The 115,343-nt window shown below is 62.7% G+C and carries 94 protein-coding genes and 11 pseudogenes (2 of these 105 only partly in view); 47 read left to right on the top strand and 58 right to left on the bottom strand.

The features are described from left to right. On the bottom strand, positions 1-889 hold the 5' portion of the coding sequence (locus CNE_RS31980; RefSeq protein WP_013958879.1) for a CaiB/BaiF CoA transferase family protein. 248 nt of this gene lie to the left of the window's left edge; only the first 889 of its 1,137 coding nucleotides appear in the window; the start codon lies at positions 887-889; its stop codon lies off the left edge, out of view. A gap of 81 nt (positions 890-970) precedes the next feature. Beyond that, a complete protein-coding gene (locus CNE_RS31975) occupies positions 971-1,852 on the bottom strand; it encodes an alpha/beta fold hydrolase (protein WP_238553195.1) in 882 nt (293 codons plus the stop codon). 341 nt (positions 1,853-2,193) lie between these two features. Between CNE_RS31975 and CNE_RS31970 the strand changes: the two genes are divergently transcribed. The 6 genes from CNE_RS31970 (at position 2,194) to CNE_RS31945 (ending at position 9,067) form a co-directional block, all read left to right on the top strand. Beyond that, positions 2,194-3,474, top strand: a complete 1,281-nt coding sequence (locus CNE_RS31970; RefSeq protein ID WP_013958876.1) for a metal-dependent hydrolase family protein — start codon at positions 2,194-2,196, stop codon at positions 3,472-3,474. A gap of 116 nt (positions 3,475-3,590) precedes the next feature. Beyond that, positions 3,591-4,577 carry a zinc-dependent alcohol dehydrogenase family protein gene (locus CNE_RS31965; protein ID WP_319609746.1) on the top strand — a complete coding sequence of 329 codons (987 nt, stop codon included), beginning with the start codon at positions 3,591-3,593 and terminating at the stop codon, positions 4,575-4,577. 218 nt (positions 4,578-4,795) lie between these two features. Continuing rightward, a complete protein-coding gene (locus CNE_RS31960; RefSeq protein ID WP_238553194.1) occupies positions 4,796-6,385 on the top strand; it encodes an AMP-binding protein in 1,590 nt (529 codons plus the stop codon). Between the two features lie 78 nt (positions 6,386-6,463). Further along, on the top strand, positions 6,464-7,219 hold the full coding sequence (locus CNE_RS31955) for a nitroreductase (RefSeq protein WP_013958873.1): 756 nt from the start codon (positions 6,464-6,466) through the stop codon (positions 7,217-7,219). Between the two features lie 142 nt (positions 7,220-7,361). Further along, the gene (locus CNE_RS31950) at positions 7,362-8,114 is read left to right on the top strand and encodes an electron transfer flavoprotein subunit beta/FixA family protein (RefSeq protein WP_041229006.1); all 753 of its coding nucleotides are present in this window, start codon (positions 7,362-7,364) and stop codon (positions 8,112-8,114) included. Positions 8,115-8,137: 23 nt separating this feature from the next. After that, complete coding sequence (locus CNE_RS31945) at positions 8,138-9,067, top strand: electron transfer flavoprotein subunit alpha/FixB family protein (RefSeq protein ID WP_013958871.1); 930 nt, start codon at positions 8,138-8,140, stop codon at positions 9,065-9,067. A 352-nt stretch (positions 9,068-9,419) separates the two neighbouring features. On the opposite strand, the gene CNE_RS38745 is transcribed toward CNE_RS31945, so the two are convergent. After that, positions 9,420-10,454 (bottom strand): AraC family transcriptional regulator, encoded by a 1,035-nt coding sequence (locus CNE_RS38745; RefSeq protein ID WP_013958869.1) that lies wholly within the window; start codon positions 10,452-10,454, stop codon positions 9,420-9,422. Positions 10,455-10,788: 334 nt separating this feature from the next. On the opposite strand from CNE_RS38745, the gene CNE_RS31935 reads away from it, so the two are divergent. The 5 genes from CNE_RS31935 to CNE_RS39815 all read left to right on the top strand — a co-directional run bounded on the left by CNE_RS31935 (position 10,789) and on the right by CNE_RS39815 (position 17,088). Beyond that, on the top strand, positions 10,789-11,568 hold the full coding sequence (locus tag CNE_RS31935) for an enoyl-CoA hydratase-related protein (protein ID WP_013958868.1): 780 nt from the start codon (positions 10,789-10,791) through the stop codon (positions 11,566-11,568). 183 nt (positions 11,569-11,751) lie between these two features. Continuing rightward, a complete protein-coding gene (locus tag CNE_RS31930) occupies positions 11,752-12,771 on the top strand; it encodes an amidohydrolase family protein (RefSeq protein WP_041229005.1) in 1,020 nt (339 codons plus the stop codon). Between the two features lie 429 nt (positions 12,772-13,200). After that, positions 13,201-14,484 carry an alpha/beta fold hydrolase gene (locus CNE_RS39820; protein ID WP_158310034.1) on the top strand — a complete coding sequence of 428 codons (1,284 nt, stop codon included), beginning with the start codon at positions 13,201-13,203 and terminating at the stop codon, positions 14,482-14,484. A gap of 70 nt (positions 14,485-14,554) precedes the next feature. Then, the gene (locus tag CNE_RS31920; RefSeq protein WP_041229004.1) at positions 14,555-16,276 is read left to right on the top strand and encodes an FAD-dependent oxidoreductase; all 1,722 of its coding nucleotides are present in this window, start codon (positions 14,555-14,557) and stop codon (positions 16,274-16,276) included. A 116-nt stretch (positions 16,277-16,392) separates the two neighbouring features. Further along, positions 16,393-17,088: an enoyl-CoA hydratase/isomerase family protein gene (locus tag CNE_RS39815; protein ID WP_013958864.1), complete on the top strand. Its 696-nt coding sequence runs from the start codon at positions 16,393-16,395 to the stop codon at positions 17,086-17,088. Here CNE_RS39815 and CNE_RS31915 read toward each other — a convergent pair. From CNE_RS31915 to CNE_RS31870, 10 genes are all read right to left on the bottom strand, one after another. Further along, complete coding sequence (locus CNE_RS31915) at positions 16,976-18,037, bottom strand: phosphotransferase family protein (RefSeq protein ID WP_013958863.1); 1,062 nt, start codon at positions 18,035-18,037, stop codon at positions 16,976-16,978. The two genes, CNE_RS39815 and CNE_RS31915, sit on opposite strands and share 113 nt — an antisense overlap. Before the next feature lie 163 nt (positions 18,038-18,200). Beyond that, positions 18,201-19,274 (bottom strand): porin, encoded by a 1,074-nt coding sequence (locus CNE_RS31910; RefSeq protein ID WP_013958862.1) that lies wholly within the window; start codon positions 19,272-19,274, stop codon positions 18,201-18,203. 205 nt (positions 19,275-19,479) lie between these two features. After that, positions 19,480-20,457, bottom strand: a complete 978-nt coding sequence (locus CNE_RS31905) for a Bug family tripartite tricarboxylate transporter substrate binding protein (protein WP_013958861.1) — start codon at positions 20,455-20,457, stop codon at positions 19,480-19,482. 115 nt (positions 20,458-20,572) lie between these two features. Beyond that, positions 20,573-21,553 (bottom strand): Bug family tripartite tricarboxylate transporter substrate binding protein, encoded by a 981-nt coding sequence (locus tag CNE_RS31900; protein ID WP_013958860.1) that lies wholly within the window; start codon positions 21,551-21,553, stop codon positions 20,573-20,575. Between the two features lie 257 nt (positions 21,554-21,810). Beyond that, a complete protein-coding gene (locus CNE_RS31895) occupies positions 21,811-22,614 on the bottom strand; it encodes an SDR family NAD(P)-dependent oxidoreductase (RefSeq protein WP_013958859.1) in 804 nt (267 codons plus the stop codon). Positions 22,615-22,670: 56 nt separating this feature from the next. Continuing rightward, positions 22,671-23,474 carry an enoyl-CoA hydratase/isomerase family protein gene (locus CNE_RS31890; protein WP_013958858.1) on the bottom strand — a complete coding sequence of 268 codons (804 nt, stop codon included), beginning with the start codon at positions 23,472-23,474 and terminating at the stop codon, positions 22,671-22,673. After that, complete coding sequence (locus CNE_RS31885; protein ID WP_013958857.1) at positions 23,471-24,712, bottom strand: acetyl-CoA acetyltransferase; 1,242 nt, start codon at positions 24,710-24,712, stop codon at positions 23,471-23,473. The genes CNE_RS31890 and CNE_RS31885 overlap by 4 nt, the downstream gene beginning before the upstream one ends. A 21-nt stretch (positions 24,713-24,733) precedes the next feature. Continuing rightward, on the bottom strand, positions 24,734-26,209 hold the full coding sequence (locus tag CNE_RS31880) for a carotenoid oxygenase family protein (RefSeq protein WP_013958856.1): 1,476 nt from the start codon (positions 26,207-26,209) through the stop codon (positions 24,734-24,736). 43 nt (positions 26,210-26,252) lie between these two features. After that, positions 26,253-28,001, bottom strand: coding sequence for a class I adenylate-forming enzyme family protein (locus CNE_RS31875; protein WP_013958855.1), 1,749 nt, complete (start codon positions 27,999-28,001; stop codon positions 26,253-26,255). A 3-nt stretch (positions 28,002-28,004) separates the two neighbouring features. Continuing rightward, entirely contained in the window at positions 28,005-29,447 is a 1,443-nt protein-coding gene (locus CNE_RS31870) for a carotenoid oxygenase family protein (protein ID WP_013958854.1), read from the bottom strand. 117 nt (positions 29,448-29,564) lie between these two features. Between CNE_RS31870 and CNE_RS31865 the strand changes: the two genes are divergently transcribed. After that, positions 29,565-30,353, top strand: a complete 789-nt coding sequence (locus CNE_RS31865) for an IclR family transcriptional regulator (protein WP_148271739.1) — start codon at positions 29,565-29,567, stop codon at positions 30,351-30,353. Between the two features lie 37 nt (positions 30,354-30,390). Here CNE_RS31865 and CNE_RS31860 read toward each other — a convergent pair whose 3' ends face one another. Next, positions 30,391-31,170, bottom strand: coding sequence for an IclR family transcriptional regulator (locus CNE_RS31860; protein WP_041229001.1), 780 nt, complete (start codon positions 31,168-31,170; stop codon positions 30,391-30,393). 176 nt (positions 31,171-31,346) lie between these two features. Between CNE_RS31860 and CNE_RS31855 the strand changes: the two genes are divergently transcribed. The 3 genes from CNE_RS31855 to CNE_RS31845 all read left to right on the top strand — a co-directional run bounded on the left by CNE_RS31855 (position 31,347) and on the right by CNE_RS31845 (position 33,726). Next, entirely contained in the window at positions 31,347-32,054 is a 708-nt protein-coding gene (locus CNE_RS31855; protein ID WP_041229000.1) for an alpha/beta fold hydrolase, read from the top strand. A 210-nt stretch (positions 32,055-32,264) separates the two neighbouring features. Further along, positions 32,265-32,675, top strand: coding sequence for an SgcJ/EcaC family oxidoreductase (locus CNE_RS31850; protein ID WP_013958850.1), 411 nt, complete (start codon positions 32,265-32,267; stop codon positions 32,673-32,675). A gap of 55 nt (positions 32,676-32,730) precedes the next feature. Continuing rightward, complete coding sequence (locus tag CNE_RS31845) at positions 32,731-33,726, top strand: SDR family NAD(P)-dependent oxidoreductase (protein ID WP_013958849.1); 996 nt, start codon at positions 32,731-32,733, stop codon at positions 33,724-33,726. A 503-nt stretch (positions 33,727-34,229) separates the two neighbouring features. Here CNE_RS31845 and CNE_RS42390 read toward each other — a convergent pair. Then, a pseudogene (locus tag CNE_RS42390) lies at positions 34,230-34,346 on the bottom strand (potassium transporter Trk); the annotation flags it as partial. A gap of 852 nt (positions 34,347-35,198) precedes the next feature. Between CNE_RS42390 and CNE_RS31835 the strand changes: the two are divergent. Further along, positions 35,199-36,062 carry a hypothetical protein gene (locus CNE_RS31835; RefSeq protein ID WP_041229193.1) on the top strand — a complete coding sequence of 288 codons (864 nt, stop codon included), beginning with the start codon at positions 35,199-35,201 and terminating at the stop codon, positions 36,060-36,062. Between the two features lie 464 nt (positions 36,063-36,526). On the opposite strand, the gene CNE_RS31830 is transcribed toward CNE_RS31835, so the two are convergent. Further along, a complete protein-coding gene (locus CNE_RS31830) occupies positions 36,527-36,919 on the bottom strand; it encodes a GreA/GreB family elongation factor (protein ID WP_013958843.1) in 393 nt (130 codons plus the stop codon). A 747-nt stretch (positions 36,920-37,666) separates the two neighbouring features. Between CNE_RS31830 and CNE_RS41265 the strand changes: the two genes are divergently transcribed. Further along, positions 37,667-38,074 (top strand): phasin family protein, encoded by a 408-nt coding sequence (locus tag CNE_RS41265; protein ID WP_041228998.1) that lies wholly within the window; start codon positions 37,667-37,669, stop codon positions 38,072-38,074. Positions 38,075-38,078: 4 nt separating this feature from the next. On the opposite strand, the gene CNE_RS31820 is transcribed toward CNE_RS41265, so the two are convergent. The 3 genes from CNE_RS31820 to CNE_RS31810 are packed head-to-tail and all read right to left on the bottom strand — an operon-like array spanning position 38,079 to position 40,449. Continuing rightward, positions 38,079-38,804, bottom strand: coding sequence for a ferredoxin--NADP reductase (locus tag CNE_RS31820; RefSeq protein ID WP_013958840.1), 726 nt, complete (start codon positions 38,802-38,804; stop codon positions 38,079-38,081). Positions 38,805-38,853: 49 nt separating this feature from the next. Next, a complete protein-coding gene (gene folE2, locus CNE_RS31815; protein ID WP_013958839.1) occupies positions 38,854-39,672 on the bottom strand; it encodes a GTP cyclohydrolase FolE2 in 819 nt (272 codons plus the stop codon). 54 nt (positions 39,673-39,726) lie between these two features. Further along, complete coding sequence (locus CNE_RS31810) at positions 39,727-40,449, bottom strand: RNA polymerase sigma factor (RefSeq protein WP_013958838.1); 723 nt, start codon at positions 40,447-40,449, stop codon at positions 39,727-39,729. 566 nt (positions 40,450-41,015) lie between these two features. On the opposite strand from CNE_RS31810, the gene CNE_RS31805 reads away from it, so the two are divergent. Together CNE_RS31805 and CNE_RS31795 are read left to right on the top strand one after the other, a co-directional pair. After that, positions 41,016-42,308, top strand: a complete 1,293-nt coding sequence (locus CNE_RS31805; RefSeq protein ID WP_013958837.1) for a c-type cytochrome — start codon at positions 41,016-41,018, stop codon at positions 42,306-42,308. A gap of 612 nt (positions 42,309-42,920) precedes the next feature. Continuing rightward, positions 42,921-43,820 (top strand): annotated as a pseudogene (locus CNE_RS31795) (tyrosine-type recombinase/integrase); the annotation flags it as partial. Between the two features lie 806 nt (positions 43,821-44,626). Here the strand turns inward: CNE_RS31795 and CNE_RS31790 are convergent. Continuing rightward, complete coding sequence (locus tag CNE_RS31790; protein WP_013958835.1) at positions 44,627-44,827, bottom strand: hypothetical protein; 201 nt, start codon at positions 44,825-44,827, stop codon at positions 44,627-44,629. 872 nt (positions 44,828-45,699) lie between these two features. Between CNE_RS31790 and CNE_RS41260 the strand changes: the two are divergent. Then, positions 45,700-45,966: pseudogene (locus tag CNE_RS41260) on the top strand (hypothetical protein); the annotation flags it as partial. A gap of 60 nt (positions 45,967-46,026) precedes the next feature. Here CNE_RS41260 and CNE_RS31785 read toward each other — a convergent pair. Further along, positions 46,027-46,920 (bottom strand): LysR family transcriptional regulator, encoded by an 894-nt coding sequence (locus tag CNE_RS31785; RefSeq protein ID WP_013958833.1) that lies wholly within the window; start codon positions 46,918-46,920, stop codon positions 46,027-46,029. Positions 46,921-46,993: 73 nt separating this feature from the next. Here CNE_RS31785 and pcp point away from each other — a divergent pair, with 73 nt between their 5' ends. Continuing rightward, positions 46,994-47,641 carry a pyroglutamyl-peptidase I gene (gene pcp / locus CNE_RS31780; protein ID WP_013958832.1) on the top strand — a complete coding sequence of 216 codons (648 nt, stop codon included), beginning with the start codon at positions 46,994-46,996 and terminating at the stop codon, positions 47,639-47,641. Between the two features lie 109 nt (positions 47,642-47,750). Here pcp and CNE_RS31775 read toward each other — a convergent pair whose 3' ends face one another. Together CNE_RS31775 and CNE_RS43185 are read right to left on the bottom strand one after the other, a co-directional pair. Continuing rightward, positions 47,751-49,058: an LLM class flavin-dependent oxidoreductase gene (locus CNE_RS31775; protein ID WP_013958831.1), complete on the bottom strand. Its 1,308-nt coding sequence runs from the start codon at positions 49,056-49,058 to the stop codon at positions 47,751-47,753. Between the two features lie 743 nt (positions 49,059-49,801). Beyond that, complete coding sequence (locus tag CNE_RS43185; protein WP_404997164.1) at positions 49,802-50,197, bottom strand: alpha/beta hydrolase family protein; 396 nt, start codon at positions 50,195-50,197, stop codon at positions 49,802-49,804. A 923-nt stretch (positions 50,198-51,120) separates the two neighbouring features. Here CNE_RS43185 and CNE_RS39785 point away from each other — a divergent pair. Continuing rightward, positions 51,121-51,409 (top strand): annotated as a pseudogene (locus tag CNE_RS39785) (LysR substrate-binding domain-containing protein); the annotation flags it as partial. Positions 51,410-51,436: 27 nt separating this feature from the next. On the opposite strand, the gene CNE_RS31765 reads toward CNE_RS39785, so the two are convergent. The 7 genes from CNE_RS31765 to CNE_RS31735 form a co-directional block, all read right to left on the bottom strand. After that, positions 51,437-51,661 (bottom strand): DUF2798 domain-containing protein, encoded by a 225-nt coding sequence (locus CNE_RS31765; RefSeq protein ID WP_041229190.1) that lies wholly within the window; start codon positions 51,659-51,661, stop codon positions 51,437-51,439. A gap of 68 nt (positions 51,662-51,729) precedes the next feature. After that, positions 51,730-52,797 carry a maleylacetate reductase gene (locus CNE_RS31760; protein WP_013958827.1) on the bottom strand — a complete coding sequence of 356 codons (1,068 nt, stop codon included), beginning with the start codon at positions 52,795-52,797 and terminating at the stop codon, positions 51,730-51,732. Positions 52,798-52,836: 39 nt separating this feature from the next. After that, on the bottom strand, positions 52,837-53,817 hold the full coding sequence (locus CNE_RS31755; RefSeq protein ID WP_238553191.1) for a SphA family protein: 981 nt from the start codon (positions 53,815-53,817) through the stop codon (positions 52,837-52,839). Between the two features lie 97 nt (positions 53,818-53,914). After that, a complete protein-coding gene (locus CNE_RS31750) occupies positions 53,915-54,745 on the bottom strand; it encodes an intradiol ring-cleavage dioxygenase (RefSeq protein ID WP_013958825.1) in 831 nt (276 codons plus the stop codon). A gap of 17 nt (positions 54,746-54,762) precedes the next feature. Further along, on the bottom strand, positions 54,763-55,353 hold the full coding sequence (locus tag CNE_RS31745) for a malonic semialdehyde reductase (RefSeq protein WP_013958824.1): 591 nt from the start codon (positions 55,351-55,353) through the stop codon (positions 54,763-54,765). Positions 55,354-55,415: 62 nt separating this feature from the next. Then, positions 55,416-56,969 carry a 3,5,6-trichloro-2-pyridinol monooxygenase TcpA gene (gene tcpA / locus CNE_RS31740; RefSeq protein ID WP_013958823.1) on the bottom strand — a complete coding sequence of 518 codons (1,554 nt, stop codon included), beginning with the start codon at positions 56,967-56,969 and terminating at the stop codon, positions 55,416-55,418. Positions 56,970-57,107: 138 nt separating this feature from the next. Then, positions 57,108-57,659: a flavin reductase gene (locus CNE_RS31735; RefSeq protein WP_013958822.1), complete on the bottom strand. Its 552-nt coding sequence runs from the start codon at positions 57,657-57,659 to the stop codon at positions 57,108-57,110. 150 nt (positions 57,660-57,809) lie between these two features. On the opposite strand from CNE_RS31735, the gene CNE_RS31730 reads away from it, so the two are divergent. The 9 genes and pseudogenes from CNE_RS31730 (at position 57,810) to CNE_RS31690 (ending at position 64,094) form a co-directional block, all read left to right on the top strand. Further along, a complete protein-coding gene (locus CNE_RS31730) occupies positions 57,810-58,781 on the top strand; it encodes a LysR family transcriptional regulator (protein ID WP_013958821.1) in 972 nt (323 codons plus the stop codon). Between the two features lie 91 nt (positions 58,782-58,872). Beyond that, positions 58,873-59,709: an FAD synthetase family protein gene (locus CNE_RS31725; RefSeq protein WP_013958820.1), complete on the top strand. Its 837-nt coding sequence runs from the start codon at positions 58,873-58,875 to the stop codon at positions 59,707-59,709. A gap of 168 nt (positions 59,710-59,877) precedes the next feature. After that, positions 59,878-60,135, top strand: a pseudogene (locus CNE_RS31720) (helix-turn-helix domain-containing protein); the annotation flags it as partial. Between the two features lie 53 nt (positions 60,136-60,188). Continuing rightward, positions 60,189-61,448, top strand: a complete 1,260-nt coding sequence (locus tag CNE_RS31715) for an IS256 family transposase (RefSeq protein ID WP_013952233.1) — start codon at positions 60,189-60,191, stop codon at positions 61,446-61,448. 78 nt (positions 61,449-61,526) lie between these two features. Further along, a pseudogene (locus tag CNE_RS31710) lies at positions 61,527-62,330 on the top strand (IS630 family transposase); the annotation flags it as partial. A 23-nt stretch (positions 62,331-62,353) separates the two neighbouring features. After that, positions 62,354-62,911: pseudogene (locus CNE_RS31705) on the top strand (IS630 family transposase); the annotation flags it as partial. Positions 62,912-62,923: 12 nt separating this feature from the next. Further along, positions 62,924-63,223, top strand: coding sequence for a hypothetical protein (locus CNE_RS39780; RefSeq protein WP_013958816.1), 300 nt, complete (start codon positions 62,924-62,926; stop codon positions 63,221-63,223). Between the two features lie 218 nt (positions 63,224-63,441). Then, positions 63,442-63,744 (top strand): type II toxin-antitoxin system HigB family toxin, encoded by a 303-nt coding sequence (locus CNE_RS31695; RefSeq protein ID WP_013958815.1) that lies wholly within the window; start codon positions 63,442-63,444, stop codon positions 63,742-63,744. Continuing rightward, on the top strand, positions 63,744-64,094 hold the full coding sequence (locus CNE_RS31690; protein ID WP_013958814.1) for a helix-turn-helix domain-containing protein: 351 nt from the start codon (positions 63,744-63,746) through the stop codon (positions 64,092-64,094). The genes CNE_RS31695 and CNE_RS31690 overlap by 1 nt, the downstream gene beginning before the upstream one ends. A 187-nt stretch (positions 64,095-64,281) precedes the next feature. On the opposite strand, the gene CNE_RS31685 is transcribed toward CNE_RS31690, so the two are convergent. The 4 genes from CNE_RS31685 to CNE_RS31670 are packed head-to-tail and all read right to left on the bottom strand — an operon-like array spanning position 64,282 to position 72,792. Continuing rightward, complete coding sequence (locus CNE_RS31685) at positions 64,282-65,310, bottom strand: tripartite tricarboxylate transporter substrate binding protein (RefSeq protein ID WP_013958813.1); 1,029 nt, start codon at positions 65,308-65,310, stop codon at positions 64,282-64,284. 43 nt (positions 65,311-65,353) lie between these two features. Continuing rightward, positions 65,354-67,825: a CaiB/BaiF CoA-transferase family protein gene (locus tag CNE_RS31680; protein ID WP_013958812.1), complete on the bottom strand. Its 2,472-nt coding sequence runs from the start codon at positions 67,823-67,825 to the stop codon at positions 65,354-65,356. Positions 67,826-67,868: 43 nt separating this feature from the next. Next, positions 67,869-71,186: an acetyl-CoA carboxylase family protein gene (locus CNE_RS31675; protein ID WP_041228995.1), complete on the bottom strand. Its 3,318-nt coding sequence runs from the start codon at positions 71,184-71,186 to the stop codon at positions 67,869-67,871. A gap of 55 nt (positions 71,187-71,241) precedes the next feature. Beyond that, positions 71,242-72,792, bottom strand: a complete 1,551-nt coding sequence (locus CNE_RS31670) for an acyl-CoA carboxylase subunit beta (RefSeq protein WP_041228994.1) — start codon at positions 72,790-72,792, stop codon at positions 71,242-71,244. Between the two features lie 176 nt (positions 72,793-72,968). Here CNE_RS31670 and CNE_RS31665 point away from each other — a divergent pair, with 176 nt between their 5' ends. The 8 genes and pseudogenes from CNE_RS31665 (at position 72,969) to CNE_RS31630 (ending at position 80,366) form a co-directional block, all read left to right on the top strand. Continuing rightward, positions 72,969-74,732: a sigma-54 interaction domain-containing protein gene (locus CNE_RS31665; RefSeq protein WP_013958809.1), complete on the top strand. Its 1,764-nt coding sequence runs from the start codon at positions 72,969-72,971 to the stop codon at positions 74,730-74,732. 391 nt (positions 74,733-75,123) lie between these two features. Beyond that, positions 75,124-75,740 (top strand): annotated as a pseudogene (locus CNE_RS31660) (tyrosine-type recombinase/integrase); the annotation flags it as partial. A gap of 400 nt (positions 75,741-76,140) precedes the next feature. Beyond that, complete coding sequence (locus CNE_RS31655; RefSeq protein WP_013958806.1) at positions 76,141-77,319, top strand: PDDEXK nuclease domain-containing protein; 1,179 nt, start codon at positions 76,141-76,143, stop codon at positions 77,317-77,319. Positions 77,320-77,551: 232 nt separating this feature from the next. Next, positions 77,552-77,788: a type II toxin-antitoxin system Phd/YefM family antitoxin gene (locus tag CNE_RS31650; protein ID WP_013958805.1), complete on the top strand. Its 237-nt coding sequence runs from the start codon at positions 77,552-77,554 to the stop codon at positions 77,786-77,788. Further along, positions 77,788-78,165 carry a type II toxin-antitoxin system VapC family toxin gene (locus tag CNE_RS31645; protein WP_013958804.1) on the top strand — a complete coding sequence of 126 codons (378 nt, stop codon included), beginning with the start codon at positions 77,788-77,790 and terminating at the stop codon, positions 78,163-78,165. The genes CNE_RS31650 and CNE_RS31645 overlap by 1 nt, the downstream gene beginning before the upstream one ends. Before the next feature lie 101 nt (positions 78,166-78,266). After that, positions 78,267-79,568 (top strand): tyrosine-type recombinase/integrase, encoded by a 1,302-nt coding sequence (locus tag CNE_RS31640; RefSeq protein WP_013958803.1) that lies wholly within the window; start codon positions 78,267-78,269, stop codon positions 79,566-79,568. Positions 79,569-79,745: 177 nt separating this feature from the next. Then, positions 79,746-79,976, top strand: a complete 231-nt coding sequence (locus CNE_RS31635; protein ID WP_013958802.1) for a hypothetical protein — start codon at positions 79,746-79,748, stop codon at positions 79,974-79,976. A 6-nt stretch (positions 79,977-79,982) separates the two neighbouring features. Beyond that, positions 79,983-80,366 (top strand): type II toxin-antitoxin system death-on-curing family toxin, encoded by a 384-nt coding sequence (locus CNE_RS31630; protein ID WP_013958801.1) that lies wholly within the window; start codon positions 79,983-79,985, stop codon positions 80,364-80,366. A 330-nt stretch (positions 80,367-80,696) separates the two neighbouring features. On the opposite strand, the gene CNE_RS31625 is transcribed toward CNE_RS31630, so the two are convergent. The 11 genes from CNE_RS31625 to CNE_RS31595 all read right to left on the bottom strand — a co-directional run bounded on the left by CNE_RS31625 (position 80,697) and on the right by CNE_RS31595 (position 91,764). Further along, a complete protein-coding gene (locus CNE_RS31625) occupies positions 80,697-81,851 on the bottom strand; it encodes an IS110 family RNA-guided transposase (RefSeq protein ID WP_013958800.1) in 1,155 nt (384 codons plus the stop codon). A 719-nt stretch (positions 81,852-82,570) separates the two neighbouring features. Further along, complete coding sequence (locus tag CNE_RS31620; RefSeq protein ID WP_013958799.1) at positions 82,571-83,098, bottom strand: tryptophan 2,3-dioxygenase family protein; 528 nt, start codon at positions 83,096-83,098, stop codon at positions 82,571-82,573. A 114-nt stretch (positions 83,099-83,212) separates the two neighbouring features. Then, positions 83,213-83,920, bottom strand: a complete 708-nt coding sequence (locus CNE_RS31615; protein ID WP_013958798.1) for an NUDIX hydrolase — start codon at positions 83,918-83,920, stop codon at positions 83,213-83,215. A gap of 31 nt (positions 83,921-83,951) precedes the next feature. Next, on the bottom strand, positions 83,952-84,818 hold the full coding sequence (murB, locus tag CNE_RS31610; RefSeq protein ID WP_013958797.1) for a UDP-N-acetylmuramate dehydrogenase: 867 nt from the start codon (positions 84,816-84,818) through the stop codon (positions 83,952-83,954). Further along, the gene (locus tag CNE_RS39770) at positions 84,793-86,526 is read right to left on the bottom strand and encodes a carbamoyltransferase C-terminal domain-containing protein (protein WP_013958796.1); all 1,734 of its coding nucleotides are present in this window, start codon (positions 86,524-86,526) and stop codon (positions 84,793-84,795) included. Before CNE_RS39770 ends, murB begins: the two co-directional genes overlap by 26 nt. Further along, positions 86,523-87,122, bottom strand: coding sequence for an HAD family hydrolase (locus CNE_RS39765; protein WP_080569629.1), 600 nt, complete (start codon positions 87,120-87,122; stop codon positions 86,523-86,525). Before CNE_RS39765 ends, CNE_RS39770 begins: the two co-directional genes overlap by 4 nt. A gap of 46 nt (positions 87,123-87,168) precedes the next feature. Next, positions 87,169-87,435: a hypothetical protein gene (locus CNE_RS43180; RefSeq protein ID WP_158310033.1), complete on the bottom strand. Its 267-nt coding sequence runs from the start codon at positions 87,433-87,435 to the stop codon at positions 87,169-87,171. Further along, positions 87,432-87,977: a hypothetical protein gene (locus CNE_RS41250; RefSeq protein ID WP_148271737.1), complete on the bottom strand. Its 546-nt coding sequence runs from the start codon at positions 87,975-87,977 to the stop codon at positions 87,432-87,434. Before CNE_RS41250 ends, CNE_RS43180 begins: the two co-directional genes overlap by 4 nt. Before the next feature lie 93 nt (positions 87,978-88,070). Continuing rightward, a complete protein-coding gene (locus CNE_RS31600) occupies positions 88,071-89,030 on the bottom strand; it encodes an IS5 family transposase (RefSeq protein ID WP_013958792.1) in 960 nt (319 codons plus the stop codon). A gap of 101 nt (positions 89,031-89,131) precedes the next feature. Continuing rightward, a complete protein-coding gene (locus tag CNE_RS43175; RefSeq protein WP_148271736.1) occupies positions 89,132-89,608 on the bottom strand; it encodes a hypothetical protein in 477 nt (158 codons plus the stop codon). A gap of 1,217 nt (positions 89,609-90,825) precedes the next feature. Beyond that, positions 90,826-91,764 (bottom strand): LysR family transcriptional regulator, encoded by a 939-nt coding sequence (locus CNE_RS31595; RefSeq protein WP_041228993.1) that lies wholly within the window; start codon positions 91,762-91,764, stop codon positions 90,826-90,828. A 160-nt stretch (positions 91,765-91,924) separates the two neighbouring features. Between CNE_RS31595 and CNE_RS31590 the strand changes: the two genes are divergently transcribed. From CNE_RS31590 to CNE_RS31580, 3 genes are all read left to right on the top strand, one after another. Further along, positions 91,925-92,929, top strand: a complete 1,005-nt coding sequence (locus CNE_RS31590) for a tripartite tricarboxylate transporter substrate binding protein (RefSeq protein ID WP_013958788.1) — start codon at positions 91,925-91,927, stop codon at positions 92,927-92,929. Positions 92,930-92,941: 12 nt separating this feature from the next. Next, positions 92,942-94,024: a maleylacetate reductase gene (locus tag CNE_RS31585; RefSeq protein WP_013958786.1), complete on the top strand. Its 1,083-nt coding sequence runs from the start codon at positions 92,942-92,944 to the stop codon at positions 94,022-94,024. A gap of 304 nt (positions 94,025-94,328) precedes the next feature. Next, entirely contained in the window at positions 94,329-94,853 is a 525-nt protein-coding gene (locus tag CNE_RS31580; protein WP_049800699.1) for a hemerythrin domain-containing protein, read from the top strand. An 82-nt stretch (positions 94,854-94,935) separates the two neighbouring features. On the opposite strand, the gene CNE_RS31575 is transcribed toward CNE_RS31580, so the two are convergent. The 3 genes from CNE_RS31575 to tnpA all read right to left on the bottom strand — a co-directional run bounded on the left by CNE_RS31575 (position 94,936) and on the right by tnpA (position 96,762). Next, the gene (locus CNE_RS31575; protein ID WP_013958784.1) at positions 94,936-95,184 is read right to left on the bottom strand and encodes an alkyl sulfatase C-terminal domain-containing protein; all 249 of its coding nucleotides are present in this window, start codon (positions 95,182-95,184) and stop codon (positions 94,936-94,938) included. A gap of 98 nt (positions 95,185-95,282) precedes the next feature. Beyond that, on the bottom strand, positions 95,283-96,536 hold the full coding sequence (locus tag CNE_RS31570) for an IS256 family transposase (protein ID WP_148271735.1): 1,254 nt from the start codon (positions 96,534-96,536) through the stop codon (positions 95,283-95,285). Then, entirely contained in the window at positions 96,487-96,762 is a 276-nt protein-coding gene (gene tnpA / locus CNE_RS39755; protein WP_080569628.1) for an IS66 family insertion sequence element accessory protein TnpA, read from the bottom strand. Before tnpA ends, CNE_RS31570 begins: the two co-directional genes overlap by 50 nt. Positions 96,763-97,367: 605 nt before the next feature. Here tnpA and CNE_RS41240 point away from each other — a divergent pair. Then, positions 97,368-97,781 (top strand): annotated as a pseudogene (locus tag CNE_RS41240) (aminotransferase class I/II-fold pyridoxal phosphate-dependent enzyme); the annotation flags it as partial. 318 nt (positions 97,782-98,099) lie between these two features. Here CNE_RS41240 and CNE_RS31560 read toward each other — a convergent pair. The 4 genes from CNE_RS31560 to CNE_RS31545 all read right to left on the bottom strand — a co-directional run bounded on the left by CNE_RS31560 (position 98,100) and on the right by CNE_RS31545 (position 102,022). Continuing rightward, complete coding sequence (locus CNE_RS31560) at positions 98,100-99,101, bottom strand: NADP-dependent oxidoreductase (RefSeq protein WP_013958781.1); 1,002 nt, start codon at positions 99,099-99,101, stop codon at positions 98,100-98,102. Positions 99,102-99,106: 5 nt separating this feature from the next. Further along, entirely contained in the window at positions 99,107-99,976 is an 870-nt protein-coding gene (locus CNE_RS31555) for an alpha/beta fold hydrolase (protein WP_041229179.1), read from the bottom strand. Between the two features lie 121 nt (positions 99,977-100,097). Next, positions 100,098-100,886, bottom strand: coding sequence for an SDR family NAD(P)-dependent oxidoreductase (locus tag CNE_RS31550; protein ID WP_013958779.1), 789 nt, complete (start codon positions 100,884-100,886; stop codon positions 100,098-100,100). A gap of 53 nt (positions 100,887-100,939) precedes the next feature. Then, positions 100,940-102,022: an alkene reductase gene (locus CNE_RS31545; protein ID WP_013958778.1), complete on the bottom strand. Its 1,083-nt coding sequence runs from the start codon at positions 102,020-102,022 to the stop codon at positions 100,940-100,942. Positions 102,023-102,153: 131 nt separating this feature from the next. Between CNE_RS31545 and CNE_RS31540 the strand changes: the two genes are divergently transcribed. Next, positions 102,154-102,834, top strand: coding sequence for a TetR/AcrR family transcriptional regulator (locus CNE_RS31540; protein WP_013958777.1), 681 nt, complete (start codon positions 102,154-102,156; stop codon positions 102,832-102,834). Between the two features lie 208 nt (positions 102,835-103,042). On the opposite strand, the pseudogene CNE_RS31530 reads toward CNE_RS31540, so the two are convergent. Both CNE_RS31530 and CNE_RS31525 read right to left on the bottom strand, forming a co-directional pair. Continuing rightward, positions 103,043-104,513 (bottom strand): annotated as a pseudogene (locus CNE_RS31530) (ISL3 family transposase). Between the two features lie 220 nt (positions 104,514-104,733). Further along, positions 104,734-110,241 (bottom strand): trifunctional serine/threonine-protein kinase/ATP-binding protein/sensor histidine kinase, encoded by a 5,508-nt coding sequence (locus tag CNE_RS31525; protein ID WP_041228990.1) that lies wholly within the window; start codon positions 110,239-110,241, stop codon positions 104,734-104,736. A 342-nt stretch (positions 110,242-110,583) separates the two neighbouring features. Between CNE_RS31525 and CNE_RS43170 the strand changes: the two genes are divergently transcribed. The 3 genes and pseudogenes from CNE_RS43170 (at position 110,584) to CNE_RS42775 (ending at position 111,460) form a co-directional block, all read left to right on the top strand. Then, positions 110,584-111,057 (top strand): IS3 family transposase, encoded by a 474-nt coding sequence (locus CNE_RS43170; RefSeq protein WP_080569627.1) that lies wholly within the window; start codon positions 110,584-110,586, stop codon positions 111,055-111,057. Then, positions 111,054-111,227 (top strand): annotated as a pseudogene (locus tag CNE_RS42365) (VapC toxin family PIN domain ribonuclease); the annotation flags it as partial. The gene CNE_RS43170 and the pseudogene CNE_RS42365, both read left to right, overlap by 4 nt. A gap of 107 nt (positions 111,228-111,334) precedes the next feature. Then, the gene (locus tag CNE_RS42775; RefSeq protein WP_013958772.1) at positions 111,335-111,460 is read left to right on the top strand and encodes a hypothetical protein; all 126 of its coding nucleotides are present in this window, start codon (positions 111,335-111,337) and stop codon (positions 111,458-111,460) included. Between the two features lie 183 nt (positions 111,461-111,643). Here the strand turns inward: CNE_RS42775 and CNE_RS31520 are convergent, their stop codons facing one another. From CNE_RS31520 to pdxR, 4 genes are all read right to left on the bottom strand, one after another. Beyond that, positions 111,644-112,711, bottom strand: a complete 1,068-nt coding sequence (locus tag CNE_RS31520) for a porin (RefSeq protein ID WP_013958771.1) — start codon at positions 112,709-112,711, stop codon at positions 111,644-111,646. A gap of 354 nt (positions 112,712-113,065) precedes the next feature. Beyond that, positions 113,066-113,518 (bottom strand): hypothetical protein, encoded by a 453-nt coding sequence (locus CNE_RS41230; RefSeq protein ID WP_148271734.1) that lies wholly within the window; start codon positions 113,516-113,518, stop codon positions 113,066-113,068. A gap of 9 nt (positions 113,519-113,527) precedes the next feature. After that, on the bottom strand, positions 113,528-113,806 hold the full coding sequence (locus CNE_RS41225) for a hypothetical protein (RefSeq protein WP_148271733.1): 279 nt from the start codon (positions 113,804-113,806) through the stop codon (positions 113,528-113,530). Positions 113,807-113,988: 182 nt separating this feature from the next. After that, a protein-coding gene (gene pdxR / locus CNE_RS31510) for a MocR-like pyridoxine biosynthesis transcription factor PdxR (protein ID WP_013958769.1) crosses the window boundary here: on the bottom strand, positions 113,989-115,343 show its 3' portion. It continues 163 nt past the right edge of the window; 1,355 of the gene's 1,518 nt are visible here — the last part of the coding sequence; its start codon lies beyond the right edge, outside the window — the gene reads right to left on this strand; the stop codon is at positions 113,989-113,991.

Genomic DNA, 115,343 nt, shown 5'->3' with positions numbered 1-115,343 from the left:
CGTCCGAACCCATCACGGCGCACCATTCCTCGCGCGTCTTGGTAGCGAAGACTTCGGCAAACTGCCTCTTCATATCGGGCCATCTGGAACGGTCCATCTGGTCATCCGTCATGGTTCCCGCCAGTCCCGTTTTTTCCAGCAGGATCTGATAGAACTGCGGCTCGATGGCGCCGACCGCGATCCACGTTCCGTCCGCGCAGCGATAGGTATCGTAGAAGGGTGCGCCTCCGTCGAGCAGGTTCGCGCACCGCTCGTCCTTCCACAGGCCCATGGCCCGCAACCGGTGAAATACGGCGGTAAGGTAGGCGGCGCCATCCGTCATCGCCACATCGACCACCTGCCCCCGTCCGGTGGAACGGGCGTTCAGCACTGCCGCCAGCAGGCCGAAAGCCAGGAACATCGCACCGCCGCCATAATCGCCCACCAGGTTGAGCGGAGGAATCGGCTTCTCCCCGGTGCCGATCGCATCGAGCGCACCCGTGATCGCGATGTAATTGATGTCATGGCCGGCGCGGTTCGCATACGGCCCATGCTGGCCCCATCCCGTCATCCTGCCATACACGATGCGCCGGTTCCTGCCGAGCACCACGTCCGGACCAAGGCCAAGCCGTTCCATGACGCCGGGGCGGTAGCCCTCAAACACGATATCGGCCCTTTCGCAAAGCTTGAGGCACAGCTCCAGCGATTCTGGCCGCTTGAGATCCAGCGCCACCGAACGGCGTCCGCGGGCATCGATGTTGTATTTCGCGTTCGGCCCTGCCGCACTGCCCTTGCGGTCGATGCGTACTACGTCCGCGCCCATGTCGGACAGCAGCATGCCGCAAAAGGGGCCGGGCCCGATTCCCGCAAACTCCACGACTCTCAAGCCTTGAAGAGGTCCGTTAGCCATTGATTGTTTCCTCAGTTCCGCTTATCAAATTGAATGCCGGGCGTGCACCGGAACGCCCGATTGGAAGTCCGGTCCGTGCCGCTACCGGGAATAAGCCGATTCGCTTCTGTTGTCCTGCCTCGCAATGAATTCGAGAATGCCGCGATTGAATGCATCGTTGCGGTCGCCAGCCACCATATGACCCGCACCCGCGACCGTCACGCATTCGGCGGCCGGCATCAGTTTGCGAAACGCATCAACCTGCTCATCGCCGATCACGTCGCTAAAGCCGCCGCGTATCAGCAAAGTCGCCACCCGCACCCGCTGCGCGGCGGCCTCGAGGCGGCCTTGCACGAAATCCGGGTGCAATTCCCCGTGGGACAGGAACCTGGGGTCCCAGTGCCAGTAAAGGCGGCCATCGCGCTCGCGCAGATTACGCCGAAGGCCCTCTGGGTTTTTCGGGCGCGGCCTGTTCGGGTTGTAACGCGCCACCGCGTCGGCTGCCTCGTCAATGCTGCCGAACCCATCCAGATTGGCATTCATGAACGCGGCAATATGGTCCGTTCCACGCGTGTCATACCCGGGAGTGATATCCACCAGGACCAGCGCGCGCGCGATGGGCGCTTGCGCCTCCCCAACCGCGGCGAGCCCGGTCATGCCCCCCAGTGAAGCCCCGATGACGATTGGCATTTCCGGTATCTGCGCCAGGACCGAACGCAAATCCGAAACCAGCGCATCCAGGCGATAGTCCCCGTCGGGGGCCCAGTCGCTGTCGCCATGCCCGCGGGCGTCCAGCGAGACCACGTGGTATCCCGCCTCCACCAGCGCGTCGAAGCCTTTCCTCCAGCTATGCCGGGTCTGGCCGCCACCGTGCAGCAGCACGACGACAGGATTCTGGACATCTCCTCCGACATCGGCCGCGACTGACAACCCACCCGTTACCTTGAATCGATGCATCGCGTAACCATACAGTTTGGCCAGCAAGGGTCCGCCGAATGTCGGCCGACTGTGATGTCGATATGCTAGGCATTCGTGCACGGGCGCTAACGCCCGCTGGCGAAACTCGAGTTGCCTGTGCCGGCAGTTCCGGGATGCTGTCGTCTGCTTGCCGCCGCACAGCCAGAGCAGGAATCTTCCTTGCCTTGCTTGCGCAAGCAAAACTCCTTACTGAATGGGTAGCAGTAAAGCTGGAATCAAACAGCTACGATTGACCTCTGCAATCTGTCACTACCATTCGCACGCCCACCCAGTTCACCCCGTTCACTTGATTCAATCGATACGATCCACGGCGACTGAATCTGATAACAAGCTCCAAGGGGACTTCAATGCAACAGCGCACCGTATTTACAAACGTCAACCTGTTCGCCGGCAGGGGAGCCATCAGACCCGGCATGACTGTCGTGGTCGAGGGCGACAAGATCGCCGGCGTGGACATCGAGATCGCCCCACAGGAAGGCGATCGCCGCATCGACCTGAACGGAAAGACGCTCATGCCCGGCATGACGGTGGGCCACTGGCATGGCGAGTTCGTCGATATCGGCCCGCCGCTGTTTTCGAAAGGACGCGCGGGCACATTCCTTGGAGAAGAAAAGCCGCCGGCAATTTTGGCGCTCCAGTATGCCAACGCCATGCAGGTTGCACTCATGTCCGGTGTCACCCAGGTCGTTTCCGGTTCCTGTGGCCATAACCACGATATCCAGTTGAAGATGGCGGTCGACATGGGTCTGATCAAAGGCCCGTGCATTACGCCATGCAGCCGGCACGTCACCACCACCGGCGACTATGAGGATCGTGGACTCTGGTGGGCGACCTCTGCTCCGCCGCGCGACGGCATCCGCCGCTACGGACAGAATGTGTTCGCCGATGGCGTTGCAGACATGATCAAGGCGGTGCGGGAAGAAATCCTGTTCGGCGCGGAAATCATCAAGGTGTTGCCGACAGGCGGACATGGATTCACCTGGAGCACGACCTATCGCGGGCTGTCGAAGGCCGAGTTGCGCGCCGTGGTCGAAACCGCGCATGAGCGCGACAAAAGAGTGCGCGCGCACGTCGCGACACGCGAAGCGATTCTGGAATGTCTGGAGGCGGGCGTCGATATCCTCGATCATGCCGACTACATGGACGAGGAATGCCTGGAAAGGATGATCAAGCAGGGCACCATCCTCGTGCCGAGCATGTTGTTCACCAGGATTCTTGGCCACCTGAAGACGGACCAGCCGCACGACCTGTCGGATCCCGACCAGCGCGGCTGGCTGAATATGCTCGAGATGCTGCCCAAGGCCAACAGGGCCGGGCTCAGAATGGTTCCCGGCGATGACTTCGGCGCGCAAGGCATGCCGCATGAGCTGGGAGTCTATGCCCGCGAACTCGAGGTATACGTGAAAGACATGGGCATTCCCGCAGCCGACGTGATGCGCTGGGCGACGGCCAACGGCGCCGAACTGGCCGGGCAAGACCACATCACCGGCACGATCGAAGTCGGCAAGGCAGCCGATATTCTGGTGGTGGACGGCGATCCGACGGAAGACATCAGCATCCTGACCGAGCCCGGTCGTTATCTGAAAGCGATCATGCAAAACGGACGGTTCGTTAAAAACGAACTCTGACTCCTGACCGTCCTCGTCGTCAGCCGGTCAAGGCGCACGGATCTGGCCGATACGTGCGCGCATCGATGTTCATATCTCGGTAGTCAAGTTGGGAAAGCAATATGAGACAAGTTCGCTTGAATAGCCCGTCCACCATCGACAATCTGAAACTTGTCGCCATCGATCAGCCGGAGCCGCGCGAGAATGAGGTCCTGGTTCGCGTCCGCGCCTCGTCGTTGAATTTCCACGATTATCTGGTGGTCGCCGGCATCATGCCGGCCGCCGAAGGCCGGGTACCGCTATCCGATGGCGCCGGAGAGGTGGTTGCCGTGGGTCGGGACGTACGCGCGTTCAAACCCGGCGACCGCGTTGTCGGCACGTATTTCCCCGACTGGATCGATGGCGCCCCGTCGCCGGTAAAAGTTTCCCGCATGCGCGGCGAACATGTCGACGGCTTCGCCAGCGAGTATGTTTCCCTGCCCGAGAATGCGTTCGTCAAGATCCCCTCCGGGCTGAGCTACGAGGAGGCCGCCACCCTGCCCTGCGCCGGCCTGACCGCATGGCGCGCGCTGATGGTCGAAAGCAAGGTGAAGCCGGGCGACACGGTATTGGTGCAGGGCACCGGAGGGGTGTCGATCTTCGCGCTGCAGTTCGCAAGGATGGCGGGAGCCAACGTGATCGCAATTACCTCTTCCGAGGAAAAGATTTCGCGGCTGAACAAACTCGGCGCCGCCCACGTCGTGAACTACCGCGCGGAAGAACAATGGGGGGCGAAGGTTCGTGAAATCACCGGCGGCCGCGGCGTAGATCATGTGGTGGAAGTGGTCGGCGGCGACCTCGTGCAAACGCTGCGCGCCTGCCGCACCGCTGGCCAGGTCAACCTGGTCGGCGCGCTCAGCCGCAAACCGCTGCAGTTCCCGGCGAGCCACGTCATTACAGGAAACCTCCGCATTGCCGGCCTGACCGTTGGCAGCCGGGAGCATCTCGAACAGATGATCGAGGCGATCGCGGCCAATGGATTGAAGCCGCAACTCCACCGGACGTTTCCGCTCGAGGAACTCACGCAGGCCTTCCGTCATCAAGAGGCCAAGGCGCACTTCGGCAAGATCTGCATCTCGGTGTAGCAAGCGCCGCCCCCCGTCGCTGGCTCAACAGCCGGCGAGCACTTGCGCCGCCGGGCAAATCGGGTTGCGCGGCATCGAAAGCATGCATTCATTATCTCAACGTAAATTTGGCGGAGCCGGGGTCAGTTGCTGGCAGCCCGCAACATTGCGCTTACATTGCGAGGATTATTGTGCGATACGATCGTTCCCAGGCCGGTAAGCCGGAGCACCACACGCATTTGCATTCGCTCGCCAGGGCGGTGGAAGAAGCCGGAGACAAGCCGTTCATCGAGTGCGGCGGCAAGAGCATGACGTTCCGCGAGTTCGATCGTGCCTCGACGCGCCTGGCCCATTCCCTGGCCGCTCTCGGTGTCAGCGCGGGGCATTCCGTGGTGACCTTCATGGAAAGCAGCCTTGACGTGTACCTCTGCTGGTTCGCGATCAACAAGCTGGGCGCCATCTGGTGTCCGGTCAACACCGCCTACCGCAAGACGTTCTTGCGGCACCAGGTTGACGATTCGCTGGCGGCGCTGGCGATTTGCGATGCGGAGCTGGTCGACCGATTCCACGAGATCGACGACCAGTTGCCGATCATGAAGCTGATCCTGGTGCGCGGCGACGTGCCGGAACAAGAATGCGCGATTCCGATGCGCAGCCTGGATGACTATCGCGGCGCGGACGACACGCCGATCCCGCTCACGGCGAAGCCCTCGGACCTGTCCTGCCTGATCTACACATCGGGCACCACGGGGCTCTCCAAGGGATGCATGATTCCTTATGCGTCACTGTATAACGTAGGTATCCAGACGCTCGAAGCCATTCCGGTGGAATCCCGGGATATCTTGTGGACCTGCCTGCCGCTATTCCACATGTCGGCGATCAGTTCGGTCACGCAGGCCGCGCTGCAAATGCAAGTCCGGCTTTCGATCTGTCCTCAGTTCTCGGTTTCCGGCTTTTGGGAGGAAATCGAACGCTCCGGCGCCGCGCATGCCTTGCTGATGGGTTCGATCTTCCCGCTGGTGGCCAAGGCGCCCGATACGGAAGCGATGAAACGTTGCCATGGCCAGTTGCGCAGCATTACCGGCGTACCGATTACGCCCGAGATCGGCAAGATCTGGAAGGAGCGTTTCGGCGTTGGCTACCTGAATTCCTATGGCTATGGCCAGAGCGAAGGCGCCAAGCTGGCTCACCTGGTCTATGGAGAGCCACTGCCTCCGCCGCTTTCCTCCGGGCACATCGCGCATGACGATTACGAAGTGATCATCGCCGACGAGAACGACAATCCGCTCCTGGCCGGCACGCCGGGCGAAATTCTTTTCCGTCCGCGAAAGCCGCACATCATGTTCTCAGGATACTGGCGCCGTCCCGAAGACTCCGCCAAGGTCTGGCGCAACCTGTGGATGCATACCGGGGATATCGGCAAGATCGATGAAGACGGCTGGTTTTATTTCCTCGACCGCAAGAAAGATTACATACGCAGCCGCGGCGAGAACATTTCGAGCTTTGAGGTCGAAGCCACCTACATGACCCATCCGGCAATCGCCGAGGTGGCGTTCCATGGCGTCATCCTGGAAGAAGGCGGCGAAGAGCAGATCAAGGTGACCGCGGTCATCCGGGACGGCCACTCTCTGGCTCACGAAGCGCTCTGCCGCTGGTCAATGGAGAGCCTCCCCTACTTCGCGGTGCCGCGCTTCTATGAGTTCCGCGACGCGCTGCCAAAGACCCCGACCGGCCGGGTGCAGAAGTACAAACTGCGCGAAGACGGATGTACGCCGGTCACGTGGGATGCATGGGCCATCGGCCTGATCGCCAAAAAGCGGGCGGCCTGATCCGGCGCGCGTGTCGCAACAGCATGATGCGGTGGCATGGCCAGTGCGCCATGACGCCGCAACCGGAGAGGGTTCCGCATGACGACAGATATTCGAACCGCGTTGCAGTCCAGCGATTCAAGCCATGGCGCCATGCCGGAGGATGCCGCCATGCTCGGCCGCCTTCTTTCCGGGCGGTTCAGTTGCCGCGGCTTTATGCCCGATCCCGTGCCCCGGCATGTCATAGAGAGAATGCTGGCCATGGCGCAGTTGTCGCCATCCTGGTGCAATTCGCAACCGTGGCAAGTCATTGTCACCTCGGGTCTGGGTACCGAGCGTTTGCGCGAGGCGCTATTTGCTCACGCCGAAGCCGATTGTGCCAGCAATGGCGGCGCGCCGGCGACCCAGCCGGATTTCCCGTTCCCGGCCGCGTATCGGGGGGTATACAGGGAACGTCAGCGCGAGGTCGGATGGCAGCTCTATCAAAGCGTGGGAGCTCGCCATGGCGACCGGGAGGCGTCGGCGGTCCAGGCGCTGAAGAATTTCCGCTTGTTCGATGCCCCGCACATGCTGCTGATTACGTCCGAGCGAGACCTTGGCGCGTATGGCGCGATCGACTGCGGCATTTACCTGTCGACCGTCCTGCTTGCCGGGCAAAGTCTTGGCGTGGCGAGCGTGGCGCAGGCAGCTCTTGCCGCGTACAGCCCCTTCATGCGCGCCTACTTCAACATTCCGGACCATCGCGTTATTGTTGCCGGCGCATCGTTCGGCTATGCCGATACGGGCCACCCGGCCAATGCATTCCGTTCGCGGCGTGCGGCACTGGCGGAAGTCGTGGAGTGGGTGACGAACTGAGTCGCTATGTATTGATCACGGCAGCCACCGTGCAGCAGCAACGTCTTGTTTCTTTTTTGGAAGTTGTCTCCTAGCCGGCCCGATGGTTGGCTTTTCCGGGCCGCCGCACGGTGGCCCGGATTCTTTATGTGGAAGAGTAACCATGAAAATTCTGGTGCCCGTCAAGCGCGTGGTCGATTACAACGTCAAGCCACGCGTGAAATCGGATGGCAGCGGCGTGGATCTTGCCAACGTCAAAATGTCGATGAATCCGTTCGATGAAATCGCGGTCGAAGAAGCCACCCGCCTGAAAGAAGGGGGCAAGGCGACCGAAGTGGTGGCCGTCTCCTGCGGCGTGGCGCAATGCGAGGAAACCCTGCGCACCGCGATGGCGATTGGCGCCGATCGCGGCATTCTGGTCGAAACCACCGAAGCATTGCAACCGCTGGCGGTCGCCAAGCTGCTCCAGGCGCTCGCCAACAAGGAGCAGCCGCAACTGATCATCCTCGGCAAGCAGGCTATCGACGACGATGCCAACCAGACCGGGCAAATGCTGGCGGCCCTCCTCGGGTGGCCGCAGGCAACCTTCGCGTCGAAGCTGACGCTCGAGGACGGCAAGGCTACCGTGACCCGGGAAGTGGACGGCGGGCTGGAAACGTTGGCCCTGACGCTGCCGGCGGTGGTTACCACCGACCTGCGCCTGAACGAGCCGCGCTACGTGACCTTGCCCAACATCATGAAGGCAAAGAAGAAAACCTTGGACGTGGTCACGCCCGCCGATCTGGGCGTGGACGTGGGGCCACGCCTGAGAACGCTGCGTGTGGCGGAGCCGCCCAGGCGCTGCGCCGGAGTGATCGTGCCGGATGTCGCCACGCTGCTGCACAAACTGAAAAACGAAGCCAAAGTCATCCAATAATCTTTACACAGGAAAACCATATCGTGACCGCACTCGTCATTGCCGAACACGACAATGCTTCCTTGAAAGGAAGCACCCTTCATACCGTGACCGCGGCTGCCGCTTGCGGCGGCGAGGTCCATATCCTCATAGCGGGCCACCACTGCGGCGGCGCGGCCGAAGCGGCATCGAAGCTGGCAGCTGTCACGAAAGTGTTGGTGGCCGATGCGCCTCCGTTGGCGGAAGGCCTGGCCGAGGCTGTCGCGGAACAAGTGCTGGCGCTGGCGAACGCGTACTCGCACGTCCTGGCGCCGGCTACAGCCTATGGCAAGAATATCCTGCCACGGGTGGCCGCCAGACTCGATGTGGCGCAGGTGTCAGATGTCACCAAGGTCATTGCCGAAGACACTTTCGAGCGGCCGATCTATGCGGGCAATGCGATTGCCACAGTGCAATCGACCGACGCGGTGAAAGTGATCACGGTCCGTACCACCGGCTTCGATGCCGCTGCCACCGGTGGCAATGCCGCGGTGGAACCCGTCGCGCCGGTAGCCGATAGCGGCAAGTCGACGTTCCTGAGCCGCGAAGTGGCCAGGTCGGACCGGCCGGAACTGACGACGGCAAAGGTAATCGTGTCGGGCGGCCGGGGCATGGGAAGCGCGGAGAATTTCAAGGTGCTGGAACCGCTTGCGGACAAGCTAGGCGCGGCGATGGGCGCCTCGCGGGCGGCCGTGGATGCGGGCTTTGTCCCGAACGACTGGCAGGTCGGGCAGACCGGCAAGATCGTGGCGCCGCAATTGTATGTGGCTGTGGGCATTTCCGGCGCGATCCAGCATCTAGCCGGCATGAAGGATGCGAAAACGATCGTGGCGATCAACAAGGATCCGGAAGCACCGATCTTTTCGGTCGCCGATTACGGCATCGTCGGCGACTTGTTCACCGTCGTGCCGGAATTGGTAAAGGCGCTCGGCTGAAGAAGAACGACAACCATTTATACGCCAGCTAACGCGGGGCAGCGAGAAGCTCAGAGCACGTAGACCGGCACGGGCGCCTGCGTGACCACCTGGATCTCTTCGAGCCGAATCTGCTCCGCATCCCTGGTGACATTGTCGCGGTGCATCGCAGCAGACAGCGCGAAGATTTCACAACCTGGCGCGAGCGCCTGCGGCCGACCCACAGCAGCCGCTTACTCGACGGCGCGACAATGCCCGCAGCGCGGCGGTGGCCCTTCTGGATGGCAAACCGCAGATCGACGCTGAACCCAAGGAATGCGCCGGCCGTGCGGTGCGGGAATGCAATCCGTAGCGTGATGCATCGCGCCGTCGCTCAAGCCACCGCCACCCCCTTGCGATCCTCTTGCTCGGCAACTCCCGTCAGCGCTTCTGCACTAGCTTCCTGTCGCCTGAACTCGCGTGGCGAACGGCCGAACTTTTCCCGGAACATGCGACTGAAATGAGCAACGCTCTTGTATCCGGTCATGTAAGCAATTTCATTGATACCGTAATGTCGCTTGTCGAGCCGAACCAGCCACTTCTTCGCCTCATTGAGCCGCCCTGTCCACAGCAACTGCGAAAATGTGGTGTTGTGTTCTTTGAGCAGATGGCACAAATAACGAGGCGATATCTTGCAGCCTTGCGCCACCATCGACAATGACAGCTCGGGATTGGATAAGTGCAGCGAAATATAGGAATTGATGTCTTCGATGCGCTTCTCGCCGATGCTTTGGCGCCGACCTACCTGCGCCCCCTGCTGATCCGTCAGCAACGCCGCCTCCTTCAGGAGGGCATCGATCAGTGAGTCGGTCACCTCGCGGTTGAGGGACTCCGCCACTTCGCAAAGCATCGAAATCAGCATCGGCATCGCGGCTTTCCGCTCGTTGGAGATGTTGATGCCGGTGCAGATCGGAGCGCCATGGGGAAAATACCGATGGATCACCTCCAGCGGAAACATAATGAACATCCATTCTGCCGGTTCATAATTGCAAGGGATATTTTCATAGCGCATTGGCGAATTAGAACGCGTAAAGGCAAAGTCTCCGGCCTTCATCTCGCAGGTGTTTCCCATCTGCGAGAGCGTCATGCCTCCCCGCTTGATATACCACAGCGTGATGATGTTCTCCTTGTTGTCCCGGATATGGTCCCATCCCCGGCGGTACACGTACCTGGAACGGGAACTGACCTTTCCCATCGGATAAGGTACCTCAAGCACCATCGTCACATCCAGATGAGGACTCTGTCCTGCATCGAGCAATGTTCCTTCGCCGGTGTAGTACCTCTTGGAGTTCTCAAAGGTGACAGCCGAAAAAGAGCAAGGGCGCTCGGAGGAATGGCTCTTCAAACTGGAAAACGAAAAATGCTCCATGCTGTTGTCTCCTCTCCTGCTATTTATTTTGAAAGTCCGATTCGCTCACCTTGAATCTTGACTTTTCCTGCGCTCTTCTCTTTAGCGCTCGCCCCGCCATGCGCCAGTCCGCTTCTTCTTTGTTGTGAGCAGTATCACCTGTTTGTAGCACCACGGACAAGCATTGCCGCTATGGACAAGAAGGTCCTCTCGCGCAGACGCTTTCCAGGCAGCAGGGACGCCTACCATGGCTCCATCTATGGGTAGCAACCCTCACATGGCCGAATTTCGCCAACACTTTCAGAACGGAATACCAGAAAAATACCTCTCATTGTTGCAAATCCATCAATAAACAATGAACGAATACAAATACGTCACATTCCGTGAAGAAGAAGGGGTTGCAAGACTGGTTCTGAATCGACCGGAAGCCCTGAACGCCCTGCATGTCGATACGCTGGCGGAGATCATTCACGCACTGGATCGTGTGCGGGACGAAGAGACGGTGCGGGTACTGTTGCTGACTGGCGCCGGCAGGGCATTTTCGTCCGGCGCAGACCTGACCTCGGGGGGGCCGAGCAAGGATTCCGGGTCCAAGCTCGAGGATTACTACAACCCGATCCTGGAGCGACTCTTTGCGCTGCCTGTTCCGTTCATCACGGCAGTCAACGGACCTGCTGTGGGCGCCGGATGCGCCCTGGCGCTTGCTGGCGATATCGTACTCGCTGCCCGAGAGGCCTACTTTCTGCAGGCTTTCGTCAATATCGGCCTGATTCCGGACGCAGGGACTACCTGGATTCTGCCTCGCCAGATAGGGCGCGCACGTGCCCAGGCGATGATGATGCTGGGCGAGCGCATTCCTGCCGAAACCGCCGCGCAATGGGGAATGGTCTACAAGGTGGTAGACCAGGATGCGTTGGCCGCCGAGTCCCAGGCATTGGCGATGCGGTTTGCGCGGGGACCGACCCGTGCCTATGCCTTAATCCGCCAGGGGATCCGCTACTCGCTCGACCATACGCTCACCGAAACGCTGGCGGCGGAGCGAAACAGCCAGAGACTGGCTGGCGTTACCCAGGATTTTGCCGAAGGCGTCGCCGCCTTTCGCCAGAAGAGACCGGCCGCCTTTACAGGCCGGTGACCTACGCTGCCCGGTGGACTTGCGGAGCAAGATAGCTTGCTCTGTGCCGGTAACCAGACATGGTCAAAAAACGGTAGCGCTGCCGTATGGGCCTCAACCCCCAACAGCGCCCTGCAAACTTGCAGTCTGATATTGGCCGCGACGACAGCGGCTTGTACGACGTGCCGACACAAGGAGACTGACGTGACTTCAAAGCACTGGAATAATGTTGAAGCCGAGGTGGCACTGGATCCGGATCTCCCCATCGTCGATCCACACCACCACATTTGGGGCAAAGGCTGGACACACCCACTTTTCGAACCGTATGACGCCGATGAGCTGATCGCGGACACGGCCGACTCGGGCCACAACGTCATCGCTACCGTCCTGGTCGATTCCCATGCGCAGCATTACACCGACGGGCCGGAAGCAATGCGACCGGTCGGCGAAACCGTATACGCCGAAAGGGTGGTGCAGGAAAGCGAACGACGTGGCGGCAAAGCGGCCGGAGTCTGCGCCGCTATCATGCCTCATGCGAACCTGTGCCTGGGGGCTTCGGTAGGCGAGGTCCTGGATGCCCACGCCGAGGCTTCCCGCCGCTTCCGTGGCATTCGCCACATGCTCGCGTACGATGCCGAGCTGCCACCCATCTACGGCGCATCCGAGGCGGAAATCTCGAAAAGGCCTGAATTCCGTAAGGGATTCGCGGAACTGGCGCGACGGGACCTCAATTTTGAGGCGTGGGCACTGCAGCCGCAACTCGGTGAGGTCCTCGACCTGGCACACGCGTTTCCGCAGGTCACCATTGTGCTTAACCATTTGGGTGGTCCACTTGGCATCGGACGGTTCGCAGAGCGCCGCACCGAGGGCTTCAAGGCCTGGAAGGAAGCAATGGCGCAGCTCGCGACCTGCAGCAATATCGTGGTTAAGCTGGGCGGCATCTATGTTACCCAAACCGATCCCACCAAAATCCAATGGCCCGCGCGGCCACTCACGTCGGAAGAATTCGCTGATCTGCACCGCCAATATGTGCTGACCGCGATCGACCTGTTCACGCCTTCGCGCTGCATGTTCGAGAGCAACTTCCCGGTCGACATGCTTTATACCTCTTACAACGCGCTTTGGAACGGCTACAAGCGGATTGCATCCGGCTTCAGCCCGAGCGAACGCTCCGATATGTTTGCCGCGGTGGCAAAGCGGGTGTACAAGCTTCAACAAACGTGACACCGCCGATGCCGGCCCGCCGGCATCCGACTCCGGCACGGGCGCAATCACGCGGGCGCCCTGCTCCTTCCTGCTCCCACCCGTCTCGTCTATGCCCCGCAATGACCTCTGCCGCGACGGCAAGCGACAACGCTCTCGTTTCCTCTCCTCGCGCTCAGGGATTGCAGACTCTTGCGGCGAGGATCGTGCGCAGTCAGTGCCGTCTGCATTAGCGGCGTGATTCTCGCCAAGCCCAGCTCAACGGCCTGTTCCCAGGCAACGTTCGGCCACGGCAACTCCCATTGCCTGTAAGGATAAGCGCTGTCGCGATCCGCTGTTACATTGGGTTCGTGATACCACATACAGGCCCTCGAAATGACAATGCGATTAAACGGCTCTGGTGAAATTACTCTGGCAGCCAGTGCGAGCGGCGCCCCCGAGGACCCATGCGTGCTGCTGCTGCCCGGCTTTGGACAGACGGCTGCTGCCTGGGCCAGGGCGTCGAAAGCCCTGGTGGCGGCCGGACGCTACGTCGTAACGGTAGAGTTGCGCGGGCACGGAGAGAGTGACTGGTCACCGAACAGGCGATATGAGCTAGGCGACATCATTCAGGATATTGTGGCGGTGATCCAGCAACTGCCCTCGAAACCCGCGGTAGTGGGCGCCAATCTCGGCGGGCTTGCAGCATTGGCGGCGATCAGCGAGAGTCCGGAACCGCTGGCGAGCGCGCTGGTGCTGATCGATGCGGCGCCGCGGATGGCACCGGCCGGTCTGGACCGCATGGCATCGCTGATGACAATGGATGCAGACGGTTTTTCCACGGTGGCGGATGCCGGCCGGGTCGTCGCGGAACACCTTCCCGCCAAGCAGCAACTCGACCTCGAGGAAGTGAAGCGGCACCTCAGGCGATGCGACGATGGTCGCTTCCGCTGGCACATCGATCCCGCCTATCAAGGGTTCAAGGTCGATGCTTCCGACCGCAAGGCCGCACAACGCCGATTCACCGCAGCCGCGCTGGCGCTGGATATTCCGACTTTCTTCGTTCGAGGCGAATCCAGCACGAAGGTCGACCGGGAAAGCATGCATGAATTCCGCGAACTGGTACCGCATGCGGAATTCGCGGACATCCCAGGTATGGGCGACGCAATCATCGGCGGCCGCAATGACGCCTTTGATGCCGCGATCATCGGTTTCCTGGAGCGCGCCATCCCGCGCTCAAAGTTGCGTCCTCAAGGCGGCGTCGAGCCGCGCATGCTGCGCGACGCGATGGGATGCTTCGCGACAGGCGTCACTGTGATTACCACCTCGGATCCCGATGGCACGCCGATGGGATTCACCGCAAATTCGTTCACTTCGGTATCGCTCGACCCGCCGCTCGTGCTGTTCTGCGTCAAGCGCGAATCGGCCAGCGTCGAAGCACTGCGCAAGCGCGGCGCATTCGCGGTGAATGTGCTGCATATCGGGCAGCAGGCGATTTCCGGGAAATTCGCGTCCCGGATCGAAGACAGGTTTGCGGCGACGGAATGGGAACTCTGGGAGTATCAGGTTCCGATCATTCTCGATGCCATAGCAAACTTCGAATGCTCGATTCGCGAAATCGTTGATGGCGGTGACCATGTGATTGTGCTCGGACTTGTTAAGCGAGTCCATTATGACCCGGTCCGGGATCCTTTACTGTTCTTCCAAGGGAAATACCGACGCATCCACGTGGCGCGTGAAGAGTCAGAGAAATAGGTACATTGAGTTTCAGCGCAACGCTGTCAGCGGTCGGAACATTGGTTGCATCAAAATGTCAGAAAATCAGATGAAAGTCACCTACGATGTTATCGTGATCGGCTCGGGAGCGGCCGGGATGATGGCCGCCTTGCGCGCCAGGGACCAGGGTCTGGATGTATTGATCGTCGAAAAGGAACGCCAGTACGGCGGCACGTCGGCAACGTCCGGCGGCCTTTTCTGGGTGCCCAATCATGGTCTCGATGCAACCGGCGACAGCCGGGAAAAGGCTCTCACTTATCTGAAGACGGTGGCACGCGGGCCAGTGCGCCAGGATCGCCTGGAAAAATTCGTCGATACCGCGCCGGAAATGGCCCGCTACCTCGCCAGCAGTACCGGGCTGAAGCTCGACGTGCAGACGGGCTATCCGGACTATTACTCCGAGGCCGAAGGCGCCCACCCTGGACGGGCCCTGGCTCCCCAGGTAATCGACGGCGCCGGACTGGCCAACGATTTTCACACGCTGCGCGAACAGTTCGTCCGCTTCAAGATATTCAACCGCTACACGCTCAGCCTCTATGAGGCGTTCACCCTGGCCACCAGGGCGCCGGGGTGGCGCAGCCTCTTCGCAAAAATGGTCTTCAACTACTGGACCGATTTCTCCTGGCGCCGCAAGACACCTCGGGACCGCCGGCTCTCGATGGGTAATGCCCTTATCGGAGGAATGCGCATGGCGCTCAACAAGCGCCGCGTTCCCCTATGGCTCAACACGGCACTGGATGAGTTGATCGTTGAGCACGGCGAGGTAGTTGGCGTATGGCTGAGGCAGTACGGTCGGCCAATCCGGATTGACGCGCGCCGGGGCGTCGTCATCGCAGCCGGTGGCTTCGAATGGAACCAGGCGCTGCGTGACAAGCATCTTCCGCTTCCGCTTCCTGCGCGATTCAGCAGCACGCCCATGGACGGTAATACCGGGATGGCGATCCAGGCGGGCCAGGCAATTGGCGCCGCAATCGAGTTCATGGAAGGCGCGTGGTGGGTCCCCACCATGGTGATGCCCATCCACGGCGTCCCCAACATCGATATGGTGCACCAGATGGTCTTCGATGTCGGTCGTCCGCACAGCCTATGTGTCAACCAGTTGGGGCGCCGCTTTCTCAACGAATCCTGCAGCTACGACCGCTTCGGGATCGCTCTGATCGAAGAGCAGCAGAAAACCGGGATGAGCATCCCCTGTTGGCTCGTATTCGACGCCCAGTTCCGCAAGCTGTACACCGCTGGCGGCCTGATGCCGGCATCCATCATGCCGGACAGCAAGATTCCCGAGCACTGGTGGACCAGGTATTTGTATCGTGCGGACAGCATTGCTGAGCTGGCCGGAAGCATCGGACTTCCACCGCAGCCGCTCAGTGAGGAAGTCCGCAAGATCAATGAATACGCGCGCACTGGGATAGATCCGGAATTTGGGCGTGGCAGCTTCGAGTATGACCGTTTCCTCGGCGATCCGCGGCACACTCCAAACCCTTGCCTTGGCACAATCGAAAAAGGTCCCTTTTATGCCGTTCCAGTGAACTTGGGCGACCTGGGCACCAAAGGAGGCTTAAAGGTGGACCCCAGAGCGCGTGTGCTGGACCTCAACGACAACCCGATTCCCGGGCTATATGCCGCGGGAAATGCTTCCGGCTCGGTTTATGGCGATACCTACCCCGGCGCGGGTGCTACCCTCGGACAGGCCCTGACATTCGGCTACGTTGCGGCAAACGACATCGCAGCCAATCATCGGGCGGCCGTCCACGAGGCCGAGGCACGGTAACCGGCAAGCTGCGCGACCGGACCGCTGGTGTCTCTACCACCCACCCAACTCTTCTGGCCACGCCCAGGCTTCCTGCCACGCCCCTGGGGATACCGTCCGGTTACATCCAGAACTCCATGTATGAACGTTACAAGTTTCTGAAATTCGAGCGGCGCGGCAAGATTCTCACAGTGACGATGGACAACCCATCCGCTAACGCCGCGAACTTTGGTTTGCACGATGAACTCTCCTACGTCTTCGATGAGATCGAGCACGACGCGGAATGTGAAGTGGTGGTGCTCACTGGCACCGGTCGAGTGTTTTCTGCGGGCGCTGACCGGACCGGCAGGCTGAAAGCATGCGACAACTCGAGCGTCCGCGCCTCCATGATTTCCCGTGCACCAAACATGGTGAGCTCGCTGCTTTCAATGTCCAAGCCGGTGATCGCACGCGTCAACGGTCATGCGAGAGGCCTGGGGGCTACGCTCGCGCTCCTGGCAGATGTGGCGATTTCGGTGGATACCGCGGAGATCGCGGATCCTCACGTAAACATCGGGCAGTCTGCTGAGGACAGCGGGGCGTTTTTTTGGCCGATGGTCGTCGGCTACTCGCGTTCCCGCCAGTACCTCGAGCGTGAGCTCGGTGTCGATCCCATAAACTCGATAATCGCGACCAACAAATCGCGGCACAAAAGAGCTAACGCGAAATCCCGGCCAGCCCTCAACCCACTCGCTGCGCCTGCGCCCAAGCCAGCTCGGCCACGCGCGCAAAGCGTTCGCCCATGGCATGCGCGTCGGCATTGGAGGCCGTGCCGCGCGCAACTCTGCCCTTGATGCCATGCAGGATCGCGGCGAAGCGGAACATGTTGAAGGCGATGTAGAAATCGAGGTTCGGGATACCATCGCGGCCTGTACGCCTGCAATAAGCGTCGACATACGCAACCTCATCCGGCAATCCCAAGGCTGCCAAGTCCCGCCCCGCGATGCCACCCAGGATGTCAGACGGCATGCGGAACATCATTACATGATAGGCGAAGTCGGCAAGTGGATCACCGAGGGTAGACAGCTCCCAATCCAGCACCGCCAGCACCCGGGGCTCGGAAGGATGAAAAATCATGTTGTCGGCCCGGAAGTCGCCATGCGCAATGGCAACCTCATCGGCGGCTGGCAGATGCCGAGGCAACCAGTTGGCAAGCAGATCCATCGAGGGATGCCGACCGGCCACTCCGTCGCTTAGGTACTGGGCCGACCAGCGTGCCACCTGGCGAGCCACGTAACCGCCAGGCTTGCCGTAATCGCTTAGACCGATCGAAGCGGGATCTATCGTATGCAACCGGGCCAGCGTCGCGTTCATCGCGTCCATGTACGCCGCACGGTCATGCCGTGAAACATCGGAAAAACTGGCATCCCAGAAGATCCGGCCTTCGATCATATCCATGACAAAGAACCAGCTGCCAATCACCGAATCGTCGATGCAAAGCCCGTGGATATACGGCACCGGAAAATCCGCTTGGCCGAGCGCCGCCATCACGCGCGCTTCGCGCTCCACCGCATGGGCGCCCTTCAGCAAGGCGCCGCGCGGTTTGCGCCGCAGCACATAGCTGCGGCCAGGCGTGGTCAGGCGGTATGTGGGGTTAGACTGCCCGCCCTTGAACTGGTCGATCGTGAGCGGCCCCGCATAGCCCGCCACATTCTGTTCCATCCAGCGCTCCAGGGCCGTCTGGTCGAACTGATGCTGCTCGCGCACCGGCACCGTGCCGGCGAGATCATGCCTGTTAGTCATGTTTGTCCTCGGCGTCGAAAGCGTTACGCATCATCATCTTCGCTAGCGTCCATTTGTTAACTGCGATCGAGCCGTCATAGATTCGAAGGCATACGGCCACTCCCGGCCATATGCCTCCACTCCGGGTCTACACATCTTGCGTCCCGAGACCAGCGCCCTTATCTCAGAACTTGTGCCGAATCCCCAGCGCAACCCCGGTTTGGTTGGTTTTCCCCGGTGCGAGCGTCTGCAGCGAAGCGAAGTTGAGCGCAGAGTTTTTTGCGTAGGCGGCCACGCCATAGACGTCGGTGCGCTTGGATAACGAGTAGATTCCCTGCAACACGTACTGCTGCGGATTGGCCGGGTTGGCGACGCCTGTCTTCGACTTGATGTCGTCGTAGTAGTAGGCGAGCGTCAGCCCGAATGGCGTGGCGATCTGATAGCCGATGCCGGCCCAATACATATTGTCGCGCGACGAGGTAGCACCGTTTGCGGCGACGTCCTTGCCCCAGCGGTAGCCGGCCGAAAGCCGGATCGGTCCCTGCGTGTAGGTGCCGGCCACTGCTGCCTTGCGCGACTTGGCGATGCCAGCGGTGGTGTCGGGGCCATTGCCCTGGTCATAGATCGCCGAGACCGCAAACGGCCCCGACCCGTAGCTGACGCCGCCGCCCCAGGATGCGCTGGCCTGAATCGATCCAGGCTGTTCGCCGAAAGCGTAGTGAGCCTGCGCCGTCAGCGCGCCGAGGGCGATGCGGTACTTGACCGAATTATCGACGCGCAAGGGCCCGAGCAGCACCGAGAATGGTTCGTAGGTGCCCGAGTAGTAGAGCGGCGTAAAGTTGGCTAGGATGTCAAAAAACGTCGTGTATTGCCTGCCAAACGTTAGCCGTCCATAGAGCGATTCCATGCCAACAAAGGATTGTCGGTTAAACAAGCGCGAGGTGTCGGCCATCGTACCGGTGTCGATATTGAAGCCGCTCTCCAGCACGAACAGGGCCTTCATGCCGCCACCCAGATCTTCCACGCCGCGCAAGCCCCAACGCGGGCCGGACAAGCCGGCAGAGGTGAGCTTGACCGCCGACTTGGCGCTGTTATCTCCCGCAATTGCAGAACGATTGTTGCTGCTGTACTCCAGATAGGTATCGGCCACGCCGTAAATCGTAACACTGGATTGCGCGAATACGACCTGCGCCGACATACCCGTTGCACTCATCGCCATAACCGATGCCAGAAACCGAACCCGTCCAATCTTGTTCAAAACACTCCTCCTTATCGATGTGATGCAGACCCTGCGGGAATTCCCCATTTCCCGGCGGCAACTTATTCTTCCTGCCTGCCGGCTCATCAGTAGAACGTTTCTGATGAATCAATTCGGAAATATGAGATAACGCGCCGCCCCTCCCTTACGCAGGGTTAGCCCCGGCCCATACCGAGGCAACAAATGGGCCGCCCTTTTCGAAGGCTCAGTCCAGCCGAATGTCGGCCGCCTTGATCAAGGCGGACCAGCGTGCCTGATCGGCGCGGACATCGGCGGCGAATTCCGGCTGCGGCTTGCCCCCGGGCTCGTAGCCCAGGTCGGCAAATTTCTTGACGACGTCCGGATTGCGCGTCACCGCCGAAATCTCGGTCTGCAAGCGCTTGACGACCTCCGGGGGCGTTCCCGCGGGTGCGAAGAAGGCGCCCCAGCCGAGCGCTTCGAAACCCGGCAAGCGAAGTTCCGACAGCGTGGGGACATCGGGCGTCAGGCGGCTTCGCTTGGCGCCAGAGGAGGCGATGATGCGCACCTTCCCGGATGCGACATAGGGACGCACAGACGGATAATCGGTCCACATCGCGGCGACCTCCCCGTTCGCCAGCGCTTGCACCGCGGCACTCCCACCTTTGTATGGAACGTGGAGCATGCCGGCACTTAGCGCCTGGTTCAATGCGTGGCCGTACAAGTGCGACGACGAGGCGTTGCCGAACGAGGAGTATTCCCACTTTTTGGTGGTGGCTTTCGCCTCGCTGGTGAATGCTGCGAAATCGGTGGCCTTTACGCGGCTGGTGCTGACTGCCAGCCACAGCGGCGCGCTAACCAGGGTGGTCACGGGAACGAAGTCGCGCAGCGGGTCATACGGGATCTTCGGCATCGCGCTGGCAGTCTGCAGCAGGATCGGAATCGTGAACAGTAACGTATAGCCGTCAGGCTGGGCCTTGGCGACATAGTCGCTGCCGATCACGCCGCTTGCGCCGGGCCGGTTGTCGACCACAATGGCCTGCTTCATATTGACCTGCAGCGCCGAACCGGCGATGCGCGCGACCACATCGGTACCGCCACCGGCGGGGAACGGCACCACGACCCGCACGGGCTTGTCGGGGTACGACTGGGCCGCAACCGGGCCGCACAGCAGAACCAGCATCGCCATCAGGGCGCGCCGGCGGGGGAATGAAATCCACGTCATTGGATCACCTCGACAAATTCGGAAGTAAAAAGGGGGCTCTGCGCGTACGCGCAGTGGCAAATGTCACAGCATTGTTGCAACTGAACGACGGCCCTATCGGGCCGGCTGCGGCAGATCAGTCCGGTTGAATCCCGGCCTTTCCAATCAGCTCGGCCCAGCGCACTTTTTCGGCGCCGACTCCCCTGGCGAACGATTCCTGGGACTGGCCGCCGGGCATGTAGCCGAGGCCGCCGAGGCGTGATACGACATCGGGCTGATGGAGAACCTTCACTGTCGCCGCGTGCAGCTTGCGGACGATCTCGGGCGAGGTCTTGCTGGGGACGAACAGCCCGGCCCACGTCGGCAGATCGAAGCCCGGATAGCCTTGCTCAGCCAGCGTCGGCACCTCGGGCGTCAACGGCGACCGCTTGCCGCCAGTGACCGCCAGAAGGCGGATCTTGCCCGATGCCAGTTGCGGCTTCAGCGTGACGATATCCAGGATCGTGAGTGACACCTCGCCCGCGACCAGCGCCACGCTCGCCGGGGCAGAGCCCTTGTAGGGCACGTGGATCATGTCTAGCCCAGCCACTGCGTTGAACTGCGAGCCGAGCACATGTGCCGAGGAGCCGTTGCCGAGGGAGGCGAAGCTATGCTTGGCCGGATGCGCCTTGACGTCCGCCACGAACTCCTTGACGGTGCGCGCCGAGGTCCTCGAGGTACTGACCGCCACCCATAGCGGCGACGTGACCACGTCAACGACCGGCGTCAGGTCGGCGATCGGGTCGAATGGCAGCTTCTTGAACAGCGATGGCGTCTGCACCAGCAGCGGCACCGTCAGCAGGATCGTATTGCCATCCGGCGCCGACTTGGCCACCACGTCAGTGGCAATCGTGGCGCTGCCCCCCGGCCGGTTTTCGACGATGACGGCCTGGCCCAGCTCGATGGACAGCTTCTCCGCCAGCAGGCGCCCCAGCACATCGCCTCCTCCGCCGGGCGCGAAGGGGACGACGATCCGCGCCACCGGCTTCGACTGGGCCCACACGGGATTGCCGAGCCAAGCGAGGCACGCGGCCTGAGCAGCGAACGCGAGGAACGATCGGCGGGTTTTTGTGGACATACGCTTTGTCTCCTGTAGACGGCTGTCATGACCGCCTTTCTTATGGTCCGGCATGGTGGGACCTGCAGCGCCAGCTTTCCTTCATAGCCGAATTAGAGCGCACAACGCAGGCAGCAAAAAACAGAATCGAACGAACGGCTCACACTGTGGGATTTCCCTGGTCGGCGCGGAAAGCATCGGACCTCAAGGGCATTCCGCGCCACCCTGCTCCGCTCGCCCTCAAAATCATGGCGTCGGCGCGGGACCAGGCGCGGCGTTCACAGCGGACTCACCAGATGTCCGCCATCCACTGCCAGCGTCGTCCCGGTCATTGCCGCGCCAGCATCCGATGCCAGCAGCAGAAGCGGCCCGTCCAGGTCAGTCAGCTGACAGAAGCGCCGGCTTGGAATGCGCTTGCGCAGCTTCTCTCCGGCGTCGCTGCGCAGGAAATCTTTATTCATCTCGGTCATCACGTACCCCGGCAATAGCGCATTGACCCGGATCCGGTGCCGCGCCAGTTCGAGCGCCAGTGCCTTGGTCGCCTGGATCACGCCAGCCTTCGAGATGGCATACGGTGCAACGCCCGCCGTCACCCTGGCGCCGAGAATCGAAGCAATATTGACAATGCTGCCGCCGCCGGCACTCGCCATGCGCCGCCCGGCTTCGCAGGCGACTAGCCAACACCCTTTCAAATTCGTGTCAATCACGGCATTGAAGTCCGCCTCGCTCTGCTCCAGCGCCGGCCTGGTCAGCGCGACCCCGGCATTGTTGACGACCACCTGCGGAGTACTCCACGGTATCGCGTCGAAGCAGGCCTGGACGCTTTTCGCGTCGGTCACATCGAGCGCCAATGCGCACGCCGTTCCGCCCGCCTGGGAGATCGCTTCGACGATCGGTTGCAGCTTGTCCACGCGACGCGCGGCCAGCGCGACACGCGCGCCAGCCTCCGCCAGCACAGATGCAAAGTGCTTGCCGAGTCCGCTCGATGCGCCGGTGACCAGCACCACGCGCCCATCCAGCCGGAAGCGCTGAGATGAGGCGACGGATGCAGCCCTGTGTGTGTCCTGCAATTCACTGTTCATGTTGTCGCCCGACTTTTTTACCGAGCGGAGCAGCAGTCCGCTCGATCCGATTGATGTCAGCCAAAGTTAGCCTGCCTCTTCTGTAGCATCGCCGTCACGCCTTCGGCGAAGTCCGCGCTCGCGGCACATAGCGCGAAGCTTTCGGCCTCGGCGCGTAGCTGGGCCGTCAGATCGCGCTGGCTGGCATCGAGCAGCAAGCGCCGCGTCAGCGCCAGGGCGAGCGGCGGGCCGGCCGCCAAGCGACGCGCGATCGCCTCGGCCTCAGCCATCAGCTCCGCCGGTGCCACCACGCGGTTGACGAGGCCGGCAGCGCATGCGTCTGGCGCGGAAAGAGGCTCGCACAACAGCGCAAGTTCCAGCGCTCGGCGCAGCCCCACGGCGCGCGGCAGGCGCCAGGTCGTGCCGCACTCGGGACTCGCCCCGACCAGCGCGGCGGCCACATTGAAACGCGTATCGTCCGCGGCGACGATCAGATCCGCGGCCAGCATCACGCCAATGGCACCGCCCGCTATCGCGCCGTGCACGGCGGCCACCTTCGGGAATTCGAGACGCTCCAGCACGGCAAGCGCGCCGTGCATTTCGTCGACGATCTCGGCGGCGCTGTCAATTGCCGAGGTCATCGCCTGCAGATCGCCGCCGGACAGGAAGGCCCGCCCTTCGCCGCTCAGAATCAGTGCGCGAACATCGGTGTCGGCGGCGAATTCTTCGCAGGCAAGGCGGAAGGCCCGTGCCAGTGCAAGGTCGACGGCGTTGCGTGCCGCCGGCCGGTTGAAGCGAATATGCGCAAGGCTTCCGTCCCGCCATGCCAGCACCGGCATCGCCGCGTTCGTATCGGCACGCAGATCAGCAAGCGGCTTCACGCTTGCCCTCCCCTCTCGACCACAAAGCTGGCCACGGTGGCACACGACCCGCCGATATTCAGTGTCTGAAGCCGTCTTGCGCCTTCGATTTGCGCCTCCCCTGCCGTGCCGGTCACCTGGCGCGCGGCATCCAACAACATGCGTGCGCCGGTGGCGCCCACCGGGTGCCCACATCCGATCAGGCCGCCGCTCATATTGACCGGGCACCGACCGCCCGGTTCGATGCTGCCGTCTTCCACGGCTTGCCAGCTTTGCCCCGGCGGCGTCAGGCCGAGGTGATCCAGCGCCACGTACTCGGTAGTGGTGAAGCAATCATGGGTCTCGACCCCGTCGATCGCCTCAATACCCGTCACATTGGCCCGTCGCCAGGCGTCCTCGATGGCGTGGCGCAGGTGCGGGAATACATAGGCCTGATCACGGCTGCGCTCCAACTTGTCTCGCAAGCGCAGGCCGGCGGTGCGGTGTCCCCAGCCTGCGATACGCGGCAGCTGGTCGACCGATGTGCCGCGCCGGCGCGCATACTCCTGCGCGAAACGCGGCGAGGCCAGTACAATGCCGCAGCCGCCGTCGGTCACCTGGCCGCAGTCCTGGCGGCGCGTGCCCGGCTCGATCAGCGGGTTGGCTTCGTCGTTGTCGGTGAAGCTGTCCGCATTGAACTGCCAGTTTCGGGTCTGCGCCAACGGATTGCGGCGGGCATTGCCGTAGTTGATCTCGGCGATCCGGTTCAGGTATTTACGGTCCAGGCCGAAGCGGCGCTCATATTCCTGCGCGATGCGCCCGAAAGCCGCAGGCCACATGAAGGTGCAATCGATATCTTCGTGGCCTTGCCACGCGGCGGAATTCTGATTCTTCGAGGCCTCGTGGCCCGAGATGTTCTTGAACTCCTCGGCGCCCAGCACCAGCACGCAGTCGTAGCGTCCGGCTTCGAGCTCCGCCATCGCCGTCAGCACTGCCAGCGACGACGACGCGCAGGCGCCCTCATGGCGCATGGCAGGTATGCCCCACAGTTCAGGCACCACCTGCGCCACCATCGCGCCGAGGTGCGCCTGCTGGCGTTGCAGCTCACCGAACGCATTGCCGACGTGGATGCTCTCGATCTGCGCTGCATCGAGCGCGCAGGCGTCGAGGGTGCCGAGCGTGGTGTCGCGGATGATGTCGGAGATGTCCTGTCCGTGGCGGGACCAGACCTTGGCGAAGTCGGTCTGGTAGCCGCCGAGGATATATGCGGATTGGCTCATGTCAATGGCTCGGTTGGGGGTTCACAGCAAGCCAGCCCAATCGGACTGGATGTCCCTTGCGTCGGCCCAGCACGCATGCGTGCCGCTGCTGATGCGATGGGGTAGGAAAATGCGCGCGACCGGCCCTGCGGCGAGATCGCGGGCGTCCAGAACCAGGCATTCGGAACGGTCATTGTTCATGTCGGTGACGAAGCTGACCACATAGCCATCGTCCTCACCCTGTGCGTCGTGGCACGGCGCCATCGGCGATTCGCTGCCGAAGCGGCCCTCGCCGAACAAGTACTGTTGCGACTCGCCGGTGGTATGGTCATAGCGCAGGATGCCGTCGAACAGGAACGCGCCGGGATGCGCGATCATGTTGTACGAGTAGCGATACGGCTTACCCCAATACTCCATGTTGACCATGCCGAATTCGAGATAGCGCTCGTCCAGGCGGCGTTCGCGCGTAGCGCCGGTGCGCAGGTTGAAGCGCCATTCGTAGAGCGTGGGGCCATAACGGTCCGGCCCCATGGTGTTGCCGGTGTTGTCGTAGCCGGCCTTCGGCATGGGCGTCTTCTGGTGATAGCCGTGCAGCACCACCTCGTCGCCGTCTTCCCACGCATTGAGCCAATGCAGCACGTAGGTCGGACTTGCCTCGAACCAGCGGATCTGCGCCAATGCGGCCCCGCGGCGCGGCACGATGGCGAAGCGCGACGGTTTGTCGGGGTAGTAGCTGAGCTTGTGCTTTCCTTGCGGCAGAAGGTTTTCGTCCCAATGCAGCGGAAAATCGTTCAGGATAGCGAAATGTTCGGTGAACGCCATGTCGTGCGGAAGCCGTGGGCCCGGCAGCGGCACCGGCACGTAGTGCGCCAGCCGGTTTTGCCGGTCGACCTCGCCGTAATGCATGTACGGAGCGTCCTTGCTGTAGTTGAAGAAGAGCAGATCGCCGGTGCGAGGATCGACTTTGGCATGGGCGGAGAGGCCGCAGTCCCGCAACACGTCGGCGCCCCAGGCATCGACCCCCTCCAATTCCAGGGTACGTGCATCCAACCGGTATGGTTCGCCGCATTGATAGAACATCGCGAGGGCTTTTCCGGCATGGACGATGACGTCGGTCGCGGCGCTGTCGCGCAGCCCGCCGCGCGCGCCCCAGCCCGGCAGCTCCGACAAGCTCGGCTTGTCGATCAGGCCGGCATACAGCGCCCGCCCGGCTTGTTGCTCCTGCTGGAACGCCTTGGTGCGGACGAAGCGGTTGCGGTACTCGCAGCGACCGTTTTGAAAGCTCAACAGGTGCAACATCGCGTCGCCATCGAACGGATGGAACTTGCCGAGCGGCTGGTGCACGGGGTTCTGGGTGTTGCGCAGATAGACGCCATTGAGGCGTGCCGGGATCGTCCCTTCGACCTCCAGGTCAACGGCATTGACTTCGCGATAGTTAGGGGTGAACGGCCCGGCAGTGTAGGGATGCCCTTCGAGCGCCAGCGTAGGGTGGATTTCTCCGACGACTTCGACATGCATGGTTGACTCGCTATATGAAATTTGATCGACTGGCTATTCAGTGCTACCCCTGCACCGCCGCACTCGTGTTCTGACTTACGCACGCCAGCAACTGGCGCAACTCCCGCTTGAGCACCTTGCCGACCGGGTTGCGTGGGAGCTCGGCCGTGATCAGCAGTTGCTCCGGCAGCTTGAAGGCTGCGACACCTTCGGCGCGCAAATGCGCCACCAGCGCAGGCAAAGTGACGGTGGCGTCCGGTTGCGGCACTACTACCGCGCAGACCCGCTCGCCCAGTGTCGGATCGGGGCTGCCGATTACCGCCACCTCCCGGACATCGGGGTGCCCAAGCAGCAGGTTCTCGACTTCCTCCGACGAGATATTCATGCCACCGCGGATCACGATGTCCTTGTGGCGCCCTGCGAAGCGATAGAACTGATGACGATCTCCAGCGATTTCGAACAGGTCTCCGGTGCGGTAGTAGCCTTGCTCGTCGAAGGCGCGTGCCGACAGCTCCGGGGCGTTGAAATAGCCGCTGAAGATCGCCGGTCCCTGGAAGCGGAGTTCGCCTATGTGGCCTGGCGCATCGACCTCCGCGCCAGTATCGGGATCGACGAGGCGCGTGCGGATTCGCTTGGCATTGGAGTGCGACCAGGTGTAACCGGGCACTCCCATGCGCGGAAAGTACAACGCGCGCTGGCTGCGGTCGGGGATGTCCTCCGGCGTCGACGACAGTGCCGCGCCTTCATTCGAGCCGAAGTAATTGACGATTTCGACGTTGAAGCGCTGCGCGAACTGCGCCACCAGCCAGTCCGCCAGCGGACCGCCGCCCGAACCGATGCGCTTCAGGCGCTGCAGGTCGACTTCGCTGAGACGTTCCGGCTCCTTGAGCAGCCGGCTCAGCACAGCCGGGGCCGCCACCGTATAGTCGATCAGGCTGGTTCGCAACTGCGTAAGGAATACCTCGATGTTGAACGGGTGGTGATGATGCAAGCCGCCGCCGATCAGCAGCCACGCCACGAGGCTGGTCGAGACTCCCGCCATGTTGACGAAGGGGAAAGGAATCAGGAGCTGGTTGCCGGGCTGCAGGCGGCCGGCCTCCACTACCGACTGACCGACCACCAGCCACTCATTGTGGTTGCGCGGCACCCCCTTGGAGCGGGCTTCGGTGCCGGAAGTCCAGCAGATGGTGAAGACGTCATGCGCCGTCAGGCCAATCGCCTCCATGTGCGCGCATAGCGCCGCCGCGTTCCACCCAGTGGTGGCCGCTAGCGCGGCGTCAAGGTCGCCGATGGCAGGCGGCAAGGCGTCGCCCGAACCGTCCCGATAGGACCAGACTTGCTCCAGCGCGACGCATTGCGTCATGTAGGCGGACCACTGCTCGGCCGCTTGAAAGGAACCGACGCGCTGCGTCGTGATGGCGAACCTGGCGCTGGTGGTGCTCAGCACATGGGACAGCTCATGCCCGCGGTACTGCATCGGCACAGGCGACACGATGACGCCGGAGATGGCACAAGCAATGTATAGCGCGTGCAGCTCAACGCAATTCGGCAGCTGCAGCACAATGATGTCGTCCTTGCGCAAACCTTGCCGGTGCAGCCAGGCGGTGTAGCGGCCGACTTGCTCGAGCAGTTCGCCCCACGTCCACTGTTGCGCCGCCTTGCCCCACAGCTCAGACCGGTTAGGTGGGTCGGCGACTGCGAAGGCGGTGGGCTGCCGCACCGCGGTCTCGACGAACATTGCGCCAAGAGTCCGCTCGCCCCACCATCCGCGCGCGACATAGTCTTCGATTTTGTCCCTGGATACCAAGATCATGATTTACTTCCAACGATTGAGCGTCGCTTGACTGACAAAGGTGGCGTGAAAACCGTTGGGGACGCGGCGTGGCAACAGTACGCGCGCAACCGGTCCTTGGGCGAGGTTCGCGCCCCTGCAATCAAACACCTGAATTTCCGAGCGGGCGTCAACGGGGTTCCAGACAAAGCAGACCAAGTAGCCGTCGTCTTCGGCCATGCTGTTGTCGCGCGGCGCGAAGCCGGGCTCGTTGTAGAAATGGCGCGGGCCGGCGCTGTATGCGACATAGCCGCCGGTATCGAGGTCATACTTGACCAGCCCCGGGAAGCGGGGCTCTTCGTGGCCGCCATGCGGAAACACTACGTTGTACGACCAGCGATTCCTGCGCCCCTGGTACATGCTGTTGATGACGGGGAATTCCGTGTTGAGCACGTCGTCGATCGGGTTTTCGCGCGTCTCGCCTGTCTTTAGATTGAAGCGCCACTGGTAGAGCAGGAAGTCGCGCTGTCGCAAATGGATGGTCCGCTCCAGCCTGCGCGCGTCCGGCTGACCGTCGGGGCCTGCGTGGATGCGGTACGGCGTGCCGATCATCACGATCTCGTCGCCTTCTTCCCATGCATTGACAACGTGCAGCATGTACGTTGGCTTGGCGTTGAACCAGCGAATCTCATCTGCGTGGCCATGGCGCGGAATCACTGCAAAGCGCGACGGCTGGCTGACATCGAAGCGCAGCTTGTAGCGGCCCGCGAGCAACGCCTCGGCATCCGGCCGCAACGGGAAGTCGTGCAAAATGCTGTAGTGCTCGGTGATGGCCATGTCGTGCGGAAGACTTGGCGCGTCGAGCGGGATTTCGGTGCGATGCACGACCTTTCGATCCGGTCCGATCACGCCGTATTCCATAAACGGCCGCGTCAAGCCATAGTCGAAGAACATCAGCTCGCCGGTGTGCTCGTCCGGTTTGGAATGCGCCGAGATCCGTGTAACGGCCCCGCTGAAATCGGCGGGACCAAAGGTCTGCAGACTGTCGGGATCGACCGCGTACGGCATACCAGAGCGATACCACATGGTAATCAGCCGGCCCGCGTGGTACTTCACATCGGTGTTGGAGGTGTTCTTGAGCGGCTCGTCGGGTCGGTCCGCGCGCAGCGGTTCCTTGAGTCCCTTCCACAGCGCGCGCCCCTCTGCCTTCTCTTCCTGCAGCGCGCTGGTGGCGATCCATCGGTTGCGGTAGCTCACCTTGCCGTTGCGGAAGCGCACCGCATGCAGCATGCCGTCGCCGTCATAGGCGTGGTAGCGCCAGTCAGGTGGAAAGTAGTTGTTCGGTCCGTTGCGCACATACAGGCCATTCAGATCCGCCGGCACGCAGCCGATCACGGGCAACTCGTCAAAGGAGTCTTCCCGCTGAATGCCTGCGTTGTTGCCGCTCAGGGCGGGATTGTCGAGGATGGGCAGGTCGTCGACTTGCATACTGAGTGCCTCCGTTGCGCGGTGAAGATCAATGGCGCCAGTCTAGGGAGGGACCTCAAGGAACGCCCCAGTATTTTTGATATACTGATCGTTGTTTCGATATGTCATAAACAACTCATGTCCGTCCCGCGCCGCGTACCGCTCGACCTCCTCGAATACGAGGGCGACCGCCAGTTCGCCACGACGTTGGCGCGCGGGATCGCTCTTTTGCGCTGCTTTACGCCGGAGGAGCCGGTTTTGGGTAACAAGGAACTCTCGCGCCGATTGGAGTTGCCGGTGGCGACCATTTCGCGCTTGACCTATACGCTGGTGGCGATGGGCTATCTGGCACAGGACGAGCCCCACGGCAAATACCGGCTCGGAAGTGCGGTGCTCTCGCTGAGCTACCCGCTGCTGGAATTGTTCACGATCCGCCGGCGCGCACGACCCTACCTGCTCGAACTTGCCGAAAGCACGGGGGGCTCAGTGTCGATCGGTATCCGAGACCGCCTCAGCGTCGTCTATATCGAGGCAATCCGCTCGCACCACCACAAGGTCTATCCGCTGGATGTGGGGACGCGGCAGTCCCTCGCCGGGACCGCGATCGGGCGAGCCTACCTGATGTCATGCGCGCCATCAGAGCGCGAGGCCTTGATGAACCAGTTGCGGGTCCGCGCGCCGGAGGAGTGGCAGCGGCACCAGGCGGAGTTACGCCGCAACATGGCCGAGTATTCGCGCTGGGGGGCCTGCGTGTCGGTTGGCGAAATCTTTCCCGATGTGCAGGCGGTGGCCGTGCCACTCGGCCGAATTGATCGCGGAGAGCCTGCGGCGCTTAACTGCGCGTTCCAGGGACGTCCACTGAACCGATCCTGGCTGCTGGAAGAGATCGGGCCAAAATTGCAAGCCTTGGCCCGACAGCTGATGTGATACCAGGCGGGGCCAACCGCGCCATGCCGCGCAAAGTCTATTGTTCCTCGCCGTGCCACCCGAACGGGCTGACTTCTCGTATCAGCAACTCGCCCAGTTCCGCGCGACGCTTCGCCGGCATCCTCGAGTTGATCGCCGCGATACTAATCCCTGCATAGCTGTTGCGGGTGAGCGCGAACGCGCATCCTACACCGCTCATTTCGACATGTGGATCCGCCGACTCCGAGTAACCGAGCTTTCGTGCGCGTGCGATCAGCTGGCGCAGCTGGCTTGCGCTGATACCGAGCCGGCTGTACTCCTTGCCATTTCTTGCGAGCATTTGTGCAATCTCTTCATCGGGCAGCATCGCCATGATTGATGCACCCACTGCGCTGGTGGCGAGCAGTCGCCGAACGCCGACCTGCACGATGAAGGCCTTGACCGGATAATCGCCCTCCTCTCGGCACAGGCACACGGCGAAATCGCCGCTGCGCACGAGCAGGAATACCGTGTCACCGGTCTGGCGAGCCAGCCGCTGCATCACCGGGCGAAAACGATCGCTTACGCTAGACAGCCCAGCGGACGAGAACCCCCATTGCAGAGCTTCGATTCCGAGCCGGTAGAGCTTAGTGGTGCCGATGCGCTCGACGAAGCCCTCTTCGATCAGACACGTCAGCAGACGATGGGTGGTCGAGCGATCAAGCCCTGACACCGCGATCAGATCGCGGAGCCGGATGCCGGAGCCATGGTTGGCGCCGACATGCCGCAGCAGCGACAGGGCTCTGGCGGCACTTTGCGTGCCGGCCACGGGGGCCAAAGCAGTCTTTTTCTCATCCATTGAGCAAATATAGCAAATTCCGCTTGTACGCCGAAAGTCCGTCCCTTGTAATCGCGACAAACAGGGCCGTCGGTCGCTGGCACTAACCATCGGGATGATGGTGATTCGGTGAACGCGCTGTCATGGCAAGCCGGCAACAACGCGCGACGCCCCACTCTAGTCGAACGGAGGCTGCATTGAATCGCATCAGACTATGGCTGTTGCCGGGCATGATGAACACCGCCAGCGTGTGGGACCCGGTCGCCGCCGAACTCACCGACGTGGCGGACATCAGCGTTGCGGATCTGAGCTGGCAGACCAGCATTGCCGAGATGGCGCAGAGCGTGCTGGCGCAGCAGCAAGGGCGCTTCGCGCTGGCCGGCTTTTCGATGGGAGGCTACGTCGCGCAGGAAATCGTGGCGCAGGCGCCATCGCGCGTGTCCCACCTCGCGCTGCTCGGTACGTCCATGCGGCCCGAGAGTCCAGAACAGACGGCCGGCCGCAAGACGCTGCTCGACGCAGTTCAGACGGGTTTCTCAGCGCTGACACACAAACTGCTGGCGCTTAATCTCCATCCCGCGCATGCCGGGGACAGCGTCCCGGCCCAAACGCTGCGCACGATGTTCGAAACGCTAGGTCCCGACGTCTTCGCTCGTCAGATCCGCGCCATCATGTCCCGGCACGATACGCGTGCTGCGCTGCTTGCGGCGCAGATGCCAGTCGCCGCCATCTGCGGACGCGAAGATCGCGTCGTATCGCCTGCGTTGTCTGCGGAAATTGCCGCGCAGGTACCGGGCGCCAGCCTGACCTGGATCGAGCGGGCGGGACATATGGCGCTGCTCGAACAACCCTCAGCAGTTGCCAGTTCTTTACGGGAGTTGCTGCGGGAGCGAGGCGCCGCGTAGTGCCGCCGTTTTCTCGACATACGAGATATTTTCCAGATTGATCTGGATAGACAGCACAGCAAGCATTGTAATTCAATTGCAAAGACCCTCGCCCGCGGAGCTAGCAGCATTCGATAGCAGCAGAATGCGCGGGCGCGAGACCACGCAGGACCAGCGGCCAGTCAGGGACGACGGCCGGCAATTCAACCGATAACGAAAAGAGGAATTCAGATGGTCGCATCCACACTTTCCGCCGAACAGAAGAAAGATGTCTTTAGGGAAATGACACAAGCCTGGGAAGCAAAGGATTGGCAAAAGTGCGCCAGCCTGTTCGCCCCGGACGGCGTGCTGCATTCGGTGATGCTGGACCCCTGCGTGGGGCGGCAAGCATTCCTAGAGCGCATCGAAAAAGCGGCGAAACCTAACAAGCATGTCAAGCTGCATATCCAGCGCATGGGTACTGCCGACGAGGCGCTCATCGTGGAGCGGATCGACGAAATCATCATTGACGGCGTTGGTCGTTCGGTTCCGACGGTCGGCATCCTCGAGTTCGACGGCGCGCTGATCTCGCTGTGGCGGGAGTACTACGACCGTCCGACGCTGCTGAAGGCCCTCGGCCTGAGCGCCGATCCTCACGCGTAAGGCTGATCCGCGGCACCGCACAACGCATTCCAGCTCAACTATCAGTTCCAGTATCATGGCCAAGACCCCACTCAAGAAGATCATCGCGTTCTATTGCCGCTTCACGCCGAGCTACAGTGCGATCGGCTATCACGCGCGCCGCTTGTTCTGGCGCCGGATCAACCCGGATTTCCGCGGGCAAACCTGGCTGGTCACTGGTGGCTCGGAAGGGATCGGCGCCTCCGCTGCCCGGCAAGCCGTGGCGGCCGGCGCTACCGTCATCTGCGTGGCGCGAGACACCGCCAAGCTGAAGGCGTTCGCCGCCTCGGTGACGCGACCGGAAGCGGTACAGATCCAGACAGCGGACTTCTCACTGCAGGCTGACGTCTGGGCGCTGGTTGACCGCCTGGAGCAGCGCGGGGTGCGCATCGATGTGGCGGTCAACAATGTGGGCATCCAGAAGCGGGACCAGATCATCACCCGAGAGGGGCTCGAGACCTCGTTTGCCACAAACGTTCTCGGCCACTATCTGCTGTTGCGTGAATTGCTGGGACGCAAGATGCTGCGCGACGATGCCACCGTGATCGAGGTGGCGTCGGGCGGCATGTACAACCACGCGATGGTGGTCGACGATCTCAATATCACCGGCCCCGGCTATCTCGGCGTGCGCGCCTACGGCCTCGCTAAGCGCGCGCAGATGATGCTCATGACGCATTGGCGTGCGGCCTTCGCCGACACCGGGAGGTGCTTCTATGCGATGCACCCCGGGTGGGTCAATACGGCCAGCGTCAACCGCTCGATGCCGCGCTTCGTGGCCATCCTCAAATCCGTTCTGCGTGACCATCAGAAGGGCGCCGACACCATCGTCTGGTTGGCCAGCCGCCGGCCGGAGCAGGTACGCCCCGAGGCGATCTGGTTCGATCGCAAGGAGCGGCGCCCGCATATCTACGCACATACACCTAAGTCCACTGCGACACCGTCCGATGTAGTGGCCAAGCTCGAATCGCTGGTGCTTGCGCGCGGCGATTCTGAAATTGTGAACTTGGCGTCAGTGAATTCGGTAGAAATCTAAGCCGTCGTAGGGGAAGGTCCAGTTCCTGAAGAGACAGTGGAGACACCGGCAGATGTGGACATTTTTCACGCCGATTGCTCCGCTATGCCGGCCAAACGTCTTTGAATTCAGTGACAAGTCAAGTTCGAATGAGCTGTTGCTGGGCTTGCGCGACGGGCGTTTCAGCCGGTCGATTAGTAGCGACGAACGCCGACCGTAGCGCCGGTCTGGTTCTCTATTGGCCGTGCTAGTTCTGTGCTGTCAGTTCCGGCATCCGTATAGAGAGCCGCTCCAGTCAGGGTGAAGGCAGGGATGAGCTTGTACAGCGCTCCGAGTCAGTAGGGATTGTCGTGGCAGGCCGTACGTCGCGCATCCAGCGGTTGCCGGCGAACGCCTTGGCCGCGCTAATGGCATACGAGACGCCAATCGGGGCGCTTGGCGGCCATGCCCTCAGAACCAGTGTGCTGCCCTCGAACCGGGAGGAAGCCGTTAATAACCCGGGATGCATTCGCTGGAGTTATAGAAGCCGCAATGGACTTACCGACAATAATGATGGCCAGCACGCCCAGCACATGTACCGGCAATTTCACCAGGATGGACGGCTCGAACATCCCCACCGATACGAAAAAGAGCACAGAGAAAGGATTAGCAACGAATCGTCTCATACGTCACGACTACACCGCGCAACTGATGCAGCGGCGGGAAAACGATGACCAACCGTGATGGAGCGATCTTGCCTTCTTCATCGCTCCATTTGGCGCAACGGGGCCAGCAACCTGACGCCGATCCGGCCGGCAAGGTGGGCAAACCCCACCAGCATATGGTATAAGTGAAGTCAGTCTCCGCATCCGGGCCGGGCAAGCAGCCCTGCAAGCCGAGCGGCGAAACCGAATATAAGGGGCCACTTAGCCCCACCGGAAGCCAGCCGACATTGGTTCGGCGCACAACAACCGTCCTCCAGCAAACGTAGCGACCGAATGCACTCTGTACAGATCCGCACCGCCAACCGCCAGCATGCCAAGCATGTTGCGGCTGCGCGTGCCTGTGCACAGCAACGCGGCCTCGCCGCCCTGCAAGCCAGGGTCGCGCAACAGTTCCATTTTCCCGCCGTGCTTCTCTTAGCCGTGCGGGGAATCAGGGACTAGCCCACAGTCCGGATCTGATCTCCCCGCACGGCACATTGCCCGGGGGCCGCAAGCATTGATGGCGGCCCACTGTTCAACGTGCAAACGGGAGAGAGCATGCCGACTATCAGCCGCAAGACCTTAGTCATCTACCGCAGGACACTCTGCGCGATGGGGGCGATTGCCGTCCTCTACCTTGCCCTCAATCTCGATTGATCAGACGCCGATACCAATCGGATTAAATCCTGATCCAATGCGCGCCGGCCGGTCGTCCGGCGCGCGGCCCGCTTTGCACCAATCTTTGGCCGGCGCCGGACTCGTCCGTCGCACAACGGCCCTAGCCTGCTTACAAGCGACACCTACATGGCCATGGAGCTCTCTCAGAATTTTGTTAAAGCCAAGCGCCCCTGCGCGGATGGCTACAAATGGTTCCTGCGCAACCGCCACGGTGGCAGCGACTACCAGCGCCTGCTCGATGCACTGGTCCAGGCTGACCGCGTCGGCGATGCGTGCTGGCTGCTCGACCAGTTCGGCCCGACCGACACCATCCTCACGCTGGATGCGCTCGATGCCAAGGCGCTGGTCTTTGCCGGCACCGTGATCGTGCGCGGCGGCATCGATGTCGAGTCAGTGGTCAGGGCCGGGCGCAGCATCCGCGTCGGCGCGGGCATCCGGGCCGGCACGGCCATCGTCGCCGGCGAGGACATCGACAGCGCGGCCACTCTTTACAGCGGCGGCACCATCGAAGCCGGCGGCGACGTCAAGGCCAACTGGGGCATCGAAGCCGAGACAGAAATCGACTGCAAGGGCAGTGTCCGCGCTGGCTGGGATGTCACCGCCGGCGAGCGCATAGCGGTGAGCGGCAACCTGCGAGCCCGGGAGAACATCGTGGCGCAAGGCGCTATCCGCTGCGGTCAGGGCATCAAGGCGGGTGGGAATATCGAGGGCCAGCACGACATCGTCGCCGGTTGCGGCATTGAGGCTGGCGGCGCTATCCGTGCCGGCCAGCACCTGGTGGCGGGCTGGGGCATCAAGGCCAGAGAGACCATCGCCGCCGAAGGCGCCATCAAGGCCGGCGAAGGCGTGCAGACCGAGGAAGACATCCTGACCGGGCCGGGTTACGGCATCTATGCCGGCCTGAACGTGCGCATCGACATCTGGGAAGACAGCGCTCGTATTGTCGCCAGGCAGAAGCCGTCCACGCTGGTGTGCGGAAGCTGGCAGCCGCGCTGAGGCACGGCCGCTGTGGGTCGCATTACTCACTTAACTCTGAAGAATCACAGGAGCAAGTAGTCGTTATGGTAGGTATAGGGTGTGTATTGGCCGCAATGGGCCTCGCTGCACTCGTCGCGGCGATACAGGCAAGGCGAGCGGGCGAGGCGTTCCGGGATGTGCGATTGCTGACTGGCGTGTCGGCGGCCTGTGCTTTGGCAGGCCTGATGCTCGCGATGGACCTGATGGGATGGAACGCGTAGCTGGCGCGCAGTCTGCGGCAAGGATCTCCCTGCCTTCAAAGATTGTGTGCAGCGCTCTGTTCTGGCCCATCCCGGCCGCGGTGGCCCCGAGGGCATCACGGACAGCAATGCCGTCTTTCGTCTTCACGCCCGCACTTGTGCCAACTGCGATCTCCGCCAAGGTCAAGTCCCCGCCTGTGGTGGGGCTTGACCAAAGCGGCGCCACCCTGATCTTTGTAAAGCTCAATGGATGCGTTCGGGCTCCAGGACCTCCTCGACCGTGATTTCAAGAAAGTTCAGGCTCTCAGGTACGGCGACACGGACATGCTGGCCCTCGTGCAAACCAAACAGTGCCATACCCGCCGGCGACAGGATCGACAGCTTGCCCTGGCGATAGTCGGCGTCCTCAGGGTACACAATGCGCCAGAGAAGATGCTCACGATGCTGCGCTTCGATGCATAAAAAGGGGGTATGCAGCGTGATGGCCTTGGCCGGCAGGCTGGTGTGCGTGCAGACGATCGCTTGATCAATTATTTCACGCAGGGACTGCCGCTTGTGCGTTGGCAACGCCTGATCCACCACAAGAGAATTGAGCCGCTCGACGTGGGCCCTTGTAAGGAAAATTGTCTTTCGCATCGCAAACTCCGCGAATCACTGTGAATCCACTCGCCAAGGAACTGTCCCTGGCTCCAGGGGAATGAGTTTCGGCCCGGAGCCCTGCAGACAGTACCAAACGGTGTCAGGCAGAGTGCCGGGCGGCACGGAGCATTTCGGCAGTCGCCGCGCGAAGGAGCAGGAATGTGTGTTTCACGGAAATACGGGCGCGAAAATGAAAATCCTCACAGCCATCATTTAAACAGGGTTCGCATCTCAAGGGAAGCCCATGAGGGCCGGGCGGCTTACAGCGCCAAGACAAGGATACCGGCAGCCGGTTTGCCCTTTTTCCAGGAAATGGATAAGATGATCGAATAGTCAACGGCTCGTTTTTAGTCTTCTGCTGAGGAACCAGGCAATGGATACGGTGGTGCAGTATTTCTGCCAATTCGGATTATCAGGCATGAAGCGACAGCCGGTATCGCAGATAGTAGCCTTGCCGTCACAAATTGGCGCTGCAATGAAGGTCTCGCGCTCCTACAGCACGAGGCAGTCGCGATATGGAGCGACTCTCGCCTGCCTCTAATTGTTCCGGAGCTTGCTGGGCACGCGATTAAAGCGCCCAACAAGCGCTCCGGACTCCCCCCACCTTGCATTTCTTTTTCCGTATTGGTCATCCAATCAATGGGGTCACCCTGTTGAATTTCGATTGACCATTGGCTTGCGGTCAAAGATGACTGTTGCTTCCATGCAGCGGGCACATGTGCGAGGAGCGTTCATGCATTTTCCTTGACCATCGGGCAGCAAGCCGGCGGAATCCGCTTTCGCCATGGCGGGATCGCACGCGGCCCCATCCCCATCAGCACGCAGAAAAAAATGGCGTGCGCTTACAGGAGTGTGATCGTGAATTCTCTAGCCATACACCATATTTCCATAACCCAGCGGACGAACCTTGAAGTCTTGCGAGGCATGGCGGACATGGTAGGTCTCATGGACCAAGCTTTTGCTCACTTTGAGAAGCTGCTCGAATGGAATCTTCAGCTGGTCCCCTTCTCGCTGCAAGGATCCAGTGAGTGCACGAAACGGATGTTCGCAATGGGCAGGCCTCAGGATCTCCTGGCAATGCAGATCGCTCTGATGCAGTTGGCAAGCGGGCAAGCCTTCTCATGCCAGCCCGCCTTGTCGATTCGATCGTGATTCGCTAGTAGCCAAAAAATTCTTCACTGCGAATCGCATCGTCATTGACGCCAAGATCACTCAGGACATTGCGCATCGATTCCACCATGCCCGGTGGCCCGGCCACATAGTAGACCGGCGCGGCATATTCGCTGCAGGCCCTTCTGACCATGTTTTCGTCAATCTGGCCAGTGCTACCGTCCCAGGGCGACGCGGATTTCACTACCTGCGTCATTGTCGCAATCAAGTGGAAATACTTGTATCTCTGTTCAAGCTGCGTGAGCTCGGCGAGAAATGCGGCATCTTCAGGTCGGCGATTGGCGTAAAGCAGCAGAATGCGTTGCGGCAACTGCTCGCGCGCCGCCTGCCGCAGCATGCTGACAAAGGGCGTGACACCAATGCCACCCGCAATGAGGACCGCAGGCCGTGCGCGATCGCCATGCAGGGTCAGGGACCCGAACGGCCCTTCCAGCCTGACGATGGCGGCCACTGACAAGGACTTGAGCACCCGTTTGAACGGGCTGTCGCGCATTCGCGTCGCAATGACCAGCTCGTCCTGAAACGGTGCACTGACAAGGGAGAACGTGTGTCGCGCAGCGTAATGCGCCGAGGCCGGCGCAGGATCGGGAAGGACGAGGTCGACGGCCTGGCCGGGCTTGAAATGGAAACCGGCTGGCTTTTCAAAATGGAATGCGAAGGTGCCGTCCGCGACTTGTTCGCATCCTTTCAGCCTTGATTCGTAGGTGCTCATCATATGCTCCCGAGAATGGATTGCCTGGTCCGGCTGCTTGCGCCTTCCCCTACCGCCTGCCCGGCAAGACCTGATCTGGTTGCGCGATGCGTGCGAAGGCCGAGTGATTGTGAATCGATTCAAAGTTCTCCGCCTCGACCTGGAATGCCGTCACGCGCGGATCGTCACCCAGGGCAAGCGCGATATCGCGCACCAGGTCTTCGACAAACTTCGGGTTGTCATATGCCCGCTCAGTGACATATTTCTCGTCAGCACGCTTGAGCAGGCCATACACTTCGCAGGAGGCGTTGCGTTCGGCGATGGCAATCAGTTCTTCAACGGCCATCTCCGCCACGAGCCTGACCCCGATGCAGATATGCGAGCGCTGGTTATGCGCGCCGTATGCGGAGATTTCCTTCGAGCATGGACACAGGCTGGTAGCCGGGACCGTAACGTACATCCAGAATCCATACTGCCCGTCTTCCGCCACGGTACCTTGCCAGCGGACTTCATAGTCGAGCAGGCTCTGCGCGCCCGAGACCGGAGCGGATTTCCTGACGAAGTACGGGAACCGCATCTCAAGTTCCCCGCTATGTGCGTGCAATCGCTGCATCATGGCGAACAGGAATGCCTTGAACCCTGCCTGATCGAGCGCTGCCGTCTGCGCCTCCAGCACCTCGATGAACCGGGACATATGCGTGCCCCTCATGGTGGCCGGCAGCCCTACGGTCATCGACAACGTTGCGATTGCCGGCACGACTCCCTTGCCAGTATGCAAGGTAACCGGGTAACGCACCCCCTTGACGCCGACGGCGTTGATGGCCAGTTTGCGCTGGTCCTCGGTCGCTTGCACGTCCGGAAGGAACGCGGTTCTCTCTGGGGCGTTCATATTCGTCCTTTTCTTGCGCACGGCAGATCCCGTGGCTTGCCGGCGGTATTGGCATCAGTGCTGCCTGATCAGGCCGCGCAGGTTGAGTTCGGTCAGCACATGATTGACCACAGCGTCACAACGTGGTCCGGCAAACGCGAAGGTGGCATGCAAGTATGGCGTTGCCTGCACAGCCAGGTTGGCGCGCAGCATTGTGCGCGCCCGCAGGAAACGCGTCTTGACGACATCATTGCTGACGTCGAGGCAGAATGCAGTTTCCTCGACGCTCATGTCTTCGATCGCGCGCAGAATGAACACGCTGCGGTAGATGGCCGGCAAACGCTCAATCGCGGCTTGCAGGATCTCGCGCATCTGGCCCCGTTCCGCCATGGCATCTGGCGATTCGCTGTCCGCGGTGCGCAATGACATCAAATTCTCCCGCGAAGGTTCGGCCGCCGGTTCTTCACTGTCTTCCATCTGGACGAGGCGCCCTCTCTTGCGTTGCGCGCTCACCGCTATATTGATTGCGATGCGCACCAGCCAGGTACTCAGGGCAGCGTCACCACGAAACGAATCGAGGCTGGTAAAGGCACGCAGATAGGTCTCCTGTACCACGTCCTGAGCCTCGGCATCGTCAGGCACCACACCGCGCGCCGCGCGGAACAACAGACGGTTGTTGCGCCGCATGATGATCTCGAATGCGCTTGCATCTCCTGCTCTGGCGCTCGCGACGAGATCGGCATCCGGGCGTCCGTCGACGGTCGGTGGCGGATGCTGCGCAATCACGTTATTTGGCATTCTGGATACCACTCCTTTTTTTTAGCTTCTGGCAATTAGACGCGCTTCGCCCCGCAAAGGTGACAGACAAGTCGGCCATGACGCCTTGAATCGTGCGCGAGCTGATCCGCCTGGCTTCTGGCCACAGCCTTCGCGCCGGTGGCCGCACCCGGATCGTCTTGCAGGTCCCCTCAATGTTCCTCCTGCCCTGCCAGCGGGCGACAGATCCACCATCACTGCGCAGCCGGCCCGAGCGCGCTCCCGGCGCAGAGCCACGCCATTTCCATGGCAGGTTTCATCATAGGCAATGTGTCCCGCGAGTTTGCAGGCAATGAATGCCCGGCGGCCTGTCACCGTTCGGCGGGTTGGTGCGTCTAATGGGCAGAAGCAGCAGAACGGATGGATCCCCATGTCAGAACGCCTCCCGAAGCGCAAGGCCCCCGGGCCGATCGACCCACCGCCGGAACGGGCGCCGATTGTGCTCACGCGCCGCCCCACGTCATCTGTTGCCAGCATCGGCACTCACCCGGCGCTGTCGCACCGCGGCTCAATCGCAGCGGATTTCTTCACAAGAAGGGAGACTGATCATGAAGCAGGTTCCGCACGTACATCCACCCGCGACCCGGGCACTCGGCAGCCAGCAGCCACGTTCAATGATTGCATGTCGGCGTTTGCTGACCACAATGGCGACAGGCGCCGCCGTGGCGGCTGCCGCGGCTTGCGGCGGCTCCTCGGGCGAGACTGCGGCGGTCAGCGAGGATGCCACGGCTAAGCAGGCAGCGCTGGTCGAGCAGGGCAAGCAGATTTTCCGGTTCGAGACATTTGGCGATGAAGCGCATTGGACCGATACCCTGAAGATGCACGAGGTCATCGCCACGGCGGTCGACCCCGTGACCGCCCTGTCGGTCGGCCTGAAAGTGGATGCCGAAGCCTTGCCCGCGGCGGTCGTGGAAGGCATCCGGAATGGCACTGTCGACCTGAAGAGCCCGGCCACCACCGTGGCTCTGCTGAAACTGAACGCGGTCGTCGGGGTCAGGGGCACCGTCGAAACCATAAACGGGGTAGACAAGCTGGTCCGGGTCGGGATCACCTGCGCGCTATGCCATTCCACGGTCGACAACTCGTTCGCACCCGGCATTGGCAAGCGCCTGGATGGATGGGCCAATCGCGATCTCAACCCGGGCGCCATCATTGCGTTGTCGCCGGCGATGGACGCCGCCATGAAGAAGGTCCTCAATGCGTGGGGCGCCGGCAAGTTTGATCCCCGGCACAATATCGACGGGCTTAGCAAGCCGGTTGTGATCCCGCCCGCCTACGGTCTGGCCGGTATTCATCGCATCACCGTGACCGGCGATGGCGACGACATCGCCTACTGGAACCGGTATGTCGCCGTGGCAGAAATGGGCGGTCTTGGCACCGTTACCGAACCACGGCTGAACCTGTCCATCACGCATGGCACCGAGGACCTTGTCACCAGCAAGCTCCCTGCCCTGCAGGCCTACCAGCTATCCCTGAAGGCCCCGGCGGCACCGGCCGGCAGTTTCGACGAGTTGGCGGCGCAGCGGGGAAAGCTTGTCTTCGAAGGCGCAGGGAGATGTGCCACTTGTCATAGCGGCGCGACCTTCACGGACGCCAATTCGCGCCTGCATCCGCCTGCCGAATCGATGGCCGAACCCGAATCGCCAAGCTATGCATCCCGCTCCGCGACCAAGCAGTATCGGACCTCGCCCCTGAGCGGAGTGTGGCAACACGCGCCCTACTTCCACGACGGCTCGGCTGCGACGCTGGCGGATGTGGTACAGACCTACAACACGAAGCAGGCGCTCGGCCTGACCAGCCAGGAGATCGCCGATCTGGCCGAGTACCTGAAATCCTTGTAGCGTCGCTTGAGCCATGGTCGTACAAATCGCGGTTGCGCTGAGTGAATGCTTTCCCTGCAAAGACTCAACGCAACAGTCGATCCCTTTGCGGCCTGGCCCTGTGCGCGTGGCATGACCTCAGATTGGACCGAGAATCGGCTGGCACCCGAAAACTGCTGAATTGGCTGCCAGCCGGTGCCGAGGGGCTGCAATCGCGTGCCAGGGTTCCGCTAGTGAGCCAGTTCCGACCGGATCATCGACAGGTCAAAGACACTATCAGTGGATGCACGCCTCTCCGCTGACCGGCCTGCTGGACGCCGTTATCGAATGGGAAATCGAGTCGGCCGTGAGCGCGTTGACGACCTGGCTCGATGCCATCGATCGGGGTGCCCTCCCCTCCGCGCGTGGCCATCCCCAGCACAGCATTTGTCTGTGCGAAACCGAGGACGCTGTCGCTGGTTCGATGGCTGCCATTGAGCCCAGCGAATGGCGGGCGGTCGGTACCGTGACACCGTGCGCTTGGCCCACCTCCATGGCGCCCGTCAGCCGGGCCCATGGGGGCCAGGAACAAATTTATGCAAAAAGCGGGAACAAATTTAAGGGTCTTCCGCAATTTGTGTGACGACGGCGGGGCAACCGGCCTGGCGCTTGGTGATGGCGTCGCGCAAGAAGCTCGCACGCGGCGCGCCGGACTGGCGGCCGTTCGCCGGCCCGCTCTCCCCGGCCAGCGCGCGGCATGCGATGGTGATCCTCAATACGCTGTTCGCCTGGCTGGTGGACGCCGGCTACCTCGCCGGCAATCCGCTCTCCCTGGCACGCAGCCGGCGCGGCCAGTCCAAGCCCAGGGTCACGCGCTACCTGAGCCACGCCATGTGGCAGGTGGTCAAGGACACCATCGAGGCGATGCCGGGCGCGAACGACACCGCCACCGAGCGCGAGCGGCTGCACGCGGCGCGTTGCCGCTGGCTGCTCACCGTGCTGTACCTCGGCGGCCTGCGCGCGGCCGAGGTGGCCGAGACCCGGATGGGGGCCTTTCTTTGCCGGCGCGACCGGGAGGGCGTCGAGCGCTGGTGGCTGGAGGTGACCGGCAAGGGCAGCAAGACGCGGCTGGTGCCGGCCACCGATGAGCTGATGGTGGAACTGGCGCGCTATCGCCGCGCCCACGGTCTGCCGCCCGCCCCGCACCCCGGCGAGGAGCGCCCGATCCTGCTACCGATCATCGGCAAGGAAAAGCCCTTGTCGCGCGGCGCCCTGCACCTGGTGCTCAAGGAGATCTTCGCGCTGGCGGCCGCGCGCCTGCGCGCGCGCGGCCCCGAGTGGGAAAGCCGGGCCGAGGTGCTGGCCAGTGCCTCGGCGCACTGGCTGCGCCACACGGCGGGGTCGCATATGACCGACCAGCAGGTCGACCTGCGGTTCGTGAGGGACAATTTCGGGCACGCGTCCATCTCGACCACCAGCGCCTACCTGCATACGGAAGACGATGTGCGGCACCGCGCCACGCAGGAGCGGCACCGGATCGGGTGGAAACGTTAGGGCTCGCTGCCCCTACCTGCCGACTTTCTTTTTATGACAATGACTTGATCTTATTGCGTCGCAGGAGGCCCGGTCGACGAACCGAAGTAAATAGACGGACTGGATTGCCGGCACGAATTGGTTGGACTGTCTCGCCTGCCGCGGCGCGTTTCGCGACGGGACCACGCACCGACGCGGCCGACCTAAGGGGCGCGCGATGAATACGAAGCTCAGCACGTGCGACCGCACCATCCACGCCGCGAGCCTCGCGCTCGCAAAGCATCTGCGAGGAGACGGCAGCGCCCACTTCCGGGGTTGGTTGATCACCGACGTCAGCCGGATTCGACAAGCGTTCCGATAAGCCGTCACAACTCGGCATGCTCTGGCCCGTGCGCGTCACACACGAGGAAATCGCCAATGGCTGTTTCGGATGTTTGGCCGCCCAACTGTATGTTGGGCCGGCTCAAGCACGGTGGGATTGGGCAGGAGTCGCTCAGTCATTTCCGGCTAGCGGCCACGGACCCGGGCGAAGCGGCGGGAGGTTGGCGGCGAGGCCGAGGGCGGTACAACACCTGAGGCCCGAGATGTGCTGTGGGAGGCGCTGGAGGAAGGCCAGCATGTCACCGTTCACCCGATAGAACACCAGGAAAGGGAAGCGGTCGAGGGACCAGGCGCGCAGAGAGTCACCCGGCAGGAAGTGAGCATAACGGCGGGAGCCAACGCTGGGATGCTCGGCTAGGAAGGCCAGCGCGCTCAGGTGTCCCTGCGCTCATGCAGGACACGCAGCACGTCCGGATGCGAACGCGGCCCAAGAGAAGCGCCACGATTCAGCGCTTGCCGTTTTGCAGGCGCGCGCGGAATTCGACAGCGAAGTCGGCCACACTCTCGTAGTCCGTGCCCGGGCCGCTGTTGAGCCCTTCCACAATGAGCTCGTACAGGCGGCGCTCAGCCTCGTTCTGCGGACCGACAGCATCGGCATCGCGCGGCATCAGGTACTTCTGCGAGCTGGGCGGAGTGAGGTGGGCCATGGCAAGGATTGTAGCAAGGAAACCGACATCCTACTCGTCGGCTCCGATGCCGCGCCAGGCCTCGGTGAGGCCTTCACCGATGAGTTCCATCGTGGCAAGCCTGATTGCGCATTGAGCCACGGCCGTTCGCGCCGCCTTCCGCTGAAGCTCTCTCGATTGACCGCCTGTGGCCCCAAAAACGCACTTTGGGGCTTCTGCCCCCAGAAACCCTTCCTGCGGTTGTAGCATGGCGTGGAAAGGCGCGTCCGCTAAGGCGCAGCAGTCAATAGGGGTACGACTTCGCCTCGGACCTATTGTGTTTGGCAATGCCCTGGGCGGGAGTCTTGCAGACCGCTCGAGCAGCTCGAATAGTACGCAGGAAGATGTGCTGGGGCAGAGGATTGCCGTCGCCCATCTGGAACGATCCGGCTCCTAGCGGAGCGATGGGCTTGAGCACGCTGTATGGGGCGGCGCTGTCAACGAGCTATCTGGACCGTGGAGCAAACCCGCACGAAGCAAGATACGGTTCCGTTGGACTCAGGTGCCAGCACCCCCGACAAATATTCAAGTTCGTGAAAGGACACGTTTTCCTGACACCCGGCCAGCGCGGCTTAGTTCTGCTGTGACAGCGGACGGATAGGACGACGTTCGCTACGTGAGATGGGGGTCGCTGCGGTCCACCATCCTATTTGCACAGAGAGCGCGATGCGCGGCGCGAAACCACGCAGGAGCGTCAGCGAATGGGTGAGCGTCCCGCTCACGCTGTGAAAGCCCTTCCGGCCGACCCTCACGCCACGTCGCTCACCTGCCAGGTGACCTGTGCCGCCAAACCCCGTTTAAGGTTGGGGCAGGAATCCTGGCGATTAATTGCATTTTGATCTGCGGGCGACTACGGGCACGACACCGCCAAGCACGCGCCCGCCAGCGGCCTCGTCGACATCATTGCCTTCGGCCGCCCGTTCATCGCCAATCCCGACCTGCCCGTCCGGCTGCGCAGCGGCCTGCCGTTGAATGCGCCCGATGCCACGTCCTTCCTCGGCGGAGATGTCGGAGGCTACACCGACTATCCGGCCACGGCGCGAATGCAGGCCGGCTTGCGGATAACTGTCATGCCGAGGCCGTACGGCCCCGGCGCATCAATTCCTGTGCTGCCGCGCTGACGGTGGCACGCAGCCACTCCAGCGCCCCGTTGCCGTTGGCGCGACGGCCGCACACCATGTCTACGCTGAAACGATGATCACCCAGTTCTGGCGGCAGCGGGTAGAGCACAACCTGTTTGGCAGCGGGTAGAGCACAACCTGTTTGCCGGCCAGCCTGACGGCGACCCGCTCGGCCAGCGTGGCGACCAGGTCCGTGCCCGCCACGGCTTGGGGCAGCGCAACGATATGCGCGAAAGTGGCCGCTACCCTGCGCCTCAAACCCAGGCCAGCCAAGGTGACATCGACCACGCCCCGGCTCGAGCTGTCGTCGCTCGGCACAAACAACGCATGAGGCAGTTCAATATAGGCCCGCAGGTCCAGGGAGCCGCCAGGTAACCCGGGGTGTCGCCGGTCGGCGATGCAGATGAGCCGCTCGTCGTACAGCGGCGTGACCAGCATCCGCTTGGGCGGCGCAAGATGGCCGCCTATCGCGATATCCACAGTGCCGTCATCCAGCTGCTGCCAGATGGCGGCTCGGTCAAGCCGGGCCACTCGCAGGTCGATCTGGGGAGCCTCGTGCCGCAGCCGCGCTACGATGAACGGCACGAGCACGATGTCCGTGTAGTCGCTCGCGGCGATGGTGAAGCGCTGCGCCGCGGCGTTGGCGGGATCGAATTTGACGCCCTGCTCCAGAGCCAGCCGGATCTGGGCCAGCGCCTGGCGGATCGCCGGAATCAAGGCGTCAGCGCGTTGCGTGGGCAACATGCCTGCCGCCGTGCGTACGAACAGTTCATCCTGGAACAGTGCGCGCAGCCGGTTCAGCGCGTTGCTGACCGACGGTTGCGCCCGGTGCAGGCGCTGCCCGGCAAGGGTGACATTGCGGGTCTCATAGAGGGCCTCAAAGGCAACGAGCAGGTTGAGGTCAATGGAAGCGAGATTCATATTGACAATATGGATAATGAATATCCATTTCAAGAATTCTTCTCGAACCCCTATCCTGATTGCTTCCGATCACTTTCACACCCTCGAGTCAGCAGGAGAAGCAGATATGGCCACGGTTCTGGTGACGGGCATCGAGCCCTTTGACGGCGAAACGATCAATCCTTCATGGGAAGCCGCGCGGCGGCTCGATGGCGAGACCATCGACGGCGCCGCGATCGCCGCGCGTCAATTGCCGTGCGTGATCGGCAAGGTCAATGGCGTGTTGCACGACGCAATCGAGGAAACCAGCCCAGACGTCGTCATCTGCCTGGGCCAGGCGGGTGGCCGCAGCGATATCTCGGTTGAACGCGTCGGGATCAACATCGTCGATGCCAGGATCCCGGACAACGACGGCCACCAGCCCGTCGACGAGCCCGTGGTCCCTGGCGGCCCCGCGGCGTACTTCTCCACCTTGCCGATCAAGGCGGTCGTCGCCGCGCTGCGGGCACATGGCATCCCCGCATCGGTATCGCAGACCGCTGGCACCTACAACTGCAATGCGATCCTATATGGGTTGTCGCACTATATCGCGCGGCACCGGCCGGCCATGCGAGGCGGTTTCATCCACGTGCCGTACCTGCCTGAGATGGCGGCCCGCCATCCTGGTGCGCCCAGCCTGGCACTCGATACGCTGGTGGCCGCGGTCCGTGTGATCGTCGCAACGTCGCTGGCCGTGCGCGAGGACGTGCGCGTGAGCGCCGGGGCGTTGCATTGACTAGCCCACCCGGCACCTCGCCGATCCCGCGGCGGCCGCGCGCAGGCTGTGCACGTTCGGGATGCCGTCAGGAATCGCGCTCAGGCAGCGCGCCCGAGCGTCGGCTTGCTCACGGACGGTCCAGCCCGTAGTGCGCCCGCAATGTCTGCGTCTCGTAGCCCCGGCGAAACAGGCCCTTGCGCTGCAGCAGGGGCACTACATGCTCGACGAAGTCGTCAAGGTGCCCGGGTAGCACGGGAGGCATCACATTGAAGACATCGGCGGCGCCACTGACAAACCAGTCCTCGATGGTGTCTGCGATGCGTTCGGGAGAACCCGCCAGCGTGAAATGCCCGCGCGCGCCGGCCAGTTTGTGCAGCAGCTCGCGCAAGGTCGGCCGCTCGCGCGCCACCAGGCCCGTGATCACCACGGCCCGGCTCTGGGCCGCTTGCACGGTGGCGGGATCTGGGAAATCATCAAGCGATAGTGGCGTATCGAGATCCAGGTGCGAGAAGTCGAACCCGCCAAAGCGGTTGGACAGCCTGGCACGGCCGACCTCGGGATCGGTCAGCGCATTGAGCTCGCGCCAGTTGCGCTGCGCCTCTTCATCGCCCGAGCCGATCACCGGGCTGATGCCCGGCAGGATCACGATCTGATCGTCCCGTCGGCCGCGCTGCCTTGCCGCGGCTTTCAGCTCGGCATAGAAAGGCACCGCCGTTTCCTTGTCCAGATGCGCGGTGAAGACGGCCTCCGCATAGCGTGCCGCGAAGGCCTTCCCTGCCGGCGACGACCCGGCCTGCACCAGGACGGGCCGGCCTTGCGGCCCCCGCGCGATATTGAGCGGGCCCGCCACCTTGTAGAACGGGCCGGCATGCCCGATCGGCCTGATGCGGTCGGGGTCGGCGAAGCGCCCCGTTTGCGCATCATCGATGATGGCATCGTCGGCCCAGCTGTCCCATAGCTTGGAGGTGGCCTCCAGGAAGTCATGGGCGCGCGCGTAGCGCTCCGCATGCGGCGGCTGCTGGTCCAGCCCGAAGTTCTGGTTGGCGCCCTGGACCCACGACGTGACGATGTTCCAGCCCACGCGGCCGCCTGTGATGTGATCGAGCGAAGCGAATTGGCGAGCCAGATTGAAGGGCTCCGAGTAAGTCGTGGAGGCAGTGGCAATGAAGCCGATCCGGCTGGTGGCCCGTGCCAGCGCCGCCACTGCGGTGATCGGTTCCAGCCCGGCGCCGGCGACATGGCGGATGCCCTCGCCAAGGGCCAGCGAATCGGCAAGGAACACGGAGTCGAAGCAGCCCGCCTCCCTTCCTTGATAGCCATGCACGCCCAGTAGTTGGAAGCCCTGGAACCCGCGCCGGATTCTTGAAGACCAAAGCGGCGACCTTGATCGTCGACTTGACCAATGGCTACCGCTGGATCTCTGGTCAGCAGCCAAGGAACTATCATCCTAAGTGCTGCCTGATCTCGCGTTGCATGAATGCGATTAGCGCACAAATATCACTCGCACATCCCGGCCGCCCCGAGCGTCGAGGCGTCAATGCTTAACGCGTTGTTCGTTCGCTTCACCGTAACGCCAAGCCACTCAAGAGAGCGTATGACAGCCCGAACATCTTCTAGCTCGCTGGGAACGTTCCTCAACACGGATATGCGAGCAGTGAAGATCGAGGCGATGATTAGGGGGAGCGCCGCATTCTTTGAACCTTGCCCTATAACCGTGGATTGACGATACTTGCTTCCTGATTTCGCCCAAATTTCCATCCCCGTTCCCTTCCTAGCTACGCTGCAATTTCGGTGACGCTCACCAATGAGCGGATTATTTTCCTCGCTGAGTCGAAAATCGATAGGTCGTTAAGTTATGTCTGATTTAATTAACTTTATATCTGCATTTTGCAAAGCTAAAAGAACGCGTAAATACTTCTAGTCCTTGCTCGAAAATTATCCTGCTCGGCCAGCGTCAATATGATGACTGTCTGTTGAAGTGATAGTACGCACCAAATCGAACAAATATAAGCTAGCAATTTTGGTAGGACGGCCGCTCTTGCATTGATGCTGCGAATTCACTTCGTGCAGGAATGGTTTGATCTTAGCCACGTGGTCGTTTGCGGGCATTGCCCTGGCGATCGACACGGTGCCGGAAGCGACCACATCAGTTCAGTGTTCCAGCCCAGCAGCCAAGGCTCAGGGTCGTTGCCGGGCGCGAAGAACACCGCGTGTAGGCGCAAGCATCCGGTAAGCTGGTATCCTCGCAACGCTTGATCTGGGCCCGCACTTCAGCAGGGATTGGCACGGCGTCGACACCCTTCGGCACCTTTCCCGCCGGGCCCGCCAGCAACACCAGCGCGCGCACCAGGTAGGGCCGATCGCTCGCCACGGTGCGGGCGTCCAGTTGCCATGCGCGTGCCCGACGATCACCACGGGCGCTTGGCCGGCATGCTCGATCACCGTCGCGATATCTCCTGCCCAATCATGCGGCGTCTTGTCGCCCAGCGGCCCCGTGCTGCGGCCATTGCTGCGCGGCTCCGGACAGAGCCCACAGTATCCGGCGGACGAAAGCGGCTCAGCCAACTCCAGCATGTCGGTCGCGCCGCGCCCGAGCGATGGCAGCAAGACGATGGTCGGACCGGCCCCAACTCATAGACCTCAATCGAAATCGATGGTGCTCAGTGTTCCAGTCTGGGCATCGAACCGCTGCTCCTAAGTCCAGCCCACTGTACCGAGGCCATCGAACAAACTCCAATATGGAATCTGAGTGACAGTTATAGGGCTGGCGTCGGCTACGACAAGTCCAGGCCTTCACTTCGCGTCGGATCAGCACGGCAAACTGCACCAGCATCGTCAAACCCAGTCCATCCATCACTCGCAGGGCGTGCTCGAGATTGACGCCCTTGTCGTTCTCCAGCTTGGACAGCATGCCAATGGAGACACCGCAATGCCTCGCCACCTGGTCAATGGGCATCCCTTCCCCTGCGCGGGTGGCTCGAATGCGCTCGCCCAGTTGGTGAATGGTGCGAATCGTCGCGCGCGACGGTGGCGTCGGATCAGGTAATGGTCGCGGCATAAAGGCCGTCCCGTGGAGAGGGCAGGCGGCTGGCCCGATTATTTCATTAAAGTGAATTTATAATCCGAAACGGGATTGGCCACCTGCTATGCGAGGGCACCTGGCTCATGCCAGCCAGTTGACGAAGCTTGGCGATTAATTGCATTCTAGGTTCGGCGTAACGGCTGGTTTGGATACTTGGGACGCGACTTCTCCCGGCTTAACCTCGATGATCACTTCGAGCGCAGCCTCCGCGTCGACTGCGACAGTCGTTGCGCCGGCGCGATATGACGTCTTGCAGTGAGCTAAGCCGCTGGTCTGCCGCGCGTTCGCGTAGCCGGCGCCCCCCTCCCCGCGCGCGACCGTTCATCGCTTCACATGGCCAGAACTCCGTCAACTTCATGGACCGTGTCGCTGCTCGCCGGCCAGCCTGGCTTCGATGATCAACCGCATGGTTTGCGGAAGTGGCAACCGGTTCTTGATCGACCAGGCGCTGGCGCGCCTGGCCTCGCGGCCTCGCTGGTACTGCGAAGTCCATCACGTCCCTGCACTGGTAAGCCGTGCAAGCCGGCTTGGGCATTGGCGTAGTGCCACGCATGGCGTTACCCCCGGACAATCGAGGCGGACTGGCCGCAGTTCCGCTTGACGCACCGGCCATCACCCGCACCCTCGGACTGATATCACGGCGCGGACGCCCGCTGGCGCCAGCGGCTCAGCTGCTCTATGACATGGTCACCGCAAGGACATAGTCACAATCGGTCCTGAACCGATCACGTTCAACGCGTGATCCGGTTTGCAAGCCAGTGAATGACCGGCGCCGCCACGATGACGACCGGCAACATTGCAACCCAGGAAAAGAAATACGCACGCAGCCAGTGCGAAACGAACGTCCCCTCGGCGACAAACTGCATGCTTGCGATGGCCGATGCCACCGCACACGTTACGCCGACCTGTATCGCGCCGAACGCAAAATGGCTGTATTGCCTTGGAATCTTCCACATCTTGTGCCTTCCTATTTGTATGGCGATGGGCGCGGCCTGAACCCGCGCCAGCAGGAATCCCAACCGCCTCAGGCGGGCCGGCGGCCCTCCCAGGCGTTCTGCAGCAGTTCGCGAATCGCCCCGGCTTCGAGTGGGCGCGGATTCGGGTACTGGTTCTGCAGCGCGATCTCGCACGCCTTGTCGAGCGCGTCCTCGCGCATGCCGATCTGGTGCAACCCCAGCGGCGCACCGGTCGTACGCGCCAGGTCGAAAGCCCCTTGCGCTGCATTGGCTGCGCCCAGGGCCTGCGCGATGGCGGCCATGGCGCCCGGCGCGGCCTTGGCGTTGTAGGCCAGCGCGTGCGGCAGGATGATGGTGTGCGTTTCGGCATGCGGCAGGTTGAAGCTGCCCCCAAGCGTGTGGCACAGCTTGTGATGCAACGCCACGCCCACGCTGCCGAGCACGGCACCGCATAACCACGCTCCGTACAGCGCTTGCGCGCGCGCCTCGTACAACGCAGCCGTATCCCTTTCGCTGACCAGCGCCGGCAGCGCCGCCGCGATGGCCCGTATTCCCTCCCCTGCCATCAGGTCCGAAATCGGGCTGCGGTCATGGGCGTACAGGCCCTCGGCGGCGTGCGCCAACGCGTTGATGCCGCTGGTCACGCTGATCGCAACCGGTAGCGAATAGGTCAGTTCCGGGTCGTAGATGACAGTGCGCGGCAGCACTCTCACGTCCGTACCCGTGCGCTTGAGGCCCGCATCGGTGAGACCGTAGATCGTGGTCATCTCCGAGCCGGCATAGGTGGTGGGAATCGCCAGCACGGGCAGGCTCATCTCAAGGCCAATGGCCTTGGCGAGCCCCGTCGTCGAGCCGCCGCCGATCGCCACCACGCTGTCGGCGCCCAGTTCGAATGCCATCGCACAGGCTGCGCGCGCGGTCTCGACCGGCACATGCATCACGGCACGGTCGAAGATGCCGATCGCGCGGGCGCCGAGCAGGTCCGACACCTGTTCGGCCAGCCGGCGCTGCTCGGGAGTACTGAGCACCAGGACGCTGGATGCGCCTAGCGCATCGATTTCCTTGCCAACCTGCCGGATCGTGCCGGCGCCGAAGACGATGCGCTGGGCACGGGCGGCGTACTGGAATGCTTTCATCGTAGGGTCTCCAATGCGGCTCGGGACAGGTCCGAGCCGTCAGAACGATATGCGGCCCATGGCCCAAATCCGGTTGCCTTCGGGGCGATTGCGGGCGCCGAACTCGAATTGCCCCTTGAGCGAGAAACTGACCTTGTCGTTGAGCTGGAAGCAGATATCCGGACCCAGCGCCGTGACGCGGCCGCGGTTGCCATTGCCGTTGACGCGCACGCCGTTCTGCGTGTCGTCCGTTGTCTGCACGTAGTAGTAGCCGTTCAGGCCCAGCGTCAGCCTCGGCGTGACGTGGTAGCCGGCACTGAACTCGATGGTGGCTTCATCACCCGACTGATACTGGGTGGCTTCGTTACGTGTGTTGAGGCCGTACCGGAACTTGGCGCTGATATCGACATTGCGTGTCGGGAACCACGTGAAGGCGTAGCTGGGCGCAATCTGGTAGTAGTTGCGGCCGATACTGACCGGGTCATGGACATCGTAGGCACCGGTCTTGAGATGGAACTCGACCCCCGCCATCTGGTGGAAACTGCCGCTGTGCCAGCCGAGGATCACCGGCGCGAACGTCATGTCGGCCAGGCCGGTCTTGTTGCCGCCCTTGTCGAGCGGCGGCAGCGGTGCCGGTCTGGCAACCGACATGTCGAGGTTCGCCGACACGATCGGAACCACGATGCGCGTTTCCAGGTTGGCGCCGAACACCCTGACGCCGGGCCAGACATACGACAGCCGCGGCGCCAGCGCGTCGAGGCGCAGGTGGAAACTGGCCAGTTTGGGATTGTCGTGCCCCGTATTGTCCTTGGAGCTGCCCGCATCGTAGTGCTGGTAGAACAGGAGCCAGTTGGCGCCCTCGGGCAGCATTAGGCCGGAATATAGGTTATCGACCCCGATGGGGTAGGAATTGCCGCCACCCTCGGTGGCGCGTGCCGGCATGCTGCCAGCCGCGCATGCGGCGGCGAGCGCCAGCCGCCCGAACCGGACCGGCAGCGATGCACGCGCCCGCCGGACCTTCATGCCATCTATCGAACCCATTTGCCACTCCGAAAGACCACGTGGAACACCGGGCCGGCTGGCGCGGTGCGTGGTTGCCGCCGCGCCGCCCGCAAGGGCCGCGCGGCGCTTTCCAGCGCTAGCGGGTTGGATTGAGCACGAAGTCGAAGTCGAGCCGGTACGTGCCGTCTGTCTGGCGCACCCAGTCACCGATCAGGGACTTGCGCACGCCGAATACGGCGTCGGAGTCGAGATACTTGTCACCGCGCCGGAACACGTGCGTGACCAGCGTCTCGTAGCCAGGCGCCTTGATCATGAAGTGCAGGTGCGCAGGCCGCCATGGATGGCGGCCGGTGGCGCGAAGCAACTCGCCAACCGGGCCATCGTCAGGAATCGGATAGGCCTGGGCGACGATGGTGCGGAAATGGAAGCGGCCATCATCGCCCGATTTCAGCACGCCGCGCCCCTGCGCCACTTCAAGCCTTTCGTACTGCACGTCATAGTGGCCATCAGCGTCCGCCTGCCAGGTTTCCACCACGGCACCGGCAATGGGCCGGCCGTCCACGCCTTTGACCCGTCCATAGACCATGCAGGGCACGCCTTTGGCGCCGTTCGCCACGTCCGCGCCATGCTCGTAGTGCGGCGCGCCTTCGACATGGAAAGGACCGAACACGGTCGCCTCGGTGCAGCCTTCCGGCTTCTCCTGGTTCATTGCCACGGTCAGCATCGACAGCCCGAGCACATCACTGAGCAGGATGAACTCCTGGCGCTTGTCGTCGCACATCTGGCCCGTGGCGGTTAGGTAGTCGATGCCCTGCTTCCATTCGGCCTCGGTCAGCCTGACCTCACGCGCGAAGTCGTGCAGGTGCCGCACCAGGCTCGTCATGATCTGCTTCGTGCGCGCGTTGGGCGTATTGGCCAGGCGCGCAATGACGGCCTTGGTCAGGTTATGCTGGTCATATTCTTGCATCGCTGGACTCCCGGCCGCTAGGCGAGTTGGCAGGCCTGCTCGAACGACAGACGCGGACTGCGGGCGAACACTTTTTCCGGGTCGCCATGGCCAAGGCCGCAGATAAAGTTCGAGCGGATGCTGGTGCCGGCGAAGAAGGCCTGATCGACGGCCTGGTTGTTGAAGCCGGACATGGGGCCGCAATCGAGACCCAGCGCGCGCGCCGCGGCGATGAGATAGCCGCCTTGCAGCGTGCCGTTGCGAAACGCCGTGGTGTTGGCGAAATCCACCTTCTCGTCGCCCTCGAACCATGCCTTGACTGCCGGGTTGTGCGGAAACAGCGCCGGCAGCTGCTCGTAGAAGCGGGTGTCGTAGCCGACGATCGCGACGACCGGTGCGGCCATGGTCTTCTCGACGTTGCCCGGGGCCAGTGCCGGACGCAATTTGGCCCTGCCCTCTTCCGTGCGCACGAACACCAGGCGGGCCGGCGAACAGTTGACCGAGGTCGGTCCAAACTTCATCAAGTCATACAGTTCCCGCAGCTTGCTGTCGGGTACCGGCGTGGGCAACCAGCCGTTCTGGCTGCGCGCGCCGCGGAAAATCTTATCGAGCAGTTCATTGGATTGCATCGTTCACTCCTTGCATGTTTCGGGTGTCCCGGCCAGACGACGCCGGCCGGAGGGTCAGGCGGTCACACAGTCATCGTGCCGCTCAGGGCAAGCTTTTCCTGGTGCCGCGCCGAATCCAAAGCCTGGGCGTAGCCGGCGGTGGCCTTGTATTCGCTCTCGTGGCCTTCGCTGAGTTCGATGCCGCAGACCTTGCGCGCCAGGGTGCCGTATGGCCCGGCAGCGGAGAACTCGGCACGCTGCATGGTCAGCATGCGGATGGCCTGCAGCGGGGTGCCGTTGAAGTTCTCGAAGACGAACAGGCGGTTGCCCCAGTCGGTCAGGAACAGGTCGCGGATCACGCGGCCGATCTTCACGCGGTCGTGTGGCTGACCCACGGGACCGTTGTTCATGCGTTCGAACCAGCCGTTGAGCGCCTCGTCGTTCCACTGGTCCTCACTCGCGAAGATCAGCGCGCTGCGCCCGGAGAGATCGACCAGCTCGTAGATCATCTGCGAGAAGTTCTCGAGGTACAGCGCCCGGCCGAAGTCGTAGATCAGGATGTTCGGCTTGTAGGCACCCCCCGGCGTATGGAAGCCCAGCTCTTCGCTCGCGACGATGTGCGCGAGCATGGCCTGGTGGAACCCGATCAGCTTTGCCACGCGCGTCTGCACCGCGGGGATCTTGTTGGTGCCGATATGCTCGGTGATCAGGATCGCCAGGCCAGCCATCAGCTCGGCGCGCACGGACTGGCGGATCAGCGCGTGATAGTGCAGCCAGTCGAACACGCGCTGCGGGTAGAGCTTCGCGTGCTCGGGGTTGCCCAGGTGGAACACGTGCGACCATGGGATGAAGACGTTGTCGAATACCGTCATGCCGTCCAGCTCATCGCCCTGCGAGGCCAACGGGTGTTCGATGGGATCCTCCTTGACCACGCTCTCACGGCAGACGATGGTCACGCCCGGGGTGTTGACCGGCGTGGCAGCGAAGATGATCTGGTCGCCCGGGATGCCGGGGCGGAAGAACACCCCGATATGGATCCAGTCGGCAAAGGCGACGCCGGTGCCGATGGCCTTGACCCCTGACACGATGATGCCCTTGTCGTTCTTCTCGATCACGCGCAGCCCCGGCGAACGCTGCTGGGCATCGGGGTTGGAGCGATCCATCTGCGGATCGACGAACTGCGGCGCGCAGTTCAGGTCGTGCTTCTTGGCGAAGTTGACGAAGTCGACGATGTTCTTCGCCTTGACCTTGCCTTCAGCGCCGATGGTCTGCGTTTCCCACGGCGACGGATCGTCGATATAGGTCTGCAGCACGTAGTTGTTGACGTCCGGCGTGCGCGGGAACGACGCGCCGGCCATCTCGCGCATGATCGTCTCGTGGTACTTGCGCTTGCGGCGCAGCTGTTCCTTGTCGAAGTGGCCGAACCACTGCATGGTGCGGCGCTCGCCATCCTTGTCGACGAAGGTCATCACGTCCTGCAGGTCGGGACGATGGTGCAGGTCGTAGAAGTCGGCGTGCCGCTGCGCGTAGTCCCGCGTCTTGGGGTGCGTCGCGACGTTGTCGATCTTCTCGTTGCCGACCCATACGTTGCGGCCGTCGTTGAGCGATTCCAGGTACTGCTTGCCAGTGCGAATCATCGCGAGGTCTCCTTGGTGGGCTTTCGGGGTGTGACAGTCCCTGCCCTGGAGAAGGGCATATGGACACGGATACGAAATTGGGGTTTCGCCTGGCGCGGCCAGGTGGCTTCAAGCAGCCTTAAGCCGCCTTAAGCCGCCTTAAGCCGCGACCGGCTGCGTAGTGGCATAGCTGCGGCGGCAGTAGACCAGCGGCGTGTCGTTGCTGCTCTCAGCGCCGGAACTGCCGAGCACCTGCGCGACGAAGACGCTGTGGGTGCCGATCTCGAGCTGGTCAACGACCTTGCAGTCGAGCGCGACCATGGCGGACTTGCTGTATGGCGCGCCGGTGCCGAACACGCCCCAGCCGTCACCGTCGAAGCGCTGCGCCATCGGCACCGCGCCGGCCCCGGCAAACAGCTGGGACACCGCCGTCTGGCTGGCGTGCAGCCAGTTGATGCTGACCACGCCGTTGGACTTGATCACGCTGTTTGCGGCGCTGCGACGATTGATGCAGAACAGCACGGTGGGTGGCGAATCGCTCACGGAACAGACAGCCGAGCACGTGACGCCAGCGCGGCCTCCGGCGCCGTCGGTGGCGATGACGGTCACGGCGGTGACCGCACGCGACAAGGCGTCGCGGAAGCTGGTGGCGTCGATGGCGGCATCGGTAAAGCGATTCGCGCCGGCTTCGATGAAGACTGCGGACGACATGGCGATCTCCTCCTTGTTGGGGGCCTTCCTCGCTGCCCTGCGACCGGGCTCCGACGAAGCTTTGTCTCTGGAAACCTGCTTTCTGATCTGTGTCAGCTGTGTGAAACTAGACTACAGCCGAGCCGGCCCGTTTGCTAATCACCTCGCATCATGGACACTATTCCCCAGCGTCATGAAGACGAACTCAGCCTGAATCAACTGCTGGTGCTGGATGTACTGCTGAGCGAGCGCAGCCTTACCAAGGCGGCGCGCGTGCTCAACCTGACCCAGCCTGCGTTGAGCAAGACGCTCGCGCGGCTGCGCCAGTATTTCGGGGATCCGCTGTTCGTCCGCGTCGGCCTGCGCATGGAGCCGACACCCAAGGCGCTGGGGCTGGCCGAGCCGGTGCGTGGCATCCTTCAGAGCGTGCGTGCGCTGCGCTCGGACCATGTCGGCTTTGACCCACGCACCAGCCAGCGCAGCTTCAGCTTCTTCCTGCTCGATGCCGGCGCCTCGCAGATGCTGCCGCCGCTGCTGAGCCAGCTGGCGGAGGAAGCGCCGGGCATCCTGGTGCAGGCGGTCAACGCCGATGCCACGCATCTCGACATCTGGCTGGAGAACGGCCTTGTCGACCTGGCCATCGGCTCGTTCCCGGGGCTCACGCAGAGCATCCGCCGGCAGCTGCTATGGCACGAGACCTACGGCGCCGTCGTGCGCAAGGACCATCCGCGGCTGGCACAGCTTGGCGATCTGGATGCCTTCGTCGCCGAGAAACATGTACTGGTCTCCGCCGTCGGTACCGGCCACCAGCACCTGAGCATCGAGCGCGCCATCGAGGCCGCTGTGCCCCATACCAACATCATCTGCCGCGTGCCGAGTTTCGCCACCGCGGGCCTGATCGCCAAGCACTCGGACGCAGTGGCGGTCTTGCCGCTGACGCTCGCCCGGGCGCTCTGCAAGGACCTCAATCTCACCGTGGTAGCGCCGCCGCTGACGCTGCCCGGCATGGACATCGCCCAGCACTGGCACGATCGCGTGCATCGCGAGCCCGGCAACCAGTGGATCCGCGCGCTGGTGCACAGGCTGTTTGCCCGGCACGATGCCGTGGCGGGCGCGGCTGCCGGGTCAAACATGGAAGGATGAGCGCCGGTTATAGACACCATGAAGGCAAAGGATTGGCGTCGTGCGCCATCGCCTCCTAGCATGCGGTGCATGACAAGAGGAGGAGAACATCATGCAGGTGACAAGGCAAGCAGACGCGCTGCGTCTGGCGGCATCCGTCGTTTCGATCGGCACCTTCGATGGTGTGCACCGCGGGCATCGCGCCGTCCTGGCTGCGTTACGCGCCGCCGGGCGTTCGCTCGGACTGCCGACCGTATTGCTGACATTCGACCCGCATCCGCGCGCGCTCCTGCAGCCGCAGAGCGCGCCCCGCATGATTTCCACAGTCGATGACCGTATCGCGCTGCTGGCCGATAGCGGCGCCGTCGACCACTGCCTGGTGCTGCCTTTCGACCAGGCCCTCAGTGAAGCCAGTGCCGATGACTTCGTTCGTGGCTTGCTGCTGGCGCGTTTGGGCATGCGGCGGCTGGTGGTTGGCGCAAATTTCCGCTGCGGTCGGGGACGCCAGGGTGACGTCGATTACCTGGGCCAACTTGGCAAGGCGCACGGCTATGCCGTCGAGCCCGCGCAGCTGCATGCCACCAACGCAACCGGGACCGATGTACGCTGTTCGTCCACGGAAGCCCGCCGGCTGATCCAGAGTGGCAACGTGCGCGCCGCAGCCGCGTTGCTCGCGCGACCGCATGAAATTCGTGCCATGGTAGTCGCCAAAACACCTGCCCGTGCCAGCGGCGCCGCGGAGATCCGTCTCCCGCAGGACATCTGCTTGCCGCCTGTGGGGCAATACGCTGGCGCGGTCCGCACTCAGACGGATACCCCGCACTGGCGACCGGCGCTCGTGCAACTGGGGGATGCGGATGGCTTGGCTCGCGTGTTCAGCGACGCGCAGTTTGCGCCGATGCCCGGGAGTGCGCTTTCGGTGCGTTTTTTTAGCTCGGCGGCGGCTTAGTGTGCGCAAGCCTTCTCGCCTGTTTGGGGCTTTTGGCGCTGCGGTTCGCTGAGTTTTTTTGGGGGCGCTTTTTGGCTTTGTGCTGCTAGTGTCATGAGTCTGAAATTCATTGCATTATTTGGCTCGCGTTGTACTCTGCATTGAAGGCACGCACGGGGCGAGGTAGCGATGAGGGGAAGACCAAAGGCGGAACTAATCTTGAGTGAGGCTGAACGCGAGCAGCTCAAGGCGCTGACGATGCGGCGCAAGACGGCACAGGCGTTGGCTTTGCGCGCGCGCATCGTGCTGGCCAGTGCTGAAGGCCTGGACAACAAGACCGTTGCCGCAAAGCAGCGTGTCGACGTGCATACGGTTTCCAAGTGGCGCTCGCGATTCGTCGCGGATCGCCTGGATGGGCTGCTGGATGCTCCGCGCCCAGGGGCGCCGGGACCTGTCAGAAATTTTGTGTTTAGGGCATAACATGTCGATAAGGAGCATGTATGCCACGCAAGACGAAAACCAGCCAAGCCGCAGACCGTGAGCTGCCGGCCATTCCCGAGGACCTGATCGCCCATTTCGTGAAGGGCCCCATGACCGCCGAGGCGGTTCAGGACGCCTCGATGGCGTTCAAGAAGGCCCTGATCGAGCGCGCCTTGGGCGCCGAGCTCGGCCATCACCTGGGCTACCAGCCGGGCGCGGAGCGCCCGGCCGGCACGGCCAACCAGCGCAACGGCAAGAGCGCCAAGACCGTCCTGACCGAGGATGGCCCGCTGAGGGTGGACATCCCGCGCGACCGCGATGGCAGCTTCGATCCGATCCTGATTCCCAAGCACGAACGGCGCTTCACCGGGTTCGACGACAAGATCATCGCCATGTACGCCCGTGGCATGACCGTGCGCGAGATCCAGGCGTTTCTGGCCGAACAGTACGGCACCGAGGTCTCGCCCGAGTTCATCAGCTCGGTGACCGATGCAGTGATGGACGAAGTCACTGCCTGGCAGGCCCGCCCGCTTGAGGTGATGTATCCGGTCGTGTTCTTCGACGCGCTGCGGGTCAAGATGCGTGAGGACGGCGTGGTGCGCAACAAGGCCGTCTACCTGGCCTTGGGCGTGCTGCCGGACGGCACGCGCGACATCCTGGGCCTGTGGATCGAGACCACCGAAGGTGCCAAGTTCTGGATGAAGGTGTTCAACGACCTGAAGACCCGTGGCACCCAGGACATACTGATCGCGGTGACCGATGGTCTTAAGGGCATGGAACAGGCCCTGGCCGCGGTGTTCCCGAACACCACGCTGCAGACCTGCATCGTGCATCTGATCCGGAACAGTTTGGAATACGCCAGTTGGAAGGAGCGCCGGGCCGTGGCTGCGGCGCTCAAGCCCGTGTACACCGCGCCCACCGTGGAGGCTGCGCTGGCCGAGCTGGCGGCCTTCGAGCAAGGGGAATGGGGCAAGCGGTACACCCCGATCGCCGCGTCCTGGCGTCGCGCGTGGGACCAGGTGATCCCGTTCTTTACGTTCCCGCCGGCGATCCGCAAGATCATCTACACGACCAACGCGATCGAGAGCGTCAACGCCCAACTGCGCAAGATCATCAAGACGCGGGGTCACTTCCCCAGCGATGAAGCGGCGACCAAGCTGCTGTGGCTGGCCCTGCGCAACATCACCGGGAAGTGGGGCAGTTCAACGCATGACTGGAAGGCTGCCATGAACCAGTTTGCAATCCTCTACGAGGAGCGCTTCACCCATCCACATCGTTGAGATAATACTGGCTCACCGGTCGAAATGACGATGAGCCTTTAACTGCCCTGCACACAAAAAAACTGACAGGCCCGGGCGCCGAGGACCATCGCTGACGCACAGGTCGATGCGATTATTGCCAAGACGCTCGAATCCGTGCCAGCCGGGGCTACTCACTGGAGCACGCGCAGCATGGCTCGCGCGGCAGATCTGTCGCAGTCGACCGTGACGCGTATCTGGCGCGCCTTTGGGCTGCAGCCGCATCGACAGGAGACCTTCAAGCTGTCCAGCGACCCATTGTTCGTGGAGAAGGTGCGAGATATCGTGGGGTTGTACCTCGACCCACCGCTCAAGGCCATGGTGTTGTGCGTTGACGAGAAGAGCCAGATTCAGGCGCTGGACCGCACGCAGCCTATTTTGCCGATGGCGCCAGGCATCCCCGAGCGACGCACGTATGACTACATGCGCCATGGCACGACAACGTTGTTCGCCGCGCTGGACATCGCCACAGGAAAAGTTATCGGTGAATTGCATCGCAGACATCGCAGCAGTGAGTTCCTGCAGTTTCTACGCACGATCGAAGCCAACGTGCCACCCAAGCTCGATGTGCATCTCGTCATGGACAACTACGGCACGCACAAGACGGCGTCGATCAAGGCTTGGTTCGCTCGCCATCCACGCTTCCATGTTCATTTCACACCGACCTCCGCCTCGTGGATCAATCAGGTGGAGCGCTGGTTTGCAACCATCACCGAACAATACATCCGGCGCGGCTCGCATCGCTCAACCCGACAACTTGAGCAAGCTATCCGCCAATACCTTGACCTGAACAACGCCAACCCCACGCCTTTCGTGTGGACAAAGTCCGCCGATGACATCCTCGCCAGCATCAAGCGATTTTGTCTACGAATTTCTGACTCGGGACAGCGCCTCGGAGCGCGGTGGTGCTCAGTATCGACGAGAAGACCGGCATTCAGGCCATCGAACGTAAGCACCCGGGACGGGCACCCACGCCGGGGCGACTGCGTCGTCGTGAATTTGAATATATTCGTCACGGCACCCAGGCGTTGATCGCGGCGCTTGACGTGCATACCGGACAGGTGCTGGCAGAATGCCGCGACCGACGCACTCAGGACGATCTGGTGGCTTTCATGGAGCGCGTGGCGACCGCGTACCCGGGCAAACAGGTGCACGTCGTCTGGGACAACCTCAACACGCACTGCGCCCAGGCCGTCTGGCAGGCGTTCAACGCGCGGCACGATGAGCGGTTTCACTTCCACTTCACGCCGTTGCACGCAAGTTGGGTCAATCAGATCGAACTCTGGTTTGCCCGCTACACGCGCCGGGTGCTGCGCCATGCGAGCCACACCAGTATCGCGCACCTGCGCGAGCGCACCGAGCAGTTTGTCCGCGCGCACAATCAGGCGGCACGCCCGTTCAAATGGAGTTTCCGGGGCTATCCGCTGCAAACCGGCGCATCGTAATCGAGGATCGACATGCCAGCTTTACCCGCCAAACATTACGCTGCCGAATTGCAGCGGCAACTGCGCAGCCTGCTCGGCCACGAGCAGATCATCACGCAAGCTTACGGGCGTCACCTGCTGATCAAACGTCTGGACGACGAGGAGCCGACCGTGGTGGCTCGGCTGACCGAACTCGGCCGCAATCGTTATGGTGCCGCCTTTCGCACCCATAGTGGGCGTTGGGAACCGTTGCCAGGCGCAGGCTCGCTCGACGAAATGGCAGAGCCGGTCGTCACGCTGCTGCAGCCGTATTTGCAGCCCGATAATTATTGAAGCTACTTAGGGGATGTTGTACTAGTTGCCCTAACAACGCCGCTTGCGGAGTGCTGATTGGCCAGCGTTCTCCTCCTTCTCAGTCCGAGGGCTTCTGGCCGAGATTCGCAAATATCTTAAGCTCCACATATTTGCGAATAGCGGACCCTCAATCGCCCCGAGATAGACAGACCTCCCAAAATGGGAGTAAAATCCTCCCAAAATGGGAGAACCAAAGGATGCGGATCATTGCGCGGCGGACGCTGCGAGAGTTTTGGGAGAGCGACCCCGCGTATGCGGATGCGATATCACCCCTCACGGAGTGGTATCGCCACATGGAGAAAGTGACATATGCTACACCGCAGGATGTGAAAGCGGAACTACGGACAGCCAGCATCCTCAAGGGTGGTCGCGTGGTGTTCAACATCGCCGGGAACAAGTATCGCTTGATCCTGGCTATCGACTATGAACGCCAGATCGGGTGGGTCCGTTTCGTTGGCACCCATGCCCAATACGACAAAGTTGACGCGGAGAGCGTGTGATGGATATCAAGCCCATTCGTACCGAACTAGACTACGACACCGCCATGGATCGCATTGGCCAACTGTGGGGCGCGCCGGTCGGTTCGCCCGAAGGCGATGAGCTGGAAGTCTTGTCGATCCTCGTGGAACGCTACGAGGAAGAGCATTACCCTATTCCGCCATCCGATCCGGTCGAGGCCATCAAGTTTCGGTTGGATCAGCAGGGCCTCACCACGCGCGATCTTGAGCCGTTCATTGGCTCCAGTGGCCGCGTGTCTGAAGTATTGAACCGCAAGCGCAAGCTCAGCCTGAGCATGGTCAAGCGCTTGCACGATGGCCTGCGCATCCCCTACGAAAGCCTGCTGTCGTAGGCGCGCGGGCACCAGGCAAACGGCAGAGGCGCCCGCCGTTCTCCATGTGTGCACTTTACCCAGAAATTTTCCGTCCGACGCACACGCTGCAATCATCGCCGCACGGGTGGAGCGGCCACTACGGGCTGGAGCGGCCGGGACTCCCGCACGCCGATGCGGGTGATGTCCCAACCGCCCGCTTGCCGGGTCAATCCAGTGTGATGCCTTCGCGCTGGATCACCGCCGTCCAGTTGACCTCTTCCTTTTCCACACGCTTCGAGAAGTTTGCCGGATCGATCATCACGACATCGCCTTGCTGGCCCAGAGCTGTCTTCGCCTTGCCGTCTTCGAGAAGCCCCTGCGTGACCGAATGAAGCCTCTGGACAATCTGCGGCGGCGTGCCGGCCGGTGCCAGCATGCCGATCCAGAAGGTCACGTTGAAGGGCGAGATACCAAGCTCCTCAAGTGTCGGCACATCCGGCAACTGCGTCATGCGCTTCGATGCGCTGACCGCAAGGGGCTTCAGCTTGCCCGCCTTGATCTGAGGCAGCGCCGTCCAGGTATCGAAGGCAGTGTCCAGCTCGCCGCTGATCACGGCCAGCTGCGCCTGCGCCGCAGACTTGTACGGTATGTGCGTGGTCTTGATCTTCGCCCGGTTGTTCAGCATGGCAAAGCTCAGATGCGCGATATTACCCGGCCCGGCCGAGCCATAGCTAACCTTGCCGGGATGCTGCGTCGCATAGCGTACGAGTTCCGGCACAGTGCCGACCGCGTTTTTCTGCGACCAGTCCGGATTGGTGACGAGGATGAATGGCGCTTCAAGGACCAGGGTGACCGGCGTGAAGTCCTTCGGCGAATAAGTGCCCTTCTTATAGATCTGCGGGTTGATGGTGATGCTGCTGGAGTTCGTGACCAGCAACGTATACCCGTCGGGAGCGGCCCTGGCGGCCTCGCCGACGCCGATCAGTCCGTTAGCTCCTGCCTTGTTTTCCACGACCACGGGTTGGCCGAGGGACTTGCTCAGGCGCTCCGAAAGAATCCGCGCCACGGTATCCGTGAACGACCCGGCCGGAAACGGGACAATCATCCGGATCGGCTTGCTGGGCCAGCCGGTACTCTGCGCCGCAGCCGGCGCGGCCATCGTCGTGGCCAGGATGCCCAGCGCGGCTGCCGCCATGCTGAATTTGCCGGTCTTTGCGCTTGCCTGACAGCGTTGAATCCATGTCGGTTTGTTCATGTCGTCTCCGTATCGTAATAATGGTGTCCTGAATACTCACTTCCTATGGCATTTCCTTCGCGCGCTTTGGCTTCGCGACGGTGCCGGTGATGCCCTGCCGCTCCAGGCTTGCGACCTGGTCTGTGCTAAGTCCAAGGACGCGGCTCAATACCGCTTCGGTGTGTTCGCCCAGCGTCGGCGCGACATGGCGGATTGGCACGGGGTCCGGCCCGGTCCTGAACCATGCAGTGCTGGATGTGTAGGTGCCGATGTGGGCGCGCTCGACTTCACGCCAGAACCCGCGCGCGCGCAGGTGGGGGTCCTGCAGCACCTGCGACATGGGCCGCACCACGCCGGAGGCGATCCCGGCCTGTTGCAGCAGCTGCATTGCCGCCTCAGCGTCCCGGACCACGCACCAGGACGTGATCGCCTGCTCGATCCTGTTTTCCTCGGCCCGCCGTCCCGATGCCTGCGTCAGCCGAGGATCGGTTGCGAGGTCTGCCCGGCCGATCGCCCGGCACAGCGCGGGCCAGTCCGCATCGGTCACCGTTAGCACGATCCACGCATCGTCGCCTGCACAACGGAAGCACCCATGCGGGGAATGCATTGGATGGCGATTGCCCTGCCGCGGCGATACGGCGCCGGAGATGGATTGCTCCAGCATGAACGGCGCGGCCATCGGTAACATGGCCTCCACCTGCGACAGGTTGATGTGCCGCCCCTGCCCGGTCGCTTGCTGGGCAAACAGCGCAAGCAGGATCGCCGCGCCGCCGTTCAGGCCGCCGATCGGGTCGCCATAGGCGTACGACGTCATGGCCGGCGGACCATCGGGGTGCCCTGTGTATAGCGGCAGCCCGCTGGCCTGCTCGAGCGTGCCGCCGTAAGCGCGGGTATTGCTCCACGCATTGCCAAGCCCGAAGGCCGGCATGGACAGCATCACCAGCCGTTCGTTTCTCGCGCGCAGTGCTTCGTAGTCCAGCCCCAGCTTTGGCAAGACCTCGGCGGAATAATTTTCGATGACCGCGTCAGCGCTTTCGACCAGCTGCAGTAGCACCTGCTTGCCTTCGGGGCGTGTCAGGTCCAGCGTGATCCCCTGCTTGTTGCGGTTCATCAGGTTGAAGTTCGAGTTCTTCTCGTACAGCCTGTCCCGATAGAACGCTTCGGTGAAATTGGCGCCGCGCCACCAGTCGGGATAGCCGGTGCTTTCGACCTTGATGATCTCCGCGCCAAAGTCGGCCAGCGTCCGCGCCGCAAGCGGCCCCGCCCAGCCCATCGTCAGATCGACCATGCGGAGACCTTGCAGCGGCAAGCGTTCGCCGGCTGTTCGCTTGAGGCTCAGACGCGGGCGATGATCCAGTCCCGAGGTCCGATAGTGCAGGTCATGCGCGCCCTTCGCCGGCGCATTGCCGCCGGGCAGCGGACCCGCCGCATCGAGGCGTAGCGGCACGACCGGGCCTTCAAACGATGCGTCGCCCACGCCGACCGGCACGAAGGCGCCCCGCTGCCGATGCACTTCCTGGCCCAGCAGGGTCTCCATGGTCGGCACGATCACGGCGGGATGCTTCTTGTCGCCCAGGATCTCGAACCACTGCCGGGCCGTGCGCGCCAGGAACGCAGGCATAAGCAACGCGTCGATTTCGTCCGCGCGTGCCATCCGCTCCGGGCCGCTTGCGTAGCGCGGATCGTTGCCCAGTTCCGAACGTCCGATAGCCTCGCACAAGCCCTGCCACTGCGGCAGGGTGTGCGTAAAGATGCCGATCCATCCTTCGGCAGTCTGGTAGATGCCGGCCGGATGCGTGCCGCAGAACCGGTTGACCCCAAGGCGCTGGAGCGGGTGGCGCCTGTCCTGCACCATGCCCGCTTCCATCTCGACCACGCTGAAGATGGATTCGTGGGCACTCAGCACATAGCGGCGGCTGCCCTGCCCGCGCCCGATCAGCGCCGCGACGGCGGCCGAGAATGCGCTCAACCCGAACACGATCGCCGACTGCACGTCGTGCGGCATGTGTGGCGGCCCGTCTGCGGGGCCGCTGCCGTGCACGGCGCCGGCAAGCCCGCGGCACACTGCTTCGGCGCCTGCGTAGTGGCTGTACGGCCCGCTCTCGCCGAACCAGGTGAGTGCCACCTCGATCGGCTCGTGCCCGCTAGTTTCGTCGGCCGCCCGCTGCCAGAGCGGCGTGCCGAGAATGCCGGGGCCTTCAGTCAGGGCACGGGCATCCAACACCACGTCGCAGGTGCGCGCCAGCTGGGCCAGCCATACGCCGTCCTCGGCGTTCCCGTCATCTGCGGTAACGCTGCGCTTGTTGGTGTTCAGCCACGCAAATAGTGCGCTTTCCGGCTGCGCTGCATCGGCAATGCTGACCAGAGGCGGCATCTGCCGCCACGTATCGCCAGCCGGGCTCTCGACCTTGATGACTTCGGCGCCGAAGTCGGAAAACAGCTTGCCCGCGTACGCCAGCGCCGGCCCGCTGCCGACTTCGAGCACGCGCAACCCGCCCAGCGCCAGCTGCGCCGGGTCAATACCATGCTTGATCATGGAAGCCTCCTGGCTCTGTGTATGGACTCGTCAGGCACGGCGCTTACCATGCATCGATGAAGCCGCGGCGCTCCCTGCGGCTGCGCAGTTCCGCGGAGGCGATGCCCTGTGCGATCCACTTCCGTGTCTGCGCCGGGTCGATCACCGCGTCGATCTCGACCGCGGCCGCGGTGTTGATCGCGTGGCCGCGCTCGTAGGACTGGGCCACAAGCCTGTCGAACAGCGCCTTGCGCTCGGGACCATCCGGTACGGCCTCGAGCTCCTTCTTGAAGCCCAGCCTGACAGCGCCTTCCAGGCCCATCGGGCCGAACTCGCCGGTCGGCCACGACACCGTGAAGCTTGCCGAGCGGAAGCCACCGCCCGCCATGGCCATGGCGCCAAGGCCGTAGCCCTTGCGCAGCGTCACCGCCAGCAAGGCGACGCGCAGCTTGGCAGCCGTCAGGAACATGCGCGACACGTGCCGCACCTGGGCCCGGGCCTCGACTTCCGGCCCGACCATGAACCCGGGGGTGTCGATCAACGAGATGATCGGCAGCCCGTGCGCATCGCACAGCTGCATGAAGCGCGATGCCTTGTCCGCGGCATCCGCATCGATGGCGCCACCAAGGTGATAGGGGTTGTTGGCCATGATGCCGACGGGCTGCCCTTCCACGCGCGCCAGCGCGGTGTGGATGCCCGCGCCGAAGCCGCCGCGCAGCATCAGCACGCTGCCGACGTCGGCGATGCCCTCGATGGCCTTGCGTGTGTCATACACACGCAACCGGTTCTCGGGAACGACATGCCGCAGCGCCAGGGCCTCCGGTGCGCTCCAGTGCGCCACGCGCCCCTGGAACATCGACAGGTAGTGCCTGGCTGCCTGCACGGCTTCGGCCTCGTTGCCGACCAGGATATCGACCACGCCGTTGGCATGCTGCACCGATGCGGGCCCGACTTCCTCGGGGCTGAAGATGCCGAGGCCACCGCCTTCGATCATGGCCGGTCCCGCCATGCCGATGTTGGCCGACTTGTCGGCAATGATGACGTCGCAGCAGCCGAGAAAGGCCGCGTTGCCGGCGAAACAGCGTCCCGAGACAATGCCCACCACCGGCACGTTGCCGCTCAGCTCGGCAAAGGCGGCGAACGACGGCTGGTACAGCCCGGACACCGAAGGGAAATCCACGTCACCGGGGCGGCCGCCGCCGCCTTCGCCAAACAGCACCAGGGGCAGTTCGTCGCGCAGCGCCACCTCAACGATGCGGTCGGTCTTGATATGGTTGCGCTTGCCCTGCGTTCCGGCCAGCACCGTGGCGTCGTAGGCCATCACCGCGCTGCGTGCCCGCTCCTTACCGACCAGTTCGCCGTTGATATTTCCGATCCCCGTAATCAGACCATCCGCCGGGGTGTTGACGATAAGGTCCTGCTGGCTGCGGCGCGACGCCTGCGCGGCGAGCGCCAGCGCGCCATACTCGACGAAGGTATCCGGGTCGCACATGTCGGCGACGTTCTCGCGCGCGGTGCGCTGCCCGCGTGAGCGGCGCCTGGCGACGGCATCGGGGCGCACGGCGTCATCCAGGTAGGCATGCCGGTCTAGCACGCGCTGCAGGTCCGGGCGGATCGCGTTGGGATCGGCCTGCTGGACGGCAGCCACGGAGATGCCATCGGCCTCGAGTTGCTCCAGCACGATCAGCATCTGGTTTTCAGCGGCCAGCGCGCCCGGCTCCAGCCGCAGGTCGACCACGCGCCCGCCGCATGCCGCGACGATGGCGTGCTCCATCTTCATGGCGTCAAGCACCGCGACCGTCTGCCCCGGCTTGACGATCTCGTCCAGCGCGACGCCAATCTCTACTACCCTGCCGGTCAGCGGTGCGCGGATCGCCACCAGACCCTCGCTGACTTCCTCTTCCGGCTCGGCGTGGCGCGGCGCATGCGCGTGCGAAGCGCCGGCCGAGCCGCCCAGCAAGGCTTCCTGCGTGCATCCGGCCTGCGCGATGGCTTGCGCCGATGCGGTCAGTTCCGGCACGATCGCTTCGAAGTGCCGGGTATGGACATCCTGCACGAGGAAATCGTCGCGCTGCACCAGCGCGCGCAGCAGGTTGAGGTTGGTCGGCACGCCGGCGATGCGGAACTCCGCGAGGCTGCGCTGCAGGCGCCGCACGGCCGCGTCGAACTTCGGCGTCGCGCTGCTGACGATTAACTTGGCCAGCAACGTGTCGAAATTCGGCGACGGTTCATAGCCGGCATAGCCATGGGAATCGACGCGGACGTCGGGGCCCGAAGGCGGGTCGAAGCGCTCCAGGCGGCCGTGTGCCGGACGCGCCAGGCCTTGTGCATCGGTCATTTCCGCGTTGATGCGCACCTGGATGGCATATCCCCGCGGTTGCGGCGGGGCAGCGGGGTCCAGGCCGAGCTCGGAGAGCGTCTGTCCTGCCGCAATCCCGATCTGCAACGCGACCAGATCGACGCCGGTGACTTGCTCGGTGATGGTGTGCTCGACTTGCAAGCGGGGATTGGCTTCGATAAAGACAAAGTCCTTCTGCTCGCCGGATTCGGTCTCCTCGACCAGGAACTCGAAGGTGCCGAGGCTCTGGTAGTTGACGCGGCGCGCCAGCCTCAACGCCGCCTTGATGATCTGCTCGCGCAGCTGCGGCTTGAGCACCGGGCTGGGGGCGATCTCCACCAGCTTCTGGAAGCGGCGCTGCAACGTGCAGTCGCGCTCGCCAAGGGCAATGACGTGCGTGCCGTCGCCGGCGATCTGCACTTCGATATGGCGCGCGCGGGCAACCAGCCGCTCGGCGTAGACGGCATCGATGCCGAACGCCGAGCCCGCCTCGGACCGGCAGCGCGCATAGGCTTCGGCCAGTTCTTCGCGCCGACGCACCACGCGCATGCCGCGGCCGCCGCCGCCGCCGACCGCCTTGATTACCACGCCGGCGCCGCCCTGCTTGTCGAAGAAGCTGGCAATTTCCTCCAGCGACGCTGCACCACGTGTCGCCGGCATGACCGGAACGTCGCTGTCGGCCGCCAGTTCAAGCGCTCGCCCCTTGTCGCCGAACAGCGCAAGCTGCTCGACGGTGGGGCCGATAAAGCGGATGCCGGCGTCATGGCAGGCCTGGGCAAAGTCGGCCCGTTCGCTGAGGAAGCCATAGCCAGGATGGATCGCATCGCAACTGGCGGCTTTCGCCGCGGCAATGATGCCTGGGATGTCGATGTATGCAGCCGGCCCGGCGCCGTCGAGGGCAACGGCCTCGTCGGCCAGGATCCGGTGCAATGCGCCCTGGTCGTCCTGCGAATAGACCGCGACGGTCCCGGTCCCGAGATCGCGTGCGGCGCGCAGGACGCGCAGCGCGATCTCCCCTCGATTGGCGATCAACAGCTTCTTCAATGCAGTCTCCTCGTTTGTATTTGGATGTCTGTGGCGTGTCTGGCAGGGGGCTAGCTCAGGGCCGTATGCCAAACTGGCTGGTCCCGGCTTCGCGCAGCGGCGCCGCCAGGTTGGCGAACTCGCACAGCAGCGTGCGGGTCTCGCGCGGGTCGATGATGTCCTCGATAACGAAGGCTTCCGCGCTGCGGAAAGGCGACGTCAGGCTGCGCACGCGCAATTCGATCTCGGCGCGCTTCTGCACCGGATCGTCGGCGCCTTCGATCTCGGCCCTGTAGGCGACGTCGAGACCGCCTTCGATCGGCAATGCGCCCCAGTTGGCGGACGGCCAGGCATAGCGGAAGTTGAAGCGCCCCATGTGCTGGTGGCCGGCTGCCGACACGCCATAGGCACGGCGCAGGATCACCGAGCACCACGGCACCGTGGCCTGGTAGAGCGCCGCCAGCGCGCGCACGCCGTAACGCATGATCCCTGCCTTCTCGGCTTCAAGGCCAACCTGGAACCCCGCAGTATCGACCAGGTTGACCACTGGCAGGTGGAAGGCCTGCGCCATGTCGACGAAGCGCGTGAATTTCTCGGCGCTGGCGCTGTCCCAGCTGCCGCCATGGAAGCACGGATCGCTAGCGATCACCGCCACCGGCCAGCCGTCCAGGCGAGCGAGCGCGGTGATGACGGCGCAGCCCCAGCGCATGCCGATCTCGAAGAAGGAATCCGCATCCACCAGCGCCTGCACGATGGGCCGAATCTTGTAGTCGGCCCGGCTATCCCGCGGGATTGCCGACAGCAGCCACTCGTCGCGGCGCGCCGGGTCATCGCCTGGTTCGCGCCGCGGCGGCAGTTCGAAAACAGAAGGGGGCAGATAGGACAGGAACTGGCGCGCGCGCGCGAAGGCCTCCTGCTCGGTTTCCACCTCGTCGTCGACCACCCCGTTACGGGTGTGGATCTGGCTGCCGCCCAGCTCGTTCTTGCTCAGTTCCTCGCCCACGCGGGCCACCACCGATGGCGGACCCTCGTTGAATAGTTGCGAGGTTTCCCTGACCATCACCGAATAGTGGCTGGCGGCCACGCGTGCCGCGCCCATGCCCGCAACGGAGCCCAATGCCAGTGACACCACCGGCACCACGGACATGTTCTCCACCACGTGTTGCCAGACCTTCATGGTGGGGATCAGGGTGTGGCCCTTGATCTCGATATTGCGCACAGAGCCGCCGCCGCCGGTGCCGTCGACCAGACGGACCATCGGCAAGCGCAGGTCGTGCGCCATCTTTTCGGCGTGGATCAGCTTGTCGCCCACTGCGCCCTCGTTGGCACCGCCGCGCACGGTGAAGTCATCTCCAACCAGCACCGCCGGCCGCCCGCCGACCTCCGCGCGGCCCATCACCAGGTTCGACGGAACCAGGTCCAGCAGCCGCCCGTTGCTGTCATAGCGGCCGCTGCCGGTCAGCCCCCCGACCTCGCGGAACGAGCCGGGATCGGCCAGCGCATCGATGCGCTCGCGTACCGTCAGCTTGCCGGCCGCCTTGTGGCGTTCCACCTTGCCTTCGCCGCCCATCCGGGCGGCAAGCCGCCGACGGTAGACCAGTTCATCGATTTCGGGCTGCCAGCTCACTGTCCTCTCCTGTGTCTTTGTGCGGTACATGCGTCGCCAACACTCCGCAGGAGCCGTGCCAGCCACAGGACGCGCAATCAGGCATTGATTTCATTGAATAAATCGTTGGCCGCCGTTAGGATGTCCGCTATGAGTACACAAACGTGTCCGCACCAAGGGCACGCAGGGAAACATAAATGTCCGCAACGACGACACAAGACATAAACGGGATCGCGCTCGGCGTGCTGGTTTGTTCTCGCGACGGCTCCACGGTAGCGGCAGTCGGAGCCTGTAGCGATCCCGCCATTGCCGACGCGGCGGTCACTGCCTGCGCCCACGCGAAGGCACCGAGCCAGGGCCGCAAGCTTTTCCCCGTCGAGGCGGGCACCCGGCGATTCATCGGCCTGTGCCTGGAAGACGACGACCACCGGCTGATCCTCCTGCATCGCGCCGACACACAGGCCGTGCTGCTCGACTTCCTGGGCACGGTGCCCTTCGCCGGCGCGATCCTGGACTACTTCCTGAACGACCCGTACCAGGCCATTACCGTGGTAGACAAGGAGGGACGGGTGCGCTTCATCAGCCCCGTCCATGAGAAGTTCCTGGGCCTCGACACCGGTGCCGGTATAGGCCGCCCGGCGGCCGAGGTCATCCCCAATTCGAGGCTGCCGCAGGTGGTGGCCAGCGGGAAGGCCGAGATCGGGCAGTTGCAGCAACTCGACGGCGTCACCCGCGTGGTCAACCGCATGCCGATCCGCCAGGACGGCGAGGTGGTGGGCGCCATCGGCCAGGTCATGTTCAAGGGGCCCGAAGCCTTGGTCCGCATGCACAAGGAACTGGTCGAGCTACGTTCGGAAGTGGCGCGCTACCAGCGCGAGTTCGATCATCTGCGCGACGGCTTGCACGAGCGGCAACCGACGTTCGGCCTGATCGGCGAAAGCGCGCCGATGCAGCGCCTGCGCCGCGAAATCCAGACCGTGGCACGCCTTGACGTGCCGGTGCTGATCCTGGGCGAAAGCGGCACCGGCAAGGAACTGGTGGCCCGCGCCATCCACGGCGCCGGGGCCGCGCCGGCGAGCGTACGTCCGCTGGTCAGCCTGAACCTGGCTGCCCTGCCCGCCACGCTGATCGAGTCCGAACTGTTCGGCCATGCGCCCGGCGCCTTTACCGGGAGCCAGCGGCAAGGGCAGGCGGGCAAGCTCGAACTGGCAGCGGGCGGCACGGTCTTTCTCGACGAGGTCGCCGACATCCCGCTGGAGATGCAGGTCAAGCTGTTGCGCGTGCTCGAAGACCATATGGTCGAACGCCTGGGCAGCCGCCGCTCGCAGCGGGTCGACTTCCGGCTGGTCTCGGCCACCAACCGCGACATTCCCGAGCTGATCGACGCCGGGCGTTTCCGCCTCGACTTGTACTACCGGCTCAGCGGCGTGGTGCTGCGCATCCCCGCGCTGCGCCAGCGGCGCGAGGACATCCCGGCGCTGCTGCAGCATTTCGTCGACGCCTTCTGCGCGCGCAACGCCATGCCGGCGCCAGACGTCGACCATGACGTGGCGCGCTACCTCGCCAGCCAGCCATGGCCCGGCAATGTGCGTCAGCTGCGCCAGCGCATCGAGGAAGCACTGGTCTTCTGCAATGGACGGACGCTGCGCGTGGCGGACTTCGCACGCGGCGAATCGGCGCGAACGCTATCGGGGCTGGAAAGCCAGCCCCCGGTGCCTGCGGCCGAACAAGCGTATCCGCACGAGACTTTCGCGGCGAACGACCCGCCATCGCCCGCTTCCGCGCCTCGATTAACAAGCGAGCCCGCCGCGGGCATGAGGGAGCTTGCCTATGCCGCGGTGATGGACGCCGTCGCGCGCCATGGCGGCAACAAGAAGCGCGCAGCCGAGCAACTGCGGATCTCCCGCTCGCACCTGTACAAGATCCTGGAACGCGGTCCGCGCGCATCGGGATCGAAATAGGGAAAGCGCGCGAGCAGCTGCTCGGCGTCACCGAGAACCCGCACCGAAGTTGTCGTCGGCACTCCGCTTTGGCGCTTTCCCCAGCGCATGGTAGTGCCCGGCGCCCCTGAATAAAGGCCAGCATGGCACTGGAGACATAGACGTCGCGGCGCCGTATGAACAGCGTTTCCACACTGGATATTTATATGGAGCATGCCGGTCCGGTGGCATTGTGGGATCCCACCGATCCGAGCGTTCCGACTGATGCGCCGAAGCGTGTCATGCAAGGTCGAAGGCGCGGCGCATCGCCGGTAGTGGCCATCAGCGATAGCCGTCGCGCTTTATCTGGAAGTGCCAACCGAGCTCAAGGGATGATCTTTCGCTCGCACATCGGCCGCAGCTTGGCACCGACACCACCACTGAGCGCGAGCGCCTGCATGCGGCGCGCTGCCGCTGGCTGCTGACCGTGCTCTACCGGGGGGGGGCTTGCGCGCGGCCGAAGTCACCGGCACGGCGATGGGCGCGTTTTTTTTCCGGCGTGATGCCCAGGGCGTCGAGCGCTGGTGGCTGGAGGTCACCGGCAAGGGCAACAAGACCCGGCTGGTGCCGGCCACCGACGAGCTGATTGCCGAACTCGCGCGCTACTGCCGCGGCCACGGGCTGCCGCCCACCCCGCACCCGGGAGAAACGCGCCCGCTGCTGCTACCGGTGATCGGCCGTGAGACGGGTGGCGACAAGGCCCTGTCACGCGGGGCGCTGCACCTGATCCTCAAGGAAGTGTTCGGCATGGCGGCCGAGCGGCTGCGGGCGCGCGGGCCCGAATGGGAGGCGCAGGCCGCGGTGCTCGCCAGCGCCTCGGCCCACTGGCTGCGCCATACCGCCGGCTTGACCGACCAGCAGGTCGACCTGCGCTTTGTGCGCGACAACTTCGGCCATGCCTCGATCGCGACCACTAGCGCGTACCTGCACAGCGAAGAGGATGCGCGGCACCGGATCGGTTGGGGCACCTCCAACAAGGAAAGCCCTTAATTCGGAGAGATTCGGGTCGTCCTGTTCGCTCAGCAAGCCAACCAGACAACCTTCCTTGGCAGCGAATGCGAGCCATTAGATGTCCCACATTGATACAATCAATCGCGATTCGATTATCGACTGAGAGAGAATGATGACAAGGGTGGCCACACCCGAATGCGCGATAACCGCAGCGAATTCAGCACGCCGGGCAAGGTCGACGACGGGAAGACGGCATCACTGCCCCCATCCGTAAACAAGGAACATCCACTCGCGGAGCCGGCGGGCTGCAAAGCCCGAACGCCAAGACCGGCCTCGAGTATGCCGACCCGAAGGATCCGATCGCTCGGATGCGCGGCTACATTGCGGAGGTGGCGCGCCTCTTTGGCGATGACGATGAACGGGTGAACGAGGTGCAGGCATGAGCGAACTTATTCCGGCCCGTGCCGACTACGGCAGCATGCACGGCGACATCGTCGCGCTGCTGGAAGACGCCCGTCGAGCCGCGGCGCGAAGCGTCAACGTCCTGATGACTGCCACCTACTGGGAAATTGGCCGCCGCATCGTCGAGTTTGAGCAGGGCGGGCAGGACCGCGCTGGCTACGGGCAAGCCCTGCTCAAGCGGCTCTCGGCTGATCTCTCGAGGAGGTTCGGGCGAGGCTTCTCGGAGCGCAATCTGGAACAGATGCGACTGTTCTACCAAGCTTGGCCCATCGACCACATTTCGCAGACACCGTCTGCGAAATTGCCCACCGCCCGAATTTCGCAGACACCGTCTGCCATTTCCACTGGTGACGAGATTTCCAAAGCCTTGTCCCGGAATTCTCTCGACCTGTCGGAGCTGGCCAAAGCCTTCCCGCTGCCCTGGTCTGCGTACGTCCGACTGCTCTCGGTGCGCAATGAGATGGCGCGCGGATTCTACGAAACTGAAGCCCTGCGCTGCGGCTGGTCGGTACGGCAACTTGACCGACAGATCAATAGCCAGTTCTACGAACGCATTGCCCTGTCACGCAACAAGGCCGCCATGTTGCAGAAAGGCGAAGTAGCCGAAAGCGTCGAAGTCATCACACCCGAACAGGCCTTCAAGGACCCGCTCGTGCTGGAATTTCTCAATCTGAAGGACGAGTATTCCGAGTCGGACCTCGAGGAGGCGCTAATCCAGCACTTAGCCGACTTCCTCTTGGAACTGGGTGACGACTTCGCCTTCGTCGGGCGTCAGCGCCGTCTACGCATCGACGACAGCTGGTTTCGCGTCGATCTGCTGTTCTTCCACCGCCAGCTCAAATGCCTGCTGGTCATCGACCTCAAGATCGGCAAATTCAGCCATGCTGATGCCGGCCAGATGCACATGTACCTGAACTACGCCCGCGAGCACTGGATGAAGCCGGGCGAAAACCCGCCCGTCGGGTTGATCCTGTGCGCGAGCAAGGGTAGCAACGAGGCGCACTACGCGCTGGAGGGCCTGCCGAACAAGGTGCTGGCCGCCGAATACCAGACCGTGTTGCCTAACGAGAATCTGCTGGCCGCGGAACTGGCCAGGACAAGGCAGGAGCTGGAGGCACGCCTTGGCCGGCTAAACGACGCAGGAAGCGGCGAGTGAATGCGCGGCCCCGAACTTCATTATCCGCATACCGAAGCAAAAGTGGGTCTTCCGCAATTTGTGTGACGACGACGACCTTGCGTTGGAGGATGTTTTAGCGTGGAACGGGGTCGCCTCCATGGTCATCAAAAATGGTGGTGTCTCCAGCAGGACAAGGCAGGCCGCGGGCAACCGGACCTCTTGCCGAACGTAATGGACTAAACTAGACTAAGTTCATTCTGAGGAGAAGACCATGCGGACGGTGAACATTCATGAGGCCAAAACGCACCTTTCGCGGCTCATCGAAGAGGTGGCGGCAGGCGACGAGGTCGTGATTGCGAAGGCGGGCAAGCCGGTGGTCCGGATCGTGCCGTTCGCAAAGCCAAAGCCCCGACGACGCCTCGGCGGGCTGCAGGGCAAGATCCGCACGGCGGATGACTTCGACGCGCCGCTCCCGGATGACTTGCTGGCCGCATTCGAGGGACGGTAATGCGCATCCTGCTCGATACCCATGTTTTCCTCTGGGCGGTCACGAATGACCCGAAGTTGAGCCAGACCGCGCAGCAACTGATCCTGGATGCCGAGGAGGTCTTCATCAGTGCGGCCAGCATCTGGGAAATCTCCATCAAGGCGGGCCTCGACAAGATCGAAGTCGATGTCGACGAACTCATCGCTGAAATTACCGCCGCAGGCTTTCGCGAGCTTCCTGTGACGAACACGCATGCCGCCGCAGTGCGTCATCTGCCAAACCACCATCGCGATCCGTTTGATCGGCTGCTGGTCGCTCAGGCGATCACCGAACCATTGCGACTGCTATCGGCAGACGAACACGTCTGGAAGTATTCCGACCTCGTCATTCGGGTTTAGGGTCCACAGAAACTTCGGCAGTGACGGCATAGCAGCCGAGGGGCGGCCCGATTTGACCGCTCCCCCAAGCTCCGCCGATTCCGAAAATACGGCGCCTACTCATGGAATTGCTCCCGCTCCCACCTTTGGACGGCCCGGCCGCCCCGCTCCCCACCGCGCTTCCCATCCCGCTGGAGCGCCTGCGCCTGCCTCCGGCACTGTCCGGCGTCGCCGGCAGCAACCGCGCCTCCGCCAACGCCACCCGCATCGCCGCGGCCGACGACCTCGCCGCCGTCACCGCCTGGCTCGCGCGCTATGCCGACAGCGCGGCGACGCTGACCGCCTACCGGCGCGAGGTCGAGCGGTTGCTCCTATGGGCGGTGCTGCAACTGGGCAAGCCGCTATCGTCGCTCACGCACGAGGACCTGCTCACGTACGAGCGTTTTCTGGCCGACCCGCAACTGGCCGCGCGCTGGGTGCTGGCCGGCGGCAAAAAACTCGCGCGCAGCCATCCCGACTGGCGCCCGTTTGCCGGACCACTGGCGCCCCGCAGCGTGCGCCAGGCGCTGGTGATCCTGAACGCGCTGTTCGCCTGGCTGACCGAGGCCGGCTATCTGGCCGGCAACCCGCTCGCGCTCGCGCGCCGCCGGCGCACGCCGACGCAGCCGCGCATCACGCGCTACCTGAGCCACGAACTGTGGGACGCGGTCAAGGAGACCATCGAGGCGATGCCGGGGGCGACCGACACCGCCACCGAGCGCGAGCGCCTGCATGCGGCGCGCTGCCGCTGGCTGTTGACCGTGCTCTATCTGGGCGGCTTGCGCGCGGCGGAAGTCACCGGCACGGCCATGGGCGCCTTCTTCTGCCGGCGCGATGCCCAGGGCGTCGAGCGCTGGTGGCTGGAGGTCACCGGCAAGGGCAACAAGACCCGGCTGGTGCCGGCCACCGACGAACTGATTGCCGAACTGGCGCGGTATCGCCGCGCCCATGGGCTGGCGCCCACCCCGCACCCCGGCGAGACGCGCCCGCTGTTGCTACCTGTAATCGGCCGCGAGGGCCGCGAGCACCGTGACAAAGGCCTGTCACGCGGCGCGCTGCACCTGATCCTGAAGGAGGTGTTCGGCCTGGCGGCCGCGCGCCTGCGCGCCCGCGGGCCCGACTGGGAAGCGCAGGCCGATGTGCTGGCCAGCGCCTCGGCCCACTGGCTGCGCCACACCGCCGGCTCGCACATGACCGACCGGCAGGTAGATTTGCGTTATGTGCGGGATAATTTTGGGCACACGTCCATTTCTACCACCAGCGCCTATCTGCATACGGAGGACGACGCGCGCCATCAGGCCACGCAGGAACGGCACCGGATCGGGTGGGCCGCCCCAGCCGGAACGCCCGCACATGCCGTGGCCGCGAAGGCAACCGGAAACTAAGCGACCTTAGCGCAGGATGCCCTCGTGACGAACCTATTGATCGGTGGAGGGGCAAGCTACGGCGGTCGGTTCGCTATCAACCACGACCAGCAGTTGGCCCCTACCGTCTGAGCGGCGGCAAGTTTTCCCATCTTGCTCTATCATGAAATGTCAAGATCTATCATGCTGGAGCCTGCTATGACCACTGTCGCCCGCGAAAAATTCTCCTCCCAAGCCGCGCCTGAAGTGCTGGCGGCGTTGCGTCAGATTGCCGAAGCGCAGGGACGCCAGTTTCAGGCGGTGCTCGACGAGGCTCTGCGCGACTACATCGACCGCCAGCAGAGAGAACGTCCGCGCCGTCATGTGATGGCGTCGTTCGCGTCCAGCCTCGACGAATTCGACAGCCTGTACCGCGAACTGGCCAAGTGATCGGTGATGAGCGGACGTGACTACCTGACCGTAGCCGATGTGCTCGGAATGCACACCGCGTTGATGCAACGCTATGGCGGCGCGCCCGGAGTCCGTGATCCCGGCGCTCTGGAGTCCGCGCTGTTCAGGCCGCAGACGGGCTACTACGAGGACATCGTGGCCGAGGCGGCGGCGGCGCTCGAGAGTCTCGCCATCAACCATCCTTTTGTGGATGGCAACAAGCGGATCGCCTTCGCTGCTGCCGATGTGTTCTTGCGGATCAACGGCTGGCGCTTGCAGCGTCCGTCGATGCAAATCCACATCGAGATAATTCAGATGTTGGAGTCTGGCACTTTTGACATTGCTCATTTGGAGCCCTGGTTGCGCGCGTTTGCCAGGCCAACGGCGTGATCCTCATGTTGCAGATCGCTTCTATGGGGAATAGTTTGTCAAGTGGCGACAAGCTTTCTACAAAGATTCAGATCATAAAGAGTCCTCGAGGTCGGGCTGCGTGGGCTCGACTAACGTAAGGGGGAGACGGCTGGTGCGCACGTGAGACATCGACGTCTCACCAACTTCTATCCGCCGGTAGTACCGGCCTCATCCTTTATGCGCGTGGCGCCGGATAGTGCAATCCGGGAGATGTGCCCCATCTAATTATCGGCCGCGCTCAGCAGGCCAGCGATCTGCGCGGGCACAACTCATCTCACCCTCGATTGTTTTGCGACATCGCAACTGATGTCATGCCAGTTTGAACTGGGCCCCGTCGGGAATGATGCCTTCCGTTAGGTAACGCCATAGTGCAATCACGAGGCGCCTGGCGAGCGCGACGATGGCAATGCGGCGGGCACGGCGGTTGGGCCCGGTACCTTGGGTGCGTTCGTTGAACCATCGTGTAAGCGCACTGCCAGGCTGGTATCGGAGCCAGCCCCAAGCCATCTCGATAAGCTGAACCCGTACCCGTCGATTGCCTTGCTTGCTAATACCCTGATCGACCCGGCTCTGGCCGCTGTCGTAGGGCTGGGGCACGAGTCCTACGCACGCGCCGAGCTGTCGGCGGTTGCGGAACTGCCGCCAGAACAGTTCGAGCATAAGACGCGATGCACCAATGTCACCCACTCCCCTCAAGCGCTTGAGCCAGGTGATTCGCTCACGTACCGGCTCGGGTAGGCGGTCATGAAGAGTACGCTGGAGATCCTTGAGTTGCTGCTCGGCGAGTTCCAGGCGATGCGATTCACGCAGCAACCGTTCGCGCAGTTCGTCTGGCAACGGCGAGCCGTCGTGGCAGGTCAGTTCGCCGCGAGCGAGCCGCTTGGCGAATGCACGGTGGTCAACCTCGTCCCAACAGCCAACGGTAACAAGCAGTTTGCGCATGCGGTCGCGGTGCTGCATGACTTCCTTCTGCAGTTGTCCGCGATCGCGAATCAGATGACGCGACGCTTCATCCTGCAGAGAGGGCGCACGCACCACCCGCATACGGTCTCGCTCGCCATGTAGCCATGCACGTAGATTGGTGACGAGCTTGATTGCATCGAGGCGGTCCGTCTTCGCACGCCGCTTGTGGCGCTCCACCGGGATGCTCGCGGCATCGACCATATAACAGTCGATGCCGCGCGAGCGCAGCGACCGAAGGATCCAGAATCCGTCCTGTCCAGCTTCGTAGCTCACGACCACACGCACATGCGAAGGCAGCGACCACTTGCGCTTTTGCTGCTCGATCAGATCAAGCACGGCCTGCAGTCGAGAAGCGGCTTGTAGAGCACCGACCGAGTGAACCGCGGGTTGCTCCCTGAATCCGTCGTGAAGTGCAACCTTCCATTGTGCGGCCGACAGTTCGAGAGATACCGCCAGGATGGCGTCTTCAGCATGTAGTTCGGTAGCGTGATCGGCGTTCATGATGCCCTCCATTGAGCGAGCTCGTGCCCCATCAATCCTACTGCTAGCCGTCTTGGCGATTCTTCCCCTACATAGGATCTATTTCTGCGACTGGCGACCACTAATTCTGAGAACGTGGCGTATCAATGGGGCCCCTTGATTTCCGCGTAATTTACCGGGGTAGCCACCCCTAGCATCCATGCGGTTTTCCGGCTGATGCCTGTCTAAAACCCCAACCTAATCAGTCACTTGCTGACTGGTCCTTTTCTCTTGGTTTGGGAATCGACCAGCGCCACCGTCATGGCACGACGATGAGACTCCCGGCCCGCCCCAGGCCCCGCACCCAGCCCCGCGCCTGCCGCCCACCTTCGCCAGTGCTACGCTCCCCAAACCGGTCGTCAAGATGAGTAATCTTTGCAAAGAACCTTATAGAAGGGCTCACCCCGCCGCCTCCAGTTTTCCATGGTCGGCACCAATCTACACTTGGTGCCAATGGAGCGCCTGCCTCGCTCTTTGCGCTGCCAACCCGACTGCTGCAAGCGTTCCCAGATTGCCAGATCGTTAAGAGCGACACTTCGACCGGATAGAGACAACGCGCCGTAACTTGGCTCGCCGCCCAGTTTCACGACTCCAGTCAAGCTGCCGATTGGGTCGCTGGCAGTGAGGCGCAGTATGCCTCATCCGGGGTCTGGTCCGCCAGACTGGAATGGGGCCGTCGTTGGTTGTACTAAGTCAGGTAGTTAATGCATATGCGGGCACGCTGCCGGCGGATCGCCGATGAAGCCGCGCGCCGACCAGAGTTCCGGAAATGGAATTTTATCCATGGTCGGCACCAGCCAGGCGACGCCCTCGGTGCCGAAGTAGGCTGGCCTGTCGCCGAAGGTCCGACGCGTCGCCATCAGGTGCAGGTACTTCCAGGTCGAGGAGCCCTCGGCGATATCGGCCAGCGTCTCTCTGAGCTCCTGAAGTTCGAGGTCGCCGTTCTGGTCGGCGTAGATGTCGCGCCAGACCTTTTCGACGGCTTTTCTTGGCTCGTAGGGCACGCTGAAATCGCGATCAAGTACTGCCACCGGCACCCCAAAGCCGTTGCGATTCAGATAGGAGAGCACGTCGTCATAGAGGCTCGGTTCGGCCAGCGCCTTGTTGAGCTGATCCCGGCGCTTCGCCTGGGGCGGTGGTGGCGGTGAAGGGTGCGGCGGTTGCTGCGCAGCGGTAGTGGGCTCGGCGAGCACGGCGGCGTAGGGCAAGCCCCAGTGCGTGTTCTTCATCGCCCCGGTAGCGGACCTTGAGAAAGCCGAACTGCTTGAAGATGCGAAACGGATGCTCCAGCGTGACGCGGATGCGGGTTTTGACCCGTTACAAAAAATTTAGCACAAGTAATTTCAACGATCAGGCAAGACTCTTTCAAAATACTCGCGTTGAACAGCCGGCAGCTTGAGTCCGGCCAGGTCCGAAGGATATTTCACGAACAGGACTCTCGACAGTTCTGGATCGACCTGATCCTTTAGAAATGTCCCAATCCTTTCGGACACTTCCGCGCGAGACAATTTTAGCCTGGCTTCCTTGAAAAAAGCACAACGCACATCGTTCTCCACCCGGGTCCAGCCATTGGCTAGCTCGAAGTCTTCATGGGTCAGGCCGGTTTCTTCCTTGACCTCTCGAACCAGAGAATGCTCCAATGCCACCGTGCCGTCCTGCAGTACATCATCGTCATTCAACGTTCCGGAGGGGAAATAGCTCAGCCCTGCATTCGAAGTATGCGACGCCATCGTGCCCAGCAGGAAGAAATCATCCGATGTCTTGACTGCCGCAATCGGAAAACACAGTTTCGCGCTCTTGATGGGATGGTTGAGTTCGCGCCACGCCATGAACGCTGCGTAGGACGTCCGGAGCAAATGTACCTCCAGCGAAAGATCGTCACCTGACATATCGTGGGACATCAAGACCGGGCCGTTGAATATCTTCGGCTGACGTTCGGTCAGGAAAGTCCAGATTCTGGAAATATCGGACGAATGCGAAGATTCAAAATCCCAACGAATTCCTGCATCAATCTTCGCCGAAACATGTGAGTGCTTTTGATAAACTTCCATTCAATTTCCTCAGCAAAGTAGTTTAACGGGTTTACAGAATCTTCTGCTCTACCTCTGTCTCCACATCGAAGTGCCGCCTGATCTCGCGTTGCATGAATGCGATTAGCGCACAAATATCACTCGCACATCCCGGCCGCTTGACGACGATGAACCCCGGGTGCTTGGCTGAGATTTCAGCCGTGCCGATGGAGCGCCCCTTGTGACCCATCCTCTCGATCATTTCGCCAATCCTGAGCCCATGCGACGGCCGTTTAAATACGCTCCCGGCGTTGGGTTCTGATCTGGGAAACCGTTGCCGTCTCAGCGCCAGATTCGACAACCGCTGGGCACGCAGGAATTGGGGGGCGGCGTCACGTAACCGAAAGTATGCGCCCAGCACCACGTATGCCTCGTTCTGGAAGATGGACGAACGGTAACCCCATCCACATTCTGCATGGCTCAACTCGATCACTTGCCTGGCGCGAATGGCGTATACGCGCACCGCCTGAACCACGCTCGCTATGTCGTGGCCGAACGCGCCGGCATTCATGACGATTCCCCCGCCAACTGACCCCGGGATGTTTCCAAGGTATTCAAATCCGGCCAGACCGAAGCGCTCACAGGCCAATGCGACCCGATGCAAGCTCGCGCCAGCATCGACATAAAGCAGGTGCTCCTCCAGCCGCTGCAGCGAACTGAAGCGGCGGCCGATTTTCATCACCCGGGGGTAATGGGATCGGGCCAGGATCACATTGCTTCCATGCCCGAGAATCGGAAAAGGCGCTGCCCCGCTTCTCTCGAACATATCGACCACATCTTCCACGCAGTGCGGCAACAGCAATTCTTCACACATGGATATAAGGCGATACGAATTGGCGTATTCGAGATTGACATCATGCGAGATTTTCCGGGCATCCATGGCGATCGTTTTTCGTTAACAGGTACGGGCCGAGCGCCAGCGTACGAAGTCCGGATCGTGAGAAGACCGAAACGGCATCTGCGGGCGTCTCGACGATAGGTTCGCCATGGATATTGAAGGACGTATTCAACACGGCAGGGATGCCGGTGAGGATATGGAAACGCTGGATCAGACGGTAATAGGATTCATTGTCTTCACGCTGCAGGATCTGCGCGCGGCATGTCTTGTCCTTTGGATGAATCGCAGCCGCGAGCAACTTGGCCCCTTCCAACGTCGTATCGAACGAGATCATCATGTGTGGCGAATGCGGTGGCGCTTTGGTCGACAGGAGTCGATCCACCCCGATGTCCAGCACCGACGGCGCAAACGGCATCCAGAAATCACGCGACTTGATTGCCGAGTTGATTTCCTGAAGGTTGCTGAGCGAACTCGGGTGGCTGAGGATCGAGCGGTTGCCCAGCGCCCTGGCGCCAAATTCCGCGCCGGATGCGTATCGGGCTACGATCTCTCCTGCCGCGAGCAGTTCGGCGACCGCGTCATCGATACTTTCCGGTTGCGCAACCGTCACGTCTGCGCCCTTGAGATCGCCAAGCGCAAGCTCGAACTCATCGGGTCCGTATCTTCTCCCGCAATAGATATTGCGCATTCCGCCCTCGGGCGTTATGCCGAATCTCGACGATAGCGCCCAAGCCGCGCCCAGGCTGTTGCTTTCGTCGCCGCACGACGGGATGACGTAAAAGTCCCCGATCGACGGATGCTGGCTAAGACGCTGGTTCAGTTTGACATTCATGAAAGCGCCGCCGGCTACGGCAAGCTTGTCGGTTCTTAACTCACGGGTAACATTCAGCGCCCAGTCGGTCACGAATTCCTCAAAGAATATCTGCAACCCGGCCGCCAACTCATCGAAGCGGCGCCGCTTCAATTTCTGTTCCAGGAATTCGGGCTGGAGCTCGCTCGGCGGTATGCCTTCCGCCCGCCGCCATGCGAATTCCCCGGCCGCAGATTGCTTGAACATGGCGGAAAAGAATTGACTGATTTCCCGTGCCCCGTCGCTGGAGGTTGCATAGGGGGCGAGTCCCATCAGCTTGTATTCGTGCTCCAGCGGCACGAACCCCAACAGATAAGTCAGGTAGCTGTACAACTGGGCTACCGAGTCGTCGCGAGGTATATGGCATTTCGCAGTCAGCGTGTACCCTTCGCCGACAAACACGGATCCCGACGCTCCATCGCCCTGACCGTCGCAAGTCAGGACCGCACAAGGTCCCTGATCAAAATGGCCGCGGGAAAAGTACGTCGCGGAAGCATGGCACGTATGATGATCCACGAATTCGATCGGCCCGGCATATCCGGCCGCCCTGAGCCGCGCCGAGCGATCCACCGGGTCTTTCGTTGCGTCGAATGATTCAATCGCGGTGTCGCGAGCCTTGGCGGGACGAGTGCCTCGAAAGAGATGGTCGAATACTGCCATCACTTCCTTCCTGTCACGCATCGCCTCATTCCGAAATTTCCGCGTACTGAATGCAACAGTATCGACATCCGACCAACTCAGGCCAGCAAGATCCAGAATCTCATTGGCGGCATATTTCGGAAACCCGCCTTGGTTCTTTGTCCTAGTATATCGTTCCTCCTGCAGGATTCCAAATATTCTTCCATCTCTAATCAATGCGGCGGAAGACGTATGGCCATCATGAATCCCGATAATATTCATCGCCGAAGGCTCCATTTTTTTAAATCGCTAAGGAAATCGAAGTGATCGACATACCGATGAACATAGAAGCCGTATTCTTTTGCAGATTTTATGTTTTCATCGTCATCATCGACAAAAAAAAATGAATCATGAGCGACTTCTTGAAATATATTGGCCACGCGCGCGTATATGCGAGCATCTGGTTTTTCTACACCGACCTCGAACGAGAGAACCGCATGCTGGCAGAGCGAAGTAAGATCATAGCGTTCACACAACGCCGACCAATGCTCGCGGTTCGTGTTCGAGCAAAAAATGATGGGATAAGCAGCGACGATGGAACGAATGCTCTCCAGCATCAACTCGTTCGGCAGAAAATGACTAGACCAGTCGGACAAAAATTCATCGTACGTTCCGGTCCATGAATAATCTGAGACGAGCGAAGTCCAAAGCTGGGACACCGCCGACGCTCCCGTTCCGATTCCGCTACCTCTGATCGTCTTCAAAAGCGCTGCTTCATCTGGCGCGCGTTTCATTCGTGAAATAAGACGTCTCAGCAACAGCGTATTATCATGAAAGATGATTACGCCCCCAACATCAAACACGAAGATCTTGGGCAAAGGTCGTCCTCCATGAATTTTCCAGCACAAGAAATACCCGGAACCATTACATTAGCAGCTGCGCTCGTCCATCCATTGAATTAAATTCCAAATTCTTGACATGAACGTTGAATCCTTTCTCTCTCAATTCGAGTGGCAGATGCTCGTAACCTCGCGCGATTTGATGCGCATTCTTTATCCTCGATATATTTTCTGTCTGTATCGCCGCAAGTAATAAGCTGGTGCTGCCACGAATATCGTTCGCACTGACATCATTCGACACCAACGACGTGACACCATCGACGATAAATTCCCTATCGGAAACAATTATCACTTTCGCACCGAGTTTGACGAACTCTTGTAGATGTTTCTCCCCCGAAAAACCTTGTCGTAAAATCTGACTTGCCGGCCAGATTTTATAGTTGCGGCAACGACCAGCGGAATGGCGTCCGTCGGGAATCCCGGGTAAACATCGGCAACGACATCGAATTTATTTTCCCTGGAGGCGGAGTCTACGGAAACGCTGATTTTGTCAGCTTCCGAAGTGGTCGAGATTCCGAGCTCCGAGAACGTATTCGTTAGGCAGCTTACGTCAATCGGTGATTTCCACTCAATCACCGATGAGGTGTTCGAGATTATTGAGTATGCCATGATGGTTGCAATATGAATCCGATCAGTCGGCACCACGTGCGCAACACTCTCGCCCGGATATCCGCCGATCGAAAGTGAGCGATCTCCCAATAGAATTATTTCACACCCGGATTTATTAAGGAAATCTATTACATCCATAATTTCTGGCTCTATTGCAGCATTATTGATGATGCCGTTTCGGTTCGATGAAGTAAGAAATATGATCGCTTGCAGGGTCGCGCCCACCGACGGAAAGGGTAGAGTAACTTCATGAGCCCTCTGCTTGGCGTTGTTGCATAAATCGAGATTGAAAACAGGGGCTCCTCGGTGAGGCTGAACTCAGGCGATGCGGACGGATTGCGGGCGAGCGAGTGCGACCATGCGGTTGAGCACGCCCGCACGGATGGCCACTTCGGCGGCCTGCGACCCGATTTCGCGTGCCCACAGACTGTGTCCCGTCAGCGTCTTGAGGCGGTACATCAGGGTCTCGGCCAGCGAGCGCCGGTGATAGCCGCTGGCGGCTTTCCATTCGCCTCGACTGCTCTTCTCGATGACATCGATGGCGTCGTTACGCCAGGCTGCGCCCGGCGTACTTTCGGACCAAGGCTTCGCTCCATCGCGTGGTGGAATCGAGGGCCGTGCACCTCGCGCGGCAATCTCCGCGTGGCACGGCTTGCTGTCGTAAGCGCCGTCGCCTCCGATGGTATCGATCGGTGTATCAGCCGGGATCTGGTCGAGCAGGTCGGCCAACACTTCGCCATCGCCAACGTCCTGGTGGGTCATCAGTGCAGCACAGATTTGGCCGGTGTTCGCGTCCATGGCGAGATGGACCTTGCGCCAAGTCCGGCGCTTGGACCAACCGTGCTTGCGAACCTTCCACTCGCCTTCGCCGTAAAGCTTCAGCCCAGTGCTGTCGATCACCAGATGCAGCGGCTCGCCCGTACGCGAGGCGGGCAGCACGACGTTCAGATTCTGCGCGCGGCGGCTCAAGGTCGTGTAGTTCGGCACTGGCAACGTTGGGAAGGCCAGGGTGCGCAAGCTCTGCGCGAAGCCTTGCAGCGCGCGCAGCGGCAGGTGGAACACCTGCTTGAGACCGAGCAGACCCTGGATCAGCGCATCCGTATAGACGAGCGGGTGGCCACGCTTGGACGACTGGGCTTTAGCCGGTGGCACGAGCAAGCTCTCTTCGACCCACATCGTCACGTCTCCTCGGGCTATCAGCCCCTTGTTGTACTGCGCCCAGTTCTTGACGCGGTAGACCCCCTTGGGCTCGGCTTGCTGTCGGTTGTCCTTGCGCATCGTCCCGGAAAAAGTCCAAGACACTACGCCGCTTCGTCAGAAGTTAACAGAGCCAGCGTTCCAGCCGTTGCGCGTAAACGTCAGCCCATCCGACCCCGGATTTATGCAACAACGCCCCTCTGCTTCGTCAGACGTCCGATCAAGCACTCGCCCTCTTTGCGCAATTCGCATCCTAATTGTTCCAGAACGAGCTGATGAAAATCGAAACCACGATCTTTGCCGAATTGACATCCTCCAGGCGGTCCTACCTTTGCGACTCCACATCGAGCGACCACCCCACCGAGGAAAAGCAGTGAATATCGGGAGGCGCTGCTGAGTCGAGGCGGCAGATCGCTACGCCCGAGCGTCGAGGCGTCAATGCTTAACGCGTTGTTCGTTCGCTTCACCGTAACGCCAAGCCACTCAAGAGAGCGTATGACAGCCCGAACATCTTCTAGCTCGCTGGGAACGTTCCTCAACACGGATATGCGAGCAGTGAAGATCGAGGCGATGATTAGGGGGAGCGCCGCATTCTTTGAACCTTGCCCTATAACCGTGGATTGACGATACTTGCTTCCTGATTTCGCCCAAATTTCCATCCCCGTTCCCTTCCTAGCTACGCTGCAATTTCGGTGACGCTCACCAATGAGCGGATTATTTTCCTCGCTGAGTCGAAAATCGATAGGTCGTTAAGTTATGTCTGATTTAATTAACTTTATATCTGCATTTTGCAAAGCTAAAAGAACGCGTAAATACTTCTAGTCCTTGCTCGAAAATTATCCTGCTCGGCCAGCGTCAATATGATGACTGTCTGTTGAAGTGATAGTACGCACCAAATCGAACAAATATAAGCTAGCAATTTTGGTAGGACGGCCGCTCTTGCATTGATGCTGCGAATTCACTTCGTGCAGGAATGGCTTGATCTTAGCCTCGTGGCGCTGGAAGGTGCGCTGATGACAGCATGGCGATGCGCGCGCGTTTGCGGGCATTGCCCTGGCGATCGACACGGTGCCGGAAGCGACCACATCAGTTCAGTGTTCCAGCCCAGCAGCCAAGGCTCAGGGTCGTTGCCGGGCGCGAAGAACACCGCGTGTAGGCGCAAGCATCCGGTAAGCTGGTATCCTCGCAACGCTTGATCTGGGCCCGCACTTCAGCAGGGATTGGCACGGCGTCGACACCCTTCGGCACCTTTCCCGCCGGGCCCGCCAGCAACACCAGCGCGCGCACCAGGTAGGGCCGATCGCTCGCCACGGTGAGGGCGTCCAGTTGCCATGCGCGTGCCCGACGATCACCACGGGCGCTTGGCCGGCATGCTCGATCACCGTCGCGATATCTCCTGCCCAATCATGCGGCGTCTTGTCGCCCAGCGGCCCCGTGCTGCGGCCATTGCTGCGCGGCTCCGGACAGAGCCCACAGTATCCGGCGGACGAAAGCGGCTCAGCCAACTCCGGCATGTCGGTCGCGCCGCGCCCGAGCGATGGCAGCCGTGCGAGCGGTCGCGCATATGGTGAGCACCGGTCGCACGATATCTGATCCTCAACAACGCCTGAGCCTGCAATCGCGTCCGACGTTAATGCCGTCGATGTTCTCGGCAGACGTACGACGGGGGCAGCCGGCGTTCGCGCACTTGAATGCCACCGCCATTGCCAACAGGCCGGAGATATCGGGGGCGGACCGGTGGCACAATCGCTTCGCTCTACGATAGCCCGCTACTATGCCCTGCGGCACACCGGGACGTCATCACTCGTGTGCCTCATTGACGTGGTCTTCCGAACAGTATTTTGCGGAGACCGCGAAAGCCGGCCCCCCGGCCGTCTTACGCCAGCACGGCTTCCCCTGCCATCGCCTGTTGCCAGGTCGGCGGGCTGCCCATGCTGGCGGTCAGGTGGGTGCAGAAAGCCTTCACTTTCGCGCTGGCATGCTGGGTGGCGCGCAGCAGGTAGATGCCGCCGGGCACCTGTGGCAGCAAGCCGTCAAGCGCCAGCTCCACGAGCCTGCCCGCGCCGATATCCGGCCCGACCGACCAGTCGGGCATCAGCGCAATGCCGAGGCCCTGCAGCACGGACAGCCGCCGCGCATCGCAGTCGTCACACTCGAGCGCAAACGTTGCCTCGGCGGCGTGCGCCGGCGTCAGCAGCTCACGCCAGCCGCGCATGCTGGTGCTGTGGCCACGGTCGATCAGGCGGTGCCTGCCGATCTCGTCGGCATGCGCCGGACGGCCATACAGGGCCAGATAGCCAGGCGTCGCGCAGATGATGTAACGCTGGCTGGAGATGCAGCGGGCAACCAGCGAGCTGTCGGCCTGCTGGCCGACGCGGATCACGACATCGAACCGTTCGACCACGGGATCGACGATGCGCTCGGTCAGCGCCAGCTCCACCGTCAGCCGCGGATACTGGGCGTACAGCGCGCCGAGGTGCGGCACCACGTGGCGCCGGCCGAACGCGGGCAGGCACGCGACCCGGATCAGTCCGCTGACGCCCTGCTCCAGCGCCGTCACCGCATCGCGCGTATCGCTCAGCTCATGCAGGATGCGCGTGGCGCGCGCGAACAGCAGTTCGCCGGCATCGGTGCGGACCAGCGCCCGGGTCGAGCGCGTGAACAGCGGCACCCCCAGTTCGCGCTCCAGCGTATCGATTTGCCGCGCCACCGAAGAGGCGACCAGGCCGCGCTGGCGGGCTACCGCCGAGAAGCTGCCTGACTGGGCGACTTCGACGAAGATAGACAGGTTTTCCGCGAATCGGCTGAACTCCATTTTTGCAATCTCCGCAAAGGCGTTGCGCAGGCGAACCGGCTTCCCGCACGATGCGGCCCAGTCTAACATCCAGTGACCGATCCCGGCACGTCGGCTTTTAGCAAATAAAGCAAAAGTGGAGCATGCCGGGCATCCCGATCACAGAGAGGAGCAGACCCCAATGGAGACTACCGCAGCAAAGACGATCCGGCGCTTCGCGCTGCTACGGCTGGCGGCAGCGGCGCTGGTCACGGTGACGGCCGCGTCGATGTCCCCCGCCAGTGCCCGCGCCGAAACCTGGCCGGCCAAGCCGGTCACGCTGATCGTGCCCTATGCCGCCGGCGGCACCGTGGACAAGGTGGCGCGGCAGATCCAGGAGGGCCTGCGCAAGCGCCTGGCGCAGCCGGTGATGATCGACAACCGCGCCGGCGCGGGCGGCACCATCGGCACCGCACAGATCGCGCGCAGCGCGGCGGACGGCTACACCATCGGCATGGTGTTCGATGGCTTCGCCACCGAGTCGCATATCTACCCGAAACTGCCGTACGCCTCGCAGAAGGACCTGACCGGCGTCTCGTACATGGTCCGCTCGCCGATGGTGCTGGTCGTTCCTGCCAGCTCGCCGTACAAGACGCTGCAGGACTATGTCGCGGCGGCGAAGAAGCCAGATACCGTGTCGTACGCGTCGGTCGGCGCCGGCAGTTCCAACCAGCTGGTGGCCGAACTGTTCCATGAAGCCGCGGGGACCAGCGGCACGCATACCCCGTACAAGGGCGGCGGCCCGGCCATCAACGACCTGCTGGGCGGCCATGTCGATTCGATGATCGCCAGCCTGCCGCTGGTGATGCCCTACGTGCAGGCCGGCAAGCTGCGCGCACTGGCCGTGACAGCCGCCCAGCGCGACGCGCGCCTGCCGGGCGTGCCGGCAGTGGCGGAGTCCTACAAGGGCTTCGAGGCCTATTCGTGGGTGGCGATGATCGCGCCGGCGCGCACGCCGCTAAACGTCCTCGGCAGGCTCGCCGCCGAGGTCAACGCCACGCTGCGCGATCCGGCCATCGGCAAGGTACTCAGCGACGGCGGCTTCGATGTCATCGCCGGCGACAGCGCCCAGGCCAACAAGCTGATACGGGAAGAATCCGTCCGCTGGGGCCGGCTTATCAAGTCGCGTCATATCGTCATTGAATAGGTGCCTGGCATCATGCAACCCTTTATCTACCAGACCCACCCGCAGCGTATTGTGTTCCGTGCCGGCGCGCTCGCGACGCTCGGCGCCGAAGCCGACACCCTGCACGCACGCAAGCTGCTGGTGCTCTGCACCCCCCAACAACGCGACCTGGCCGAGCGCGCCGCCGAGGTGCTGGGCGCGCGCTGCGCCGGCATCTTCGATGGCGCTGTCATGCACGTGCCGGTGGAGCAGGCGCGGCTGGCGCGGTCCTGCGCGGCGGAACTCGGCGCCGATGCCGTGGTGGCGATCGGCGGCGGCTCGACCATCGGGCTTGGCAAGGCCATTGCCCTCGAATCGGACTTGCCCATCCTTGCCGTCCCGACGACCTACGCCGGCTCGGAGATGACGCCGATCTACGGCCTGACCGAAGGCGGCCTGAAGCGTACCGGGCGCGATGCACGCGTGCTGCCGCGGACGGTAGTCTACGACCCCGACCTGACCCTCGGCCTGCCGGTGGCGATGAGCGTGACCAGCGGCATCAACGCCATTGCCCACGCCGCCGAAGGGCTGTACGCGGGCGATCGGACGCCCGTCAGCGACTGGATGTGCCGGGAAGGCATCGCGGCGTTGGGACGTGCGCTTCCGGTGATCGCGACAGCCGGTGGCGAGCGGGACAGCGCCCAACTGCGCGCGGCCAGGAGCGATGCGCTGTATGGCGCCTGGCTCTGCGGCGCCGTGTTGGGCAGCGCCACTGTTGGCCTGCATCATAAGCTGTGCCACACGCTTGGCGGCAGCTACAACCTGCCCCATGCCGAGACGCACACGATCGTGCTGCCGCACGCGCTGGCCTACAACGCGCCCGCGGCACCCCAGGCGATGGCGGCGATTGCCGCCGCGTTGGGCCGCCCTGACGCCACCGGCCCGCAGGCGGTGTTCGACCTGGCTGCTTCTTTGGGTGCTGCCGTGGCGCTGCGCGATATTGGCATGCGCGAGAAGGATCTCGACCGCGCCTGCGAACTGGCGCTGCTGGCGCAGTATCCGAACCCGCGGCCGCTGGCCCAGAGGGAAATCCGGCAGCTATTGGACGATGCATTCCACGGCCAGCGGCCGGGCTGAAATGCGCCCTTGCGCGCCCTACTCCAGCCCCCCCGAGCCGCCATTTGCGCACTTCCGCATCAGCGCTTAGCGCTTAGCGCTTAGCGCTGCATTGATCTGCGTCAGACTCAAATCATGCAGGGAAACTATTGTGTCACTGAGGGCCCCGCGAGTCCCGATATCGTATCGGACTCAACGGTCTGCTTGCCCAGCTTCCCAGGAGGGCGCCATGGCCACCCCGCTCGTCACCTCGCTTCCGACCTCAGCTTCCGCCGCGCTTTCCACCCCGAGCCCGACACCGCTTGCCGCCTAGCATAGCGACCATATCCATTTCGCCTCACTGCTCGACCTGCTGGAAAAGCAGGTCAGCAACTTCCATCAGGGCGAGCAGCCCGACTACGGCCTGATGGCCACGATCATCCAATACCTGCGCAGCTATGGCGATTGCGTGCACCACCCCCGCGAGGATGTCGCCTACGCCCTGCTGGTGGAACGAGATCCGGGCACGCGGATCATCATCAGCCGGTTACTGCAGGAACATCGCGTGATCGCCACGGTCGGCGCGGAATTGCTCGACCGCCTGCGTGAAGCCCAGAGCGAAGTGGTCACCTCGCGAGCGGCACTGGAAGCGGCCGCCGCCATGTACCTGGTGTACTACCGCAACCATCTCTCCACCGAGGAGAAACAGGTCATGCCGCGTGCCGCCCGGTTCCTGACTGAAGCGGACTGGGCGGAGGTCGCCGCCACCGATCCGGCCAGTGCTGATCCGCTATTTGGCGCCAATGTGCAGAAGCGCTTTGCGACCTTGCGCAAACAGATCGACAGCGAAGCGAACGCGTCCATGCACTGAATCCGGATCGCTTCGCGGAGCGGGCCAAACAGGCTGTGGCAATGCAATCATCCGGCAGGTTCAGGCCATCATGGTTCTGAAATCATGAACCAGAAGTCGAACTTGTCGAACAGGGCGAGCAGCGGAATTTGTCCCCGCGATTGCCATCGAAGGTCACCTTGCCGCTTGCTGTCAGTTCACGCAGCTTCAGCTTGCCAAGGGCGATGTCGTCAAGCGTGTCACGGTCGAGCGTGATGTTGGCATCGGCATTCTGCAGCGTCTTGCCTTTTCCGTAGTCGTGAAGTGTGGCCGCCGCGATGAAGGCGGTGTCGGCGGTCAACGTTTCAGGCACAGCCGGCTGGTCATGGTCTACGCGCTTGCGCCACAGGCCGAAGGTGCTGACCGCGGAGGTGTCAGGAATTCTGTGTGCTGAGGTCGGTTAAATAAATCTCAGCGTAGGGCGTTGGTGAAGCGGTCACCGAAGAGAATGGCGAACTGGTTGGCCGCTTGTTTCCAGGTGATGGGCGGCATCTTCCAATCTTTCTCGATGTTGCGCAAGGCCAGGTACAGCAGCTTGCTGGCGGCTTCGTCGCTGGGGAAGTGGCCCCGGTTCTTGACGATCTTGCGCAACTGCATGTGCATGCTCTCGATGGCATTAGTGGTGTAGATGATTCTGCGCACTTCCGGCGGATAGGCGAAGAACGGGATGACCTGTTCCCATTGGCGGCGCCACATGTCGGCCACCGTGGGGAATTTCCGGCCCCAATCGCTGGCGGCGAACGCCTGCAGCGCGCCGGCGGCGGCGTCGGCCGTGGCAGCCTGGTAAATCGGCTTGAGCGCGGCCGCCAGGCCCTTGCGGTCCTTCCAGCTCGCCAGGTTCAGCGAGTTGCGGATCAGGTGGACGATACAGGTCTGGATTTGTGCGCCCGGGTAGACGGCCTCGATCGCTTCGGGGAAGCCACGCAGGCCGTCGACGACGGCGACCAGGATGTCGTCCAGGCCGCGGTTCTTCAACTCGTTGAAGACCTTGAGCCAGAACTTGGCGCCCTCGGTTTGCTCGATCCACAGCCCGAGCACCTCCTTGCGCCCGTCGGCGCGGATACCCAAGGCCAGGTAGACGGCCTTGTTCCTGACGGTGCCTTCGTCGCGGATCTTCAGGCGCAGCGCGTCGAAGTAGACGATGGGGTACATCGCCTCCAGCGGGCGCTGCTGCCATTGGTCGACCTCGGCCAGCACTTCGTCGGTGATGGTGGAAATCAGGTCAGGCGAGACCTGCAGCCCATACAGTTCCTGCAAATGGCCCTGAATCTCACGCACGCTCATCCCGCGTGCATACATGCTGATTACGTGGTCGTCGAAGCCGGACAGCCGGCGTTGGTACTTGGCGACCAGTTGCGGCTCGAAGGTGGCTTGCCGGTCGCGCGGAATGTCCAGTTCCAGCTCGCCGTTGGGCGTGATGACGGTCTTTGCACTGCTGCCGTTGCGGTGATTGCCGCTCTTGCCTTGCTTGGCCTCGCTGGCCAGATGGTGCGTCAGTTCGGCGGCAAGCATACGCTCGGCCAACTGCTTCTTGAGCAGGCCGGCCAAACCTGATTCACCGAGAATCGACTCGGCGTCCTTGTTCTGTACCTGAGCCAGCAGTTGATCGATCAACTCATCCGGAAACAGCTTCGGCGCGCTTGATTTCTTGCTCTTCTTGGTCATGCTTTTTGTTTCGGTCATAAGGGCGTTTCTTTCGATATCGTCTCATGACCTCAACACACAAGAAATCTGACAGGCTCCTGACCGCCAGGCCATGCTGCCGGCAGAAGGCGCGGATGCTCAGCCAGCTATTGTTCCACTGCGCCACCATCTCCCGCCAGAAGGCTTCGTCATGCCGGTAATACCTCGTCCCTTCGTGTCCGTCACTGCCATCTCGTTGCTCGGCCACCGCTTCACCCCCATATACCGTGAAGCCGCTACCTTCTCATCGCTGTTCCCGCCTCGCCAGATGGGTTCCGCTGACGCTTACGGCATAGATGTGGAATAACTTTCACGAATGTGAAATTATAAAGAGGTGACACCTCACGCGGCGCGCCTGACAGCGAACGTCATCGCATTGCTCAGCCGAATCCTGTCCATAGGATCGCCCCGCGCCGGCCGGGAGGGTGCAAAACGACTGACCGATGGGTTGGGGAAAGGTACAAAATCGCTTCAAGCGTTGGCCGGGGGAACAACTTCTTGGGTCTTCCGCAATTTGTGTGACGACGGTGAACTGGCGTAGAGGATCTTGTCGCCTGGAACGGCCGTCGCCACACAAATTGCGGAATACCCGGTTATACAGACATCACCACATCGCCTCCGGTCACATATGGCGCTAGACGTTATCCGGCGAAACCAGCTCTTCTCGAGTAGCGGGCTGTCTTTCCGCCTCTGTCATGGTCTTCGATGTCCCCGTGGTTTCGGGAGGGCCGATATAAAGCGACTTGCGTCCGGTCTCAGGATGTGTGCGCACTATCGCGTGCACCGCCGCCGGCTCCTTGGCTCTCCCCCGGTCCCACCGGCGTGTCGATGACGCTGCCGCGGCGTACCGCCTTGCTGGACTGGGCCGAAGCCGCCGGCGGCTGGATCCTGGAGGATGACTACGACGGCGAGTACCGCTATCGCGGCCCCCCCTTGCCAGCCCTTAAAAGCCTGGACCGGCACGAGCGCGTGGTCTATTGCGGCACGTTCAGCAAGGTCCTGTTTGCAGGGCTGCGCTTGGGTTATGTGGTCGTGCCGGACAGCCAGATAGCGGCGTTCACGGCCGCCTGCCGACGCTCGCTGCACGGTGGCTGCCCCGAACTGATGCAGGCCGTGGTGGCCGACTTCATCGAGGAGGGGCATTTCGCGCGCCACATCAAGCGCATGCGGGCTCTCTATGCGAAGCGCGGCAACTTGTGCGCCGTACCGGCCCCGAGCGTCTCTGGCGGGCCGAAACCACGCGACGAAGCGCGCCGGCTACAGCAGCCGGCTAGGAAATTTCGAAGATGGCGTCTGCCAAATGTAGTCGACAGACACACACTGATAGTGGCAATGTTTGGCGATCAGCTTCAGATAGGACTTCCACATATCCGAGCAGACGAATTCGACCTTGGCGGCGATCTCGGTGCCGATGAGGGAGGGCAAAGAACTTCTCGAAGCTCTCGGTCGTGCGTTCCTTGCCGACCCACAGCAAACGGATGCAACCAGCCTCGATAGACCAGCGTCAGATAGGGGAAGCTCCTGCACTGTCAACCGTCTGGCAGCTCACTTGACCCTCACGACGACCTTACCCTTGGCGCGCCCCTGGGCCAGGTATTCAAGCGCTTCCTTCGCCTGCTCGAACGCAAATACCTTATCGATCACCGGACGAATGCGTTCCGATTCGAGGAGTCCGCCAATTTCCCAGAGTTGGGCGCCATCGGGGCGCACGAAGAGAAACGAGTAATTAATGTTCCGCTTTCTTGCCAGGCGCATGATCTTGCGGCTCATCAAGCTAAACACGAATGCAAGAAAGAAATTCAGGCGTCGTGCGCGTGCGAACGCGGCATCCAATGGGCCGATGAGCGAGACAATCCTGCCGCCCGGCTTGAGGATGCCAACTGATTTTGCAATTGCGTCGCCCCGCAGCGTGCCGAGCACCACGTCATAGTCGTGCAGCAGCTTTTCGAAGTCCTGCTTCCTGTAGTCGACCACTTCGTCTGCGCCGAGATCGGCAACCATCTGGACATTGCCCGTGCTGGTGGTGGTGCCAACCGTTGCGCCCAGGGACTTCGCCAGTTGAATCGCAAACGTGCCGATGCCGCCCGACCCCGCCGGGATCAACACCTTCTGACCTGCTCGAACGTTGGCGCGCTCCTTCAATGCCTGCCACGAGGTGAGCCCGACCATCGGAACGGAGGCCGCCTGCACAAAATCGAGCCTGGCCGGCTTTAACGCGGCAACGCCTTCGGGCACCGCCGCGAATTCGGCGAGCGATCCCCTGCCCAGATCGAAGAGGCTGGCGAACACGGCATCGCCCGGCTTGAAACGTGTCACGTGGCTGCCGACCTCCACTACCACGCCGGCAATATCGCTGCCCAGCGTCGCCGGTAGTTCGAACTTCAGGACGGGCTTGAACGTTCCCGCCGGGATCATGTTGTCGATGGGGTTCAACCCCGCCGCGTGGACCTGAACCAGCAGGTCATCGGGCTTCAGTGTGGGGCGCGGAACATCGGCGAAGCCGATTTCGGGCGAATTGCCATAGCGTTTGAATGTGAGAGCCTTCATGTTGCTCAATGCCAATGTGGGGTGAATGCCGCCAGGAACGCCAGCGCCTTCGGCACGAAGTCCGCGTGGTATTGAAAGATGCTGCCATGCCCCGCGTCTTCGTAGATGACCAGCTGCGCATGGGGAATGCGGCGGGCCATGTCGCGACTCAGTGGGGTGGGCACCATGATGTCGTTGTCGCCATTGACAATCAAAACCGGCATGTGCAGGCCGGCGAGGTCCTGCGGTACCTGCTGGCCCCAGGCCTTGATCGCTTTGAGCTGGCGAAGGAAAGCGCGAGGCGTCGGTCCCTTGTCTCGGCCGGCGCGGCGTTCCTTTAGCCTGTTCAGGAAGGCGCCTGCTGCCTGCCGGCTGTTTTCCGTGGCGGTGAAGAATAGATAGGTCTTGGGGTCATGTCGTGTCAGCAAGCCCTTGAGTATGAGCGGCCACGACACCGGACCGACATGGTCGATACCTTGACCTCCCGCGGGACCCGTGCCGGTAAGGATGAGCCTGCGCACCAACCCCGGAGCCTTCAGCGCCACGTCCTGCGCCACGAAGCCGCCTAGAGAAAAGCCGAACAGGTCTATCTGTTCGAAGCCCATCGCACGAATCACGGCGATGGTATCGCGCGCCATTTCGTCCACCGTCACCGGGGCGGTTCCGCCGGACAAGCCGATTCCGCGATAGTCGATGGTAATAACGTGATGCTCACGAGCCAGGCCATCGACGATTTGCGGGTCGAAGTTGTCTAGCACGGCGCCCCAGTGATTGAGCAGAACCAGCGGGACACCGCCACGGTGTCCCAGTTCGCGGTAAGCGAAAGTGGTTCCAGCCGCGCTGACCAGGTTAGTCGGGACATGGACATAAGTCGTCTGCAGCGCTTTAAGGGGCATGGTCCTCACATCGTTGGTGTCGAGGTTCTGTAAGTTTGTCATCGGGTTACCTGTGAAGCCTGAGTCCGGCGTGTCGGTCGCTAAAGCCATGCCTCCCCGTGTAAGACAGAATCCGCAGTGGTCAGGCTTCCGACCGATAGCGATCGGCCGCGCGGGCTTGCCGAATATCCGACATCAGCCCCTGGCGCGCGCCATCCAGTGCATCCCAGCGCCCGGCCACATGCAGCGGCGGGATGGTGACCAGTTCGCGGCGATCGAAGCCAACCAACGCTGCATCGACCAGTTCGTCCACTTCCATCACCTCGGGAAGCATGTTGACGTCGATGCCGGCGCGTCCCCAGATTTCAGTGCGGGTCGACGCCGGAAGCACCGCCTGCACATAGACGCCGCTTGGCGACAACTCGAGATTCAGTCCTTGCGACAGGAACAGGACAAAGGCCTTGGTGGCGCCGTAGATAGACATGCCGAACTCGGGCGCGAAGCCCACCACCGAGCCAATGTTGACGATCGCGCCGTTACCTGACTGCACAAAGCGCGGAGCCACCGCGGCCGCGAGCCGCGTGAGCGCCGTGGTGTTGAGCGTGACCAGGCGGTCGATGCCCTCGGCGCTCTGCTGCAGGAAATCGCCCGACTGAGCCATCCCGGCGTTGTTGATCAGGATGCCAATGCGAGAGTCGTCCCTCAGACGAGTCTCGACCACGGCCAGATCCGCGGGCTGGGTCAGGTCGGCCTGCAGAACGTCGACGCTCACACCGTTTTCTGCACGCAGGCGCGCGGCCAGCGTATCGAGGCGCGTCTTGTCGCGAGCAACCAGCACAAGGTTATGGCCGCGACCGGCGAATCGCGCGGCGTAGGTTGCCCCGATGCCGGAAGAGGCGCCGGTGATGAGAACAGTCGGAAGCGTGGTCATGAGTTGATTCCTTTGCAATAACGGTTCGGACGTGGACACGACCGGCACGCGCCTCAAGCGGTGATGGTCGGATAGTCGCTGTAGCCAGCAGCACCGCCACCGTAGAGCGTGGCGAGATCGGGCTGGGCCAGCGGAGCGCCGGTCTTCAGGCGTTCGACCAGGTCGGGGTTGCTTATGAAGGCACGGCCGAAGGCGAACAGGTCTGCCTTGCCCTCGTTGAGCCTGGCGGTGGCGAGTTCCAGGTCGTAGCCGTTGTTGGCCAGGTAGGTTTGCCTGAAGCGACGGCGCAGTGCGTCGTAGTCGAACGGCGCGACAGCGCGTGGGCCGCCGGTCGCGCCCTCGACCACGTGCAGGTAGACGATGCCCAGCGCGCTGAGCTGATCGGCGATGTAGTCGTACTGTGGCTGAGGATCGCTGCTCGAAATCCCATTTGCCGGTGACACGGGCGAGATGCGCACACCGGTGCGATCGGCGCCGATTTCTTCCACCACCGCCGTGACGACTTCCAATAGCAGGCGCGCACGATTCTCTATCGAGCCGCCGTAGGGGTCAGTGCGCTGATTGGCCCCGTCTTTGATGAACTGCTCCAGCAGGTAGCCGTTAGCACCGTGGATTTCCACGCCGTCGAAGCCGGCGGCCAAGGCATTGGCCGCGGCTCGACGAAAGTCGTTAACGATGCCCGGCAATTCGTTGAGCTCGAGGGCGCGCGGCTGCGACACGTCGACAAATCCGTTGTTGACAAAGGTCTTCGTCGCGGCGCGGATGGCCGAAGGCGCGACCGGCGCAGCGCCGTCAGGCTGGACATCGACGTGCGAAACACGGCCGACGTGCCAGAGTTGGGCGAAGATGCGTCCGCCCTTTGCATGTACAGCCTCGGTGACCTTGCGCCAGCCGACCACTTGTTCGGGTGTGTACAGGCCCGGGGTGTCCTGATAGCCCTGAGCCTGGGCTGACACTTGAGTGGCCTCCGTGATGATCAGGCCGGCCGAGGCGCGCTGGGCGTAGTAGGTCGCGGCCAGTTCGCTAGGCACCAGCCCCGCGCCTGCCCGGTTGCGGGTCAGCGGTGCCATGACAATGCGGTTCGCGAGCGCCAGGCGGCCAAGGGCGTAAGGTTCAAAAAGAGTCTTGTCGTTCATATTGCCTTAGCTTCCAGGGTGGGAACGGTACCAATGATGACGATCATAATCTAAAGTGTCAATCTTTTGATTACGATTGACATCAATGTATGATGAAGCCTTCGCAGACATGAATCGACAGTGGTCAGGAAATGAAGATCACCAAGGCACAGGCACAGGCCAACCGGCAGCACGTGGTCGAGACGGCGTCCCAGCTGTTTCGGGAGCGCGGCTACGATGGGGTTGGCGTTGCCGATTTGATGGCCGCCGCCGGCTTCACGCACGGCGGCTTTTACAAGCAGTTCCGCTCCAAGGCCGACCTTATGGCGGAATCGGCGACCTGCGGCATCGCGCAGACCGTCGCGCTGAGCGCGGGCGTCAACGCGCCGGAGTTTGTGCGGTACTACCTTTCCCGCGAGCACCGCGACAAGCGTGGGACCGGCTGCACGATGGCCGCACTGGGCGGGGATGCCGCGCGTCAGCCGGAGGCAGTTCGGGCCACGTTTGCGGCGGGCATTGAGAGCCTGCTGGCTGCACTGAAACCCGATGGCACCGCGTCGGACGGTGCCGATCCGGGGCGGTTGCGTGCCCAGTCCCTGGACATACTGGCGCATGCGGTGGGCGCCATTGTCATGTCCCGGGCGTGTCCGGACGACTCGCCGCTGGCCGACGAAATCCTGAAGGTTTGCCGCGACGAGATTCTCGCCTCACTGCGCGCGGCCGCGACAGCAAGCGCTTCTTCGCTTGAGCGGAGTGCCTCTAGCATTCAGCAACCGGCCGATCCGCAGAACGCTAATGGCGGCGGCAAGCTGCCCACCAGGACGGCAACGTAGTCCAAATAGGCGGACTCAGCCTGCGCAGAGCCAAATTTCGTGACAGAACCGTGAAGCGTAATAAGGATGGGTCTTCGGCACTTTGTGTGACGACGGCGACCTTGCGTTGGAGGATGTTTTAGCGTGGAACGGGGTCATCTCCGGCGCCCACCACCATTTTTGATGACCATGTGGGCGAGTCTGGTAGCCTTGTGCCGGCCGCACGGTCTCAACCGCCTGCGATGGCGATCGGAACCCGCAACCGCAGAAGCTCGATGCTCGCGCGGCCATACATCTGACGCTTGAGGAACTTGAGCCGGTTGACGTGACCCTCGGTCTGGCCATTGCTCCATGGCAGTTTGAAGGCCGCCCGCACAGCCGGTAAGTCGGCGCGCAGCTTTGCGCGAATCTGCGCATTTCCACAGCGTCGCAGCGTGACAGACGCTTTAGCCATCGATCGAACTGCCGCGGACTTCGCCGGTGCATGAGTCCGAGAAACTCCCGCGCGAGGCTGCGAACTTCGCCCACCACGGGTTCGTTCTTGCAAAGCGCCTGCACGAAGCGCTCGTGGTCGGAGCTCTTAGGTTCCTCGATGGCGAGCTTCCTCCATCCGACGAGCCATCCGAACACGCGCCTGGCCTGAGATGGGCATCCAAAGGCGTCGGACCTCGCGCCCTGGGTGCACGCTCGGGGAAGGCCCCCGCAGTGATGAAGTTGCGCACGGTTCGATGGTCGATTGAGAGCTCTTGCCCGATTCCTTTCATCGTGCCGCCCTGGGCGTGTAGCGCCATCACCCGCTCGTACAGCTCCAGCCGCGAGGCGCGTCGCTGATCGCTCAGACGCTGCCATGACCACAGTGAGTTGCGGCTCAGCTCCCGCTGCCGGCCCAGGGTCACGCCACGGACCTCGACTTGCTGCGCGGCTTGGCGCAGTTGCGGTCCGAGTCGGCACAGCAGTCTCTCGACGTTGTCGCGCAGGTTGCACAGCAGATGCCAGCGATCGGAGGCTTGCCTGGCTGCCGGCAGCGCGATGTCGACCGCCTCGGAGTAGGCCCCGGCCCCGTCCCTGGCGACGATCTCGATCGATGAGCGCGCACGCACCCACGCGGTCACCGCAGTTGTTCCCCTGCCGGCAAACACTTCGATCGGCTCACGTCGCTCCAAATTGACGATGATCGTTCCGTATTGATGACCGCGGGCAATCGCCCAGTCATCGATGCCGACGACCCGCGGTCGTGGTTTGCGCTTGCGCCCAGGAGCTCTTCGCAACTCCCGCAGCACGGTGTCGGCACTGGTGCGCATGCCCAAGGCGTTAGCAAGCCGGGCTGCCGCCTCACCACCGAGGGCGTGGCCCAGCGCGTGCAACGCCCGAGCCTGCGATCGCGTTCGACGTTGATGCCGACCGGCCAGTGCGTGGATGTTCTCGGCAAACGTACAACGCGGGCAGCCGGCGTTCGTACACTTGAAGCGACGCACCTCAACGGCGAGTACGACCCGCTGCTCGAGCATAGGTCGTTCTTCCAGACTACGCACATAGCTGCCGTGGAGTCGGCTACTCTAACGACGGCAGGCAGGACAATGTGCCGCACGAACCGTACTGCGGGCTTCGACGGTGATGGTCCCCCCTCGCGCGTCGCTGGAGACGACGCGCTTACCCACACGGGCGAGAGTACGATCGATCCCACCGAGAACTTGGCTCATGGTAACGATCAACGTGGGGCCAGATCGGCCCGAGATCAAGCCCTCGACGCGGCCGTCACAAAAAGTGCGGAAGACCCAGAATTACTTCGTTCTACGGCAGCCAACCGGATTGGCGCCCCTTTTCCGGGCCGTGGTCGCGCGCCAGCGCGCACCAAGCACGCATGGGGAGCTCCGGTAGTCTGAAGGCTTGGCCTCCTCTCGCATGGCAGACTGTGTCGGTCTACTCCTGCCTAGCCGGCAAAGCGAACTGGAACACCGACCCGCAAGGCGAATTTGCGCTCGCCCACAGCCGCCCGCCATGCGACTCGACCAGCGACTGACAAATCGCCAGGCCCATGCCCAGACCCTGCGCCTTGGTGGTGTAGAAGGCATCGAACACCCGCTCCATCACCTGCGGAGCCAGCCCGATGCCAGCGTCCTCCACGGCGACCCGCACTGTCTGGGGTTTCGCGCACAGTGACCGGATCACGAGTTCCCGCGGCCGGTCGGCCACTTCTGTCATCGCCTCGATGCCATTCATCACCAGGTTCAGCAGCACCTGCTGCAACTGTACCCGATCACCCGCCACCAGCGGTAGCCCGGGCGCGAGCTCGGTCCGCAGCAGGATCTGATGTCGCGACACCTCGCCGCTGATCAGCGTGATCGTCTCTTTGACCAGCTCGTTGAGGTCAAGTCGAACCGTTACCGCGGCCGTCTTCCTCAGCAGCCCCCGCATTCCCTCGATCACCGCGCTGGCCCTATGCCCGTTCTGGACAATGCCCTCCACCGCCTCCCGCACCTCAGCAAGATCGGGGGGCTGGCGGCCGAGCCAGCGCAATGCTGCACTGGCGTTCGCGACAATGGCCGCCAGCGGCTGACTCACCTCGTGGGCGATCGAGGCAGTCAGCGCGTTCAGCGTGGTCACGCGCGCGACGTGGGCGAGTTCGGCCCGCGCCTGGTGCAGCGCCTGCTCGGCGCGCTTGCGCTCGGTCAGGTCGAGCACGAAAGACACCCCCTGGTCCACCCCATCCTCGAAGTTCGCAGACCCGAGCAGCACGGGCACACGCCTCCCATCCTTGCGGACCAAGTCCTTCTCGAACGGCGGCACAGTCCCCGCCACGCTGAACGCAGCCAGGGGTGCACCGGGCGCCTGCGCTGACGCAGGCATCAGGTCCGCCCATCCCAGGCGGCCCGAGCGGAGATCCTCGCGGTCGTAACCCGACATGCGCAGGAACGCGTCGTTGGCCTCCAGAATCCGGCCATCGAGTTGCCAGATGCAGATGCCGATAATGTTGGCTTCGACCAGACGCTGGATCTTTGCTTCGCGTTGCTCGAGATCGCGATACAAACGGCTGTTCTCCAGCGCGGTCGCCGCCTGCGAGGCCACCAGCTTCAGCACCGCCGCCCTGGCCGGCACGAAGACGCGTGGAGCCAGGCTGTTCTCCAGGTAAAGGACGCCGATCAGCTTGGCCTGAGTGAGGAGCGGCAGGCACAGAATCGAGCGGGCGCGATGCAGCCGAATGTAAGGATCGACGGAGAACGGCCCCTGCGCCTCGGCATTGTCCAGCACGACGGTCTCGCGGCTGCGCAAAACATGGTGAAGGATCGATAGCGGCAGCGCGGTGCCGGGCACGCTCTGGTCGTGCAGTTGCACGGTGATGGCATGGCCGCAGGTGGTCGCTTCGGCCGCAATGCGCAGCCCGGCACCCTGGTGCAGGATCAGCAGGCCTCGTTGCGCGCCGGCCTGCTCGATTGCGGTACGCATCAGCGTGTCGACCAGCTTGTCCAGGAAGATTTCACCCGACACCGCCTGCGAGACGGCGATCACCGTGGCGAGGTCCAGGTGTTCGACAGAAGCGCCGATCGTCCGGGTCGAAGCAGGTGCCGACTCTTCTTCGCCGAGTGCCGGATATAACCCGTCGAGCTGCCGCACCTTGCCCTCGGCGCCCCAGCGGCGATAGCCGTGACGGGCATCCCGCAGATACACCCACGCTATCTTCTCGAAGCCCCGCGCCGCATAGAATCGTGCCGCCAGCTCGTTAGCGAGTGCCTGGTTGTGGATAAAGTCGTTGTCGCGCGCGGACAGGATGGCCTGTTCGTACAGGCGCATGGCGTCGGCCTCGCGCCCACCCATACGGGCGATCTCCGCACCGATCAATGCAGCCCGGTTTTCGAAATTCCCCGGACAATGCTCGGCCCAGGCCTGCAACTGGCGGTGGTGTCCAGCCAGGGCCTCAAGGTGCCGGACCCGGTCTGCCGCAGCGACCGCATCGCAGCAGGCCGCCCGTGCCAGCGCTGCATAGAAGTGGTATTCCGCCTGCTCGAAGAATGACGGTGAGGTCCAGAGCAGCGGCCGGGCGCGCTCCGCCGCCGCAATCGCGCCGGCATGGTCGGCGGCAAAAAAGCGCGCCTGCAGCTTGCGGATCCAGTACCAGCAGGTAACGAGTGCGAGGCCCCGATCCTGCTCCAGATGCCGCTCGAACCGGTCTTCGTCGAACCCGCTATCGTTGAACGAGCCGAAGACCGATGTCAGACCACGCAGTGTCCGGGCAAGCTGGCGTTGCGGGGTAATGCGGTCAACAACAAGACCAAACCCCGCTTCGCGCGCGAAGGCGATCGCAGCTTCGGCTTCGCGTTCCATATCGGCCAGCGGCGCGCCGCTGGCCAGCAGGTGCGTAATGAGGTTGTTGCTGGTGAAGGCCGCAAAGGTGCGGTCGCCCTGCTTGTTGGACAGATCGAAGCCGCGCCGCACCAGGCTGCTCGCGTCGCGGATCGGATGCGTCCATTGCAGGACGTGGCCGCCCACGACTTGGTAGACGCGGGCCTTGAACCGGTCCAGCCCGCGCTGGTCCACCAGGTCCAGGCCCAGCTTGCCGAAGCGGTATCCCGCCGCGTAGTCGCCCGATTGCGGCGCCAGCACCATGCTGAGCCAGGCATAGCCAAGGCACGACGCATCGCTGTTGCCATGTTCGAGACTCAGGTTCGCCATCCGGCCAATCACGAGCGCACGCAAGTTCTCGTCGGTGTACCAGGCCGGCGGCATCAGCGCGGTCAGGACGTCCATGGTCCCGACTGCATCGGGGTCGGCCATGCGCGGCAAGTCAATCAGCGCATCGATCGGCCGGTCCCCGATCTGCCGCCACATCCGCGCGTACTCCTGCTCTACCTCCGCCTTCGCAGGGTGCGCCGACCATTCCACGCCAGCCCGACGCAGGTAATCGAGACCGACCTCGACCGCACGGCCTCTCTGACCGAGGGCCATGAAGTGCTCCAGTCGCAATTGGGTCACCGCGGCCAACTCAGGGAGGCCGACCACACGGCTCGCGAGGTCGGCGAGGCGTGGCTCCGCCGCCCCCGAGGCACCGGTAAGGAATTCGCATGCGGCCCGTTCGAACGCCAGTGCAAAGGCAAGCGCGTGCCGGCATTCCCAGGCATCCGCGGGCAACAGCGCCGCGCCCGTGGCCAGATAGGCCAATGCGCTGGCGTAGGCCGTCGATCCCTTGGCACGCTGGCCGGCGAGCAGGTTCAGCTCGGCCAGCCGCCACCTCTCCTCGGGTGCGGTAATCAGTGCGGCACCGCGATTGAGCTGGCCAACGATCTCGAAGACGCGCTCCGCAAGCGCTTCCTGGGACGTGTGCGCGGCAAGCCTGCGCCCGATCGCAAGGTGCGCCGCGGGCCGCGCGGCTTCGGCAATCAGCGCGTAGGCCGCCTCGTGGACTCGGTCGTGCGGAAAGCGATAAGTCTCCTCGCGCCGCAACACCAGGCCGCCCTGGACCGCCTCCCACAGCGCCGCATCCAGCGTCCCTTCACTGCCGCCCAGGACCATGGTCATGATGCCTACCGCGGCTTCGTTGCCAAGACAGGCGAGCTGCTTCAGCGCTTCCTGGGTCGCTGCGGGCAGGCGGCCGAGCTTGCCGAGCATCAGGTCCACCACGTTGTCGGTGAAACCCTTGGCGCGGATCTGTCCAAGGTCCCACGACCAGCGCGCCTCGCGATGATTGAATGCAAACAGCCCCTCTTCCGCCAGGGCGGTGAGGAACTGGATCGCAAAGAATGGATTGCCCGCGGTCTTCTCGTGCACCAGTCTGGCGAGCGCCTCGCCGCGCTCCGGCGTGCAATGCAGGGCATCGCCGAGAAGCCGGCCGACATCGTCGCGCCCTAGGCTCGTCAGCATGATCTCCCCCACGCTTGCCCCGCCCTGGCGGATGGCCGTCAGTCGCGCCAGCAGCGGGTGCCCGGGCGTGACTTCGTTATCGCGATAGGCGCCGATCAGCAGCAGATGCCGTACCTCCGGCTGGGTCGCGAGATGCTCGAGCAGGTCCAGTGTTGCCGCGTCCAGCCACTGCAGGTCGTCAAGGAAGAGCGCCAGCGGATGCGCAGCCTGCGCAAAGACGCCGATGAGGCGGCGGAACACGAGCTGGAAGCGGTGCTGTTCGTCGCGCGGCGGAACTTCCGACATTGGCGGCTGCGGGCCAAGGATGAGCGCCAGTTCCGGGATGAGCGGCACCATGAGCCCGATGTTCGGGCCCAGCGCCTCGGCCAGCGCGGCGCGCCACGGTGCCAGTTCCGCCTCGCTCTTGCCCAGCAGCGGGCGTACCAGTCCCTGCAGCGCCTGCGCCAGCGTTGCATAAGGGATGTCCCGCTTATACTGATCGAACTTGCCTGAAGCGAACAGGCCGCGATGCGGCACCAGCGCACGGTGCAACTCGTGCACGACCGAGGTCTTGCCGATACCCGAGTAGCCGGACACCAGCACCAGCTCCGGCGCGCCCCCGGACACCACGCGGTCGAAGGCGCCGAGCAGCACCCCAATCTCGCGATCCCGACCGTAGAGCCGCTCCGGGATCATCAGCCGGTCCGGCAGGTCATGCTCGCCAGGCGCGAACGTGTCGATGCGCCCCCGGCTTTCCCATGCGGCCAGGCAGCGCCGCAGATCCGCCTCCAGCCCGCCGGCCGTCTGGTAGCGCTCCTCCGCCGTCTTGGCGAGCAGCTTCATCACCACGGCAGAGAGCTGGACCGGGCTCGCCGGTACCCGCTCGGCCGGCGCCATCGGCTGCCGGGCGAGGTGGCAGTGGACCCAGTCCATTGGGTTGCCAGCGGAGAACGGCAGCGTTCCCGTCAGCATCTGGTAGAGCGTCACGCCCAACGCATAGAGATCGCTGCGCGCATCGACCGACCGGTTCATGCGGCCGGTCTGCTCAGGCGCCATATAGGCCAGCGTGCCGGCGATCTCGTCTGGTTGCGTCGGCGCCTGTGTCTCGCGCAGCAGCCGCGAAGCCAGCCCGAAGCCGGTGAGTCGCACCGCCCCATCGGCCTGGTTCACCAGGATGTGTGCTGGCTTGAGGTCCTTGTGAATGAAGCCGCGCTGGTGGAACTGGCCAAGGGCCCCACTCATGGCAATCGCCAGGCGCAGGAAGCGGCCAGCCTCCATGGGGGTGCCCATCAGGCGATCGAGCGGCTCACCGCCGGGATCCTCCAGCAGCAGGACCGTCCGGCCATGTTCGCGCACCAGTTCCAGGGGCCGGGCGGCCCAAGCGGGGTCCAGCGCCTCCTTCAGGCTGAATTCGTGTGCCAGGCGCCCGAGATTGGCAGGCATCGGATGCTCGGTCGCGAGCCACAAGGCCAGCACCGCCTCGCGCTGGCCATCGGCAGCGAGGCGCCAGCCCCGACCCAGGACGCGTTCGCCGTCCTTCCACAAGACCTGGAAGCTGACGAGACGGTCAGCATCGAAACGAAAAACTGAATGCATTGGCTGATTTTTAACGGCTTCCTTCAACAGCCGTGCAGTGTAGATGGAATGGTCGCCTCTAGCCTCGGCGAATCGCATACGAAAATAAAATTGTCACGACTTGCGGGTCGCCGCCCCGAGGATCTGGCCAGGGAGTTCGAACCGACGGCCCAGACGATCTGTAGCCCAAGCGGAACGCGATGCCGGACTTCGTCAGGACGGTCTGACGACGGCCGAGCGCCAGGAACTCACACGGCTACGCCGTGAGAACCGGCAGCTCAAAATGGAGAGGGAGATACTTGCAAAAGCCGCGGCCTGGTTCGCCCGGGAGACCGACAGGCTGCCCGACAAGGGTACGAATTCATGAAGGCGAACCAGGCTCGCTATCCGCTGTCCACCATGGCTCGGCTGCTTAAGGTCTCGCGCAGCGGCTTCCATGCATGGATGGAACGACCTCCGAGCGCTCATGCCGTGTGTGACACGCTGTTGCGCGCGCAAATCCGTGAGATTCACGCTCGCTCGCGCGGTACCTATGGGATGCCGCGTGTGCATGCCACGTTGCTGCGCCGGGGCATCCACGTCGGGCGCAAGCGCGTGGCGCGTTTGATGCGTGAGGCGGGCCTGCGCGGGGCTTGCCGACAGCGCTTCATTTGCACCACGCACCCGCGCCACAGGGTAGACCTGCGCCTGATCTGGTGCAGCGGCACTTCTGTGCCGATGCGCCCAATCAGCTATGGGTCGCCGATGCGACGTATATTCCTACCGCTGCCGGCTTTTACTATCTGGCTGTCGTGCTCGACGTCCCAGCCGGCGCATCATAGGCTGGGCCATGGGTAGTGGCGTTCATCGAGCGCGAGAAATTGTATGGGCTGGGTTGCGGCCTAGTTGAAGTCTCACTGCTGGCTTCCACTTTGATCACACCAGGCGCACAGCTATGGCCAATGGATAGGCGTCTCGACGATTTGTCAGGACGGTTTGGTGTGGCGCATCGACCCCAGCTTCACTGAGTCGATGCCTTACGGATGTTCGAGCAGCCGCTGCATACGGTCGCTGCCTTGTCGGAGGAACAGCGCCGTGCTCTGCGCACGCCACGCTGCTGCAGGACCTCGCCACGTTGACCTATAACATCACGTCGACCTCGGTCAATCCACAGACCAAGATCGTCATCACGACCCGTCCCACGCCGTTGCAGCGCAAAGCCTTTGCGCTGCTCGGCATCGACCCCGGCTGTTCCCAGTAGCCAACCCCCTGCCGCTTGAAAATCTCTCGGCGCTTCAACAGGTTAGCTTGGTATCCGAGTCAAACTTCGGATTAAAAAATGGCCGGCATTTCTGCCGGCCAAACGACCTTAACAGTGAGAGAAGGCCGATATGAAGTTGTCGCCGGCACGCCCGGAAGCGCGCCTCGTCCTGCCTGCAGGAAATTAGAAGCGATGGCGCATGCCGAGCATTGCGCCGGTCTGATTTTGGCCTGACATCGTATTGGGCGTACCGGTCACACCGAAAGTCGCATTGCCTTTGTTGTTCACGTAGCCGAGCGACAGATACGCGTCAGTGCGCTTGGACAAGGCGTAGTCGGCGTTCAGCACGAACATCCACGAGTCCTTGCTGTCGGTGCGGGCGTCGGTGTAGTAAGCCGCACCAGTCAACGTAAAAGCGGGAGTGAACTTGTAGTTGGCGCCGAGCCAGTACAGGTTGTCGTGACGGGCCGTACCAGTCGTGACTTCGTCACGCATCCAGCGGTAGCCGCCAAACACCTTGGCCGCTCCAAAAGCATACGACGTACCAATCGCAGCACGCTTCGCGGCGAGGTCCGCGGAAGCCAGGGTGCTGCCCTGGAACTGGTCGTACGCGACGCCCACCGAGAATGGCCCGTTCGCGTAGGCCACACCACCGCCAAAGTTGGTGCCGACCTTGAAGTGGCCCGGCACTTCGCCGCCGAGACCAGCGTTGACGTCACGGCCGAAGCTGTAGAAGCCGGTTGCCGTCAAGCCGCCGAACTTGCCGGTGTACTTGATGGCGTTGTCGGCGCGACCGTTAAATTGATTGTCGACCGAATTCAGCGAGTACATTGGGCCCGCCGCCATGGGGTCGTAGGCTCCGAACAGGTCATACAGCGAATTCTGCTGTCTGCCGAGCGTGACGGCACCGAAATTACCTTGCAGGCCAACATAGGCCTGGCGACCGAACAGCCGGCCACCCTGCGCGGATTTACCGCTATCGATATCGAAGCCGCTTTCCAGCACGAAGATGCCCTTCAGGTTGCTGCCGAGGTCCTCGACCCCGCGCAGCCCCCAGCGCGAACCTGAGAGGCCGCCGGAAGTTACGCCAACGACCGAACCACTACCGTTGGCGCCACCATTGACGTGGTTTTGGAAACTGATACCGGCATCAGCGATGCCATAGAGCGTCACATTGGACGACGATTGGGCAAAGGCAGAGCCGGACATGGCGCACGCTGCGGCTGCCACTGCGAAGAGAGCTTTTTTCACTGTCAATTCCAGGTATTTGGCGGAGGGTCCAGCCGGTGGCGTCACGGCTTGCATGCGAGCCGAAAACCACCCACCGACGCGGCCGCCAGATAGTGCGACAGGAATGTGACAGTAATGAGTCAACAATTATGCAGAGATTCGCACAATCATTTCAAAAGGAAGAACAATATGTGCACGTCCGGCAGCTAAACTCCATCGCCGGGGCGCGCCGATATCGGTCTGCCCCAATCCTGTCCCCCGATTTCCCGGTTATGAACGCTTGGCAGTTGCATGACCGACGAGACCGTGGGGCATGCCGGGGCACGATTGCGCCTGACCGTCGATGAAGACCGACGGCCCTGCCACCGACCCGCGTCAACCGGGTTCCAGGACCAAGTCACCGGACCAAGTCACCGTACCGACTCGGCCGATCACGGCAGCCTGTTTTACGCATACACCGAAGCGGTCAAAGAAGGCGGTATCACGGCGCTCGCGCGATACAAAGCCATACCTGCCATGTTGGCCCTTGCCTTGCGAGACCTCGATCAATGCTCGCATCAGACGCTGCTCGCAAACCAGGCTTGTCAGTGCTGCCTCCTCTCTGAGCATCCACGCACTGAGGTCTTGCAGTGAAAGATTGAGCATCCTTGCGGCATGCGCCTGACTCCAAGGCGCATTCGGTTCTCCAAAGACTGCCCGCGCAAGTTTCAAGGTAAGGGGTTTCGTCGGATCGTGCACCCAGTTGCGCGGCGAGTGATCACCGGTCTCCTCCCGCAAGGGACGTCTCGAAGCCATGACGTCAAAATGTATGGCGTCACTGGCTGCCATGAGGCTACGTCAATCGTGCGAGGCAACTGAGATCGATAGCCGACCCGATCGCGGCGCGCCCTTACGCACCCCTGCAACGTTGGCCGCCTGCGCCGCCGCTTGCCCAAGCCAAGGCATGCGCTTCCGGGCCCAGGCATGCATCCCCAAAGCGTTCAATGTCAACAACAAAGTGTCGTTTAAACGATAATCAAGAAATAGCGGGATCTTTAAACGTCCGCAAGCCAAATTAAACGCCGAGATGCCCTCCCGGGCCAGCGGCGCGGTGGAGATACGCCTCCCGAAGGGCATCTGCGTGGCTCCTGTGGGGCAATACGCTGGCGCGGTCCGAATTCAGACGGGTACCCGCACTGGCGCCCGGCGCTCGTGCAACTGGGGAATGCAGACGGGATGGCGAGCGTGCTCAGCGACGCGCAGTTCGCGCCGACGCCCGGCAGCGCGGTGTCGGTGCGCTTCTTCAGCTCGGCGCTGGCCTAGCCGTCGAGGCATCCGTGCAACGTTCGCGCGAGACGAGACGCTTCCCTCGCATCGGTGACGTTCGCGAAGCCCAATACCAGGCCGCGTGGGGTGCGCCGCGTGCGTGCGTTCGCGTACCAGATCGACAGCGGCAGCACCGCGAGCCCCGCGTCGCGTGCGCGCGAGGCAAAGGCCACGTCGTCGACGGGACCATCGGGGCCTTCGGCAAACTCGACCGCGAACTGGATTCCGCCGTGCGGCAAGGCGACAATCATGCGCTCCCCGAACGCCTGGTTCAGCGCATGCGCAATCAGCATGCGTCGCTGTCCGTACAACGCACGCATCCGCTTCACGTGCCGCGCAAAATGCCCCTGTTCGATGAAGTCCGCCACGGCCGCCTGCAATAGCATCGGAGAGCCGGCATTCATGCTGCACGCCACGCGCCCGACGCGTTCGACAGCGCGCTCCGGCACCACGGCATACGCCAGCCGCAGCCCGGGAAACATCACCTTGCTGAACGTGCCGCAATAAATCACGCGATCGTGCTTGTCGAGGCTTTTCAAAGCCGGCAGTGGCCGGCCCACATATCGAAATTCGCTGTCGTAGTCGTCTTCGATGATCCAGCGAGACCCTTTCGACGCCCAATCCAGCAGCGCCATGCGCCGGGCGAGCGACAACGTGTGCCCGAGCGGGGCCTGATGCGATGGGGTAACCAGTGCAAAACGCGCCTGCCGGTCCAGTGCGATGCCGCGCTCGACATCGATGCCTTCGCTATCGATTGGCACCGGTACCAGTTGAACACCGGCTTCGGCCAGAAAGCTGCGCGCGAGCAGATAGCCGGGGTCTTCGAACCACATGCGGTCGCTGGGGCTCGCGAGACTGCGCAACAAGAGTTCCAGCGTCGCGCGGTAGCCAGCGGTAATGAATACCTGTTCCGGCAGGCACGCGACGCCCCGCGACAAGCCAAGATAGGTGGCAATGTGTTCGCGCAGCGCCCGATAACCAACCGGGTCCGGGTAGGCGAGCATCGCGCGTTGACCGCTGCGCGCGCAACGCGAAACGAGCCGGTTCCAAAGCTTGCGCGGGAACGCGTCCAGTGCCGGCAGCCCGGGTTGCAACGGCTTCGGCTCCCCGCTCATCGCCACCGCGATTGCCAGCTGACGCGGCGCCGGCTGCCGACTGCGCGATGCATCAGACACCGCGGACGCGCCCCCCTCCCTCGCACGCATGTGCTCCCGATCCTGTCCACTTGCAGAACGCGTCACCGCCGCCGGTAGCGAGGCGGATACGAACGTCCCGGCCGCACCGCGCATCTGCAGGTAGCCCTCATCGACAAGGATGGTATAGGCCATTTCGACCGTACCCCGGGCCG

Origin of the sequence: Cupriavidus necator N-1, assembly GCF_000219215.1 — a bacterium.
GTDB lineage: Bacteria > Pseudomonadota > Gammaproteobacteria > Burkholderiales > Burkholderiaceae > Cupriavidus > Cupriavidus necator.
This window is presented reverse-complemented; position numbering and strand designations above follow the sequence as displayed.

Excerpts from the sequence above, each read along its gene's own strand:
- CNE_RS41225 (WP_148271733.1), bottom strand. The coding sequence starts at position 113,806 with ATGCCCTTCGGGAGGCGTATCTCCACCGCGCCGCTGGCCCGGGAGGGC.
- CNE_RS31955 (WP_013958873.1), top strand. The coding sequence starts at position 6,464 with ATGACGACAGATATTCGAACCGCGTTGCAGTCCAGCGATTCAAGCCAT.
- CNE_RS31860 (WP_041229001.1), bottom strand. The coding sequence starts at position 31,170 with ATGGATGAGAAAAAGACTGCTTTGGCCCCCGTGGCCGGCACGCAAAGT.
- CNE_RS31620 (WP_013958799.1), bottom strand. The coding sequence starts at position 83,098 with ATGAAGAACACGCACTGGGGCTTGCCCTACGCCGCCGTGCTCGCCGAG.
- CNE_RS39815 (WP_013958864.1), top strand. The coding sequence starts at position 16,393 with ATGTATGAACGTTACAAGTTTCTGAAATTCGAGCGGCGCGGCAAGATT.
- CNE_RS43185 (WP_404997164.1), bottom strand. The coding sequence starts at position 50,197 with ATGCTGGAGTTGGCTGAGCCGCTTTCGTCCGCCGGATACTGTGGGCTC.
- CNE_RS31735 (WP_013958822.1), bottom strand. The coding sequence starts at position 57,659 with ATGTCGTCCGCAGTCTTCATCGAAGCCGGCGCGAATCGCTTTACCGAT.
- CNE_RS31695 (WP_013958815.1), top strand. The coding sequence starts at position 63,442 with ATGCGGATCATTGCGCGGCGGACGCTGCGAGAGTTTTGGGAGAGCGAC.
- CNE_RS41230 (WP_148271734.1), bottom strand. The coding sequence starts at position 113,518 with ATGGCAGCCAGTGACGCCATACATTTTGACGTCATGGCTTCGAGACGT.
- CNE_RS38745 (WP_013958869.1), bottom strand. The coding sequence starts at position 10,454 with ATGGAGCATTTTTCGTTTTCCAGTTTGAAGAGCCATTCCTCCGAGCGC.
- CNE_RS31750 (WP_013958825.1), bottom strand. The coding sequence starts at position 54,745 with ATGCAAGAATATGACCAGCATAACCTGACCAAGGCCGTCATTGCGCGC.
- CNE_RS31560 (WP_013958781.1), bottom strand. The coding sequence starts at position 99,101 with ATGAAGGCTCTCACATTCAAACGCTATGGCAATTCGCCCGAAATCGGC.
- CNE_RS31745 (WP_013958824.1), bottom strand. The coding sequence starts at position 55,353 with ATGCAATCCAATGAACTGCTCGATAAGATTTTCCGCGGCGCGCGCAGC.
- CNE_RS31685 (WP_013958813.1), bottom strand. The coding sequence starts at position 65,310 with ATGAACAAACCGACATGGATTCAACGCTGTCAGGCAAGCGCAAAGACC.
- CNE_RS31725 (WP_013958820.1), top strand. The coding sequence starts at position 58,873 with ATGCAGGTGACAAGGCAAGCAGACGCGCTGCGTCTGGCGGCATCCGTC.
- CNE_RS31650 (WP_013958805.1), top strand. The coding sequence starts at position 77,552 with ATGCGGACGGTGAACATTCATGAGGCCAAAACGCACCTTTCGCGGCTC.
- CNE_RS31595 (WP_041228993.1), bottom strand. The coding sequence starts at position 91,764 with ATGGAGTTCAGCCGATTCGCGGAAAACCTGTCTATCTTCGTCGAAGTC.
- CNE_RS31680 (WP_013958812.1), bottom strand. The coding sequence starts at position 67,825 with ATGATCAAGCATGGTATTGACCCGGCGCAGCTGGCGCTGGGCGGGTTG.
- CNE_RS31970 (WP_013958876.1), top strand. The coding sequence starts at position 2,194 with ATGCAACAGCGCACCGTATTTACAAACGTCAACCTGTTCGCCGGCAGG.
- CNE_RS31585 (WP_013958786.1), top strand. The coding sequence starts at position 92,942 with ATGCAACCCTTTATCTACCAGACCCACCCGCAGCGTATTGTGTTCCGT.
- CNE_RS31525 (WP_041228990.1), bottom strand. The coding sequence starts at position 110,241 with ATGCATTCAGTTTTTCGTTTCGATGCTGACCGTCTCGTCAGCTTCCAG.
- CNE_RS43175 (WP_148271736.1), bottom strand. The coding sequence starts at position 89,608 with ATGGAAATTTGGGCGAAATCAGGAAGCAAGTATCGTCAATCCACGGTT.
- CNE_RS31865 (WP_148271739.1), top strand. The coding sequence starts at position 29,565 with ATGTCCGTCCCGCGCCGCGTACCGCTCGACCTCCTCGAATACGAGGGC.
- CNE_RS31635 (WP_013958802.1), top strand. The coding sequence starts at position 79,746 with ATGACCACTGTCGCCCGCGAAAAATTCTCCTCCCAAGCCGCGCCTGAA.
- CNE_RS39780 (WP_013958816.1), top strand. The coding sequence starts at position 62,924 with ATGCCAGCTTTACCCGCCAAACATTACGCTGCCGAATTGCAGCGGCAA.
- CNE_RS31915 (WP_013958863.1), bottom strand. The coding sequence starts at position 18,037 with ATGACTAACAGGCATGATCTCGCCGGCACGGTGCCGGTGCGCGAGCAG.
- CNE_RS31625 (WP_013958800.1), bottom strand. The coding sequence starts at position 81,851 with ATGAACGCCGATCACGCTACCGAACTACATGCTGAAGACGCCATCCTG.
- CNE_RS31540 (WP_013958777.1), top strand. The coding sequence starts at position 102,154 with ATGAAGATCACCAAGGCACAGGCACAGGCCAACCGGCAGCACGTGGTC.
- CNE_RS31615 (WP_013958798.1), bottom strand. The coding sequence starts at position 83,920 with ATGGAAGTTTATCAAAAGCACTCACATGTTTCGGCGAAGATTGATGCA.
- CNE_RS31600 (WP_013958792.1), bottom strand. The coding sequence starts at position 89,030 with ATGCGCAAGGACAACCGACAGCAAGCCGAGCCCAAGGGGGTCTACCGC.
- CNE_RS31935 (WP_013958868.1), top strand. The coding sequence starts at position 10,789 with ATGAACGAATACAAATACGTCACATTCCGTGAAGAAGAAGGGGTTGCA.
- CNE_RS31835 (WP_041229193.1), top strand. The coding sequence starts at position 35,199 with ATGGAGCTCTCTCAGAATTTTGTTAAAGCCAAGCGCCCCTGCGCGGAT.
- CNE_RS31655 (WP_013958806.1), top strand. The coding sequence starts at position 76,141 with ATGAGCGAACTTATTCCGGCCCGTGCCGACTACGGCAGCATGCACGGC.
- CNE_RS31645 (WP_013958804.1), top strand. The coding sequence starts at position 77,788 with ATGCGCATCCTGCTCGATACCCATGTTTTCCTCTGGGCGGTCACGAAT.
- CNE_RS31765 (WP_041229190.1), bottom strand. The coding sequence starts at position 51,661 with ATGTGGAAGATTCCAAGGCAATACAGCCATTTTGCGTTCGGCGCGATA.
- CNE_RS43170 (WP_080569627.1), top strand. The coding sequence starts at position 110,584 with ATGAAGGCGAACCAGGCTCGCTATCCGCTGTCCACCATGGCTCGGCTG.
- CNE_RS31640 (WP_013958803.1), top strand. The coding sequence starts at position 78,267 with ATGGAATTGCTCCCGCTCCCACCTTTGGACGGCCCGGCCGCCCCGCTC.
- tcpA (WP_013958823.1), bottom strand. The coding sequence starts at position 56,969 with ATGATTCGCACTGGCAAGCAGTACCTGGAATCGCTCAACGACGGCCGC.
- CNE_RS31790 (WP_013958835.1), bottom strand. The coding sequence starts at position 44,827 with ATGGCCCACCTCACTCCGCCCAGCTCGCAGAAGTACCTGATGCCGCGC.
- CNE_RS31850 (WP_013958850.1), top strand. The coding sequence starts at position 32,265 with ATGGTCGCATCCACACTTTCCGCCGAACAGAAGAAAGATGTCTTTAGG.
- CNE_RS31830 (WP_013958843.1), bottom strand. The coding sequence starts at position 36,919 with ATGCGAAAGACAATTTTCCTTACAAGGGCCCACGTCGAGCGGCTCAAT.
- CNE_RS31895 (WP_013958859.1), bottom strand. The coding sequence starts at position 22,614 with ATGAACAGTGAATTGCAGGACACACACAGGGCTGCATCCGTCGCCTCA.
- CNE_RS31820 (WP_013958840.1), bottom strand. The coding sequence starts at position 38,804 with ATGAGCACCTACGAATCAAGGCTGAAAGGATGCGAACAAGTCGCGGAC.
- CNE_RS31570 (WP_148271735.1), bottom strand. The coding sequence starts at position 96,536 with ATGACCAAGAAGAGCAAGAAATCAAGCGCGCCGAAGCTGTTTCCGGAT.
- CNE_RS31900 (WP_013958860.1), bottom strand. The coding sequence starts at position 21,553 with ATGTCCACAAAAACCCGCCGATCGTTCCTCGCGTTCGCTGCTCAGGCC.
- murB (WP_013958797.1), bottom strand. The coding sequence starts at position 84,818 with ATGGATGCCCGGAAAATCTCGCATGATGTCAATCTCGAATACGCCAAT.
- CNE_RS31715 (WP_013952233.1), top strand. The coding sequence starts at position 60,189 with ATGCCACGCAAGACGAAAACCAGCCAAGCCGCAGACCGTGAGCTGCCG.
- CNE_RS31905 (WP_013958861.1), bottom strand. The coding sequence starts at position 20,457 with ATGACGTGGATTTCATTCCCCCGCCGGCGCGCCCTGATGGCGATGCTG.
- CNE_RS31730 (WP_013958821.1), top strand. The coding sequence starts at position 57,810 with ATGGACACTATTCCCCAGCGTCATGAAGACGAACTCAGCCTGAATCAA.
- CNE_RS31950 (WP_041229006.1), top strand. The coding sequence starts at position 7,362 with ATGAAAATTCTGGTGCCCGTCAAGCGCGTGGTCGATTACAACGTCAAG.
- CNE_RS31590 (WP_013958788.1), top strand. The coding sequence starts at position 91,925 with ATGGAGACTACCGCAGCAAAGACGATCCGGCGCTTCGCGCTGCTACGG.
- CNE_RS31550 (WP_013958779.1), bottom strand. The coding sequence starts at position 100,886 with ATGACCACGCTTCCGACTGTTCTCATCACCGGCGCCTCTTCCGGCATC.
- pcp (WP_013958832.1), top strand. The coding sequence starts at position 46,994 with ATGGCCACGGTTCTGGTGACGGGCATCGAGCCCTTTGACGGCGAAACG.
- CNE_RS31630 (WP_013958801.1), top strand. The coding sequence starts at position 79,983 with ATGAGCGGACGTGACTACCTGACCGTAGCCGATGTGCTCGGAATGCAC.
- CNE_RS31845 (WP_013958849.1), top strand. The coding sequence starts at position 32,731 with ATGGCCAAGACCCCACTCAAGAAGATCATCGCGTTCTATTGCCGCTTC.
- CNE_RS31545 (WP_013958778.1), bottom strand. The coding sequence starts at position 102,022 with ATGAACGACAAGACTCTTTTTGAACCTTACGCCCTTGGCCGCCTGGCG.
- CNE_RS31885 (WP_013958857.1), bottom strand. The coding sequence starts at position 24,712 with ATGAGCCAATCCGCATATATCCTCGGCGGCTACCAGACCGACTTCGCC.
- CNE_RS31690 (WP_013958814.1), top strand. The coding sequence starts at position 63,744 with ATGGATATCAAGCCCATTCGTACCGAACTAGACTACGACACCGCCATG.
- folE2 (WP_013958839.1), bottom strand. The coding sequence starts at position 39,672 with ATGAACGCCCCAGAGAGAACCGCGTTCCTTCCGGACGTGCAAGCGACC.
- CNE_RS31755 (WP_238553191.1), bottom strand. The coding sequence starts at position 53,817 with ATGGGTTCGATAGATGGCATGAAGGTCCGGCGGGCGCGTGCATCGCTG.
- CNE_RS31665 (WP_013958809.1), top strand. The coding sequence starts at position 72,969 with ATGTCCGCAACGACGACACAAGACATAAACGGGATCGCGCTCGGCGTG.
- CNE_RS31875 (WP_013958855.1), bottom strand. The coding sequence starts at position 28,001 with ATGATCTTGGTATCCAGGGACAAAATCGAAGACTATGTCGCGCGCGGA.
- CNE_RS31880 (WP_013958856.1), bottom strand. The coding sequence starts at position 26,209 with ATGCATGTCGAAGTCGTCGGAGAAATCCACCCTACGCTGGCGCTCGAA.
- CNE_RS31805 (WP_013958837.1), top strand. The coding sequence starts at position 41,016 with ATGAAGCAGGTTCCGCACGTACATCCACCCGCGACCCGGGCACTCGGC.
- CNE_RS31920 (WP_041229004.1), top strand. The coding sequence starts at position 14,555 with ATGAAAGTCACCTACGATGTTATCGTGATCGGCTCGGGAGCGGCCGGG.
- CNE_RS31810 (WP_013958838.1), bottom strand. The coding sequence starts at position 40,449 with ATGCCAAATAACGTGATTGCGCAGCATCCGCCACCGACCGTCGACGGA.
- CNE_RS31760 (WP_013958827.1), bottom strand. The coding sequence starts at position 52,797 with ATGAAAGCATTCCAGTACGCCGCCCGTGCCCAGCGCATCGTCTTCGGC.
- CNE_RS31870 (WP_013958854.1), bottom strand. The coding sequence starts at position 29,447 with ATGCAAGTCGACGACCTGCCCATCCTCGACAATCCCGCCCTGAGCGGC.
- CNE_RS31555 (WP_041229179.1), bottom strand. The coding sequence starts at position 99,976 with ATGCCCCTTAAAGCGCTGCAGACGACTTATGTCCATGTCCCGACTAAC.
- CNE_RS39770 (WP_013958796.1), bottom strand. The coding sequence starts at position 86,526 with ATGAATATTATCGGGATTCATGATGGCCATACGTCTTCCGCCGCATTG.